Below are 91,746 nucleotides of genomic sequence, written 5' to 3'. Positions count from 1 at the left end.
AACGCCTTCTCGATCACCTTCGGCGACCGGTTCCCGGCCGCCGAAACCTACTAACCAAAGACGCCGGAAACACCGTTAGCGAGACAGTCCCCCGCGCCGTGCCGCGCTTCCGTGCTCGCGCCGCGCTTCCGCGCGCCTACGCCGTCACACCGTGCGGCGCTCGCGCCGTGCCTGCGCTTACACCCTGCGGTGCCGGCGCTGTGCCGCGCCTACGCCGTGCCGCGCCCCCGCTCCCACGCGGTGCCGCGCTCACACCGCGTCCTCGCTCGCCCGCGCTAACACCGTGCCGCGTTCGCGCTCACACCGTGCGGCGCCCGCGCCGTGCCCGCGTTCACGCCGTGCCGGCGCCGTGCCGCGCCCGCGCTCACGCTGCGCCGCGCTGTGCCGCGCCGCTCCGCGCCGCGCTGTGCCGCGCCGCTCCGCGCCGCGCTGTGCCGTGCCGCTCCGCTCCGCGCCGCGCTGTGCCGTGCTGTGCCGTGCCGTGCCGGGCCGTGCCGCGCCCCGGCGCCCGCGCTCACGTCGTGCCGCGCCGGAGCGGGTTAGGCGCACGCGTGCCGCGCCGGCGCCGTGCTTACGCGGTGCCGCGTCTGTGCTTACGCCGTGCCGCGTCTGCGCTCACGCCGTGCCGCGTCTGCGCTCATACCGTGCCGCGTCTGCGCTCATACCGTGCCGCGTCTGCGCTCATACCGTGCCGCGTCTGCGCTCACACCGTGCCGCGCTGTGCCGTGCTGTGCCGCGCCCCCGCTCAAGCCGTGCCCGCGCTCACGCCCTGCCGTGCTGCACCGAGCGCGCCTCCGCGCTCGCGCCGCGCTTACGCCGTGCCGCGCTTACGCCGTGCCGCGCTCACGCCGTGCCGCGCCGGAGTGGGGCTTAGGCGCACGCGTGCCGCGCCGGCGCCGTGCTACGCCGTTGCCGCGCCCGCGCCGCGACCCGCTGGGACGGCTCAGGCGCACGCTCCGCCATGACCCGACGTGCCGTGGCCCGCCGGAGTCTGGCACAACGCGTCGCCTGCGATCCCGAGGCGGGGCGACGACGGCCGCGCTGGTGCGGGCGCGACCGCTCGGGTTCGGTCCACGGGGTCAGGCGGGGCGGCCGATCTCGTAGGTCAGGTAGGCGAACGGCCCGCGCTGCTCCACCGCCGTCAGCGAAAGCCGGGACGAGGTCATCCGGCGTGGCAGGAGTGGGGCGCCCGCTCCCAGCGTCACCGGTGCCACGCCCAGGATGAGTTCGTCGAGCAGGCCCGCGTCGGCGAAGGCTCCGGCCAGTTCGCCGCCGCCGACCACCCACACGTTCTTGCCCTTCGCGGCCGTTGTCATCGCCTCGTGCACCGGGCGCACGTCGCCTTGCACGAAGGTCAGGTTGGCTCCCGGGATGCGGGGGAGGTCGCGGTGGGTGAAGACCCAGGCCGGGGTGTCGCCGTAGTAGTCCGCCCATTTGATGGGCTGTTCAAGCAGGGCGTCGTGCTCGAGGACCCACTCGTAGGTCGTGGCGCCCATGGCGAAGGCGCCCACCTGCGCGAAGAAGGCGCCGAAGGAGTTGTCGTCGCCGTCGCCGATCTCGAATAGCCAGTCGAGGGAGTTGTGCTGGTCGGCGATGAAGCCGTCGATGCTGGTCGCCGTGTAGAACTGCGTCTTCGCCACGGTGTCACCCTGCCACGGGGGTACGACAAGTCACGCGTCGTTGCGTAGGACCAGGATCGCGATGTCGTCGCGGGGTTCCTCGACCGAGAAGTTGATCGTTGTGGAGCGCAGCCGGGCCGCCATCACGTCCGCCGGATATCCGGCCAGCGGGGCCGCCGCGTCGCGTAGGCGGGCCGTGCCGAAGAGTTCGCGGCCGCGGCGTCTTTCCGTGACGCCGTCGGTGTAGAAGATCAGTGAGTCGCCGGCGTGGAGTCTCACGGCCGCGTCCGGGGAGGTGATGGCCTCCAGTAGGCCTAACGCCGTGCCGCCTTCGCCAACGAACGAGGCCTTGCCGTCGGATCGGACCAGGACCGCCCGGTCGTGGCCGGCCAGGTGCAGGCAGACGTCCAGGTCCAGGCCGTTGCGGAACACCGAGGCCATCGCCAGGGTGCAGTAGCGTCCGCCGCCGCGCTGGACCAGGGTGCGGTTGACGCGGTCGAGGATTTCCTTCATCGGCTTGCCGTCGTCGACCAGGATCCGGATGACGTCGCGGACCAGGCCGGTCACCGTCGCGGCCTGGACGCCCTTGCCGGACACGTCGCCGACGACCACTATCCAGCCGTCGTCGGTGGGGACCACGTCGTAGAAGTCGCCGCCGACCTCGGAGCCGGTCGGGACGTACTCGGCGGCGAAGCCGACGCCCTGGACGTGGGGGAGGGCCGGGGGGAGCAGCGAGGCCTGCAGGGTGCGGGCCACCCGACGCCGTTCGTCGTGGATGCGGGCGTTGTCGATGGCGAGCGCCGCCCGGCGGGCCACGTCCTCGAGGACGGCGACCTCGTCCACGTCGTGGCGGTGCCGCAGGTGGCGGCCGACGGCGAGGGTGCCGAGGCGCTGCCCTCGGGCGACCAGCGGCACCGCGAAGCCCTCCGACGGGGAGCCCAACATGACCTGCTGGCCGAGCCGGGACGCCTCTTCCAGCCGGGCGGAGATCGAGTCGGGGCCGGTTTCGGAGAGGGCGGCGTACAGGTGGGCGACGGCCGCCTCGTCGGCGTGCGTCGCCGCGGCCAGTTGGAGCCGGCCCCAGGTGTCGGTGGTGTGCACCGCGCACCACTGGCCGAGGCGGGGCACGACGAGCTGCGGGATCAGTGCCATGGTCAGGTTGACGTCGAGGGACTGGGCGAGCAGTTCGCTCGCCTCGGCCAGGAACGTGAGCCAGGTCTGCCGGAGCAGGTCGGTGCGGCGGAGCCGGTCGTTCTCCAGGTGCAGCGAGAGTCGTTCGGCGACGATCGTGGCCAGCGGCTGCGCGTAGCCGTCCGGGGAGGCGTCCAGCTCCAGCTCACCCACGTACGGTCGCTGCACGGCGAGTGGCACCCGGATGGTCGCCGCGTCCGTGCGTGGGGTTCTGCCGTGCCGGGCGAGGACCTGGCGGCCGCCGCCGTCGCCGCGGTCGAGCCGGAGCACCCCGCCGGTCGCGCCGGTGAGCCGGGCGAGCCGGGCCAGCAGGTCGGTGGCGAATTCGGCGAGTGCTTCCTCGCCCGCGCGTTCGGGGTCTGTCTGGAGCAGCGTGGTGAGTTCGCCGACGCTCGGGGTGGTGTCTCCCTCGGCCACCGGCAGCGCGGTGGCGGTCGGGGTCGCGCGGGCCTCGAGGCGGAACCAGACGCCCTTGCCGGTGCCCTCGTGGACGGTGCCCCAGCGGCTCGCGAAGTGGTCGACGAGCAGCAGGCCGCGACCGCGCTCGGCGACCTCGCCGATGTCGGATTTGTCGTTGCGGGGACCGACCGCGAGTTCCTCGACGGGACCGGGCGCGAAATCGGTGACGGTCACGGTGAGTCCGCCCGCGTCGGCGGCGACCTCGATGTCGAGCTCCGTGCCGGCGTGCACGACGGCGTTCGTTGACAGCTCGGTGGTCAGCAGCAGCGCCTCGTTGACCAGGCCCTCGAGCCCGGTTTCCTCCAGCACGGAGCGCACCAACGCGCGAGCGGCGGCCGGCGTACGCCGGTCGTTGGGCAGCCGTACACGGCGCACCAGGGCACCCGCGGCCCCTCCTGCCTCCACCGACACGCATGCATCCTCTCCTGTCGGTGGCGGTATGCACAAAGCCATCACTCGCAATGACCCGGCCGGGCGAGAGATGATGGAACGCCCCCAGCCGGTGGACAGCGAGTGAGGACAGCATGACTGCGGCGAAAGAGGTCAGCGTCGGCGTGACCGACGAGACCGCCCTGCTCGGTGAGGTTGCCGACGCGCTCCGGCGGGTACGACGCGGCGATCTGAAGGTGCGCCTGGCCCGGCGCAGCGGCTCGTTCGGTGAGCTCGTGGACGCGTTCAACGAGGTCGTGTCGTTGCAGGAGCGGCAGAATCTCGACGTCCGGCGGATCAGCCGCACGGTCGGGCGCGAGGGTCGATTGACCGACCGCCTCGACGAGGAGGGCCTAGACGGCGCCTGGGCCGACTCCGTGCGCTCGGTCAATTCGTTGATCGACGACCTGGCTCGACCGACCACGGAGATCTCCCGGGTCATCGTCGCGGTCGCCGAGGGTGACCTCTCTCAGCACATGGCTTTGGAGATGGACGGGCGACCCCTGAGGGGTGAATTCCTGCGGATCGGCCGGACGGTGAACACGATGGTGGACCAGCTGTCGTCGTTCGCCAGCGAGGTGACGCGGGTGGCCCGCGAGGTCGGCACCGAGGGTGAGCTCGGCGGTCAGGCCGATGTCCGCGGCGTCGCCGGCACGTGGAAGGACCTCACCGACTCCGTCAATACGATGGCGTCCAACCTGACCCACCAGGTGCGGTCGATTTCTCAGGTGGCGACCGCCATGGCCCGCGGCGACCTGTCCCAGAAGATCACGGTGTCGGCCCGTGGTGAGGTCGCGGAGCTGGCCGACACGATGAACGGCGTGACGGACACGCTGCGCCTCTTCGCCGAGCAGGTGACGCGGGTGGCCCGCGAGGTGGGCACGGAGGGCAAGCTCGGCGGCCAGGCGGACGTGCCGAACGTGGCGGGAACGTGGAAGGACCTCACCGACTCGGTGAACTCCATGGCCTCCAACCTGACCAGCCAGGTTCGCAACATCGCCCAGGTGTCGACGGCGGTGGCCAAGGGCGACCTGTCGCAGAAGATCACGGTGGCCGCGCAGGGCGAGATCCTCGAGCTGAAGGACACCGTGAACACGATGGTGGATCAGCTGTCGTCGTTCGCCGACGAGGTGACGCGGGTGGCTCGCGAGGTAGGCACCGAGGGCCGGCTGGGCGGCCAGGCGCAGGTGCGCGGCGTCTCCGGCACCTGGCGGGACCTGACCGAGAACGTCAACCAGCTGGCGGCCAACCTCACCGACCAGGTTCGCAACATCTCGCAGGTGTCGACGGCGGTGGCCAAGGGCGACCTGTCGCAGAAGATCACGGTGGACGCCCGCGGCGAGATCGCGCAGCTCAAGAACACGATGAACACCATGGTGGATCAGCTGTCGTCGTTCGCCGACGAGGTGACGCGGGTGGCCCGCGAGGTCGGCTCGGAGGGCAAGCTGGGTGGCCAGGCGCAGGTGAAGGGCGTCTCCGGCACGTGGCGCGACCTGACCGACAACGTCAACTACATGGCGTCCAACCTGACCAGCCAGGTCCGCAACATCGCGTCGGTGACCACGGCCGTGGCCAAGGGTGACCTGTCGCAGAAGATCACCGTCGACGCGCGCGGTGAGATTCTGGAGCTGAAGTCGACGGTGAACACGATGGTGGATCAGCTGTCGTCGTTCGCTGACGAGGTGACGCGGGTGGCCCGCGAGGTGGGCACCGAGGGCAAGCTGGGCGGCCAGGCGCAGGTGCGCGGGGTGGCCGGCACGTGGCGCGACCTGACCGACAACGTCAACTCGATGGCGTCGAACCTGACGGCCCAGGTCCGCAACATCGCGCAGGTCTCGACCGCCGTCGCCCGCGGCGACCTGTCGCAGAAGATCACGGTGGACGCCCAGGGCGAGATCCTCGAGCTGAAGTCGACGGTGAACACGATGGTGGATCAGCTGTCGTCGTTCGCCGACGAGGTGACGCGGGTGGCCCGCGAGGTCGGCTCGGAGGGCAAGCTGGGCGGCCAGGCGCAGGTGCGCGGGGTGGCCGGCACGTGGCGCGACCTGACCGACAACGTCAACTACATGGCCTCCAACCTCACGGCCCAGGTCCGCAACATCGCGTCGGTGACCACGGCCGTGGCCAAGGGTGACCTGTCGCAGAAGATCACCGTCGACGCGCGCGGTGAGATTCTGGAGCTGAAGTCGACGGTGAACACGATGGTGGATCAGCTGTCGTCGTTCGCCAACGAGGTGACGCGCGTCGGCCGCGAGGTCGGCATCGAGGGCAAGCTCGGCGGCCAGGCCCAGGTCAAGGGCGTTTCCGGTACGTGGCGCGACCTCACCGACAACGTCAACCAGCTCGCGTCCACGCTCACCACCCAGCTCCGCGCGATCGCCGAGGTTTCCACGTCGGTGACCCTCGGCGACCTGACGCAGAGCGTCACCGTCGAGGCCCAGGGCGAGGTGGCGGAGCTCAAGGACAACATCAACCAGATGATCGTGACCCTGCGGGAGACCACCAAGGCGAACGCCGAGCAGGGCTGGCTGGACTCCAACCTCGCCCGGATCGGCGGCCTGCTGCAGGGCCAGCGCGACCTCGGCGAGGTCTGCCGCATGATCATGACCGAGGTGACGCCGCTGGTCGACGCGCAGCTCGGTGCGTTCTTCCTCGTCGACAACGAGGAAGCGGTGATGCGGCTGCGCCTCGCCGCGTCGTACGGCTATGTCGCCCGCAACCACGAGGTGACGTTCGGCCCGGGCGAGGGGCTCGTCGGGCAGGCGGCGGTCTCGCGCCGGACGATCAGGGTGCGTGCCACCCACGACGGGGTGCTCACCATGCGGTCGGGCCTGATGTCGATGCCGCCGAGTGACCTCGTCGTGCTCCCGGTGCTCTTCGAGGGCGAGATGTTGGGCGTCATCGAGTTCGCGTCGGTCGTCGCCTTCAGCGGGCTGCACCTGACGTTCCTCGAGCGCCTGGTCGCCACGATCGGGATCGCGCTGAACACCATCCAGGCCAACCGGCGTACGGAGGAACTGCTCGCCCAGTCGCAGCGGCTGGCGCGCGAGATGCAGGACCAGTCGGCCGAGCTCCAGCGCACCAACGCCGAGCTGGAGGACAAGGCCCAGCTGCTCAGCGAGCAGAAGGGCAACATCGAGACGAAGAACCGGGAGATCGAGCTGGCCCGGCTGGGGCTGGAGGAGAAGGCCCAGCAGCTGTCCCGGGCGTCGGCGTACAAGACCGAGTTCCTGGCGAACATGAGCCACGAGCTGCGTACGCCGCTCAACTCCCTGCTGTTGCTGGCCCGTCTGCTCGCCGAGAATTCCGAGAAGAACCTGACCGAGAAGCAGATCGAGTTCGCCCGGACGATCCACAGCGCCGGTTCCGACCTGCTGTCGTTGATCGACGACATCCTCGACCTGAGCAAGATCGAGGCGGGCCGGATGGACGTCGAGCCCGACGAGGTCGACTTCGAGGAGGTCCGCAGCTACGTCGAGCAGGCCTTCCGCCCGCAGACCGACGAGAAGGGCCTGGAGTTCCGGGTCGACGTCTCGCCGGAGCTGCCCCAGTCGATAGTTACCGACGCTCAACGTCTCCAGCAGATCCTGCGCAACCTGCTCTCCAACGCGGTCAAGTTCACCGACACCGGCTCGGTCACGCTGAGCATCTTCCCGGCGCCGCTCGACAGCGAGTTCGACATTCCGTCACTGTCCGCCGCGGAGCATGTGGTGGCCCTCGCGGTGACCGACACGGGCATCGGCATCTCGGACGAGAAGCTCAGCCTGATTTTCGAGGCGTTCCAGCAGGCGGACGGCACGACCAGCCGCAAGTACGGCGGCACCGGCCTGGGCCTGTCCATCAGCCGGGAGTTCGCCGCCCTGCTCGGGGGCACGATCGTGGTCTCCTCGGTGCCGGGGGAGGGCTCGACGTTCACCCTCTACATGCCGGACGCGCTGGTTCCCGACGCGGTTCAGGTGACGGTGCCGCAGCTTGGTGTGGAGGCGGTGATCCCGTCCCGGGCGGCGCTGACCCCGCTGGACGTGCCGCTGCTCACCCCCCAGCACGGCCCGGAGCAGCACGCGGTCACGGCGGCGAGCAGGCAGCTCGACGGCGCCACCGTGCTGATCGTCGACGACGACGTCCGCAACGTGTTCGCCCTGACCAGCGCGCTGGAGATGCACGGATTGCACGTCCTCTACGCGGATAACGGCGTCGACGGGGTGCGGCTGCTGGCCGAACATCCCGAGGTCGACATCGTGCTGATGGACGCGATGATGCCGGACCAGGACGGGTACGAGACGACCCGGGGAATCCGCCGGAATCAGCGTTTCCAGGACCTGCCGGTAGTGTTCCTGACAGCAAAGGCGATGCCCGGCGACCGAGAGTCGGCGCTGGCGGCGGGGGCGAGTGACTACATCACCAAACCCGTCGATCTGGACCGGCTCATCGAGCTCATGGCCCGGTGGGTGAACGCGTCCGACAGCTCCGGGACGGAGAGTGAACGTGGCTGACCGAGCGAAAGCTCTTCTGGTCGACGACCGGCGCGACAACCTGCTTGCCCTGGAGGCCATCCTCCAGGGCCTGCCCGTGCAGGCGGTGGCGGTGGAGAGCGGGGAGGCGGCCCTCAAGCAACTCCTCGTCGACGACTTCGCGGTCATCCTGCTCGACGCCCAGATGCCCAACATGGACGGCTTCGAGACGGCGAGCCACATCAAGCGCCGGGAGCGCACCCGGCACGTCCCGATCCTGTTTCTCACCGCGGCGGACCGTGACGCGCAGCTCGCGCTGCGTGGTTATGCGGTCGGCGCGGTGGACTACCTGACCAAGCCGTTCGATCCCTGGGTCCTGCGCGCCAAGGTCTCCATCTTCGTCGAGCTCTGGACCAAGACGCAGCAGCTCAAGGCCCAGGCCGAGACGGTGCGTGAGCGCGACGCCCAGTGGCAGCGCCTGACGGATCTGGTGGACGAGGCGGCCCGCAAGCTCCGCGCCGGAGGCGGCAACGCCGCGGCCGAGGCGCTGGAGTTGCTGGAGAAGGCCCGCTGGGGCAACTGAGACTGGGTAAGTGAGAAGGAGCGGTCAGGCGGTCGACGAGATCATCAAGGCCGATCGCAGCCCGGTGATGTCCAGCACGCGCATCAGGAAGTCGCCGACGTTGGTCAGGCTGAGGACGGCGCGGGCGTGCTGGGCCTTGCGGCTGAGGACCACCAGCGTGCCGAGGCCCTGGGAGTCGCAGAAGGTCACGCCCGCCATGTCGAGCTCGATGCGGGCCGGCGGCTCCTGCAGGACGTCGTTAACCATCGCCGACAGCCTCGCCACGGTGAGCACGTCGATTTCCCCGGCGAGGTGGAAGATGACCTCGTCGGGGGCGCGCTCTACGGCGATGGACAGCTCCGGTCGCTCCACCCCATCACCCTATCGCGGGTGGTCGAATCCGGCCTGTTGGGCGCGATTTCGAGCCCGGCGTCCGGCGGGTTCTCCAGTGATGTGAACAACGCTCGTGCGGGGCTGGGCGGACGCCGTCCGGAGCCCGCTGACAGAATAGGATCCGCCGTGACCACCTCATACCGCACCGCCGGCGCTCCGTACCCGGAGGACGCCCCGGTTTCCCAGGCCCTGTTCGACCGCGCCCAGGCCATCGTGCCCGGCGGGGTCAATTCACCCGTGCGTGCGTTCCGGGCCGTCGGCGGAGTGCCGCGGTTCATGGCGTACGGCGACGGTCCATGGATGGTCGACGCCGACGGGCGCCGCTACGTGGACCTGGTCTGCTCGTGGGGTCCGTTGATCCACGGGCAGGCGCATCCGGCGATCGTCGCCGCGGTCCAGGCCGCCGCCACGCGCGGCACCAGCTTCGGTACGCCGACCGAGGGCGAGGTCGAGCTGGCCGAGGAGATCGTCCGGCGCACCCCGGTCGAGCAGGTGCGCCTGGTCAACTCCGGCACCGAGGCCACGATGACGGCGATCCGGCTGGCCCGCGGCTTCACCGGCCGGTCCAAGATCGTGAAGTTCGCCGGCTGCTACCACGGGCACGTGGACGCCCTGCTCGCCGCCGCCGGTTCGGGCGTCGCGACGCTGGGGCTGCCCGATTCGCCCGGAGTGACCGGTGCGGCGGCGAGCGAGACGATCGTCGCGCCCTACAACGACGTCGCCGCGGTCGAGTCGATCTTCGCCGAGCGGGACGACATCGCCGCGATCATCACCGAGGCGGCTCCCGGCAACATGGGTGTGGTCGCGCCCCGCGACGGCTTCAACCGCCGGCTGGCCGAGATCGCGCACGCGAACGGCGCGCTGCTCATCGTCGACGAGGTCATGACCGGCTTCCGGGTCTCGGCGGGCGGCTGGGCCGGCCTCGAACCCGTCGACGCCGACCTTTTCACGTACGGAAAGGTCATGGGTGGCGGGTTGCCGGCCGCGGCCTTCGGCGGCCGGGCCGAGATCATGTCCCGGCTCGCCCCCGCGGGACCGGTCTACCAGGCCGGCACGCTCTCCGGGAATCCGCTGGCCTGCGCCGCCGGGCTGACCAGCCTGCGCCTCGCCGACGCCGCCGTCTACCAGCGCCTCGACGCGCTCTCCGCGACGGTCGGCAAGCTCGCCTCGGAGGCGCTCACCGCCGAGGGCGTCGCGCACCGGCTCTCGTACGCCGGGAATATGTTCTCGATCTTCTTCACCGATGCCGAGGTGGTCGACTACGACTCGGCGAAGACGCAGAACGCGGCCGCGTTCAAGGCGTTCTTCCACGAGATGCTCAGCCGCGGCGTCTACCTGCCGCCGAGCGCGTTCGAGTCGTGGTTCGTGTCGACGGCACTGAACGACGAGGCCCTGGAGACGATCGGTGCGGCGCTGCCCGCGGCGGCACGGGCCGCCGCGGCGGCGGGAGGTGCGGCATGACCGACTGCACCGAGCCTCACCCGCCGGCGGCGAACTACGGCCCGGACGGCGAGGGCCACGAGGGCATGCCAGGAGTTACAGCATGAGCGAACCGACCAAGACCACGGTGCACGTGCTGCGGCACGGTGAGGTTTACAACCCCGGCCAGATTCTGTACGGGCGCCTGCCCGACTTCCACCTCTCCGAGCTCGGCCGGCAGATGGCCAAGGCCGCCGCGGAGGTCCTCGCCGGCCGCGACATCACGCACGTCGTGGCGAGCCCGCTGGAACGCGCCCAGGAGACCGCCGAGCCGTTCGCCGAGCAGTTCGGGCTCGAGACGGCGACCGACGTTCGGCTCATCGAGAGCGCGAACTTCTTCGAGGGCAAGAAGGTCTCCGTCGGCGACGGCGCGTTCAGCAACCCGCGTCACTGGTGGGTGCTGCGCGACCCGATCACGCCGAGCTGGGGCGAGGCCTACCTGGTGATCGCGCAGCGGATGTTCGCCGCGGTCCAGGCCGCCCGGGTCGCCGCGGAGGGTCACGAGGCCGTCTGCGTGTCGCACCAGCTCCCCATCTGGACGCTGCGCCGCTACGTCGAGAAGAAGCGCCTCTGGCACGATCCCCGCCGCCGGCAGTGCGGGCTGGCGAGCCTCACCTCGTTCCGCTTCGAGGGTTCGAGGGTGGTCGGCATCGACTACTCCGAGCCGGCCGCCGCGCTGATCGCGATGTCGCCCGGCGCCGGGACAGCCAAGGGGGCATGACCGTGCGCCGGCTTCCCGCTGTCGTTCTCACCGCCGCCGTCGCCGCCGGGGCGTTGACGGGCTGCGGCGAGGAAAGTTGGGAGAAAAGGTGCACGACGAACGCGGACAACGTCATCGAGTGCACCCCTGAGCAGCGCCCCGAGGCCCGCGAGGTGACCGGCGAGCTGCTCGCCGGTGGCACCTATGACGTGACCCAGGACCGCGGCAAGGTCGTGGTGGTCAACTTCTGGGGTTCCTGGTGCAACCCGTGCCGGGCCGAGGCGGACGACCTCGAGGGCACCTACCAGGCGACCAAGGCGAAGAACGTCACCTTCGTCGGGGTCAACTCGCGCGACGACCGGGACGCGGCGAAGGCGTTCGAGCGCGGCCGGGCGACGTATCCGAGCATCTTCGACCCGAACGGCAGCGTCGCGCTGAAGTTCGACGTCACCCAGGTCAGCACCCCGGCGACGCTTATTCTCGACCGGCAGGGCCGGATCGCGGCCGCCATCCGAGGCGCCACCACGATCGGCGTGCTGCAGCCGGTGGTGGAGCGCATCGCCGCCGAGGGCCAATCCTGATGGGTCAATCGTTCGCCGACACCGCCAGCAACGGGCCTCTGCTGCTGGCGATCGCCGCTGCCGCGGTGGCCGGGCTGGTCAGCTTTCTGTCGCCGTGCGTCCTGCCTCTCATTCCGGGCTATCTGTCCTATGTGACCGGTCTGGCCGGTTCGGACCTGGACGACACCGCGCAGACCCGCACCAAGGGCCGCATCCTCGCCGGCACCAGCCTCTTCGTGCTCGGATTCGCCGTCGTCTTCTCGCTGTCGGCGGCGTTGGTGGCGAACGTCGGCAAGACGCTGCAGACCCACAAGCAGACGCTGAACATCGTGCTCGGCGTCCTGATCATCCTGCTCGGTCTCGCCTTCCTCGGGCTCGTCCCCGGCATGCAGCGCGAGGTGCGGATAAATCGCCTGCCGAACGCCGGGCTGCTGGGCGCGCCGGTCTTCGGCGCCCTCTTCGCGATCTCCTGGATCCCGTGCGTGGGCCCGACCCTCGGCGCGGTCCTCGGCCTCGCCACGACGGCGGGACAGACCGACCGGGCGGTGACCCTCGCGCTGGCGTACAGCCTCGGTCTGGGGTTGCCGTTCGTGCTCTTCGGGCTCTTCTTCCGGCGGCTGCTCGGCGTCTTCAAGGCGGTCCGGCGCAACAGCCGGTGGGTCACCCGGATCGGCGGGGCGCTGCTCATCGTCGTCGGCGTCACACTGGTCACGGGAGGTTGGAACACCTTCCTCATCTGGCTGCAGACCACGTTCGTGTTCGATCGGACGCTGCTGTGACGGCCGTCGACGAGCGTCCCGCGCCGGCCGCCGCGCCGCCGCCGCGCCTGCCGCGTCGGCTCTGGGCGCTGCTGCGCAACTCGTGGCGTCAGCTCACCAGCATGCGTACGGCGCTCGTGCTGCTCTTCCTGCTCGCCGTCGCCGCGATCCCCGGCTCGGTGCTGCCGCAGCGCTCGGTCAACACCGAGAACGTCGCCGGCTACTTCCGGGAGCATCCCGTCCTGGCGCCGGTCCTGGACCGGCTCGGCGGCTTCGAGGTGTACGCGTCGCCCTGGTTCGCCGCCATCTACCTGCTGCTGTTCACCTCGCTGATCGGCTGCGTAGTGCCGAGGCTGCTGGACCACGTTCGCGCGCTGCGCACCGTACCCCCGGATGCTCCTCGGCGGATGGAGCGGCTGCCGCGGTTCGCGGCGGCACAAGAGCGACCCGACGATCCGGCGGCCGCGGCGCGGGTCGCCGCCGCCGCGCTGCGCAAGCGCCGCTTCCGCACGGTCGTGCGCGAGAGTGAGAGCGGCATCACGGTCTCGGCCGAGAAGGGCCACCTCAAGGAGACCGGCAACCTGCTCTTTCACCTCGCCCTGCTCGCGGTCCTGATCGGGGTGGGCTTCGGGCACTGGTACGGCTGGCACGGCAACCGCCTCCTCGTGCAGGGCGCGGACCAGGGCTTCTGCAACTCGGTGACGCAGTACGACGAGTGGTCGCTCGGCCCCCGCGTCGAGGCCGCCGACCTGCCGTTCTTCTGCCTGCGGCTGAACGATTTCGAGGCCGCGTTCCAGCCGAGCGGCCAGCCGAAGGAGTTCGACGCCACGGTTGAGGTGCAGGAGCGGCAGGACGGGCCGTGGCGGTCGGACCGGTTCACGGTCAACGACCCGCTTCGGTTGTCGCGCGCCAACGTCCACCTGCTCGGTCACGGCTACGCGGTGGTCCTGCGCTACACCGACCGGTACGCCGTGCAGCAGACCAAGATCGTCCCGTTCCTGCCGCGCGACGGCATGTTCACCAGCGAGGGCGTCGCCCAGTTCCCGGACGTGAACATCGACCCGAAGACCGACAAGCGCGCCGAGGATCTTCAGGTCGGCTTCGAGGGCGTCTATCTGCCCACGGTGGATCCGAAGGGCGGCCCGTCCTCGGTGTTCCCGGCGGAGAACGACCCTGTGCTGTTCCTCAACGCATACCGGGGGAACCTCGGCGTCGACGCGGGCCTGCCGGGCTCGGTGTATTCCCTGGATCGCGCGCAGCTCGTCAACGGCCGGCTCAAGCAGGTCAACGGCAAGCGGCCGCAGCGGCTCACGCCGGGAGAGTCCTGGACCCTCGACGACGGCACCAAGCTGGAGTTCGTCGGCACCCGCCCGTTCGCGACGCTCGCGGTCCGCTCCGACCCCACACAGCCGCTGGTCCTCGGCGGCGCGGTCATCGGCCTGATCGGGCTCATGCTCTCGCTGGCCGGGCACCGGCGGCGGCTGTGGTTCCGGATTACGCCCCGTGACGGGTCCGGTAGTTTGATGGAGGCCGGTGGCCTTCCGCGTACCGACTACCCGGGCTTCGACGAGGAGTTCGACCAGATCGTGGCGGCTGCCCGCGGTCTCAGTGAAGGGACGCCGTGATGGCGGAGTTGTCGAATCAGTTGATGGCCGTCACGGTCGTCGCCTACCTCGTCGCGATGGTCTGCCACGCGGCCGAGTACGCGTTCGGCAACAAGAGCCACATCGGCCGCGCGGCCACCCGCCCGGCCCGCCAGCTCGTCGGCGCGGGCGCCCCGATTGTCGACGAGCCTCCCGTCAACCCAGTCGAGGAAACCCCACGGCGCGATCGCGGTGCCCAGCTCGGACTCGCCGGCGTCGTCTTCAACTGGCTGGCGTTCGCGCTGCACGTCGGCACGGTGGTCACCCGCGGCATCGCGGCGGACCGCATGCCCTGGGGCAACATGTACGAGTTCATCCTGGCCGTCACGCTGGTCGGCTCCGCGGTGTGGCTGGGGGTGCTGACCCGCAAGCCGGGCGTACGCCACCTCGGGCTCTTCGTCGCCCTGGCGCTGGTCGTGCTCCTCGGCGCGGCCGGGCTGATCGCGTACACGCCGGTCGGGCCGTTGGTGCCGGCCCTCAACTCGTACTGGTACATCATCCACGTCTCGACCATCATCGCGTCCAGCGGCATTCTGCTGGTGGGCGCGGTCCCGGCCGTGATGTTCCTCCTCCGCAGCGGGTACGACCAGGGCAAGCGCAGCTTCCCGTACACGCTCGGTGCGAAGGCCCCGGCCGCGGCGACGCTGGAGCGGCTGACCTTCCGCATGCACGCGTTCGCGTTCCCGCTCTTCACCTTCGGCGCGCTGATCGCCGGCCCGCTGTGGGCGGAGGCTTCGTGGGGCCGCTACTGGGGCTGGGACCCCAAGGAGGTCTGGGCGTTCATCTCCTGGATCGTGTACGCCTGCTACCTGCACGCCCGCGCCACCCCGAGCGTCAAGCGCACGACGGCGACGTGGATCGCCCTGCTGGGCTTCGCGACCATGCTGATGAACCTGTTCGGCGTGAACCTGTTCTTCGAGGGCCTGCACTCCTACGCCAACGCCGGGTAGCGCCCGGCGGTCAGCCGCCGAGGACGTTGAGCAGGCTGCGCTCCGCGGGCTGGATGTCTCCGACGACGCCGGCGTCGCCCGAGGGCTGCGGGGCGGGTGCGGCCGTCAGCCCGCCGCCCATGCCCCCGGCCGGGCAGTCACCCGCTGTCCACGTGTCGTAGTGGGTGATCCAGTCGAGGCAGAAGCCGCCGCCGCGCTGCTGGGCCATGTCGCCCGTGAGGGTGTCCACGTCCTCGCGCCAGAAGCGGCCCTGGCCGCCGCCGGCGGGCCGGAGCTGGACGTTGTCCACGGTCACCGCCGGGACGCGCAGTCGCGCCGGCCGGCCGGAGTCGACGTGCACCTCGACGTACTGCTCGACGTACGCGCTGGAGCCGATCGGCAGCTTCTGCGCGGTCAGCAGGTTCCAGCGGTTGTTCCACCACAGCCAGGCCTGCCAGACGTTGTCCGCGTCCGTGTGCAGGTCCAGCCAGACCTTGTCGCCCGGCTTGAGCCGGTACTGGTCGTAGAACTGCCAGGTCTTCGTATTGGTGTTGAACGTGTAGATGTGCTGGCGGCCCTGGCCCGCCCAGCCCGTCTCGGCCCAACCGGCCTCGAGCCAGGCGATGTTGCCGCCGCCCAGGTCGCGCTTGACCATGAACCGGCCGGCGACGAAGTCGTAGGTGTTGCGCCGGATGGCGCCGTCGACGATCCCGACGCGCCCGGTGACGCCGCTCCACTCGCCGCCGGTGCCCGCGCCGAGGTGGTGATAGCCACTCGGTGTGCTGTTCTCCCGCATCCGGTCCAGCCGTACGGCGGATTCGAGCACCCGGGTCGAGGCCCGGCAGGCGCCGCGCGCTTCCCGGCTCGCCGGGCCGGTCGGAGCCGTCGTGGAGGCGCCGCCGGGCGGGCACACCGGCAGCCCTCTGCCGCGTTGCGACGCCGCGGGCGCCGCGATCGCCACGCCGGTGACCAAGCCCGCCAGGGCACACCACCGTGCCACGCTGGAGAATCTCACGCCGCCACCGCCCCCGGACCTACGAATCAACCGCTGACTCAACGCCGGAGGAGATCACCGGGTGACGGGTGACAGACTGGGGGCATGGCTGCGAAAGGCTTTCCGTTTCACGATTTGCAGGGCTTCATCTCGGCACTGGAAGCGGCCGGTGAGCTGCGCCGGGTGCGCGTACCCGTCGATCCGACGCTGGAGATCAGCGAGATCGTGACGCGGACGGTCCGCGCCGGCGGCCCGGCCCTGCTCTTCGAGCGACCCACCCGCGGTGAGATGCCGGTCGTCGTCAACCTCTTCGGTACGGAGAAGCGGATGGCGATGGCCCTCGGCGTCGAGACGCTGGACGAGGTCGGCGACCGGATCGGCGCGCTGATCAAGCCCGAGCTGCCGGTGGGCTGGTCCGGCATCCGCGACGGCCTGGGCAAGGTGTTGCAGCTCAAGTCCGTGCCGCCGAAGAAGGTCAAGACGGCGCCGTGCCAGGAGGTCGTGCTCAAGGGCGACGAGGTGGACCTGGATCGGCTGCCCGGCCTGCGGGTGTGGCCCGGTGACGGCGGCATCTTCCACAACTTCGGCCTGACCCACACAAAGCACCCCGAGACAGGCAAACGCAACCTCGGGCTCTACAGGTTGCAGCAGCACTCGAAGAACACGCTGGGCATGCACTGGCAGATCCACAAGGACTCGACCGCCCACCACGCGGTGGCCGAGCGCCGGGGTGAGCGGCTGCCCGTCGCCGTGGCGATCGGCTGCGACCCGGTGGTCAGCTATGCGGCCAGCGCGCCGCTGCCCAGCGACATCGACGAGTACCTGTTCGCGGGCTTCCTGCGCGGCGAGCGGGTCGAGATGGTCGACTGTCTGACCGTGCCACTCCAGGTCCCCGCCCAGGCGCAGATCGTGCTCGAGGGCTACCTCGAGCCCGGGGAGCGCGCGCCCGAGGGGCCGTTCGGCGACCACACCGGCTTCTACACGCCCGTCGAGCCCTTCCCGGTGCTGCACATCGAATGCATGACCATGCGCAAGCAGCCGGTCTACCACTCGATCATCACGTCGAAGCCGCCGCAGGAGGACCTCGGGCTCGGCAAGGCCACCGAGCGCATCTTCCTGCCCCTGCTGCGGATGCTGATCCCGGACATCGTCGACTACGACCTGCCGGCGGTCGGGGTGTTCCACAACTGCGTGATCGTCTCGATCCGTAAGCGCTACCCCAAGCACGCCCAGAAGATCATGAATGCGATCTGGGGCGCGCACCTGCTGTCGCTCTCCAAGCTCATCGTGGTGGTGGACGAGGACTGCGACGTGCACGACTACGCCGACGTCGCGTTCCGGGCCTTCGGCAACGTCGACTACGACCGCGACCTGCTGCTCAGCCAGGGCCCGGTGGACCACCTGGACCACGCCTCCTATCAGCAGTTCTGGGGCGGTAAGGCGGGCATCGACGCCACCCGTAAGCTGCCCGCCGAGGGATACACCCGCGGCTGGCCGGACGAGATGACCATGTCGCCCGAGGTGATCTCCCTGGTGGACAAGCGCTGGAAGGAATACGGCATATGACGGCGGTGGCGTCCGCACCGGAGCAACCGGGCCGGATCAAAGCGTTTCTCCGACTGGTCGCCATCGAGCACTCGGTCTTCGCGCTGCCCTTCGCCTATCTGTCCGCCGGGGTCGCGATGGACCGCGCGGGCGGCGTGCGCTGGTGGGACCTGGTGCTCATCACGGTCGCGATGGTGTCCGGCCGGACGTTCGCCATGGCGGCCAACCGCATCCTCGACCGCAAGATCGACGCCCTGAACCCGCGTACCCAGAACCGTGAGCTGGTGACCGGCGCGGTGAGCCTGCGCACGGCCTGGACCGGCGCCGCCGTCTCGCTGGTCCTGCTCTTCCTCGCCGCGGGCCTGCTGAACTGGCTCTGCCTGCTGCTCTCGCCGCTCGCGGTGCTCCCGCTGATCATCTATCCGTACGCGAAGCGCTTCACGAACTTCCCGCACTACGTACTGGCGTTGGCGCAGTCGGTGGCGCCCGTCGGGGCCTGGCTGGCCGTCACGGGCACGTTCGACGGCTCCGGGCCGGCCTGGCTGCTCGGCGTGGCGGTGGGCCTGTGGATCGGCGGCTTCGACCTCATCTACGCCTGCCAGGACGCCGAGGTCGACCGCCGGATCGGCGTGCACTCCACCCCGGCGCGTTACGGAGTGCCCGCGGCCCTGCACCTGTCGACCGCCACGCACGTCGTGACGTTCGCGCTGTTCGTGTGGTTCGGTCAGGTCGTCGGCCTCGGCTGGCTCTGGTGGATCGGCCTGGCCCTGACCGCGGTGGCCTTCGCCTACCAGCACCTGGTCGTGACGCCGAACGACCTGTCGAAGGTCAACCGGGCCTTCTTCACCGCCAACGGTTTCGTGGGCATCGCGCTGTTCGTCTTCGCCCTGCTCGATCTGGTGCTGCATCCTTAGCTGATGCGCATTCCGTGGATCGTCGGCGTCTCAGGGGCCTCCGGCACGCCGTACGCCCGTGCCGTGATAGGCGCGCTGCTGGACGCCGGCGAGGCCGTGGACCTGGTGATCTCCCGCGCGGCCCGGCTGACCCTGCTCGACGAGACCGGCGCGAGCGTCCGTGACGCGCACTGGAAGGACGACGTGGCCGCGTGGCTGGGACGGGATCTCGGCGTGGCCGACCTCGCGTACTGGCCCGCCGGAGACCTGGCCGCCGGGCCGAGCAGCGGCTCGTATCCGGCCCGGGGCATGGCGGTCGTGCCGGCGAGCACGGCAGCCTGCGCGGGCATCGCGATCGGGCTCTCCAAGGACCTGTTGCAGCGGGCCGCCGAGGTCAACCTCAAGGAGCGCCGGCGCACGGTCGTCGTGCCGCGCGAAACCCCGGTGACCCGCAGCCACCTGGAGCACCTCATCGCCCTGCACGACGCCGGCGCCGTGGTCCTGCCGGCGTCACCCGGCTTCTACGGCTCCGGTGCTGAGGCCACGGCGCAGCAGCTGGTGGACTTCGTGGCGGGCAAGGTTCTGGACGCGCTCGCCGTGCCGCACCAGCTCTTCACCCGCTGGCGCGGCGAACTCGGCGGCGGCGGCGCTTAGAAACGGCCCCGCTGAGATGTGGGCCCGCTTGGACGCGGCCCGCGCGGGCCGTTGGTCAGCGCAGTCCGTTGGGTGGGCCGTAGCCCGCGCCCGGGTTTGCCGGTCCCGCGTTGCGTGGCCGGTTGGCGGCGTCGTCCTCGCGCATTTCCTCGACCACGCCGTCGCCCTCGAGCAACGCGCGGACCTCCGACTCCCGGAACCGGCGGTGGCCACCCGGAGTCCGGATGCTGCCGATGCGTCCAGCGGCCGCCCATCGCGTAACGGTCTTGGGGTCGACCCGGAACAGCGCGGCAACCTCCCCTGGCGTCAGCAGTCGATCTCCTGTGTCCACGGCCCTCTCCCTGCGTCGTTGTGGAGCGCCGGTGGTCACGGTGCGTGTTCGGCGTGCTCGATCGGGACGTACAGCCATTAGAGCATCGGCAAAAACAGCAAGTCGCTGAAATGCGGAAAAAGCCCTGATTGCGACGTTGACCATTATCCTGGCTGGCTCCGGTGGTGGCGGCCCGCTACCGGGCGTGAACTACCCGGACGGGTCGCATTAACCTCTGAAGCCATGGACGCCATCGACCTGCGCCTGATCGACCTTCTGCGGGACAACGCCCGCTCCTCGTACGCCGAACTGGCTCGCCAGGTCGGCCTCTCCGCCCCCGCCGTGCACGAGCGGGTCGGCAAGCTGGAGGTGGCCGGGACGATTCGGGCGTACCGGGCCGAAATCGAGCCCGAGTCCATCGGGCTGGGCGTCACGGCGTTGATCGGCATCATCGAGGACTCCGGCGCCGACACCGACGACGTGCTCGCCGCACTGCGGGTCATGCCCGAGATCGAGTCCTGCTATTTCATGGCGGGCGTGGAGTCGTACCAGCTCACCGTCCGCGTCGGCACGATCGCCGAGTTGGAGCAGCTCATCGTGCGCATCAACCGGACCGCGGGGGTGGCCTCCACCCGCACGGCGATCGCGCTGTCGACCAAGTGGGAGAATCGGCCCCAGCAGGGCCGCGATCCGGCGGTAGGTTAGGCATGACCGACCGCACCGAACTGCGGCAAGGGCCCGCGGACGACGGCCGCGACGGTGAGGGCCAGGAGGGCATGCCCGGGAGGCTCAGCCATATGGTCCAGCTCGACCGAGGTGATCCGGCCCAGCGGGAATGGGCGAGCGACGCCATCGCCAGGGTGGAAGCCGACGCCAACCGCTCGGCAGACACCCACCTGTTGCCGTTCCCGCTGCCCCCGGCCTGGGGCATCGACCTCTACCTCAAAGACGAGAGCTCCCACCCCACCGGATCCCTCAAGCACCGTCTGGCAAGGTCGCTTTTCCTGTACGCCCTCTGCAACGGTTGGATCGGCCCGGACACCCCCGTCGTCGAGGCCTCCTCGGGCTCGACGGCGGTCAGCGAGGCCTACTTCGCCCGGATGCTCGGCCTGGAGTTCATCGCGGTCATGCCGGCGAGCACCTCGCCGGAGAAGATCTCGCTGATCGAGTTCCAGGGCGGCAAGTGCCACCTCGTCGAGGATCCGACGACGGTGGTCGCCGCGGCCCGCGACCTCGCCGCCGACCTCGGCGGACACTTCATGGACCAGTTCACCTACGCCGAGCGGGCCACCGACTGGCGCGGCAACAACAACATCGCCGAGTCGATCTACGCACAGCTCGCGCTGGAGCGGCACCCCGAGCCCGCCTGGATCGTGGTCGGCGCGGGAACCGGCGGCACCAGCGCCACCATCGGCCGGTACGCCCGCTACCGTCGCTTCACCACGCGGATGTGCGTCGTCGACCCGGAGGGATCGGCGTTCTGGCCCGCGTACCGGAGCCAGGACTGGGAGGTCTGCACCGGGCGCGGCTCGCGGATCGAGGGCATCGGGCGGCCCCGGGTGGAGCCGTCGTTCCAGCCGGCGGTCGTCGACCGCATGATCCACGTGCCGGACGCGGCGTCGCTGGCTGCCATGCGGGCGGGCTCCGCGGTGCTGGGTCGCCGGGTCGGCGGATCCACGGGTACGAACCTGTGGGGCGCGTTCGCGGTCATCGCCGAAATGCTCGACGCGGGCCGCACGGGCTCCGTGGTGACGCTGATCTGCGACGGCGGCGAGCGCTACGCCGACACCTACTACTCCGACGACTGGGTTCGTGCCTGCGGCATGACGCTGGACGCTCCGCTGGCCACCATCGAGACGTTCCTGGCCACCGGCACGTGGAAGCCGGCGAGCTGACCCGGGCCGGAGGCGGGGCAGCGGGGCCGAGAGCGGCCTGGAAAGATGAGGCCGTGCCCCACGGCGACGACGTCATCACCCCGCCCGCCGTCGTGCCCTCGCCGCGGTTGCCGCATTCGTCGGAGTTCGCACCGTTTCGACAGCCGGATCCGGGGACCGGCGGTCCCGGACTGCCGCCGTCACCTGAGCCGCGAGGCCGCAGCAAGCTCGTGCTGATGGGCGTGCTCGGCCTGGTGGCCGCCGTCGCTCTCGGCGCTGGTGCCGCCTTCGTCGCCCACCGCGAGTCGTTCGACGCGTCGGCGGAGGCCGCCGGCCAGCCGGCCGCCGCCGCGCCGCTCGCCCCCTTCGAGCACGTGAACGCGACGCTCAAAGCGCAGGCGGCGGCCCTGCTCCGCGACGACGAGCAGGCCTGGCTGGCCGCCGTCGACCCGCGGCAGCCCAAGCTCCGCTCCCGCTACCGGACGATGTTCCGATCGCTGCGCGCGCTCGGCGTCAGCCACTTCGCCTACAAGACCTCCATCCGCAACGACAGCAAGATCGCCGCCGGGAGCCTCGGCATCCGCGCCGACGTCGAGTATTGCTTCGCCGGCGACAGCTGCGTCGATTCAGCTGGCCCGCCCACGACGGTCCAGGTGCTCAAGCTCAAACTGGTCAAGGACCAGTGGCTCATCACCTCGGTCAACACCCAGCTCGCGGACCGAGGCCGACAGTCGCCTCCCTGGCAGAACGGCGAACTGGTGTCCGCGCAGGGCAAGCGCGCCACCCTGGTCGCCATGCGCGGCGATCGGCACGAACTGCGCCGACTCCTGCCGATCGCCGACGAGGCAGCCGCGATCACCGACCGGTTCGCCGGCCTCGTCGGCAACCCGCAGCATCGCTACCGGATCTACCTGGCCGGCGACAAGCAGTGGAAGACCTGGTATGGCGGCATCACCGACCAGTGGGTCGTCGGCTACGCCCGCCCGCTCAACGAGGCCGACACCGACGTGGTGCTGAACATGGCCAAGCTGAGAGACGACGAACGGCTCATGGCCACCACGATCCGCCACGAGCTCGGCCACGTGGTGACCCTCGGAGGAGTGCGCCGCCGCTCACCGGACCGCCCGAGCGACATGTGGCTCAAGGAGGGCATCGCCGAATACATCGGCTGGCATCCGCGACCGGCCACCGCCAGCTGGCGCCGCCAGGCGGTGAGCGACGCGGTCAACGGCAGCCGACCACTCACCACGATCGCCGGCGAAAGCCCCGGCGCGAACGCCCTCAACGAGCAAGGCGACGCGTTCTACGGGCTGGGCCACTTCGCCGCCGACTGCCTGGCGACGATGTACGGCGAACGCGCCCTCTTCCACTTCGTCCGGCTCCACCTGCGCGAGAGCCGCGACCTCGACCCGGCGTCCCAGGAGGCGTTCGGCAAGCCGTTCGCCGCCGTCGACAGAGCCTGCGTCTCTTGGATCCGCGACCGAGTTTAAGGGCGACGCCGGGCTAGACCGGGATAGTCGAGCACGAAGCCGTCGTCGTCCACGGCCAGGTCGGCGCTGAACGTCTCATTGGCGAACCGCACCCGCCCGTCGTCCAGCGCGGTATAGATCTGGTCCGACTGGATCACCTCCAGGCTCGGCAGCAGCACCCAAGCCACGCTGACCCGGTGCGCCACCCCCGGCTCGGACTTCGTCAGGCCCAGCCGCCGGATCGGCAGCGTGTTGGTCAGCGGCGAGCCGGTCAGATCCACGTCGTACGCGCCGAGAAGCAGGTCGGGGTCCTCGCTGCCGGGCAGCCCCGCACCGGGATGCCCACCAGCGGTCAGTGCGGCGTCGAGATCACCCTGCTCGCCGGTGGTCGCCCGCCAGCGACCATCCTCGGCCATCAATCGCAGCGTACGGGCCCAGCCGGCCCCCTCGGTGCTGACCTCGAGCGACATGGTGATCCACGCCGGATCGGTCCGGATCTCGTACCGCGCGGTAAAGGGGATGGGGTCGACGGCCAGCGCGATGCCACGGGCGTGGAGGCCGCTGCGCGCGTCGACCAGCGCGTGCTCGGCGCCGGTGGTGTCCCGGCGTTCCCAGAACAACGAACCAGGCAGGACAGACATACCCCTGGAGTACCCGTCCGCGGCTACCGGAACCCCTCCCCGCAACGGGCGAGGGCCCCCGGCTGATGCCGGAGGCCCTCGTCAGATGCTGGTGCGATCAGTGCGTGCGTGCCGGACGAGCCTGGTATCGGCCGTTACCCGGCTCGCTGCGGTCGTTGCGGCCACCCTCCCGGCGGAAACCACCCGGACGGTCGCCGACGTTGCGCGCCGGACGGTCGCCGAACGGACGGTCGGTCCGGGGACGCTCGGCGGCACTGCCACGGTCACGGTCGCCGAACGAACGCTCACCGCGCGGCCGGTCGCTGTAGGTGTGCTCACTGCGGGGACGATCGCTGCTGAACGACGTCTGCTCGCCCCGGGGACGGTCGCTGAACGTGCGCTCACCGCGCGGCCGGTCGCTGAACGTGCGCTCGCCGCGGGGACGGTCGCCGAAGGAACGGTCGCGGTCGCCGTACGGGCGGTCGCCCTGGCTGCGCTCGCCTCGCGGCCGATCGCCGTAGCTGCCACGCGGACGGTCGCCATAGCCACCGCGCTGCGGGCGGTCGCCGAACCGACGCGGCCGGTCGCCCCGCTCGCGGCGCGGCTCCGGCTCTTCCTTCACCGGCACACCGCTGGGCTCGCGGGCCCCGGTGATCTCCGCCAGCTGCTCGTCGCCGAGCCGCACGCGGGTCTCGCCCGGCATGACGCCCGCCTTCTGCATCATCGCCTGGGTGCTGCGACGCTGCTTCGGCAGGACCAGCGTCACGACCGCGCCCGACTCGCCCGCCCGGGCCGTACGGCCGGCACGGTGCAGGTAGTCCTTCGGGTCCTTCGGCGGGTCGACGTGCACGACGAGCGAGATGCCGTCGACGTGGATGCCGCGGGCGGCGACGTCGGTGGCGACCAGCACGTTCGTGCGGCCTTCCTTGAACTCGGCCAGCGTGCGGGTGCGTACCCGCTGGGTCTTGCCGCCGTGCAGCGCGCCAGCGCGCACACCCACCGCGGCGAGCTGCTCGACCAGCCGGTCCACGCCCATTTGCGTACGGGCGAAGACGATGGTCTTGCCCGTCCGGTTGGCGATCGACGCGGTGATCGGGAACTTGTCGTGCGGCGGGATCAGCAGCAGGTGGTGGTCCATGGTGGACACGCTCGCCTCGGCCGGAGCCGTCGAGTGGGTCACCGGGTCGTTCATGAACCGCTTGACCAGCGTGTCGACGTCGCCGTCGAGCGTCGCCGAGAAGAGCAGCCGCTGAGCGTCCGCCGGCGTCTTGGCGAGCAACTCGGTGACCTCGGGCAGGAAGCCCATGTCGGCCATCTGGTCGGCCTCGTCGAGGACGGTCACCTCGACGCTGTCGAGCTTGCAGGCGCCCCGCTCGATCAGGTCACCCAGCCGGCCCGGAGTGGCGACGATCACCTCGACGCCACGGCGCAGCGCGTCCATCTGCCGGTCGTACGGCACGCCGCCGACGGCGGTCTTGAGGAAGACGCCGACGGCCCGGCCGAGCGGCATCAGCGCGTCGGCGACCTGCATGGCCAGCTCACGGGTCGGCACCAGGATCAGAGCCTTGGGGTGGTGCGGCAGCGCGCGGCCGCCCTGGGCGACGCGGGCCAGCAGCGGCAGACCGAACGCCAGGGTCTTGCCGGAGCCGGTCTGGCCACGGCCGAGCACGTCACGCCCGGACAGGGCGTCCGGCATGGTCGCGGCCTGGATCTCGAACGGCGCGATGATGCCGTCGCGCTTGAGCACGCGCACGAGCTCGGCGGGGAGGCCGAGGTCGGCGAAGCTCTTGGTCGCCTCGACGATCTCCGCGTCGGCGGTCGCGTCAACCGCGATCTCGCTCTGCGCGGCGGTCTCGGCCGCGATCTTGCTTTGCGCGGTGGTCTCGGCGTTGTCGGCGGTCTCGGCCGCGATCTTGCTCTGCGCGGTGGTCTCGGCGTTGTCGGCCGCGATCTCGCTCCGCGGGCTGGTCTCCGCCTTGTCGGCCGCGATCTCGCCCTGCGCGGTGATCTCCGCGTCGGCGGTGCTCGACATGTCGGCGGCGGTCGCCGGGTCGGCGGTCGCGGTGTCGACGGTGGCGATGATCTCGACGTCGGCGGTCGTCGGGTCGGTCGCCGGGTCCTGCTCCGGGGAGGTGTCGAAGACGGACGGGAACGTGCTGGGATCAGCGAAAGTGGTCAAGAGAACCTCTCTACGGGGGCGCATGCTCGCGAATGGCCCGCCGCGGCTGCCGTAAGCCTGCCGCTGAATTGCCCGCAAGAACGCCCGTGGCGTGCACCATGTGGGCACGCCAGGTCAATTACTGCCATCAGTGTACGGGCCAACGTCATGGACATCGCCCGCATTCCGCGCCGGTAGTGGGCAGACTCACCCTGCGGCGCAACCTCGCCAGCTTAGGCGTGGGTCTCCGTGGGGGCAAGTTACCCCTTGAAAACGCCACCGATCATGTCACTGAACGCATCTCCGACGGTGAACAGGAACACCACGCTCACACCGACCAGGAACACCAGCACGAGCAGCATGGCGACGATGACCTTGACGTTGCTGTTCCGCTGCGTTTCCGGGGCGTCGCGCCAGCCCTGAGCCAGGATGTGGCCGGTCAGGGAGCCCGAGGTCTCCACCGGGTTGGTCATGATGGGCATCGTCATGTCGGCGGGAGCGTAGTCCGCGAGCCCGCCATAGACGGTTCCCTCACCGCGCTGATGCGGCACGCCCTGTCCGGAACCCGACCCATACGTCGAGGGTCGCGCGGACGGGCTACCCATCGCCGCACCCGCTCCACCGAACGGCTGCCGGCCGCCGCCCGATGCACCGACCCCGGACGGGGCGGACGCGTGCGGAGTGCCCGACGCCGCGAACGGCATGGTGACGTCGCTCTGCGCCGGCCCTTGCGCCTTGAAGGGCATCGTGACGTCGCTCTGCGCCGTCTCTCCGTGTGCCGCTCCTCCATGCACCGTTCCTCCATGCACCGTTCCCTGTGCCGCTCGCTGCGTGGCGAAGGGGGTGGTGAGGTCGCTCTGCGCCGGTCCTTGCGCGACGAAGGGCGTGGTGGCGTCGCTCTGTCCTGTTCCTTGTGCCGCGCGCTGTGCGGTGAACGGGGTGGTGGCGTCGCTCTGTCCCGCTCCTTGTGCCGCGCGCTGCGGGGCGAAGGGCATGGTGGGGTCGCTCTGAGCCGGTGCTGGTGCCTGTGCCGTTCGCTGTCTGGCGAGGGGCATGGTGGGGTCGCTCTGAGCCGGTGCCTGCGTCGCGAACGGCATCGTGGAGTCGCTCTGGGCGGGCGTCGTCGGATGACCGCTCGCCGCCGGCTGGCTCACGGCCGGCGGGGTGCTGACCGGACCCGAGGTGGGCGGCACGGTGTAGGCCGGCAGGCCATTCGCCGCCGAGCCGCCGGGATTGACCGGAACGTTCGACGCCGCCGGAGCCGCCGGAGCCGCCGGAGTTGCCGGAGCCGCCGGAGTTGCCGGAGTTGCCGGGGCGTTCGGAGCCGCTGGGGCTGCCGAGGCTACTGAGGTTGCCGGGGCCTCCGGGGCTGCCGGGGCTGCTCGGGTTGCCGGGGCCTCCGGGGCTGCTCGGGTTGCGGGGGTTGCTGGGGTGGCCGAGGCAGCGGCGAAGCTCGGCGGTGCCGGGAACGGCGCCGGCGGCGGACCGGGCACGGGCGACGGCCCAGGACCCGGAGGCACTGGGTTCGGACCCGGGCCGGGCGGCACCGGGGAAGGCCCCGGCGCCGGGGGCACGGGGTCCGGGCTCGGTGCCGGCGGCACAGGGTCGGGCCCGGGACCCGGAGGAATCGGACCCGGCGGCGTGGGCGAGGGGCCCGGGGGAGCGGGCGACGGCGCAGGCCCGGGCGGCGCCGGCGACGGAGACGGGAACGGCGCGGGCTCGGGGCGCGTGGGCTTCGGCGGCTCGGGCTTCGCCGGCCGCGGCTCCGGGGTCGACGGCTCGGGCAGATCGGGCTCGGGCGCCGCCGCCTGTCCGTCCACGGCGGCCTCTCCGTCCACGGCGGCCTCTCCGTCCACGGCGGCCTCTCCGTCCATGGCGGACTCTCCGGCCCCAGCAGCCTCACGCACCTCAGTCAGGTCCGCTTCGTTCGCCTTCGCCTGGACCTCTTGCACTCGGGTCGCCTCATCCTGCGCGGTTTCGGCGGGTGCGGGCGCTGCGTCCTCGGCGGGCCCTTCCGGGTCGGGCTTCTCGGTAGCCCGGGTGCCATACACCTTGGACTGGCCGCCCTTGCGCGTCTCGGCGCCATCGCCGGCGGTTTCCACCGACGCCGAACCCGGCACGCTGGCCCGGGCGGCATTGGAGCTCGGCGGCACGGACACTGGCCGCGAGGAACCGCTGGGGGCCGCGCTCACCGATGCGGAACCCTTCGGGGAGCTGGAGGACGGGCTGCCGGACACGGATGCGGAACCTTTCGAGCTGTTACCTGATGCGGATGCTGAACCCTGTGAACCGGCGGGCGCGGCCCCGTCGGCAACGCCCGTGGAGCTGACCGGCTTGGCTGAGCCGCTGAAGCCGCCCGTGCTGACGGGCCTGGCCGAGCCGCCGGTGCTGACCGGCTTGGCTGAGCCGCTGAACCCGCCGCTGCTGGCGAGCTTGGCCGAGCCGCCCGCGCTGACGGGCTTGGCGGAGCCGCCCGCGGTCGGCGGGACAGAAGGTTTGGCGGGACTGTCCGGGAAGAACGCCGAGCGGTCCGAGGACACGGAAGCACGCCCCGCACCCCCACTGACCGGCGCGGAGCTAGGCACAGACGCAGATCCGCTGACCGGCGCCGAGCTGGGCACGGCCGCGGAGCCGCTGACCGGCGCGGAGCTGGGCACGGCCGCGGAGCCGGAGACCGGCGCGGAGCTGGGCACGGACACGGAGCCCGAGGCCGGGACCGGTGCGGATCCGGAGACCGGCTTCGCGGATCCGGCCTCGGCTGGCGCGGCCCACAGCGCGCCCGCGGCCGGCGGTGGCGGAAGCTTGTATTCCTGATCCTGCGGCCCGGGGGCGCCGGCGGACGGCTGCGCAGCGAGCGGCCTGGTGCCGTCGCTGGCCGGTGTCGCCTGCTGCTCGTCCATGGGTCCTCCCGATCGCCGCCACCCCGCGTGTCGACGCCACCTATCGGACGCCGGGCTAGCCGGATGCCGGGCGCTCGTCACTACCGTGCCACATCAGCGCTCGTGAGCACACCCGGCGTCAACCGGTCGCAGTGTAAAGATCGGGTCTGAGCTCAGCCGTTACCGGATTGTTTCGCTTCGGCCGCCTTCGAGGCCGACGCGGACGGGCTGACGGAGGCGACACCTGACGTGGTGGCGCTATCCGACGAGCCGCTGGACTTGGTCGCGCCGGCCGATGCACCGCTGGACTTGGTCGCGCCGGCCGATGCACCGCTGGACTTGGTCGCGCCGGCCGGGGCCGAGGTGCTGCTGGACTTGGTGGTGGTGGCGGAGCCCGTCGGTGACTTCGTCGAGTCGGAGGCCGGCGCGCTGGTGCCCGTGGAGCCCGTTGGCGCGCTCGACGTCGGCTTACTGGTGGACGGGACGCCGGTGGTGGTGGGCGCCGAGGATTCGGTCGGCGTCGTGCTGGGGGTCGTGGCCGACGGCGTACCCGAGGTGGACGGGGTGCCGGACGTGGACGGCTTGCCCGGCGTGGATGGCTTGCCCGGGGTGCTCGGCTTCGTCGGGGGCTTGCTGCTCGGCTTCGGCGACGGCGAGGGCGAGTGGTTGCTCGGCGTCTCGCGGTCCGGCTTGCCCAGGTTCGGGCCTTCGACCTTGCCTTCGACCGAGCCGTAGATGCGGGTCGCCGCGAACATCTGCGTCCAGCGCACCGGGGTGAGCATCACGTTCATGCCGGCGCGCGGCGCCTCGACCATCATGCCCTCGCCGGCGTACATCGCGACGTGGTGGATTGTTGTCCAGCTGGTGGTCGTGTTGAAGAACAGCAGGTCGCCCGGGAGCAGCGAGTAGCGGTCCACCGTCTTGACGTTGGTCTGGTCATACTGGTCCTTCGCCACCCGGTTCAGTGGGAAGTTGCCCGCCGCGTCCGACCGGTAGGAGTAATACATCAGGCCCGAGCAGTCGAACATGTCCGGGCCTTCCTCGGACCAGACGTACGGGTCGCCGCGCTGAGCCAGGGCGATCTCCAGGGCCGCGATGGCTCGGGGATCCGCGCCCCGGCCCGCGTTCTCGCCCGCCAGGTAGCCGGCACCGGCCCTGGCGTCGCGGGCGGCCTGGGCCGCGTTGGCCGCGTTGATCTCCTCGGTGTGCTTCTGCTCGAGCTTCTGCTGGGCCGCCGTCTTCTTGTCGAGGGCCGCCTTCTTCTTGGAGTGCTCGGTGGTGACCTGGTCGCGTTTCGCCCGCAGGCTCTGCTGCTCGGCCGTCGCCGACGCGTACGCCGCCTTCACGGTGTTCAGTTGCCGGCTGGCGGCCTGCTCGGTGGCGGATTCGCCACGCTGGATGCGGGCGAGGGAGTCGAGGTCGTGCAGGCCCGAACCGACGGTGCCCGGAGGCAACGCCGCCGCGTCGCGTACCGAATTGGCGGCCGCGGCCGCGACCTCCTGCTCGGCCGCGGCGACGGCCGACTGGGTCTGCAGGACCTTCTGGTCCGCGGTGGTGAGCTGGGCCTGGGTGAGCTTGAGGTCCTCGTCGAGCCGGGCGAGCTCCTCGCCCTTGGTGGTGATCTCGAGGCGGCCTGCCTCGATCTTCTTCATCATCGGGCTGGTGGCCGCGCCGCCGGCGACGGGTGTGGTCGAGGCCGGGATGGTGGACGGGGTGGTGCTGCCGGGCCGCTGACCCGGCAGCGTGATCGAGCCGGTGGCGATCGGGCGGGAACCGGCGTCGGGCACCGCGACCGGCACGCCCGGTGGCGCGACCGGAACGGCGCTGGCCGGGATCGGGTTGAAGAGAGCGGCGATGGCGGTGGCGGTCGCGACGGAATACGCGAGCGGACGCCACCAGGGGTGCACCCTGCGCTCGGCTCGCCGTCGGTCCTGCCTGATTTTCGCCATGCGCTCCCCGATCGCGAGCGGTCCCCGTCCGGGGACTGCCGTCCCCTAAAGGTCATACCGCAACACCTGCATCGGTGTCGATCCGTCTGAGTTGAGAGGACCCTGAGAATCGTAAGCCCTTTCACGTGAGCTGCGCCGCCCGAGCCCCATACGAGGAAGCTTCTGTCAGAGGCAGGACGTACGCTCGACCCACCGCGAACGTGAGAGGGGCCCAGATGGACGTCGGACTGAAGCGTGAGCTGGAGGCCAAGGTCTACGCCGGCGAGCGGCTGACGCGCGAGGACGGCATCGCCCTCTACGAGTCCGACGATCTCGCCTGGCTCGGACGGCTGGCGCACCACAAGCGCACCGAGATGAACGGCGACCGGGTGATGTTCAACGTCAACCGGCACCTCAACCTCACGAACGTCTGCTCGGCGAGCTGCGCCTACTGCTCCTTCCAGCGCAAGCCGGGCGAGAAAGACGCGTACACGATGCGCATCGACGAGGCGGTTCGTAAGGCCAAGGAGATGGAGGACGAGCAGCTCACCGAGCTGCACATCGTCAACGGCCTGCACCCGACGCTGCCCTGGCGTTACTACCCCAAGGTGCTGCGCGAGCTGAAGGCGGCGCTGCCCAACGTCAAGCTCAAGTGCTTCACCGCGACCGAGGTGCAGTGGTTCGAGAAGATCAGCGGGCTGTCCGCCAGCGAGATCCTCGACGAGCTCATGGACGCCGGCCTCGAGTCGCTCACCGGTGGCGGCGCGGAGATCTTCGACTGGGAGGTCCGCCAGCACATCGTCGACCACGCCTGCCACTGGGAGGACTGGTCGCGGATCCACCGCCTCGCACACCAGAAGGGCATGAAAACCCCCGCGACCATGCTGTACGGCCACATCGAGGAGCCCCGGCACCGCGTCGACCACGTCATGCGGCTTCGCGAACTCCAGGACGAGACGGGTGGTTTCGCGGTCTTCATCCCGCTCCGCTACCAGCACGACTTCGTCGACTCGGCGGACGGCAAGATCCGCAACCGCATCCAGGCCCGCACGACGATGGCGGCGCCGGCCGAGTCGCTGAAGACCTTCGCGGTGTCCCGGCTGATGTTCGACAACGTGCCGCACGTGAAGTGCTTCTGGGTCATGCACGGCCTGTCCGTCGCGCAGCTCTCCCTCAACTTCGGCGTCGACGACCTGGACGGCTCGGTGGTCGAATACAAGATCACGCACGACGCCGACTCGTACGGCACGCCGAACACCATGCACCGCGGCGACCTGCTCGACCTGATCTGGGACGCGGGCTTCCAGCCGGTCGAGCGCAACACGAGGTACGAGGTGGTCCGCGAGTACGACAAGCCGATCTCCCTGGCCGAGCGCCGCAGCGAGCCGCAGCAGGTGTGGGCGTAACGGCGGCAGCCTCGCGGCAGCGGTGGGGCTCGAGCGTCCTTTGGTGGCGGCGTACCCTCGTGGTGTCATGACGGAGACTCAGAGTGGGCGCCGACCGCGCCGCGATGCGGATGGTCGATTGGTGACCGTTCAGGACCTGGTGGGCGTGACGCTGGCCGGGCTGGTGGCCGGCATGGTCGTCCTGCTGGTCTTCGAAGGCGTGCTGTCGCTGATCCGGGTCTCCGAGTTCGGGGCGACCAGCGGTTGGATCGCGATCGTGCTGCCCGTGTGGCTGTTCACCGAGGAGTTCCGGGCGGCCGGCCGCGGTGCGTTCAGGATCGTCGTCGCCGCCCTGGGCGCGGGCTTCGGGGTCGCCGTCGGGATGACTCTCGCCGGACTCGTCGCTTCGATCTTTCCCGCGCTGGTCAGCGGGGCGATCGGTGCGCTCGGCCTCACCGTGGTCTACTGCCTGGTCTGGTTCTACGGCCTGCGGTGGTTGAGCCACCGGGCGGGCTGACAGGAGTTTCGTGATGAGTCCCGCCGTCAAGTACACGCTCGGTCGCCTCGGGCTGTTCGTCGTGGTCTTCGTGATGCTTCTGCCGGTGCCGCTGCACATCCTGGTCAAGGCGATGATCGCGCTGGTGGCCTCGGCCGCCTTCTCCTACTTCCTGCTGGCCAAGTGGCGCAACGAGATGGCCGAGCAGCTCGGAGCCGCCGCGCAGCGCCGCGCCGCGGAGAAGCAGCGGTTGCGGGCCGCCCTGGCGGGAGACGAGGACGCAGCCGCGGCCGGTGACCGGGCCGCCGCACAGGCGCAGCCCGCGAAGGCACAGCCCGCGAAGGCACAGCCCGCGAAGGTGCAGCCCGCGAAGGCACAGCCCGCGAAGGTGCAGCCCGCGAAGGTGCAGCCCGCGAAGGCGCAGCCCGCGAAGGCGCAGCCCGCGAAGGCGGAGGCTGGCAAGGCGGAGGCCGGCAAGGACGGCCCGGCGCAAGCCGTCTGACGCGCCTCTCCCGGCGGCCCGTCGACAGCGGAAACGTCAAGGATGAACTCCAGGTTGCATGACGTCATCATGTCGACGTAGGGGGAACATTGGCATGACCGGTGGCAGTCTCACCGCATTGCCAAACGTCGATCCTGGGTGATGCAGTGACGGGATCCGAACCCTCTGATACCCCCCGGAGGCCGTTCATGAGACGACGCATCACCGGCCTGGTCGCGGCGGCTGCCGCCGGCCTGGTCCTGATCGCCGCTTCCGCCACCGCGCAGCCCGCTACCGCGCAGCTGCGTGCCGACAGTTCGGCACAGTACGAGATCTACGACGTGCGTACGCTCGCGCAGCGCACCACGATCGCCAGCACCGGCGTCGCCATCGACGCCGTGGAGCACGCGGTCGTCGAGGTCACCGCTACGCCCAGCGAGGTCAAGACTCTGCGGGCGCTCGGCTTCACTGTCAAGAAGCTTGAGGTGGCCACGCCGAGCCAGGGCGTGTCCCTCATGGACTTCCCGACGCAGGACGCGCTGTACCACAACTACACGGAGATGATCGCCGACGTCAACGCGGTCGTCGCCCGCTATCCGGCCATCGCGAGCAAGCGCGTGATCGGCAAGTCGTACCAGAACCGCGACATCGTCGCCGTGAAGATCTCCGACAACGTCGGCACGGACGAGAGCGAGCCCGAGGTCCTGTACGACGCCAATCACCACGCCCGTGAGCACCTGACCGTGGAGATGGCCCTCTACATCCTGCACCTCTACACGGACAACTACGCGAGCGACACCCGCGTCCGCAACGTCGTGAACAGCCGCGAGATCTGGATCATCCCGTCGGTCAACCCGGACGGCGCCGAGTACGACGTCGCCACCGGCCGGTACCGCTCGTGGCGCAAGAACCGGCAGCCCAACAGCGGTTCTTCGTACGTGGGCACCGACCTCAACCGCAACTACAGCTACCGCTGGGGCTGCTGTGGCGGCTCCTCGGGCAACCCTGGGTCGGAGACCTACCGCGGTCCCTCGGCGTTCTCCGCCCCCGAGACTCGGGTGGTGCGCGACTTCGTCGACGGTCGAGTGGTGGGCGGCGTGCAGCAGATCAAGGCCGCCATCGATTTCCACTCGTACTCGGAGCTGGTGCTGTGGCCCTTCGGCTACACCACGGCGAACACGACCACCGGCATGAACACCGACCAGTACAACACCTTCGCCACGCTGGGCCGGCAGATGGCCGCGACGAACAACTACACGCCCGAGCAGTCCAGCGACCTTTACATCACCGATGGTGATTCGCTCGACTGGCTCTGGGGTGTGCACCGGATCTTCGCGTACACCTTCGAGCTGTACCCGCGGAGCTCCTCCGGCGGCGGCTTCTACCCGCCCGACGAGGTCATCACCCGGGAGACCAGCCGGAACCGGGACGCGACCCTGCAAATCGCCGAGGTGGCAGACTGCCCCTACAAGGTGATCGGCAAGGAGTCGCAGTACTGCTGATCGCGCCATCGGACTACCTGTCACGGCCGCACGCTGTGGCGGGTAGTTCGTCGTATCCGGCACGAATCGGTCGAGGGAGGCCGTCTCCTGAACGGGCGGTCAGCGGGTGGGATAGCGTCATGCTGACCGCGTAGCAGCGAAGCCGGTGCGATTCCGGCGCTGTCCCGCAACTGTGTAGTCCTGGTCCTCCCGCGCTCCGCGCGAGGCCGGGCGTAGCCAGGTCGCCTGCACGCTGGTCGCGATGTCAGCGCTCTCGCAGGAGGGGCGCGCCGCGGGCCGGACTCCGGCCGGCGCAGCCCGGCAGGAGGATCAGGATGAAACGGCTCATGACCGCCGCGGTCGCGGTGACCGCGCTGCTGCTCGGCGGCTGCGGTGGCGGCGACAAGGCCGGAGACACCAGTCCCGCGCCGGGCGCGAGCGGCGCCGCCGCCTTCCCCGCGTCGGCGGGCGGGGTGACGCTCGACAAGCGGCCGGAGCGCATCGTGTCGCTGGCGCCGACCGCCACCGAGATGCTCTTCGCGATCGATGCCGGCAAGCAGGTCACGGCCGTCGACGACCAGTCGACCTATCCCGCGGAAGCGCCGAAGACCGACCTGTCCGGGTTCAAGCCCAACGCCGAGGCGATCGCGGCCAAGAACCCCGACCTGGTGGTGCTCTCCGACGACCTGAACAAGATCGTGGAGCAGCTCACCAAGCTGAAGATCCCGGTGCTGGTGACGCCGGCGGCCAAGACCCTCGAGGACTCTTACGCCCAGATCGGTCAGCTCGGCACGCTCACCGGGCACCCGGCGGAGGCGGCCGCGCTGGTCGAGCGGATGCGCACCCAGATCGACAAGATCGTCAAGGGCGTGCCGGCACGGTCGGCGCCGCTGACCTACTACTACGAGCTCGACCCGACGTACTTCACCGTCACGTCGGAGACCTTCGTCGGCTCGATCTTCGCGCTCTTCGGCCTGAAGAACGTCGCCGACGGCGCCAAGACCGCGTACCCCCAGCTCTCGCAGGAGGCGTTGATCGCGGCCGACCCCGACATGGTCTTCCTCGCGGACAGCAAATGCTGCGCCCAGTCGCCGGAGTCCGTGGCGAAGCGCAAGGGGTGGTCCGGCGTGACCGCGGTCAAGAACAAGCAGGTCATAGCCCTCAACGACGACATCGCCTCACGCTGGGGACCGCGCGTCGTCGACCTGGTCCAAGCGGTCGCGGACGCCACGGCCAAAGCCCCGGCGTGACCGACTGCCCCGAGCCCGCCTCCCGCTGCGGCGCACGGCCGTGACCGCGAGGGCCAGGAGGGCAGGCCAAGGATGCTCAGGGTGACGACCAACTGCACGGAGCTCTCCTCCCGCTGCGGCGCACGGCCGTGACCGCGAGGGCCAGAAGGGCACGCCAAGGATGCTCAGCGTGACGGACTGCACGGAGCTCTCCTCCCGACGCGGTGGACGGTCGTGACCGCTGCTCAGCGGGAGGGGCGCGGCGTGACCGTTCGGCCCGCCGGGTTGCGGGTCGCCTGGCTGATCGGCGGCGTCGCGGCCGTGGCGGTCGCGCTGGTCGCCGGGATCGCGGCCGGGCCGATCACCCTGCCGCCCGGCGCCGTCGCGGCCGAGCTTCTCAACCTCCTTCCGGGGGTACGGCTGGAAAGCGGCCTCAACGAGCGTGAGGTCGCCATCATCACCGAGCTGCGCCTGCCGCGCGTCGTCCTCGGGCTGCTGGTCGGCGCGCTGCTGGCGATGGCCGGCGCGGCATACCAGGGTGTGTTCCGCAACCCGCTCGCCGACCCGCACCTGCTGGGCGTCGCGGCCGGTGCCGGGCTGGGCGTCACCGCGGTCATCGCCTTCCGGGGCGGCACCGGTGACGTCACCGCCAACCTGCCGATGGGCGTACCCCTGGCGGCGTTCGTCGGTGCGGTCACCGCCGTGGCGCTGACCTGGCTGCTGGGGGCGGCCGGCGGGCGGGCCCGTACGCCCGCGACCCTGATCCTTTCCGGGGTGGCCGTTTCCGCGTTTCTGGCGGCCGGCCAGACGTTTCTCATGCAGCGGCATACCGAGTCGCTGCGCGAGGTGTACGCGTGGTTGCTCGGCCGGCTGGCCACCGCGGGCTGGCACGATGTGCTGGTCGTTCTGCCGTACGCGATGGTCACGGGGTTGATCGTGCTTGTCCACCGCCGTGAGTTGGATGTGTTGACGGTCGGCGACGAGGAGGCGACGAGCCTGGGTCTGCATCCCCAGCGGAGCCGTTATCTGCTGGTCGTCGCCGCCTCGCTCGGCACCGCGGCGGCCGTCTCCGTCTCCGGCCTGATCGGCTTTGTCGGCATCATCGTGCCGCACACGCTGCGGCTGCTCGCCGGCCCGAGTTACCGGTCGATTCTGCCGCTGTCGGTGCTCTACGGCGGCGCCTTCCTGGCTCTGACCGACCTGGTGGCGCGGACCGCCGCGAGCCCGGCCGAGATTCCGATCGGAGTGGTGACCGCGTTCTTCGGTGCGCCGTTCTTCGCCGTCGTGCTGCGCCGGACCCGCACATGATCGCCGTACGGGAGCTGCGGATCCGTCTCGGTGGCGCGCTGATCGTCGACGGCGTGGAGCTCGACGTGGCCGACGGCGAGTGGGTGACGATCATCGGTCCGAACGGTGCGGGCAAGTCGACCGTACTGCGGGCGGTCGGTGGGCTGGTCGGGTACGAGGGTTCGATCATGCTTGGTGACACCGCCCTGGACCGGCTGAGCCGTCGGGAACGGGCCCGCACCATCGCCACGGTCGCTCAGTCCCCGATCGTGCCGCCGGCGATGCTGGTCTACGACTATGTGCTGCTCGGCCGCAGCCCCTACATTCCCGCGTTGGGCCGCGAGTCCGCCTCCGACCTGGCGCAGGTCGACGAGGTGTTGGCGTCGCTCGACCTGGAGGCCTTCGCCGGCCGCCGGCTGGACACGCTCTCCGGCGGCGAGCGGCAGCGGGTCTTCCTCGCGCGGGCGCTGGCCCAGCAGGCGCGGATTCTGCTGCTGGACGAGCCGACCAGCGCCCTGGACATCGGTCACCAGCAGGAGGTTCTGGAGCTCGTCGACCGACTGCGTGCCGAGCGCGGCCTGACCGTGCTCGCCACCATGCACGACCTGACGACGGCCGGCGAGTACGCCGACCGCATGGTGCTGCTGTCCGGCGGCCGGGTCGTGGCCAAGGGCACGGCCCGCGAGGTGCTGACCGCGGAACTGCTGGCCCAGCACTACCGGGTGCGGGTGCGGGTGATCGACGGCGAGCACGGTCCGCTGGTCGTCCCGGTCAGGCGTTGACGCTCTGCAGGATGGAGAACGCCCCGCCCTGCGGGTCTTCGAGGAGAGCGCAGCGGCCGATCGGCTGGTCCGCCGGCGGGCGCACCACCCGGCCGCCGAGGGACAGGGCGTAACTTGCCGCGTCGTCGCAGTCGATCACGGCGAAGTGCACTTTCCAATGTGGCAGCTCGTCGGGCCAGGTGCCGTCGATCACCTGAATGCCCGCGATGGTGGCGCCGTCGAGCTCCCAGACGAGATAGGGCAGTCCGCCCACCGAGATCTCCCGGCCCAGCCACCCGAACACCGCACCGTAGAACGCCGCGGCACCTTCCACGTCCCGCGTGGCCAGCTCATTCCAGGTAAGCGCGCCGGGCACGTCGAAGACGTCGGCACCCTTCATCGTGCCCGGCTGCCACACGCTGAAGGGTGCGCCGCCCTGGTCGAGGAACGTGGCCATCCGGCCCTGGTACATCACGTCGAAGGGCGCCACCAGCACCTTGCCCCCGGCGGCCTCGACCCGGTCGGCGATCGCGTCGGCGTCGTCGGAGGCGACGTACATGCTCCACGCCGTCGGCTGGCCCTCCCCGAACAGCGGGCCGGCGCCCGCGGCGGCGCGGCCGTTGAGCCGGAAGGTGGTGTAGCCGCCGTATTCCTCGCCGGACACGTCGGCCTCCCAGCCGAACAGCCGTGAGTAGAAGCGGGTCGCGTCCGCCAGATCCGCGGTTCCCAGGTCGACCCAGGTAGGCACGCCGGGCGTCGGGTGGGTCATGACCTTCTCCTCGAGTGTCACGGCGGACGGCACATCGATCGTCGCACCACGATACGGAGAGAGCGGCCCCTGAGTCGGAAGTTGGCCCTATCGATTCAGCGGTTCCGGGAGCGGAGCTGCGTGAATCACGGAGAGTCGGGACACCGCGCGGGTCAGCACCACGTAGAGCCGGTGCAGGCCGCGCGGCTCCGCGGCGACGATCTCCGCCGGCTCGACGACGATGACATGGTCGTACTCGAGGCCCTTGACGATTGTGGCCGGCACCACAGTGACGCGCGCCTCGGAGTCCACGTCGCCGGGCGTCGCGGCCGTCAGCCCGGCCGCGGCGAGGTGACCGCGCAGTCGCTCCACCGCGGCGTCCGCCGCGATCACCGCGACCGAGCCCTCGTGCTCCAGCGCCGCGGTCACCTCGACCAGCGTCGCGGCGTCCAGCTCGGCCGGGTCGGAAAGGCCGATGATGGCGAGGTCGCCGTCGTGCCGCAGCGACACGGCCTCGGGTACGTCCACGCCCAGCGCCGGCAGCAACCGGTTGGCGAGCGCCACCACCGAGGCCGGCACGCGGAAGCCGACCGTCAGCGGCACCACAGCGGCGTCCGGCTTGCCCAGATGCGCCAGCGTGTCCTTCCACGTCACGGCGGCCCACGGCGCGGTGCCCTGGGCCAGGTCGCCGAGCAGCGTGATGGAGCCGTGCTCGCTGCGCCGCGCGATGGCGCGGGCCTGCATTCCGGAGAGGTCCTGTGCCTCGTCGACCACCACGTGCCCGAAGCTCGTCTCCCGTTCGAGCAGCCCCGCGGCCTCGTCGAGAAGCAACAGGTCGGCCACGCTGAACCGGGCCGACTTCGGGGTCTTCGGCGCCTTGGGCCACAGCAGCGCGGCCTGCTCGTCGGCGGTGAGGATGCCCTCGGCCGCGGACGCCATCAGCTCCGCGTCGGTGAGCAGCGCGACGACCAGCGCCTCCGGGGAAACCGCGGGCCACGTCCCATCGAGGAAGTCCCGAACCGGCGCCACCTTCGCCATCTTGCGCAGCCAGCCCTCGCCCGGCGAGTTGCCGGTGCGATATTCCGACTGCCGTTGCAGCAAGCCGACCACGCGGGCCCGGACCCGCTCGCGGCCGACCGCGTACGGCAGGCCCTCCCGCCGCGCCTCGTCGACGATGCGACGCAGCGGCTCGACGTCGATCCGCCACCGGTACGAGCCGTCCGACACCATGATCGGCTCGCTGGGTTTCGTCAGCCGGCCCCACAACGCCCGGCGCAACACCTCGGCCATGCGCACGTCGTGCTTGAGCAGGGTGGCCGCGTCGCTCTCACTTCCCTTGACGGGTACGCGAGCAACCAGACCATCCACCGTGGACTGCTGCACCTCCACCTCGCCCAGCGCCGGCAGAACCGCCGAGATGTAGGAGAGGAAGGCGGCGTTCGGGCCGACGATCAGGACACCGGAGCGCCGCAGCCGTTCGCGGTGCACGTACAGAAGGTAGGCGGCCCGGTGCAGCCCGACCGCCGTCTTACCGGTGCCCGGCGCGCCCTGAACGCAGATCGAGTCCTCCAACTCGGCCCGCACCAGCTCGTCCTGCTCGGGCTGAATGGTGGCGACGATGTCGCGCATCGGTCCGACGCGCGGCCGCTCGATCTCGGCGGTCAGGATCCGGCTGCTGGTGCCGAGCTCCTCGCCCCGGTCGAGATGCTCGTCCTCGAAGCTGGTCAGCTCACCCTTGACGAACCCGAACCGGCGGCGCGTCGACACCCCCTGCGGATCCCGCACGCTGGCCCGATAGAACGACTGCGACAGCGGAGCCCGCCAGTCGAGCACCATCGGCTCCCCGGCGTCATCGGTGACATGCCGCCGCCCGATGTGATAGGCGGCGTCCTCCACGTCGAGCTTGCCGAAGAACAGGGGAGTGGTCGGATCGTCGGCCAGTTCGGCGACCCGGCGAGAGAGGGCCCGCCCCAGCGTCTCGGCGGCGAACGGATCGCCGGCGACGTCGGCGGAAGCGGAGAAAAGCGACTCGGCCCGGCCGCGCATCCGGCGCAGGGCGTCCCGCGAGGCGGCGAGGTGCCGCCGCTCCGCGGCCAGGTCTTCGTCGAGATCGGTATGGGCAGGCAGCGTCATCCGAGGAACCTTCCGGCGTCGGTGTCTGTGGTTCGGCTGACCTGGGCCGCCCGGCGCTCCGTCAGGGTGCGGTGTCGGCAGTGCCCGGTTGAGAATGCGCGCGGTCCCCGCGGGCGGCCCACCAGAGTACGCCCCAGGCCCGGGACCCACGACCGAATTAACGTGAGATTGCTCCCTCCCCGCCGCGCGAGCGCCCTTGTCCGGTGCTCGGCGGGGATAGCGTCGGGGGATGAGCGACGTCGCAGTTCAGCGCCCCCGGGTCGGGCACATTCAGTTTCTCAACTGCCTGCCCCTGTACTGGGGTCTGATGCGTTCCGGTGCGCTGCTCGACGTCGACCTGCACAAGGACACCCCGGACCGGCTCAACGCCGCGCTCGTCGCCGGCGATCTCGACATCGGCCCGATCTCGCTCGTGGAATATCTGCGGCACGCCGACGACCTGCTGCTTCTGCCCGATCTCGCGGTCGGCAGCGACGGCCCCGTGCTGTCGGTGCACCTGGTGACGACCCGGCCCCTCGCCGAGCTCGACGGTCGCCCGGTCGCGCTCGGCTCGACGTCTCGCACCGGCGTCCTGCTCGCCCAGATGCTGCTCGCCGATCGTTATGGCGCCGACCCCGAGTATTTCCGGTGCCCGCCGGAGCTCAACCAGATGCTCCTGGAGGCCGACGCCGCCGTGCTCATCGGCGACCCGGCCCTGCGCGCTCTTTACGAGGCGCCGGCCCGGGGCCTCGAGGTCGTCGACCTGGCCGAGGCCTGGAAGGACTGGACGGGCCTGCCGATGGTCTTCGCGGTCTGGGCGGTCCGCAAGGAGTTCGCCGCCGCGCAGCCGGGCGTGGTCAAGGAGGTGCACGAGGCGTTCCTGCGCTCCCGCGACCTCTGCCTCGATGAGCTCGACGTCGTCGCGGAGTCGGCCGCCCGCTGGGAGCCCTTCGACGCCGCCACCCTCGCCACCTACTTCCGGGCGCTCGACTTCTCGCTGGGAGAGCGGCAGATCGCTGGGGTACGGGAGTTCGCCCGCCGCGCCGCCGAGCGCGGCGAAGCGCCGCCGCTGATCGCCGAGGGTCCGATCTTCGCCCAGGTGTAGGGCGTCACCGGCGGCGCACCACCGACCCGTCGATGTCGGCGACGCTTTTCAGGCCGGCCTGCGCCATCGTGTTCGTCAGGTCCTCGCGATAGGTGTCGAACAGCTCCCGCACGCCGTCCGCGCCGCCGGTGGCGAGCGCCCACAGCACCGGCCGCCCGACGAGGACGGCCCGCGCACCCAACGCCAGCGCGGTCAGCACGTCGGCACCGTCGGAGATGCCGCCGTCGACCAGAACCGGAACCCGATCGCCGACCGCCTCGACCACCGCGGCGAGAGCGTGCGCGGAGGCGACCACCCGATCCAGCTGGCGGCCGCCGTGGTTGGAGACGATCACCCCGGCCGCGCCGGCCGCCACGCTGACGAGCGCGTCCTCCGGCCGCAACACCCCTTTGACGAGTACGGGCAGACCGGACATCTCCGCCAACCACGCGACGGCGTCGGGGCCAAGTGCCGGATCCTGACGCTGCTCGGGCGGCCTGTTGTCGGGTCCGGCGGCACCGGCCTCCGGAACCGCGGACCGATAAACGTACGGGGCGTCGGCGGTCAGCACGATCGCCCGCGCGCCCCGATTCGCGGCGTCGCGCACCTGGGCCTCGGTCAGCGACCGGTCCCGCAGCACATACGCCTGGAACCACCACCGGTCCGACTCGACGGGCAGCCCGGCCCGGGCCGAGTGCACCAGCAACGACCCGGCGGCGGCGACACCCCGAGCGGTCGCGACCTCGCCCTCGGGATGAGCGAGCGTGTGCAGCGCGGTGGGCCCAGCGAGGACGGGCGCGGCGATGGTCGTACCGAACAAGGTGGTCTCGGTGCTGACCCGCGAGACGTCCTGGAAGAGGCGCGGCAGGAACCGCCAGTCCCGCCACGCGGCGGTGGCTTCATCACGGCTGATGCCCTCGCCGGCGCCGGCGCGGTAATACTCGAACACCGCCGGCGGCAAGATGGCCCGCGCCCGCTCCTCGAGGTCCATTCCGGCCGGTCAGCCCAGAATCTCGTCGAGGGCGGCGAGGTCGGAGACGGTGAGCTCCCAGGTGCCGGCCGCGGCGTTCGCCCGCACCTGCTCGGGCGTGGTCGCGCCGGCGATCACGCTGGTCACCGCGGGTTGCGCGGCGAGACCCGCGATCGCCACGTCGAGCAGGGAACGGTCGCGTTCCTTCCCGTACGCGGTCAGCGCCTCGATCTTGTCCCAGTCGGCGCCGTCGAGCCACCGCTGGTAGCGCTCGAGTGAGAGCCGGGTGCCCTCCGGCGGCTTCTGCCCCCGCTGGTACTTGCCGCTGAGCAGGCCGCTGTCGAGCGGGAAGAACGGCAGCAGCCCGAGTCCGAACCGTTCGCAGGCGGGCACGACCTCGGCCTCGACCTCCCGGTGCAGCAGGCTGTACTGGTTCTGCGCGCTGACGAAAGGTGTCCAGCCGGCGGTCCGCGCGGTCCAGTCGGCATCGGCGATCTGCCATCCGGCGAAGTTCGAGTTGCCCAGGTAGCGCACCTTGCCGCCGCGCACCAGGTCGTCCAGCGCCGACAGCGTCTCCTCGATCGGGGTGGCCTCGTCGGGCTCGTGCAACTGGTAGAGGTCGAGGTAGTCGGTGCCGAGCCGGCGCAGCGACGCCTCGACGGCCCGCACGACGTAGCGCCGCGAACCCCGGGCACCCCAGTCGTTGCCGTTGACCCCCTCCATGTCCATACCGAACTTCGAGGCGAGCACGACCTCGTCCCGGCGCCCCTTGAGCGCGGCCCCGAGACGCTCCTCGGAACTGCCGTGCGGAGTGCCGTAGATGTCGGCCGTGTCGAAGAGGGTGATCCCGGCGTCGAGGGCCGCGTCGACGACGGCCCGGGTTCCGTCCAGGTCGAGCTTGCGGCCGAAGTTGTTACAGCCGATGCCGACGACGGAGACGACCAGCCCGGACGTGCCGAGGCGGCGGTAGCTCATCTCGCTCATGCCCCGACCCTATGCCGCGGGCGTCGGTGCGGTTCGACGACCTCTGCCGGGTCGCTTCCGTCGGGTCGGAACGACACATCACTTGTTATCTATTGACACGAGAAGTTAACCATTCGATGCTGTGAGAGCGCTCTCTGGGCGTGCTATCCCCCACCTCACCTTCGTCCCCGCTTCCCCCTCCGCATCGTCTGCTTCGTCCCCGAGGAGTTGCTGTGCGTACCAGAAGAAAGCTGTTGCAGGCGCTCGCCGTGCTGGTCATGGCCGTGCCGGCGGCCGTATCGGCCGCCGTGCCGGCGCAGGCGGTCGGTCCCGGCTTGCTGCCCGTCACCGTCACGAACAACACCGGCCGTGGCGAGGCCGTCCACCTCTACGTCATCGGCATCAACCTGAGCACCAACCGACTCGGGTACGTCACCAAGAGCGGCACCTTCAACCCGTGGCCGGCAGGTCAGATCCCACCCTCGCCGGCGCCGGACGCGTCCATCGCCGGGCCGGGCAACGGCGGTGCGACGACGATTCAATTCCCGCGCGGTTTCTCGGGACGCGTCTACTTCGCCCTGGGTGAGAAGTTGAAGTTCTTCCTGACCCCGGACGGCCTGGTCCAGCCGGCGCCGTGGGCCGCCGGCGATGCGAACCGCGACATTCTGTTCGACTGGAGCGAGTTCACCTACAACGACGCCGGGCTCTGGCTGAACAGCTCCCAGGTGGACATGTTCGCCGTCCCGCACGCGGTGACGGTCGCCAGTGCGAACGGCGTGACGGCCAGGACGGGCGAGCCGGTGAACAACGGCCGGAACGCGGTGATCAACGGCATCAAGGCGCAGCCGGGCTGGGCCAACACGGTCCACACCCGCGCCGACGGCACGGTGCTGCGGGTACTGGCTCCGGGCAAGGCCGCCCAGGCCGGGCTGATGAACGCCAACTACCTCGACTCCTACATCGCGTCGGCGTGGAACGCGTACACCGCCAAGACGCTGACGGTCGTGCCGTTCACCGATCAGCCGAACACGAGGTACTTCGGGCGTACCTCCGGGAATGTCATGACCTTCACCAACTCGGCGGGGCAACGGGTGGCATCGTTCAACCGGCCGTCGACGGCGTCCGTGTGGGGCTGCGACGGTGACTTGCCGGCCCCGAACGACCTCGTCGTGGGCCCGATCTCCCGCACTCTGTGCGCCGCGCTCAACCGGGGCACGCTGGGCACGATCGACACCCAGCCGAGCACCAACGCCGCGCAGTTCTACCAGAACAACCCGACGAACCAGTACGCGAAGATCATCCACCAGAACATGGCGGACGGTAAGGCGTACGCGTTCGCCTTCGACGACGTCGGCGCCTTCGAATCGCTGGTGCACAGCGGCGATCCCCGATCGGCCGGCCTGATCCTCACCCCGTTCGGCGCCGGCGGCCCCAACCCGCCCCCGCCACCCGGCGCGGTCCCGCTGGTCAGTGACTGGCACGGCAAGTGCGTCGACGTGCCCGGCAGCAACTTCGTCGACAGCGCGCCGCTGCAGGCCTGGACATGCAACGGTTCCGCCGCTCAGAAGTGGACCTTCACCAACGGCACCCTCCAGGCCGGCGGCAAATGCATGGACGTCGCAGCCGGCTCGACCGCCAACGGCGCGGCGGTGCAGCTGTATTCCTGCAACGGAACGGGCGCCCAGCAGTTCGTCCTGTCAGGTGCGGGCGACCTGGTGAACCCCCAGGCGAACAAGTGCGTCGACATCAAGGACTGGAACGCCGGCGACGGTGCAAGGCTGCAGCTGTGGGAGTGCGCCGGCACCGCAAACCAGAAATGGCACAAGGGCTGAAGAACTAGTCCCAAAGGGCCCGCGTCCGAAGCGGGCCCTTTTGCGCTAATGAGATCTACTCGGTGTTGCAGAGTCCTTCGGATCCGCCCGTCGAGTCTTGTGTGGAGTGTGCGGGACGCCTAGGCTCCTCCCACATTTTGCGTTGATGAATGCCGATGGGTCGGTCGCGGGGGAGATCTGTCATGTCATCAGGATGGCGTTCGCGTCTTTTCATCTCTTTCGGGTATGGATGGCGGCGTCGCGCCATCACTCTCCTGGCGGCCTTCACCGCAGTGACGCTGGGCCTGTCGCTGGTCCAGGGCATGGAGCGGCCCGAGCCCGCGTCGGCGGCGCCGGCCGCACCCGCGAAGCCGGCCTGCCCTGATGACCGGCCGGACCCGGCCTCGGCGACCGTTACCGCGAAGCTGTGCGGCAAGCGAGTCGAGGTCCTTTCGCAACGGTCGGAGAAGGCGCAGGTGTGGGCGCTGCCCGAGGGCGGCTTCACCAGTGAGGTGTTCGCCGGACCGGTGCGCTTCAGGCAGGGCGACGCGTGGCGGCCGGTGGACCTGACGTTGCGGGCGGCGGCGGACGGTTCGGTGGCCCCGGTCGGTCACCCGTACGGGTTGCGGTTGTCCGGCGAAGCCGGTGGTGCCGGTGAGCACACGCTCGCCGGCGTCACGGTGGGCGGCGACTCGCTGAGCATGGTCTGGACGGGACGGTTGCCGTCGCCGGCGTTGTCGGACAACGTCGCCACCTATGCGGAGGTCCGGCCGGGCGTGGACCTCGTGGTGGAGGCCACCCGGACCGGTTTTGAGCAATCCCTGGTGGTCAAGAACCGGGCTGCCGCGGCACGGGTGTCGACGCTGACCCTCCCGTTGCGCAGCAAGGGTTTGCGGTTCGTCGCGGACGGGCCCGCCTCGCTGGCCATCCGTGACGCCGGGGGGAAGGTGCTCGGGCGGATCCCGACCCCGACGATGTGGGACGCGCAGGTCGGGCCCGCCGGCGAGAAGGTCCGGGAGAAGGCGATGAGCGTGCGGTCGCGCCCGCGCGGATCCCGGGCCGCGGTCGCGCTGGCCAAGGGCATCGACGTCGCCGGCGGCACCGGCGCGGTGGACCTGGTCGTCACGCCCGAACGCGCCTGGCTGAACGACCCGGCGACGGTCTATCCCGTCCGGCTGGATCCGCAGATCGACCTCGATCCCGGCTCGGACACCCTCGTCCGCAGCGACCAGCTTTCCACCAGTGGAACGGTCGACCACTCCGGCGCGAACTACCTCGCCTACGGCAAGGGGACGTCCTACCTGGCTCGTTCGTTCCTGCAGTGGCCGACCGCCCAGTTCGCCGGTGGCCGTATCACCAGCGCCACCCTGCACCTGTGGAACTGGTATTCCGGAAGCTGTTCGCAGACCGGTTGGCTGGTGTGGAACACCGCTCCGTACAACAACCCGATCTACTGGGACACCCAACCGGCGCTGCTCAGCAACGACGGATATTCGACCCAGACCGCCGGGTACAGCACGGCCTGCAACGACGCCTGGGTCAGCGCGAGCGTGCAGCCGTTTTTCCAGCGGGCCGCCGACGCGCGGGCCCCGACGGCGTACATGGGTCTGTCGTCGTACAACGAAACCAATCCGAGCCTGAGCTGGAAGCAGGCGCGATCGCTGCAGGCCGCCGACCAGTCGCAGGTCCCGTACGTCAGGGTCACCTACGACGCGGCGCCGTTTGTCTCCGCACCGCAGGCCGCGCCGTCCAATGGCGGCTGCGTGACCGGGGACGGCCGCCCGTTCGTCACCTCGAAGACGCCGCAGCTGCGAACGACGACCTCCGACGCGGACACATCGGCGGTGTCGGTCACCTTCGAGTGGTGGGTCACCGGTGGGTCGAAGGTCGGCGAGGCCACGGTGGGCGCCGTGCCCTCCGGCACGGTGGCGAGCACGACCGTTCCGGCAGGTGTGCTGCAGGAGGCGGGCACGTACTCGTGGCGGGTCAAAGCCACCGACGGCTCCTACTCCTCGGACTGGTCTCCCTGGTGCGAGTTCACCGTGGACACCGTGCGGCCGGCGGTGCCGCTCGCGTCGTCCACCGCGTACCCCTCGATCACCACCGACAACTCGTGGGGGCACGGCGCTTACAACCAGGCGGGCGACTTCGTGTTGACGCCCGCCGCGGGGAGCGGCGACCTGGCCGCGTTTGTCTACCAGCTGGACAACCAGACCTCGCCGACCACGGTGACGACGACGGCCGCGACCACGGTGTCGATCACCCCGGGCGAGGACGGGCAGCGCACCCTGCGGGTGTGGGCCAAGGACAAGGCCGGCAACCAGTCCGACCCGCACGTATACACCTTCAATGTCGGCCGGGCGGGCCTGACCCAGCCACGCCCCGGCGCCAACGTCGTCAAGCGCACGAAACTCTCCATCGACGGCGACGCCACCTACACCCGGGTGCGTTACCAGTACCGACGTGGACCGGGCGCCACCGAGTACGACGTGCCGACGGCCAACCTGCGGAAGGCGGACAACTCCGCGGTGGCCGCCTATCCGCTGCGGCTGTCCGAGCTCGGCGGCTACTCGGTGTGGAACGCCGTCGACACGCTGGGACTCACCGGAGGCGTGGCCCAGGTACGGGCCTTACTGTTCCCGGACGCCGACGGCACCGCCGGGTACGCCACCCAGTGGATCACCATCAATGTCGACCCGAACGGCGACGGCGCCGCCGCGAGCGACGCCGGCCCCGGGTCGGTGAACCTGCTCACCGGCGACTTCCAACTGTCCTCGACCGACGTCGACGAGTTCGGCATGACGGTCGGGCGGGGCGCGTCGTCACGCGAGCCCACCGACGGCTGGGTGCCGCAGGGCGAGCGGCTCACGCCGGCGCAACAGCAGGTCACGGACCTGAACGGGTTCGGCACCGGCGGCACGTCCACCCTGAGCCGGTCGACCACGCGCGGGCAGGGCCCGAGCACCGACTCCCTGGAGATCACGCCGACGCTGGCGAACGGGGACACGTACGCCGCGCTCGGCGCCGAATACACGCTGTCCCTCGGCATGAAACCCGGCCGCCGCTACCGGGCGACGGCCTGGATCTACGTACCCGGGTCCTCCGGCCTGAGCACCATCGACGGTCGCGGGCTGCGCATCGTCGGGTACGCCCAGGTGAACGGCGCCTACCAGAGCGTCATGTCCGCCAAAGCCGCGTACGTGGACGCGTGGCAGGAACTCACGGTTGACCTGACCGTCCCAACCGGCGCCAACCAGGCCTTCTTCCGGCTCTACGACGGCCACGCCGGCGGCTCCGGCAAGCTCGTCCAGTGGGACAACCTCTCGGTCCGCGAGGTGGTCGCCCCGTTCGGGCCGCAGTGGCGCGGCGGCGCCGCCGACGGCCTCGGCTCCAGCGGCTACGAGACGCTCTCATTCCCGTCGCCCGACGTCGCGAAGATCACCGTCGTTGGCGGGGATCACCTGACCTTCGGCCGGAGCCAGTCCGGGCAATTCTTCCCGGAACCGGGCTCCGAGGACCTGTCGCTGGTCAAGGTCAACGACACCACGTACCGGCTGGCCGAGCTCGACGGCGGATACACGGAGTTCACCGCGCAGGGTGGGGTGTTCGTCGCGAGTTCCACCCGCACCGACGAGGAATCCTCAACCGCGCGGTACCTCTACGACGTCACCGACAACCGCACCCTACTCAAGAAGATCATCAACCCGGTGGAGCCGGGCGTCGGCGACTGCACCGCGGTCACGCCGGCCGCGGGCTGTGAGCTCCTCGAATACGAGTACGCCACCGCGACCACCGCCACCGCGACCGGACTCGGCGACTACACCGACCGTGTGGCCCGGGTGAAGTTCTGGGCGTGGAACCCGACAGCCGCCGCGGTCGACGCCACCGTCGTGGCCTCGTACGCCTACGACGACCAGGGCCGACTCCGCGAGGTCTGGGACCCACGGCTGGGATCCGGCGCGACGCCGCTGAAGACCCGCTACGAGTACGACGCCTCAGGCCGGGTGACCCGGGTGACGCCGACCGGTGAGCTGCCGTGGATGTTCGACTACGGCGCGGCCGGATCCGATCCGGACACAGGCCGGCTGCTGCGGGTGCGCCGAGCCGCACTCGCGGCCGGCACCAAGGACCAGACCGACGGCGAGATCGCCACCAACGTCGTCTACAACGTGCCGCTCACCCGTGCGGAGGGCGGCCCCTACGACCTCGACGCGGCCGCGGTCGCCAGGTGGGCGCAGTCCGACGTGCCGACCGACGCCACCGCGCTCTTCGGCCCCGAGGGTCCGCCGGGCACGAACACCGCCACGGAGAGCACACCGGGCCGCGACGGGTACGTCCTGTCTACCGCGCACTATCTCAACGCCAACGGCGAAGAGATCAACACGGCCACGCCCGGCGGGTTCATCGACTCGCAGCAGTTCGACCAGTTCGGCAACGAGGTGTGGTCGCTCGAGGCGTCCAACCGAGCCCTGGCGCTCGGGGCACTGCCGGACGCCGCCGCCAAGGCCGCCGAACTGGGACTGCCGGCCGGGTCGGCGCAGCGGGCCCAGCTGCTCGCGACCGTGAGCCGGTTCAGCCCCGACGGACTCGATCTCGTGGAGACCCTCGCGCCGGTGACCAGGGTGGTGCTCGACGAGCCGCTCGCGGCGGCGGGCAAGCCGACGCTGCCCGCCGGCTCCGAGGTGGTGGCGCGGGGCCGCACCGTCAAGACCTACGACGAGGGCAAGCCGGACGGCGCGGCTTACCACCTGGTCACCACGGAGACCAGCGGGGCCCGGGTGGACGGGTACCCGACCGATGCGGACCTGCGGGTCAACAGGTACGGGTACGGCAACCAGCGCGGCGGCACCTCCGGCTGGGTGCTGAAGAAGGCCACCTCCACCACCGGCGACGCCGGGCCGGGCGGCACGCCGATCACTACGTACGCGGTCTTCGACGCCGCCGGGAAGGTGTTGCGCTCCTACGGCGTCGAGGCGAACGCGGCCGGCACCGATCCCCGCACCACCATCACCGTCTACTACACCGCGGGCGCCAACGCCGACGACGCGGCATGTGGCGACAAACCGCAGTGGGCCGGCCAGCCCTGCGTCACCAAGGCGGGCGGCCCGGCGACCGGTCACGACCCGGCCCGGATGACCGCGGACCTGCCGGTCAAGCGAGTCCTCGAGTACAGCCGGTCCGGCGACGCCTCGGTGATCGCCGAAACCTCGGCCGGCAAGACCCGCACGACACGCACGACGTACGACGCCGCCGACCGCGTGATCCGGGTCGAGATCACCTCGGACGATGGGTCCATGGCGGTGCCCGCCACCGAGACCGAGTACGACACGGTCACCGGACACGCGGTCCTGACCCGGTCGGGTTCGGCCACGATCCACCGCGAGTTCGACAGCCTCGGCCGTCTGCTCTCGTACCGGGACGCGGACGGCGGTGTGACGCGCACCGAATTCGACCGGTACGGCAAGCCGCTTAAGGTGGCGGACAACACCGGTATCACCACGTACGCCTACGACCGCGCCGCCGAACCGCGCGGATTCCTCACCTCCGTGACCGACTCGGTAGCCGGCACCTTCGGAGCCCGCTACTCGCCCGACGGCCAACTCATCGAGGTGCGCTACCCCGGCGGCCTGACCCGCACGGACACGCTCGACGCGACGTTCACGCCCACCGCACGCACCTACAGCCGCGACACCGACGGCGCGCCCGTCTACGCCGAGACGACGCGGCACAACTCGCACGGAGAGCTTGTCTCGCACAACTACACAGGCGGCTCCAAGGCCTACGGCTATGACCGCAAGGGCCGCCTGACCTCGGTCCAGCAGATCGCCGGCGGGCCGTGCACCACGCGGATCTACACGTACGACGGCCGCACCAACCGCACCGCGAAGCGCACCTACGGCTCCGACGCCGGCGGAACCTGCCGCGCCGACGGCACCGCCGACGCGGAGGAGGGACATACCTACGACTCCGCCGACCGCATCACCGACGCGGGCTACGTCTACGACGCGTACGGGCGTACCACAGCCCTGCCGAACGGCCTGACCAACAAGTTCTACGCCAACGACCTGGTCGCCACCCAGCAGTTCGGCGACGCCCGCCAGTCGTGGACCCTCGACCCGGTACAGCGCCTGCGTGGCTGGACCACCGAAAAGCTGGTCAACGGCTCCTGGTCTCAGGCCTCGTCCAAGCTGAACCACTTCGGCGACGACTCGGACGAGCCCCGCTGGATCGTCGAGGACGCGTCGCTGGGCACGATCACCCGCAACGTGTCCGGCCCGGACGCCGACCTCGTCGCGACGACAAGCGCCACCGGCGACGTCCGGCTGCAATTGGCCAACCTGCAGGGCAGCATCGTCGCCACGGTCAACACCGGCCTGACCGCGCCGGAGCTCTACACCTACGACGAGTTCGGCGCTCCGGCCGCCGGGCAGACCGGGCTCCGGTACGGCTGGCTCGGCGCCAAGCAACGCTCGGGCGACGCCCTCAACGGCGTCATCCTCATGGGCGTCCGGCTCTACAGCCCCGCACTCGGCCGGTTCCTCACCGTCGATCCGGAGGTCGGCGGCAACGACAACGCCTACGAGTACTGCTCCGGCGACCCGGTCAACTGCACCGACCTGGACGGCAAATGGGGCTTCAAGCTGCCGTCCTTCAAGAAGGTCATGAACGCGGTCGGCGCGGTCGCCTCGTACGCCTCGATGATTCCGGGCCCGATCGGCGTGGCCGCCGGTCTCGTCTCAGCCGGCGCCTACGCGGCGGCCGGGAACTGGAAGCAGGCGGCCTGGGCGCTGGCCGGCGCGGGCGCGGCAATAGTCGGTGCCGGCGCCGCGGTACGGGCGGCGAGGATCGCCGTGACCGCCGTCCGGGCGTCGAGCAAAGCGGGCCGGGCCGGCGCGTCCGCCGCACGCGCGGGGCGGGCGTCGAAGCTGGCCAGCGGAAACAGTGCGGCTGCCAGATCCGGCAAGAGCGCGCACAAGGCATTCGGTGACTACGCCGCCGCCCGGGGATGGAAAGGCTCCACATATCTCGGCAAGAACAGCCGGGGCAAGAAGATGTTCGCCGACGCCGTCCGTGGAAGAGGACGCCTGGTCGAACTGAAGCACGGCACCTCAAAATCGAGCATGCGCAAGGGCCGTACGCAACTACGAGGCTACATGCACGCCCAGCGGAAGTGTTCCGGCGAGTTGTGGGGTTGGTACCATAACGGCTCCGGCGGATATCGATTCAAGCAGCACGAAATCGTGCGCAGCCGCAAGTCATACTGCAAATAGTCGGTGATTCTGGTGACAACCTGGACGGCGCCGCGGCTGTGCCGCACGATCGCGCACCATGTCTTCGGGGCGAAGTCGTTCGACACCCGAGGCGCCGTCTGCGTCGCTGTCGATGACCTCCGGCGGGAGATCGAAGTCCGCAGGCGGATGCAGCCAACCTTCGACCAGCAGGCCCGCCGGTGGCAGCCGATGCCCATGGCGGAGCTCTATGTCGAGATCGGCTACCCGCCGACCGCCTGGATCGAGGGCCCGAAGAGCGCACTGAGCACTGTGATCAACTTCAAGGTCGCCGTGCACCGTCGATCGAGCCGCGACGAAGACTTGTATTACCCATGGCCGACCGCACCGTTCGGCGAGGCGGCCGACGACATCTTCCGCGACGCGACGGATCACGGACGAGACGCCCTGTTCGGCCTCGAGACGCCACTCGACCTGGGTCGCCTCCTCCTCCGACGAGACAGCAATGTCGAGGTCGGCGGGCTGATGCTGGGTCAGTACAAGACCGTCGCATTCCAGCTTCGCCTAGTGCGCGCGCTCCTGATCGCCCGGCTCTCCGGATGCGACCCACTGGAGGCGGAGGCCCTCGCCGAGGTCGACCGCGAACTGCGCAACCGAAGGCGCGCCGAGGAGCTGCTAGACCGTGCCGCCGAGCATCGGAGCCTCGGTTTCGATGAGCTCGACGATGTGGTCGCCGCAGCGGAACGGGCCTTGCGGGAGCCGGCCGACGGCTAGACGAGTGATAACGGGTTTCCGGCGATGGAGGCCCACATCAAGCACGCCGGCGTCCGTCTGCCCCTGTCTCCGGCTCCGTGCAGTCCTGGGTGATTGGGGCGCGGGTTGACCCGCAGAAGCGGATCGATCGCCGGTAGCTGCAAGAACGCGAGGCTAGCCACCGCGCGCTTCATCCGCCACAAGCCCAATGTGGTCAGTCGACGCGGCGCAGGTCGCGATGGTGACGCCGACGCGCCACGTGAGGCAAGGAAGGGCGTGGGCAGCGGGCAGGCCGGAGCGCGGCGATCAGGGATATGTAGATGCGCGACGGGCCGGGTCTGGCGATCTTCGGGTACCGCGTGAGGAAGACGCGAGCCGGACGGACTGTAGGAGCCCGGGCCGGGCTGGCCCGAGCCTGGAGAGGCGGGCGTGGCAGTGCAGAAGCCGTGACAACTGGCGTCTCTCGAGTAACGGCCCTCGGATGGTGGTCGTCGGATTGGATGTGGGTAGCGGGCCTTGGGCACGCCCCGGGGTGCCCGGCTGGCCCGGTGTCCCGCCCAGCCGGCTACTTCGCACGGCCCGCCGCTCGGGGTCACGCCGGGCGGCGGCAGTCTCGGTGGGCGGCGGCGGTCGCGGTGGCGCCGAGCAGCGGCGGGCGGCGCCGAGTAGTGGCGGGCGGCGCCGGGTAGTGGCGGGCGGCGCCGGGTAGCGGCGGGCGGCGCCGGGTAGCGGCGGGCGGCGCCGAGCAGCGCCGAGCAGCGGCGGCAGTGGTGGGCCAGCGCGGAGCGGTGGCGGGTAGTGGCGGGCCAGCACGGTGCGGCAGTGGCGCGCCAGCGCGGAGCGACGGCGGGCCAGCGTGGCGCGGCGGCGGGCCAGCGTGGTGCGGCGGCAGTGGTGGGCCAGCGCGGAGCGGCGGCGGGCCAGCGTGGTGCGGCGGCAGTGGTGGGCCAGCGCGGAGCGACGGCGGGCCAGCGTGGCGCGGCGGCAGTGGTGGGCCAGCGCGGAGCGGTGGCGGGTAGTGGCGGGCCAGCACGGTGCGGCAGTGGCGCGCCAGCGCAACGGCGGCATTGGCGGGCAGGGGCAGGCCAGCGCGGTGCGGCGGCGGGCCAGCGGCGGGCAGTGGTGGGCGAGCGCGGTGTGGCGGCAGTGGTGGGGCCAGCGCGGTGCGGCGGCGGGCCAGCGGCGGGCCAGCGCGGTGTGGCGGCAGTGGTGGGCCAGCGCGGTGCGGCGGCGGGTAGTGACGGGCCAGCGGGGTGTGGCGGCAGTGGTGGGCCAGCGCGGTGCGGTGGCGGGCAGCGGCGGGCGAGGGCGGTGCGGCAGTGGCGCGCCAGCGCAGCGGCGGCATTGGCGGGCAGCGGTAGGCCAGCGCGGTGTGGCGGCAGTGGTGGGCCAGGGCGGTGCGGCGGCGGGTGGGGGGAGCGGGCCAGAGCCGTTGCGGGGCGCGGGGTCGGGGGTTAGGGAGGTGGGTTGGCGAGGTCTCGGTAGGCCGGGCGGAGGATGTCGGCCAGGGGGATGTGGCGGACCCGGATTGGTGGGGGGTCCAGCACTCGGAGGAGGAGCTCAGGGGGTGCGGCCAGGCGGGCTGGGCGTTCCCGGAGGCGGCTCAGGGAGGTGGATGGGGTGTAGAAGTCGGTGAGGCGGGTTTCGAGGGGGGTTTCGGTGATGGCGAGGGGGTCGATGGTTTCGGTGGGTTCGGGGAGGCCGCGGAGGGCGGTCAGGATGTCGTCGCGGTTGCGGCCTCGCCAGGCGAGGACCAGGAAGGGGTCGTCGTCGAAGGCTTCGGCTAGGACGTAGAGGATTGCCGATACGTGTTTGCAGGGCACGCCCCAGTCGGGGCAGGTGCAGCGCATGTCCAGAGTGGAGGGAAAGAGGGGCATGTCGATTTCGTCGAAGAGGTCCACGATTTCGTGGGGCATTTCGCCGGCTAGCAGCGCCGCGCGATACAGGGCTTGGGAGCCGAGTGATGCTAGGGCGAGCGTCCACTGTGGCTCGTCGTATGCCGGGATGGTGATGGATACCTGGTAGGGCTCGGGGCGGGAGCCTTGGACGCGGCCGGCCACCGCGCCGGGGGTGAGTTCGAAGTCGATGACCTGGCCCTTGCGGGCGTACGAACGTCCGCGGGCGAGGCGGCCCGAGTCGCATGTGCGCTCCAGGATGTCGACGAATCGGCGTGACCACCACTGCTCGCCGATCTTGCCTCGCTTGGCGCGCACGGCGATGCCGCCGTCGACGCGGATCGGCCCGGTGGTGTCGAACCAGCGGCCGTCGGGGTCGATGGGCATGTCAGCTCACCGCCACGGGGTCGAGGGCGAACAGTTCGCGGAGCTGGTCGGTGGACAGGTCGGTTACCCATTCCTCGCCCGTGCCGACCACTGTGGAGGCTAGCGCCTTCTTGCGCTCGATCATGGCGTCAATCTTTTCCTCGAGGGTGCCCGTGCAGATGAACTTGCGCACCTGCACGTTGCGTGACTGTCCAATGCGGAAGGCGCGGTCGGTGGCCTGGTCTTCGACCGCCGGGTTCCACCAGCGGTCCACGTGGATGACGTGGTTGGCCGCCGTCAGGTTGAGTCCTGTGCCGGCTGCCTTCAGGGAAAGCAGGAACAGCATCGGCTCCGAATCCGATTGGAAGCGCTCGACCAGCTCGTCGCGTCGGGTCTTCGACAGTCCACCGTGGAGCCATAGCACCGGGCGATCGAGATGGGCGGCCAGATAGGGCTGGAGCATCGCGCCGAACTCGGCATATTGCGTGAAGATGAGCGCCTTGTCGCCCTCCTCGATGATTTCCTCGGTCAGCTCCTCGAGGCGGGCGAGCTTGCCGGATCGGCCCGGCAGGCGAGAGCCGTCCTTGAGCAGATGCGCGGGGTGATTGCATACCTGCTTGAGCTTGGTCATCGCGGCGATCACGTTGCCTCGTCGCTGAATGCCCTCGCTGCCCTCGATCACCGCCATCATGTCCTCGACCACGGCTTGATAGAGCGTGGCCTGCTCGGCGGTGAGGGTGCACCACATCTTCATCTCGTTCTTCTCCGGCAGGTCGGAGATGATCGACTTGTCGGTCTTGAGGCGGCGCAACACGAATGGGCCGGTTGCTCGCTTCAGAGCCGCCGTCGCGTCGGCGTCGCCGCGCACCTCGATCGGCTCCTGGAAACGCTTGCGGAAGCGTTTCGCGGGGCCCAGTAGCCCTGGATTGGCAAACTCCATGATGGACCACAGCTCGGCGAGATGGTTTTCCACCGGGGTGCCCGTCAGCGCGAGCCGCGTGCGCGCCGGTATCGCCCGCACCGCCTGCGCCTGTCGGGTGCCGCTGTTCTTGATGGCCTGTGCCTCGTCGCAGACCACCCGTCCCCATTGGACGCTTCGCAGCGCGCCGAGGTCGCGGAGGGCCGTGCCGTAGGTCGTCACCACCACGTCGGCATCGCGCACGGCGGCCAGGAACTCGTCGTCGCGCTTGCGGGTGCCCCCGTGATGCACGTGCACTCGCAGCCCGGGGGCGAACCGCGCGGCTTCCTTCTGCCAGGTGCTGACCAGAGACATTGGACAGATGAGCAGGGTCGGTGCCGGCTTGTGGCCCTCGGCTCGCTCGGCCAGCAGCAGCGACAGCGTCTGCGCGGTCTTTCCGAGGCCCATGTCGTCGGCCAGGATGCCGCCGAGTCCCAGCCGCGCCAGGAAGAAGAGCCAGGACAGACCCCTCTCCTGGTACGGCCGGAGCACCCCCTGGAAATCCGTGGGCGTAGGAATCGGCGTCAACCGCTGGGCCGCGTCCCCGGAGATGAGGTCGCCGAGCCGCCCGTCGGCGTCCACGTCGACGAGCGGCAGATCCTCATCGCCCCCGTCGACCACCTGCTGGAGCACCTCGCCGACGGTCAGCTCGCCCTCGCGCCGCCGGCTCACCGCCTTCAGCGCCGCCTTGAGCTGGCGCTCATCGAGCTCCACCCACTGGCCGCGCACCCGCACGAGCGGCACCTTCAGCCGGGCCAGCTCGGCCAGCTCCTCCGCGCTGACCGTGCCCTCGCCGATGACCAGGTCGATGCGGAAGTCGACCAGCTCCTCGAGCCCGAACCCGGAGTCGGCGGCGGCCTTGCCCGACGGTGTCGTGCTCTTGGTGCGGGTGGTGAGCTTGAGCCCGACCGCCTTGCGCCCGGCCCACGCCGGCAACTGCACACCGAAGCCGGCCGCCTGCAGCAGTGGCGCCGCCTGCCGCAGGAACTCGTGCGCCTCCGTCGTGCTGAGCGTCATGCCCTGCGGCTCGGCCTCGAGCAGCGCCTCGTGCAGGGAGGGAAAGAGCCGGACCGCGCGCCCCAGGCCGGCGAGCAGGGTTTCGTCGGGCCGGCCGGCGAGCCCCGGCATGCCGCCGCCGGACCACAGCTCCTCCGCGGGCAGGTAGAGGCTCGGGTCGTCGGCCGATTGCAGCGCGAACCCGAGCGCCCAGTCGTCCTCACCCGGTGCCGGCTCGACGAGCCGGAAGCTGACCCGGACCGGCCCGTTCGCGTCGTGCGCCGCGCGCAGCCAGGCCTCCAGGGGCCGGGTCAGCTCCGCGGCGTCGGCGGCGCTCGCCCCGGGCAGGGTGGGATCGGCCGAGGTGAGGGCGGCGATCCACCGGTCGGGGAGCGCGGTTTTGAGCCCGGGTCGGAGCCCGAGCAGCAGTCGCTCGGGCAGCACATTCCGCGCCGCTGCGTCGAGGAGGGCGTGGAGCGCGTCGCGGAGGGTGCGGGCCGAGCCAGCCTCGGGCTGTGCGCAGGCGCGGCAGACCGGGGGCATCGCCTCGGCGAACTCCCGGAAGGCCGCGGCGTCGGCGCCCGTCAGCACCGGACGCCAGCGAGCGGTGTGCACTCCCGACTCCACCACGAGCTGAGGCAGCATGCGGCCGCGGCGCGCGAGATCGCACGCGTGCCCCGCGAGCAGGGAGAGATAGCGCAGGGAGGCGGCGGCCTCCCACGGGCCGTCGGGATCGGGCTCGGTGAGCGCGCCGAGGGCGACGAGGGCCCGATCGCCCGGCACCACCAGGGCCGGCGTCTCCCACTGCGCCAGCCGCAGCCCTCGGGGCGGCGCTTCGCTGCCGGTCTCCGGTGAGGGCAGCGGGCCCTTCGACGTGCCGGGCAGTCGCAGGCTCAGCGTGGCCTCGTCGGCCTTGGCCAGCGCGTCGCGGACGTCGTCGGAGGAACCGGTCAGCGCCGACGCGAGTGCGGCGGCGGGAGCGGCGAAGGGATGCGGGCGGCGGCGTGCCCGGGAGGTTGCGGTCAGCGGGAGGGCGGGATCCTCCGCCCAGAGAACCAGCCGCCCCGGCGCGGACTCACCGGCGACCCAGACGCCATGTACGACGAGCACTGCGACTCCGATTCCGATCGACCCATCGAGATTAACGACCGAGCTGTCTCGAGGCTCACGGCGTCACCCACTCGACCAACTCGTACACGATGCCGTTGGGGTCGGTGACCATGAACAGGCGCTCGCCCCAGGGCTCTTCCCTGGGCGGCAGGGTGACGGGGGCGCCTTCCGCCCGGAGGCGCTCGTGCTCGGCCGCGAGGTCGTCGACCACGAACGCGACGATGGTGCCGCTGGCGTGGCGGTCTCGCAGCTCCTCGGGCAGGACCTCCAGGCCTCGGCGCAGGAAGATCACGTCCATTGCGTTGTCGTCGCGACCGAGGGACGCGAATCCGTCGGCGGACATCCGCTCGGTGAAGCCGAAGTGCGTAGCGAGAAACTTGCTGGAGGCGGGGACGTCGTCGACGGTGAGTGAGACGGCGGACGAAGAAATGCGCACGGTGCCTCCCGGCGGCCTGCGTAGTTTCTGGACGCTGTATAAGATACACCGTACAAGAAAGGAGTGCAACCTCGTGGCCGAGGCGCGACGCACGATCGATCTGCTGTGGTTCGAGGAGCCGCAGAGCCGGCGTGGACGCCGGAAGGGGCTGTCGCTGACGCAGGTCGTCGACGCCGCCATCGCGCTCGCCGACGCCGAGGGGCTCGACGCGGTCAGCATGCGGCGGGTGGCCCAGGAGCTCGGCGTGGTGCCCATGACGCTTTACACGTACGTACCGGATAAAGCGGCCCTTCTTGATCTCATGCTCGACGCCCTCTACCTGCGGATGCCGCGAGCGGAGGAGGACGCGCCCGGATGGCGGGAGCGGGCCGTGGCGGTGGCGAGCGAGAATCGGCGGCTGTATGACGACCACCCGTGGGCCGCGCAGCTTTCGGCGAGTCGGCCACCACTCGGGCCTGGCCTGATGGCGAAATACGACCATGAGCTCCGGGCGTTCCACGGGTCCGGGCTCACCGAGGTGGAGACCGACTCCGCGCTGACCTTCCTACTGGGTTTCGTGCAGCACTCGTCCCGGGTCGCGGCGCAGTCGCGGGCGGTGGCGGAGCGCACCGACCAGACCGACGCTCAGTGGTGGGAGGAGAGCGGCCCGCTGCTGGAAAAGGTGTTCGACCGGCATCGCTACCCGATCGCCGTCCAGATCGGCGAGGCGGCGGGAGCCGAGCTGGGTGCGGCATTCAACGCCGAGCATGCGTACGCCTTCGGCCTGGAGCGGGTGCTCGACGGACTTGAGGCCCTCATCGGGTCCAAGCAAGGCGGTGGCGAAGCGACGCGGCAGTGACCCTCGCCGCTGACCGCGGGTGGCGGGGCGACGTAGTCTTCGAGGCGTGACGGTGAACGCGGAGATCGACAGCATTCTGCAGCGGGGAGCCGACGGCGGGCGGATCACGCCCGACGAGGCCTTGCTGCTCTACACCGACGCCCCGTTCCACGCCCTGGGCGAGGCGGCGGACGCCGTGCGGCGGCGGCGGTTCCCCGACGGCATCGTCACCTACCTGATCGATCGCAACATCAATTACACGAATGTCTGCGTCACCGCGTGCAAGTTCTGCGCCTTCTACCGGGCGCCGAAGCACGCGGAGGGCTGGTCGCACCCGATGGAGGAGATCCTCCGCCGGTGCGGCGAGGCCGTCGACCTCGGCGCCACCCAGGTGATGTTGCAGGGCGGGCACCACCCCGACTACGGCGTCGAGTATTACGAGAACCTCTTCTCCTCGGTCAAGACGGCCTACCCACAGCTCGCCATCCACTCCATCGGCCCCAGCGAGATCCTGCACATGGCCAAGGTCTCCGACGTCTCCATCGAAGAGGCCGTCGTGCGGATCAAGGCCGCCGGGCTGGACTCCATCGCCGGTGCCGGCGCGGAGATGCTGCCCGAGCGGCCCCGCAAGGCGATCGCCCCGCTCAAGGAGTCCGGGGCGCGCTGGCTGGAGGTCATGGCGGTCGCCCACCGCAACGGGCTGAGCTCCACGGCGACCATGATGATGGGTACGGGCGAAACCAACGCCGAGCGCATCGAGCACATCCGGATGATCCGCGAGGTGCAGGACCTGGCCGTCGCCAACGGGTACGTGGACTCGCCGGTCGAGGCGTTCAACGGCGTGGGCGGCTTCCGGGCGTTCATCCCGTGGACGTACCAGCCGGAGAACAACCACCTCAAGGGCCGCACCCAGGCGACCACGCTGGAATACCTGCGGTTCGTCGCGGTGTCCCGGCTGTTCTTCGACAACATCGCCCACCTGCAGTCCTCGTGGCTGACCACGGGCAAGGACGTCGGCCAGCTGTCGCTGCACCTCGGCGTCGACGACCTGGGTTCGATCATGCTCGAGGAGAACGTCATCTCCTCGGCGGGCGCCCGGCACCGGTCGAACCTGCACGAGCTGATCTGGATGATCCGGACGGCGGGTCGCGTCCCCGCCCAGCGCGACACCCTCTATCGCCACCTGGCCGTGCACCGCACGGAGGCGGACGATCCCACCGATGAGCGGGTGGTCTCGCACTTCTCGTCCATCGCGATGCCCGACAGCGGCCGCAAGAACCTGCCGCTGGTCGACGCCGGCTGACGCATGCCGATGGCCGCTTGGGTGCGGCGGCGTCGGTGGGGCCGGGATGTGTCGGGCGCCCACCGCCGTTGAGGGGTGTCGATGGGCCGTACGGCAGTCGGGGTCGGCCGATCGGACAGGCGAGGGTCGGCGGACCGGAGAGGTGCGGATTGCTCCTCGGTAACGAGCTCCGCGTGTCTCTGTGCTGGCGGTGTTCGCGCTGGTTACCGTGCCTGCGTAACAACCCGTAGCACCAGCAACACCCAAGCGTCGCCGAGGCATCATGACCGCCGGCGGTGGGTTCGGACCCGACCGATGGCGGTCGTATATATAACGCACAAGGAACGGCGGGGATGGGTGACCATCCCCGCCGGTTCTGTGTGACGCAGCCTTCAGTCCGTTTATGGGCGGCGGGTGGGGCGGTCGGATGGGGCAGAGTAGATGTGTGACGCGCGCAGACTTGGATAAGCAGCCGCACGAGGTCGCCGAGATGTTCGACGGCGTTGCCGAGCGGTACGACCTCACCAACACCGTGCTCTCCTTCGGGCAGGATCGCGGCTGGCGCCGGGCGACCCGGGCCGCGCTGGGTCTGCGACCGGGAGAGCGGGTCCTCGACGTCGGCGCCGGCACCGGTGTGTCGACCGCGGAGCTGGGCCGTTCCGGCGCCTTCGCGGTCGGGGCCGACCTCTCGACCGGCATGCTTCAGGCGGGGCGCCGCGTGCGCCGGGACGTTCCGCTGGTCGCGGGGGACGCGCTGCGGCTGCCCTTCGCCGACGAGGCCTTCGACGCCGTCACGATCTCCTTCGCCCTGCGCAATGTCGTCGACACGGGCGCGGCGCTGCGCGAGTTGGCGCGGGTGACGCGGCGGGGTGGCCGGCTGGTGGTGTGCGAGTTCAGCAGCCCGACGAACGCCGCCTTCCGCACGGTCTACATGTCGTACCTGATGCGCAGCCTTCCGGCGGTGGCGCGAGGGGTTTCCAGCAACCCGGACGCGTACGTGTATCTCGCCGAGTCGATCCGGGCCTGGCCGGACCAGGGGGAGCTCGCGTCCCGCATCGCCGGGTCCGGGCCGTGGGACCGGGTCGCCTGGCGCAATCTCAGCGGGGGCATCGTCGCTCTGCACCGCGCGACGAAATGCTGAGCGCTGGAGCAAATACTGAGCGCCGGAGCAAATACTAGGAAGGGCTAAAAACCGAAGTTCGCCCGATTTCGCCCATACCGAGGTGTTAGCTCGAGGTATGACGACTATCGACCTTTTCGTCGACGACTCGGACATCGACGTCGCGATCGACGACCGGGACGAGGGCGAGCGGCGGGCCATGGAGTTGGCGCACCGCATCCGCGTGGTGGCCGCCCACGATCCCGGACAGGCGCAGCGGCTGGTGGATGAGCTGATCGTGCAACTGGACCGGGTCCTGGGCGGTACGTTTCTCCAGTACCTGGACGGGGTTACGCGGGAGGTCGCAGATCGGGCGCTCCGCGAAGCGGGCAGTGAAAGTTCGGCGGTATTTCCGCAGCCGGGAAATAGTTAGGGTTCCCTAACCCTAATCCGCTTCAATGCCGGTCTTAGACTCCGGACTGGGCTGGCTTGTGAACTGTTTCACGAGCCCGCGCGAGACGGAGGTGAGCCGTGAACGGGACCGTCGCCGACGAGGCTGACGTGATCGTGGTCGGAGCCGGGCCGGGTGGATCCGCCGCGGCCTACCACATGGCCAGGCACGGGCTGAGAGTACTGCTACTGGAGAAAACCCAGTTCCCGCGCGAGAAGGTTTGTGGCGACGGCCTCACTCCGAGGGCGGTGAGACAGCTCGTGCGCATGGGCGTGGACACGTCCGAGAAGGCCGGCTGGCTCCAAAACAGAGGCCTGCGGGTGATCGGCGGTGGCGTGCGCCTCGAGCTCGACTGGCCCGACCTCGCGAGCTTCCCGAACTACGGCCTCGTGCGCACCCGCCTCGACTTCGACGACATGCTCGCGCAGCGGGCCGTCGAGGCCGGCGCGCTGCTGCGCACCGGCGTCACGGTCACCGGCCCGGTGCTGGACGCCGACGGCCACGCGATCGGTGTGGAGGCCAAGCTCGGCTCCACGAAGGAACCCGTTCAGTATCGCGCCCCGCTGGTGATCGCGGCGGACGGTGTGTCCGGCAAGCTGCCGCTCGCGATGGGTCTCGCCAAGCGTGACGACCGGCCGATCGGCGTGGCCGTGCGGCGCTACTTCCACTCCCCGGTCCGCGCCGACGACGACTACCTGGAGTCGTGGTTGGAACTCCGCAGCGCGCAGGACCGTGACCGGCTGCTTCCCGGCTATGGCTGGATCTTCGGCCTCGGCGACGGTCGGGTCAATGTGGGCCTCGGCATCCTCAACTCGTCCAGCGCCTTCGGCAAGACGAACTACCGGGCGATGCTCAGCGACTGGCTCAACACCACCCCGGAGGACTGGGGCATGCGCGGCGAGGAGAACGCCGACGGGCCGATCCTGGGTGCCGCCCTGCCGATGGGCTTCAACCGGGTGCCGCACTACACGCGCGGCATGATGCTGGTCGGCGACTCCGGCGGCATGGTCAACCCCATGAACGGCGAGGGCATCGCTTACGCCATGGAGTCCGGCGAACTGGCCGCGGAGGTCGCCGTCCAGGCGCTCGCCCGCGCCGCCGGCCCCGACCGCGAGCGGGCCCTGCGCGCCTACCCGGCCGAGTTGAAGGTCCGCTTCGGCGGCTACTACCGGCTCGGCGGGGTGTTCGTGAAGCTCATCGGCAACCCGCAGATCATGCGCATCGCCACCAAGCACGGGATGCCGCACCCGACCCTGATGCGCTTCGTGCTCAAGCTGCTCGCCAACCTGACGGATCCGCGGGACGGAGACGCCATGGACCGCATCATCAACGGTCTGACGAAGGTTGCACCTGCGGTATGAGTATTCGCCGACCCCCGGTCGAGGCCGGGCGAATGCGCATTAATAGTGTGAAGCGGCTAACAGTCGAGCAGGAGAAGGCATGACGCTCAATCCTTACGTACCGATCGTCGGGCTACTGATTCTCGGTATGCTCTTCGCCCTGTTCTCGGTGTCGGTCGCTCCGATCGTCGGGCCCAAGCGCTACAACCGCGCCAAGCTGGACGCGTACGAGTGCGGCATCGAGCCGGCGCCCCAGCCCATCGGTGGTGGACGCTTCCCGGTCAAGTTCTACCTGACCGCGATGCTCTTCATCATCTTCGACATCGAGACCATCTTCCTGTACCCGTGGGCCGTGTCCTTCGAGGCGCTCGGCCTGTTCGGCTTCATCGAGATGGTCCTCTTCATCGTCACCGTCTTCATCGCCTACACCTACGTGTGGCGGCGTGGCGGCCTCAACTGGGACTGAGTGCATTGGGAATCGAAGAGAAACTCCCGAGCGGCATCCTGCTGACCTCGGTGGAGAAGCTTTCGAACTGGGCCCGCAAGTCGTCGTTCTGGGGCGCCACGTTCGGCCTCGCCTGCTGCGCCATCGAGATGATGGCCGCCGGCGGCCCGCACTACGACCTGGGCCGCTGGGGCATGGAGGTCTTCCGGGCCTCGCCCCGCCAGGCCGACCTGATGATCGTCGCGGGCCGGGTCAGCCAGAAGATGGCCCCCGTCGTCCGGCAGATCTACGACCAGATGCCGGAGCCCCGCTCGGTGATCTCGATGGGCGTGTGCGCCTCGTCCGGCGGCATGTTTAACAACTACGCGATCGTGCAGGGCGTCGACCACATCGTCCCGGTCGACATCTACCTGCCCGGCTGCCCGCCGCGACCGGAGATGCTGATCGACGCGATCCTCAAGATGCGCGAGAAGGTCATGGCCCAGCCGCTCGGCCCGAACGGCCGCAAGATGCTGGCGGCCCGCATCGAGCGCGGTGACGTGCCGGTCGTGGCCCCGGGCGCGATGCCCTCGTCGTACCGGGCGGACAAGGCCCGGCGTGCCGAGTGGACCCAGGCGGTCAAGGAAGGCCGCGAGGAGCAGCTCCGCATCGAGAACTGGATGAAGCTTCAGCCGCACCTGCGGGAAGGTGGCAAGTGAGCACGCACCCCTCGTCCCCGACGTCCGACGGCGGTGTACCGGCGGCCCAGCCGACCGGCGCGAACCTGGGCGCTCCGGCGCAGACGCCGCCGAGCCCCGACAAGGGCATGTTCGGCATCCAGGGCACCGGCGACGTGTCCGGCTTCGGCGGCCTGGTCCGCCGGCGTCCGACCACGGCGGACAGCCCGCGGCCGTTCGGCGGGTACTTCGACGAGGTCTACGACGCGCTCGAGGAGGCCTACCCCGGCTTCTCCGACGCGATCGAGAAGGTCGTCGTGGACCGTGGCGAACTGACGCTGCACATCGCGCCGGAGCGGATCGCCGAGGTCTGCCAGATCATGCGCGACGACGAGGGGCTGCGCTTCGAGCTGTGCTCGTCGGTGTCGGGGGTGGACTACCTCGGCTCGGATTCCCGCCGGCTGCACGTCGTCTATCACCTGACCTCGATGACCTACCGGCGCCGGGTGCGGCTCGAGGCCGCGGTCGCCGCGGGCGGCAGCCTGCCGAGCGTGACGAGCGTCTACCCGACCGCCGACTGGCAGGAGCGGGAGACCTACGACATGTTCGGCGTGGTCTTCACCGGCCACCCGAACCTGACGCGGATCCTGATGCCGGACGACTGGGAGGGCTTCCCGCAGCGCAAGGACTATCCGCTCGGCGGCGTTCCCGTCGAGTACAAGGGCGCCGAAATTCCGCCTCCTGACCAGCGGAGGGTCTACCAATGACACAGTCGGGATACGCCACCGAGCGTGAGACCACCGAGGGCCGCGTCTTCACGGTCACCGGCGGCGACTGGAACACCGTCACCGACAGCATCGATCCGCTCAGCAACGAGAAGATCGTCGTCAACATGGGACCGCAGCACCCGTCCACGCACGGCGTGCTGCGGCTGGTGCTCGAGCTCGAGGGTGAGACGGTCACCGAGGCCCGGCCGGTCATCGGCTACCTGCACACCGGCATCGAGAAGAACCTCGAATACCGCAACTGGACGCAGGGCACGACGTTCGTGACCCGCGCGGACTACCTCGCGCCGCTGTTCAACGAGGCCGGCTACTGCATGGCGGTCGAGAAGCTGCTGGGCGTCGAGGACCAGATCACCGAGCGGGCGAACACCATCCGGGTGCTCTTCATGGAGCTCAACCGGATCTCGTCGCACCTGGTCTGGATCGCCACCACCGGCATGGAGCTCGGCGCGATCTCGATGATGCTGTACGGCTTCCGCGAGCGCGAGTACATCCTCGACATCTTCGAGGAGACCTCCGGCCTGCGGATGAACCACGCGTACTTCCGCCCCGGCGGCGTCGCGCAGGACATCCCGGAGTCGGCGATCAAGAAGATCCGCGACTTCCTGAAGTACCTGCCCAAGAAGCTCAAGGAGTACGAAGCCCTGCTCTCCGGCCAGGTGATCTGGCACGAGCGCACCCAGGGCGTCGCCGTCCTGGACGTGACGGGCTGCCTGTCGCTGGGCGTCACCGGCCCCGTGCTGCGCTCCGCCGGCCTCGCCTGGGACCTGCGCAAGACCACGCCCTACTGCGGGTACGAGACCTACGAGTTCGACGTGCCGACCGCGCAGACCGGCGACGTCTGGGGCCGGTACCTGGTCCGCATGGCGGAGATCCGCGAATCCCTCAAGATCGTCGAGCAGGCGCTGGACCGGCTCCGGCCCGGCCCGATCATGCTCGCCGACAAGAAGATCGCCTGGCCCGCCCAGCTCGCCATCGGCGTCGACGGCCTGGGCAACTCGCTCGAGCACGTCGCCAAGATCATGGGCCAGTCGATGGAGTCGCTGATCCATCACTTCAAGCTCGTGACCGAGGGCTTCCGGGTTCCCCCGGGCCAGGTCTACGTCGGCATCGAGCACCCGCGCGGCGAGCTCGGCGTGCACGCGGTGTCCGACGGCGGCACGCATCCCTACCGCGTGCACATGCGTGACCCGAGCTTCGTGAACCTCCAGGCCATCCCCGCGATGGCCGAGGGCGCCCTGCTGGCCGACGTGATCGCCGGCGGCGCCTCCCTGGACCCCGTGATGGGTGGGTGTGACCGCTAAATGTCCGATACCACGGTGGACTTCTCCCCAGCCGCGGCGCCGCTCGCGGAGAAGCTCCTGGAACAGGCGCGCGAGATCATCGCCCGCTACCCGGTCGGCCGCGAGCGTTCCGCGCTGCTGCCGCTGCTGCACCTTGTGCAGACGGTCGAGGGGCACGTCAGCCCCGACGGCGTCGCGTTCTGCGCCGAAGTTCTGGGCATCAACAAGGCCCAGGTCGGCGCGGTCGCCACGTTCTACACCATGTACAAGCGCCGCCCCACCGGCGAATACCTGGTCAGCGTCTGCACCAACACGCTGTGCAACGTGCTGGGCGGCCAGGAGATCTACGACGGCCTGACCGAGCACCTCGGCGTCGGCCACGACGAGACCACGGCCGACGGCAAGATCACGCTCGAGCACGCCGAGTGCCTCGCGGCGTGCGACTACGCGCCGGTCGTGACGGTCAACTACGACTTCACCATCGACCAGGCCACCCCCGACGCGGCGGTCGGCCTGGTCGAGAGCCTGCGCAAGGGCGAGCGGCCCGCGCCGAGCCGCGGTGCGCGCCTGTGCTCGCTCAAGGAGATGCAGCTCCAGCTCGCCGGCTTCGCCGACGAGCGCGACAGCGCGGTGGCCGACGGTCCCGCGGGCGCGCCGACGCTGCGGGGCGTGACGCTGGCCCAGCAACACGGCGTGGCGGTGCCGAATTTCAACATCGACACTCCGATCACGACCACCAAGCCGGCCCGTGACGAGTCCGCCAAGGCCGTGAAGGACCCGGCGCCGGCGGGCGCGCCGACGGCGAAGCCCGAGGGCAAGCTGGCCAGCGCGGCCAAGAAGGCGGCGGAGGCGGTCAAGACCGCGGCGGCCACGGTCGTCGACAAGGCCGAGCATGTGATCGAGCACCGCAAGGCGGGCGCGCCGGTCCAGGCCGGCGACGCCAAGGACCCGGAGGTACGCACCGCGGAGGTGCGCAACCCGGACGCGTCCACGCCCACTCCGAATCCGGCGAAGGTCGACGCGGCGCAGGCGGGTCCGGCGGGCAACGCTCCGGCCGGCGACGGCAAGCCCGCCGGCGATGGCAAGCGCGGCACCAAGGAGAAGAAGTGACCCAGCCACGGCCTGAGGTGCTCCAGAAGCTCACCCCCGTGCTCACCAAGCGCTGGCTCTCGCCGGACGCCTGGAAGATCGAGACGTACGAGCGGCTCGACGGGTACGCCGCCGTCCGTAAGGCGCTCGACGTGCACCCGGACGACCTGATCCAGCTCGTCAAGGACTCCGGCCTGCGCGGCCGCGGCGGTGCGGGCTTCCCGACCGGTCTCAAGTGGGGCTTCATCCCGCAGGGCGACGGCAAGCCGCACTACCTCGTCATCAACGCCGACGAGGGTGAGCCCGGCACCTGCAAGGACCTGCCGTTGATGACCTACGACCCGCACTCGCTGATCGAGGGCGCGATCATCGCGTCCTACGCGATCCGCGCCAGCCGGGCGTACATCTACATCCGCGGCGAGGCCGTGCACGCCGCCCGCCGGCTGCGGCACGCCGTCAACCAGGCGTACGCCAAGGGCTACCTCGGCGAGAACATTCTCGGCTCCGGGTTCGACCTGGACCTGGTGGTGCACAGCGGCGCCGGCGCCTACATCTGCGGCGAGGAGACGGCGCTGCTCGACTCGCTCGAGGGCTTCCGCGGCCAGCCCCGGCTGCGCCCGCCGTTCCCCGCGGTCGCCGGCCTCTACGCCAGCCCCACCGTCGTCAACAACGTCGGGACCATCGCCTCCGTGCCGTACATCGTGCTGGGCGGGGCCGACTGGTGGAAGAGCATGGGCACGGAGAAGTCGTCCGGCCCGATGATCTACTCGCTCTCCGGCCGGATCGCCAACCCGGGACAGTACGAGTGCGGCCTCGGCATCACGCTGCGCGAGCTGATCGAGCTGGCCGGCGGCATGAAGCCGGGCCACACCCTGAAGTTCTGGACGCCGGGCGGCTCGTCGACGCCGCTGCTGACGGCCGAGCACATCGACACCGCGATGGACTTCGAGGGAGTGGCCGCGGCGGGCTCGATCCTGGGCACGACGGCGATGCAGATCTTCTCCGACCAGGACTGCCCGGTCTACGCGACCTGGCGCTGGCTGGAGTTCTACCACCACGAGTCCTGCGGCAAGTGCACCCCGTGCCGCGAGGGCAACTACTGGATGGTCCGCACGTACCGCCGGATCCTGTCGGGCGAAGGCACCTACAAGGACCTGGACACGCTGCAGGACACCGCGGACAACATCTTCGGCCGGTCGTTCTGCGGCCTGGGCGACGGCGCGGCGACCCCGGTCATGTCCACGCTGAAGTACTTCCGGCAGGACTACCTGGACTACATCGAGGGCCGGACCGCCCCGCGGCTGTCCGCGAAGGCCCTGGTAGGAGCGCACTGATGACCGATGTAGCTAAGAAGGCCGATGAGGTCACGCTTACCATCGACGGCGTCGAGGTCACCGCCGCCAAGGGCGAGCTGGTGATCCGGGTGGCCGAGCGGATGGGCACCGCGATCCCGCGGTTCTGCGACCACCCGCTGCTGGCCCCGGCCGGCGCCTGCCGGCAGTGCCTGGTCGAGGTGGAGGGCCAGCGCAAGCCGGTTGCCTCCTGCACCCAGACGGTGGCCGAGGGCATGGTCGTCAAGACCCAGCTCACCTCGGAGGTCGCCGCCAAGGCGCAGGGCGGCGTGATGGAGCTGCTGCTCGCCAACCACCCGCTCGACTGCCCGACCTGCGACAAGGGCGGCGAGTGCCCGCTGCAGAACCAGGCGATGACCAACGGCCGGGCCGAGTCGCGGTTCCACGAGCACAAGCGCGAGTACGAGAAGCCGATCCACATCTCCAGCCAGGTGCTGCTGGACCGGGAGCGTTGCATCCTCTGCCAGCGCTGCACCCGGTTCTCCGAGGAGATCGCCGGCGACAAGTTCATCGACCTGATGGACCGGTCCTCCGGCGAGCAGATCAACGTCTACCGGGACGACTTCTTCGGCGGCCGGGGCACCGGCGACGGGCAGGTCGGCGAGGGCGAGGGCGACGTCGCCTTCAACTCCTACTTCTCCGGCAACACGATCCAGATCTGCCCGGTCGGCGCGCTCACCGGCGAGCAGTACAGGTTCCGCGCCCGCCCGTTCGACCTGGTCTCCACGCCGACGACGTGCGAGCACTGCTCGGCGGGCTGTGCCATGCGTGCCGACCACCGGCGGGGCAAGGTGCTGCGCCGCCTGGCCGGCGACGACGCGGCGGTCAACGAGGAGTGGAACTGCGACAAGGGCCGGTGGGGGTTCCGCTACGCCACCGCCTTTGACCGCATCACCACCCCGCTGGTGCGCGACGCCGGCTCCGGCGAGTTGCGCGAAGCCTCGTGGTCCGAGGCGCTGCTGGTCGCGGCCGAGGGCCTCGCCGCCGCCAAGGGTCGCGGCGTCGGCGTGCTCACCGGCGGCCGTCTCACCGTCGAGGACGCGTACGCCTACGCGAAGTTCGCCCGGGTGGCGCTCGGCACCAACGACATCGACTTCCGGGCCCGGCCGCTGTCGGGCGAGGAGGCCGACTTCCTGGCCGCCTCGGTCGCCGGCGTCACCGACGTCACCTACTCCGACGTCGAGAACGCGCCGGCGGCGGTCATCGTCGGGCTCGAGCCCGAGGAGGAGTGCCCGATCCTCTTCCTGCGGCTGCGCAAGGCACACGGGAAGAACAAGCTGAAGGTCACGGCGGTGGCGCCGTACCTGAGCCGGGGCTTCGAAAAGCTCGGCGCGACGTTGGTCACGGCCGTGCCCGGTGACGAGGCCCGGCTCCTCGGCTCGGACGCCACGGTGGCCGCCACGCTCGCCGTGCCCGGCGCCCTGCTGATCGTCGGCGAGCGGCTGGCGAGTGTGCCCGGCGGGTTCTCCGCCGCGGCGGCGCTCGCCGCGCGGACCGGCGCCCGGCTGGCCTGGGTGCCGCGACGCGCGGGTGACCGTGGCGCGGTCGACGCGGGCTGCCTGCCGAACCTGCTTCCCGGTGGCCGCCCGGTCACCGACGCGGGTGCGCGGGCCGAACTCGCGACCGCCTGGGGCATCGAGGCCGGCGCCCTGCCCGGCATCCCCGGCCGCGACACGGACGCGATCGTCGCGGCCGCCGCGGACGGTTCGCTCGGCGGCCTGCTGGTCGCGGGCGTCGACCCGGCCGACCTCGCGGATCCGCGCCTGGCCGAGCAGGCTCTCGACGCGGTGCCGTTCCTGGTCAGCGTCGAGCTGCGGCAGAGCGCCGTCACCCGCCGCGCCGACGTGGTGCTGCCGATCGCCCCGGCCGCCGAGAAGTCCGGCACCTATATGGACTGGGAGGGCCGCCTGCGGACCTTCGGGACCGTGCTGCCGACCGGCGCGATGACAGACGGACGGGTGCTCGAGGCCGTCGCCGCGCTCATGGGGGCCCCCGAAGGCATCTCCCTGGGCACCGGGGACGTCGTCGCGATCCGGCGTGAGCTGGGCACGATGCCGCCGAGCCGCTCGGAGCGCCCGGCGCTGCCGACGGCCACCGCGGCGGAGCCGGCGCGGCCCGCCGCGGGCGAGGCGGTCCTCGCCACCTGGCACCACCTGATCGACCTCGGCACGCTGCTCGACGGCGACGAGGTGCTGGCCGGCACCGCCCGCACGCCACTGGTGCGGCTCGGCAAGGACCTGGCCGAGACGCTCGGCGTGGCCGACGGCGACGCCGTCACGGTCGCGACCGACCGGGGTGCGATCACGCTGCCGGCCGCGATCACGGACCTGCCCCCGCAGGTGGTGTGGCTGCCCACGAACTCGCCGGGCTCGACGCTGCGCCGCAGCCTCGGCGTCACCTCGGGAGCGGTGGTCCGGCTCAGCGCCGGCAAGCCGGGCCCGGTCCTCGCCCAAGGGGTGAACTGACAATGAACACTCTGATTCTCGGGGCCGCGCAGGATCCGACGCTCCAGACGTTCGAAGACGACGTCTGGTGGATCACGCTCATCAAGCTGCTGGGCGTCTTCGTCATCCTGCTGCTGCTGACGCTCTTCACGATCAACTACGAGCGCAAGGTCGTGGCCCGGATGGCGGTCCGGCCAGGCCCCAACCAGGTCGGGCCCAAGGGCTGGTTGCAGAGCCTCACGGACGGCATCAAGCTGCCGTTCAAGGAGGAGATCATCCCGAAGACCGCCGACAAGGTGGTCTATTTCATCGCCCCGGTGATCTCGGCGACCTGCGCCTTCACCGCCTTCTCGGTGATCCCGTTCGGGCCGGTCGTGTCGATCTTCGGGCACAAGACCGCCCTGCAGCTCACCGACGTGCCGGTATCGGTGCTGGTGCTGCTCGCCTGCTCCTCGATGAGCGTCTACGGCGTCGTGCTCGCCGGGTGGGCGTCGGGTTCGACGTACCCGCTGCTCGGTGGCCTGCGGTCGAGCGCCCAGATGATCTCGTACGAGGTCGCCATGGGCCTGTCCATCGTGGCGGTCTTCATGACCGCCGGGACGATGTCTACCTCGCAGATCGTCAAGGCGCAGGCCGGCAACGGCGAATCGACCTTCGACATCCTCGGCTGGAACCCGACCGCGCCCAGCTGGTACGCGGTCCTGCTGCTGCCCAGCTTCATCATCTACTGCATCGCCGCGGTGGGTGAGACCAACCGGGCGCCCTTCGACCTGCCCGAGGCGGAATCCGAGCTGGTCGGCGGCTTCCACACCGAGTACTCGTCGTTCAAGTTCGCGCTCTTCTTCCTCGCCGAGTACATCAACATGATCACCGTCTCGGCGTTCGCCACCACGCTGTTCCTCGGCGGCTGGCGCGCGCCGGCGCCCATCACCACCTTCTGGGAGGGCGCCAACTCCGGCTGGTGGCCGATGGTCTGGTGGCTCGGCAAGGTGCTGATCCTGCTCTTCGGCTTCATCTGGCTGCGGGCCACGCTGCCCCGGATGCGCTACGACCAGTTCATGCGCTTCGGCTGGAAGGTGCTGATCCCGGTCAACCTGGTCTGGATCCTCTTCCTCGCCGGCGTCCGGGTCACCAACACCCGGGTCGACGGCGGAGCCCGCTGGCTGGTGTACGCGGTCGCGGCGGTGGTGGTGCTCGGCATCGCGCTGCTCTGGCCGGCGAGCAAGAAGCAGCGGGAGTACTCCATCGAGGAACAGCTCGCGGCGCGGCCGCCGGGCAGCTTCCCCGTACCACCGATGGACCTGCAGGTCCCGCCCAGCCCGCGCGCCCGGCGCGCGGTCGCCGAACGCCAGCCGGCCACGGTCGGCGGCACGAACGCGAGCCCCGACGACACGTCAGACAAGGAGGTGTGACGTGGGAACGTTCACGGGCTCGTTCAAGGGCTTCGGGGTGACCTTCGCGCACATGTTCCGCAAGGTCATCACGACCGACTATCCGTTCTCCCCGCCGAAGCCGGCGCCGCGCTACCACGGCCGGCACATCCTCAACCGGCACCCGGACGGCCTGGAGAAGTGCATCGGCTGCGAGCTGTGCGCCTGGGCCTGCCCGGCGGACGCGATCTACGTCGAGGGTGGCGACAACACCGACGAGCTGCGCTTCTCGCCCGGTGAGCGGTACGCCAGCATCTACCAGATCAACTACGCCCGCTGCATCTTCTGCGGACTCTGCATCGAGGCCTGCCCGACCCGCTCGCTGACCATGAGCAACGAGTACGAGCTGGCCCGCGACAACCGGCAGGACCTCATCTTCACCAAGAAGGAACTGCTGGCGCCGCTGCTGCCCGGCATGGAGCAGCCGCCGCACCCGATGCGCCTTGGCGACACCGACAAGGACTACTACCTGGGCGCGCTCACGAACCCGGGCACGTCGGCCGGCGCCGAACGGGCGCCCTGGTCGGAGACCGGCACGCAGGACGCCGCTACGGCCGCGGAGGTCAAGCGATGATGGCGTACGCGGCCGAGGCAGCCGCACAGGTCTCCACCGCCGAGGCCTGGAGCTTCTGGATCCTGGGCACGCTGTCCGTCGCTGGCGGCCTCGGCATGGTGCTCGCACGCAACGCGGTGCACTCCGCGCTGTGGCTCGTCCTGACGATGTTCTGCCTGGGCTTCCTCTACGTGGTCAACGACGCGCCGTTCCTCGGTGCGGTGCAGATCATCGTCTACACCGGCGCGATCATGATGCTGTTCCTCTTCGTACTCATGCTCGTCGGCCGGGATGCCTCCGACTCGCTCATCGAGACGCTGCGCGGCCAGCGGATCGCGGCGATCCTGCTGGGTGCCGGCTTCGGCGGCCTGATCGCCACCGGCCTCGCCCGCTCGCTCGGTGACTCGGCGGTGGTGGGGCTGGCCGACGCGAACGCCGCCGGCAACGTGCAGGGCATCGCCCGACTGCTGTTCACCAAGTACGTCTTCGCCTTCGAGGTCACCTCCGCCCTGCTCATCACGGCGGCGGTCGGCGCGATGGTGCTCGCACACGTCGAGCAGTCCTCGCTGGAGAAGGCCGACCAGGTGACGCGGATGAAGGAGCGTTTCCGGCCGGGCAACTACCCCGGCGCGAAGGCGGGCCCGGGCGTCTACGCCAACACCATGTCGGTCGCCGTCGCGGGCAAGTTGCCGGACGGCAGCGGCTCGGAGCGCACCCTCTCGCCGATCCTGCCCGTGCGCGAGCTGACCGAGCAGGAAGCCGCACCCAAGGGGACGGAAAAGTGACTCCTGACTACTACCTCGTACTCGCGGCGATCCTCTTCACCATCGGCGCCGCCGGGGTACTGGTACGCCGTAACGCGATCGTCCTGTTCATGTGCATCGAGCTGATGCTGAACGCGGCGAACCTCGCGCTGGTGACCTTCAGCCGGATCAACGGCAACCTCGACGGCCAGATCATCTCGTTCTTCGTGATGGTGGTCGCGGCGGCCGAGGTCGTGGTGGGGCTCGCGATCATCATGTCGATCTTCCGGACGCGACGCTCGGCGAGCGTCGACGACGCCAACCTCCTCAAGTACTAAAGGGGCCTTCACGTGGAACAGACAGTGGAGTACGCCCACGCCACGGGGCTTCTGAGCGGAATCTGGCTGCTTGTCGCCATTCCGCTCGCCAGCGCGGCCGTCCTCCTGCTGCTCGGCAAGAGGTCGGACAAGTGGGGCCACTGGCTCGGCGTGCTGGCGGTCGCGGCGACCTTCGTCCTCGGCCTGACGATGTTCTTCAGCCTGCGCGGGCTGGACCCGGCGGCGCGCTCGGCCGAGCTGAGCCTCTGGGACTTCATCGTCGTCGGCAACCTGAAAGTCGACTTCGGGCTGCTGTTCGACCCGCTGTCCGGCGTCTTCGTCCTGCTGATCACCGGCGTCGGATCGCTCATCCACGTGTACGCCGTCGGCTACATGGAGCACGACCCCGGGCGGCGCAGGTTCTTCGCGTACTTCAACCTGTTCGTCGCGGCGATGCTCCTGCTCGTCCTCGGCAACAACTACGTGATGCTCTACTTCGGCTGGGAGGGCGTGGGTCTCGCGTCGTACCTGCTGATCTCGTTCTGGTACACCCGGCCGTCGGCGGCCACCGCCGGCAAGAAGGCGTTCCTGATGAACCGGGTCGGCGACGCCGGCCTGGCCATCGGCATCTTCATGATGTTCGCGACGATGGGCACCACCCAGTACGACGACGTGTTCAGCGGCGTTTCCGCGCTCTCCGGCGGCACAGTGCTGATCATGGGCATCCTGCTGCTGCTTGGCGCCGCGGGTAAGTCCGGCCAGTTCCCGCTGCAGGCCTGGCTCCCGGACGCCATGGAGGGTCCGACCCCGGTCTCCGCCCTGATCCACGCGGCGACGATGGTCACCGCCGGCGTCTACTTGATCGCCCGCTCCCACGCGATCTTCTCGGCCAACGAGACGCTCCAGACCATCGTGGTCAGCGTCGGTGCGCTCACCCTGCTGATGGGCTGCATCATCGGCGCCGCGAAGGACGACATCAAGCGCGTCCTCGCCTGGTCGACCGTCAGCCAGATCGGCTACATGTTCGTCGGGGTCGGGCTCGGCGGCGGGGCGTACGCCCTGGCGATCATCCACCTGCTGGCGCACGGCTTCTTCAAGGCCAACATGTTCCTCGGGGCCGGCTCGGTCATGCACGGCATGCACGACCAGGTCGACATCCGCCGCTTCGGCGGCCTGAGCAAGTACATGAAGTACACCTGGCTGACTTTCATGATGGGCTGGCTGGCGATCATCGGCATCCCGCCGCTGTCCGGCTACTTCTCGAAGGAGCCGATCATCGCGGCCGCCTTCGAGGGCGAGGGCTGGAAGCCCTGGCTGTTCGGCATGGCCGCCCTGCTCGGCGCGGGCCTGACCGCCTTCTACATGACCCGGCTCTACGTGCTGACCTTCCACGGTCCCGAGCGGTACACCGCGGAGAACAAGCACCCGCACGAGTCGCCGTTCATCATGACCGTGCCGCTGATGCTGCTGGCGGTCGGCTCGGTCGCGGCCGGCTTCCTGATGTCCACCTCCGTCCCGGACTGGCTGGTGCCGGTCTTCGGCGCGGTGGAGGAAGAACACCCGCACGCGGTCCTCTCGCACACAGTGGTCGGCATCCTGGGCATCGTGGTCACGCTGATCGGCGCGGGCCTGGCCTGGACGCTGTTCCGCAACGGCACCGCCGAGCAGGAGCAGCCCGCCGGTGCGCTGGTGCGGGCGGCCCGGCGCAACCTCTACACCGACGCCTTCAACGAGGCGGTGTTCGAGCGGCCCGGCATCTACCTGACCCGCGCCCTGGTCTACCTCGACAACCGGGGCATCGACGGCGCGGTGAACGGCCTGGCGGCGGCCGTCGGCGGCAGCTCGGGGCGCCTGCGCCGGCTGCAGACCGGTTTCGTCCGCTCGTACGCGTTGTCCATGCTCACCGGCGCCGTGCTGGTCGTCGGCGCGTTCCTCGCGATCCAGCTGGGGTGGTTGGCGTAATGAAGGACTTCCCGTTCCTGTCCATCCTGACGTTGCTCCCACTGGTGGGCGCGGCAGTGGTGGCCTTCCTCCCGCGGAGCAATGCCGGCCTCGCCAAGATCGTCGCCCTGGCGTGGTCGCTGGTCGTGCTCGCGCTGAGCATCGGCATGTGGGTGGCGTTCCAGGTCGACGGCGACCGCTTCCAGTTCCGTGAGTCCTACCAGTGGATCCCCACCTGGGACGCGCGGTTCACCTTCGCCGCCGACGGCATCGCGCTGGTGATGCTCGTGCTCATCGCGCTGCTCGTGCCGCTGGTCATCCTGGCCTCCTGGCACGACGTCGACGAGAGCCAGCGGTCGGTGCCGACGTACTTCGCCCTGCTGCTCGCCCTCGAGTGCACGATGATCGGCGTCTTCGCGGCCGCCGACGTGTTCCTCTTCTACGTGTTCTTCGAGGTCATGCTGGTGCCGATGTACTTCATCATCGGCTCGTACGGCGGCCAGCGCCGCCAGTACGCCGCGGTGAAGTTCTTCCTCTACTCGCTGGTCGGCGGCCTCTTCATGCTGGCCGCGGTCATCGGGCTCTGGGTGGTCGGCGGGCACACCTTCGACTGGGCGACCCTCAAGGACGCCTCGGCCGCCTTCGAGACGAACACCGCGCGGTGGCTGTTCCTCGGCTTCTTCATCGCGTTCGCGGTCAAGGCCCCGTTCTTCCCGTTCCACACCTGGCTGCCGGACGCCGGTGGTGCCGCCCCGGCACCCGCGGCCGCGCTGCTCGTCGGCGTGCTCGACAAGGTGGGTACCTTCGGCATCCTGCGCTACTGCCTGCCGATCTTCCCGGAGGCGTCGCGCTGGTTCGCCCCGGCGGCGCTGGTCCTGGGTGCCATCGGCATCATCTACGCGGCGCTGCTGGCGGTCGGGCAGAACGACCTCAAGCGGCTGGTGTCCTACACGTCGATCGCCCACTTCGGGTTCATCGGCATCGGCATCTTCGCCTTCACCACCCAGGCCGGCACCGGCGCGGTGCTCTACATGGTCAACCACGGCCTCGCCACCGGCCTGCTCTTCCTGGTCGTGGGCATGTTCGTGGCACGCCGCGGCTCGGCGCTGGTCAGCGACTTCGGCGGTGCCGGCAAGCTGGTCCCGGTGCTCGCGGGCGTCCTGTTCTTCGCCGGTCTGGCGTCGCTGGCGCTGCCCGGCACGGCGCCGTTCATCAGCGAGTTCCTGGTGCTGATCGGCACCTTCACCGTGCACCCGGTCTACGCGATCATCGCCACGGCCGGCATCATCCTCGCCGCCGCGTACGTGCTCTGGATGGTGCAACGCACGACGCAGGGCACGCTCAACCCGGCGCTGACCGAGGTTCCGGCGATGCACAAGGACATCAGCCTCCGCGAGAAGGTCGTGGTCGCGCCGCTGGTGCTCCTGCTGCTGCTCCTCGGCTTCTACCCGAAGCCGGTCACCGATGTGATCAACCCGGCGGTCCAGGCGACCATGCAGGACGTCGGCACGACCGATCCGGCGCCAACGGCGGTCGCGAACGGAAAGGTGGCGCCCTAGCCATGGGAGAGCTCAAACTTCCCGACATCGACTATCGGGCACTCTCGCCGATGTTGATCCTCTTCGGGGCGGCCTGCCTGGGGGTCCTCTTCGAGGCCCTGGTGCCCAAGGCCCGGCGCCACCTCGTTCAGCTCGGCCTGGCGCTCGTGTCGCTGCTCGCCGCGCTGGTAATGGTGATCATCGTCCGCGACAAGCAGGTCGTCACCATCGGCGGCGCGATCGCGGTGGACGGGCCCACGCTGTTCCTGCAGGGCTCGATCCTGCTGCTCGGCATCGTCTCGCTGCTGCTGATCGGGGAGCGGACGCTCGAGGCCGGCGGCGCGTTCGTCGCCCAGGCGGCGGTCACGGTCGGCTCGCAGAAGGACCTGAAGCAGGCCGGCGGTCAACCGGGCGCCACCGAGGTGTACCCACTGACAGTGTTCGCCCTCGGCGGCATGTTGCTCTTCGTGGCGGCCAACGACCTGCTGACGATGTTCGTGGCACTCGAGGTCTTCTCGCTGCCGCTCTACCTGCTCTGCGCCCTGGCCCGCCGGCGCCGCCTGCTGAGCCAGGAAGCGGCGCTGAAGTACTTCCTGCTGGGCTCGTACGCCTCGGCCTTCTTCCTGTTCGGCGTGGCGCTCATCTACGGCTACAGCGGGGCGGTGGACCTGGCGTCCATCCACGCCGCGACGGTCGACTCGACCCGCAGCGAGATCCTGCTGTTCGGCGGGCTCGCGCTGGTTTCCATCGGCCTGCTGTTCAAGAGCGCGGCGGCGCCGTTCCACGTCTGGACCCCGGACGTCTACCAGGGCGCCCCGACGCCGATCACCGCGCTGATGGCGGCCTGCACCAAGGTGGCGGCGTTCGGTGCGCTGCTGCGCGTGCTCTACGTGGCGTTCGACGGCGCCCGGTGGAACTACCAGCCGGTGCTCGGCGTCATCGCCATCCTGACCATGTTGGTCGGCGCCGTGCTGGCGGTCACCCAGACCGACATGAAGCGGCTGCTGGCGTACTCGTCGATCGCGAACGCGGGCTACCTGCTGGTGGGCGTCCTGGCGCTCAACAAGCAGGGCCTGTCTAGCACGATGTTCTACCTGGTCGCGTACGGCTTCTCGGTGCTGGCCGCGTTCGGCGTGGTCTCGCTCGTGCGCGACGCCGAGGGAGAGGCCACCCACCTGTCCCGCTGGGCCGGGCTGGGCCGCAAGAGCCCGGTGTTCGCCGGGATCTTCTCGTTCATCCTGCTGGCCTTCGCGGGCATCCCGCTCACCAGCGGCTTCACGAGCAAGTTCGCGGTCTTCGGCGCGGCGATCGAGGGCGGGCAGACCTGGCTGGTCATCGTCGGCGTCATCACCAGCATGCTGCTGGCGTTCCCGTACCTGCGGGTCATCGTGATGATGTGGCTGTCGGAGCCGGGCGAGACCACGCCCGCGGTCTCCGTTCCGGGCTTCCTGACCGCGGCCGCCCTGTCGATCGGCGTGATCGCGACCTTCGCGCTGGGCGTGGTCCCGGAGCCGCTGCTCGATCTGACCAGAGACGCCGCTCAATTCGCGAGATAAGCGGCATGTCGTAACAGCCCCGGCCAGCTGGCCGGGGCTGTTCGCATTCCCACAGTTTTCGCCGGACGATTTTCCCCGGGGCGGCTCGGCACCGGGGTTTCGCCCGGCAGCTCCGCCCGGCGGCTTAGTGCGGGCCTGACCAGGCACTTCCTTCGCCCGTGTGCCCCTCGAGCGGGCTGTGCCCGTACCAAAGCATGATTCTGATCGTCCCCCCTGGAGCAGCCACGGGAAAGCGGTATGGCATCGTGAATGTGTGACTGCTGACAGCGCGCTGACGTCGCTCGGCCTCGACATCGACCCCGCGGTCGACGCGTCGGTTTCGGCGACGCTCACCGTCGTGGAGGATCAGCTGCGCAGCAACGTCGCCAGCGCCGATCCCCTGGTGGCCGAGGCCGCCCGGCACCTGATGGACGCCGGCGGCAAGCGGTTCCGCCCGCTGATCGTGGCGCTCGGAGCGCAGTTCGGTGATCCCTCGCGGGCCGAGATCGTGCCGGCGGCCCTGGTCGTCGAGCTCACCCACCTGGCCACGCTCTATCACGACGATGTCATGGACGAGGCCGCGGTGCGGCGCGGTGCGCCGAGCGCCAACGCCCGCTGGGGCAACTCCGTGGCGATCCTCGTCGGCGACTACCTCTTCGCCCGTGCCGCCGACATCGCGGCCACGCTGGGCACCGAGGCCGTCCGGCTGCAGGCGCAGACGTTCTCCCGGCTCGTGCACGGCCAGATCGCCGAGACCGTCGGTCCGCGCGACAGCGACGCGATCGAGCACTACCTACACGTGATCGCCGAGAAGACCGCGTCACTCATCGCGACGTCGGCCCGCTTCGGCGGCCTCTTCTCCGGCGCGACCCCCGCGCACGTCGAGGCCCTCGCCGGGTACGGCGAAACGATCGGCGTCGCCTTCCAGCTCTCCGACGACCTGCTCGACATCGCCTCGGAGTCGGTGCAATCGGGCAAGACCCCCGGCACCGACCTGCGTGAGGGTGTCCCCACCCTGCCGGTGCTCTACGCGCTCGCCGACGACGATGCGGACGCGTCCGCCGTGCGCCTGCGGGAGTTGCTGCGCTCCGGGCCGCTCGTCGACGACGCGCTGCATGCCGAGGCTCTGGGGCTGCTGCGCGAGTCGAGGGCGATGAAGCAGGCGCGCGAGACCGTCCGCACCTACGCGGAGGACGCCCGCACGCGGCTCGCGCCGCTGCCGGACGGGTCGCCGCGGCGCGCCATGGAGTCGCTCTGCGACTTCATCGCTGACCGCACGAGCTGATCCCGCGCACCACCGTCCACATGGTGGGGTGCCCGGCGGGCATCGCATTTGCGAGGGCCGTGATAATGCGACGGCCGGTCTAGTCGCATCGTTGCTGGTCATAGCGCCGCGTCCACGATCGGCCACTAGCTGCCGCCTGCGCGTTCATGCCCATCGATCTAGACGGTGAGTGTCAAGAGCCACACGTGCCGTAGAGATTGGTCATGGTCGACACGCTTTAGGCATTCCGTCCGGGGAAGATTATTCATATGGTGTAAGTCCCCGGCGTCGGAGGTAGCAGTGCGCGACCCCCTGGCGGAGCCGTCAGATCTCATCCGGAGCGTGTCACGCGCCCTGCGTGTGCTCGAGTCGGTAGGTCGGGCCCCGCGCGGACTCACCGTGAAACAGATCGCTCGGCGGTGCGAGCTGACCGTTGCGACGACGTACCACCTCGTGCGCACCTTGGCGTACGAGGGCTATGTGATCAGACGTGAGGACGGCACGTACATCGTCGGCCTGGAGATCGCGGACCGATACCGTGAACTGGTCTCGGCGTTCCGCGGCCCACCCTCGGTCGGCGAGGCGTTGCGGCGCGCGGCCGTCGAAACCGGCTACAGCCACTACCTCGGCAGGTTCGTCGGCGGCCGGATAGCGGTGACCGCCTGCGCCGAGGGCGCCCGCTCGCCGTTCATGGACGACATGGCCCCCGGCTTCGACGAGGGCGGCCACGCCACCGCGCTCGGCAAGGCCCTGCTGGCCACGCTCACCGCCGACCAGCGTGCCCGATATCTGCGCGACTGGGGCATGCGTGCCTTCACCCCGGCCACCCTGACCACCCCCGAGGCGCTCGAGGCCGACCTGGCCGCCGGTGAGCGGCGGGGGATGCAGTTGGAGATGGGCCAGTTCCGCCAGGGGCTCGCCTGCGCCGCGGTCAACGTCATCACCGACCGGGACATGGAGCGCCGGCTGGTGCTCGCCTGCGCGCTGCCCGCCGCGGAGATGCTGACCTCGGCCCGGGTGGTCCGGGCCAAGCTGACCTCGGCCGCGCGCAGCGTCGCCGAGGCCCTGTCCACCGGAGACGCCGCCACCGCCTGACTCTGCGTTGAACCCGCCGACCCTCCTCGCCCGTAAGACAGGGTGGAACGCGCGAGGGAGGTCGGCAGCCTTGGAAAGTCATGACGCCGATCTGCTGCGCGCTCTGCAGGACGAGCACGGGGACGCCCTCTTCGCGCACGCCGTGCGCCTCTCCGGGGGCGACCGTCAGCGGGCCGAGGACCTCGTGCAGGAAACCCTCCTCCGGGCCTGGCGCTATCCCGAGGCGCTGGATCCGCAGCGGGGAACGGTGCGGTCATGGCTGTTCACCACCGCCCGCAACCTGGCCATCGATGCCTGGCGGCGGCGGTCGGTACGGGTCGACGAGGTGGTCACAGACATGATTCCCGAGCCTCCGCCCAGCGCGGACGAGGCGGATCGGGCGGTAGAGGCGTGGACGGTCGCCGAGGCGCTGGGGCGGCTCTCGACCAGCCATCGCGAGGTCCTCGTCGAATGCTTCTACCAGGGACGATCGGTCGCCGAGGCGGCCGCCCGGCTGGGCGTGCCGCCGGGCACGGTGAAGTCACGCACGCACTACGCCCTGCGCTCGCTGCGCATGGTGCTGGACGAGATGGGGGTGACAGGGTGAGATGCGACCACGAGCACGACGACGGTGCGTACGTCCTGGGCGCCCTGTCGCCGTCCGAGCGCGCCGCCTACGAACGGCACCTCGCCACCTGCTCGTTCTGCCGTGAAGCGGTGGCCGACATCGCGGTCCTGCCGGGACTGCTCGGCCGCCTCGACCCGAGCGACTTCGAACGCCTGCTGGAACCGGAAGCCGCGCGGCCACCCCGCCGCCGGGTAAGCGTGCCGGACCTGGTCACGGTCGCGCAGACGACCCGGCGTCAGGAACGCAAGCGGGTGCGGTGGCGCGTGCTGGGCACGGCCCTGGCGGCGGCCTGCCTCGCCCTCGTGGTGGGCATCGGCGCGGTCTTCTGGATGGACGAGCGGGGCGGCGGTGCGGACCCCGACGCCTGGGGCCCGACGATCGCGATGACACCCGCCGCGGACCAGGTGCCGGTGAGTGCCCAGATCAGTCTCGCGGGCGCGGCCGGCGGGACCAAGATCAAGCTTTTGTGCGCGTACAACCGGGTGAACGCCGAGTCGGAGCCGTACACCATCCGCCTGATGGCGTACGGGCCGGACAAGGAGAGCGAGCAGCTCGGCTCGTGGACCGCCTCACCCGGCAAGGAATTCAGCATGTCCAGCGTCACGCACTTCGCCGGTGGGTCGCTCGCCCGGCTGGCGCTGGTCCGCAACGACGGGCGGACACTGCTGGCCTACGACGTCCCCTGACGGCCCGCCCCTTGGGCCGTCAGCGCGGCGGTAGCGCGGTAGCCGGCTCCGCGGTGGCGGCCGCGGAGCCGGCCACCGTCTTTCCCGCACCCGTCCTCGCCCGTCGCAGTCCGTCCACCGTGAAGATCACCAGAGCGGTCCAGACCAGCGCGAACCCCACGAGGCGCGGCGCCGGCATCGGCTCATGGAAGATCAGGACCCCGCAGGCGAGCTGCAGGATCGGCGCGACGTACTGAAGAATCCCGAGACCGACCAGCGGCACCCGGTTGGCGGCCCCGGCGAACAGCATCAACGGTACGGCGGTGGCTACGCCCGACAGCACCATGAGCGCGGTGTGCCAGGCCGAGACGTGCCCGAACTGGGCATCGCCGTTGAGCCACCACAGGTAGGCAAGGGCGGGCAGCACCAGCACCGACGACTCGACGAGCAAACCCTCGGCCGGCGGCAGCGACAACCGCTTCTTCACCAGACTGTACGACCCGAAGGTGGCCGCCAGCACCAGCGCGACGTACGGCAGCCGCCCGTAGTCGACGGTCAGCACACCCACGGCGACACCGCCGATCCCGACGGCCACCCACTGCCACACCCGCAGGCGTTCCCGCTGCACGGTGACACCGAGCAGCACGACGACCAGTGGGGTGATGAAGTAGCCGAGAGCCGTCTCGACGACCCGCGACGAGTTGACACCGTAGATGTAGGTGGCCCAGTTCACCCCGATGAGCAGGGCGGCGAGCGTGACACCGCCGAGCAGCCGCCGATCCCGGATCAGCCGGCCGACGAACCGCCAGTTACGCGCGGCGGCGAGCAGCAGACCGACGAATACGACAGACCAGACGATGCGGTGCGCGAGGATTTCCAGGGGTGGGGACGGCTTGAGCAGCTTGAAGTAGATCGGGAAGAAGCCCCAGAGCACGTAGGCGGTCAACCCGTACAGATATCCACGCCGCTCCTCGCCCATATCTCCACCGTAAGGTGCGTAAGGGGTAGCGGTCCTTGCATATGTCCAAGCTCACCGGGGCGACGCGTTTCTGCGCCTCGCCCCGGTGGCCCGGATTGTTTTGGTGCGGTCAGTCGTCGCCGTCGGGAACGAGCATGTTGAGCAGCCAGCTCACGACCCCGACGAGCAGAGCGCCGAGGACAGCGCTGGGCCAGAAGTCGTCCACGTGGAACGGCAGGTCCAACCGGCCGGCGATCCAGCTGGTGAGCAGGAAGAGAAGCCCGTTCACCACCAGGGAGATCAGGCCGAGCGTGAGGACGTACAGCCCGCAACCGACCATCTTGATGATCGGTCGAAGTACGGCGTTCACGATGCCGAAGATGACAGCGACGGCAAGAAGCGCGCCGGCCTGCCCGGAAACTGAGTCGGTTGTGAGCCGGATGCCGTCGATGACCAGAGTGGCGATCCACAGCGAGACGGCGGTGATCACCAGCCGGATGATGATGCCCATGGCTGGCGATGGTGCCACGCCCGGGCCACCAAGAGCAGCAACACTCCGCGATCTTGTTCGAGCGGACCGACATGGGGTCCCAATGGTGAGTTTTGCGCTGCGGAGAGTCAGTGGCTGGGTGTGGCGAGATAGTGTGACCGATCCGTTGGCCCAGCCAGTCATTGAAGGAAGGAAGCCACCGGATATCAGGAGAGCGTGTTGTGGAGCAGGACCTGCGAGGCCTTTTCGAACGGGCCCTTGATGACGAGCCCGTACCCCCGCCGGGCGACCCGGCTCGGATGGCCATGGCCCAGGGCCGGCGGATCCGCCGCCGGCGCGGGCTGCTGGCGGGAGGTGCCGCAGCCGCGGCGGTTGTCGCCGCGGTAGTCGCGGTGAACGTGAGCGTGGCGCCCGCCGCGCCGCCGCCGGGGATTTCGGCCGCCCAGGCGATGATGGCTCCGGCGGACCCGAGGTGTACGTGGCCGGCGCGGGACCGCGCTTCCGACGCTTCGATCTTCCTTGCTTACGAGATCACGGAGTCGCAGCGGTCCGATCTGCGGGCCGCGTTGCAGGCTGATCCTCTGGTGCGGGACCTGCGGTTCGAAAGCCGCGAGGAGGCGTTCGCCCGGTTCAAGAAACTCTGGGCGGACAGCCCGGATTTCGTAGCCTCGCTCTCCGCTGACTCCGTGCCGGAGTCGTTCCGGATGACACTGGCCGAGCCGTCCGGGTACCCGGCGTTCGCCGCGAAGTTCCGCGATCGTGCCGGCGTGGCGGATCTCGTCGGCAGCGCCTGCCCGGAGGCGGGCAGGTGACCGACATCGTGTCTTCCGAGGCGGGCTGGAATTTCTCCTGGCGGCGTGAGCGGGTGGCCCGGGACGAGGAGTTCGCCGCGTTCGTCGCGGCCGCCACGCCCAGGTTGCGGCGTACCGCGTATCTGATGTGCCGCGATTGGCATCTGGCCCAGGACCTGACGCAGCTGACCCTGGCGAAGATGTACGCATCATGGGGCCGGATCTGGCGCACGGCGAACCTGGAGGCGTACAGCCGCCGGGTCCTGATGAACGCGGTCTTCGACCAGCGGAAACGCCGCAGCGACTCCGAGGTCCTCCTCGCGGATCTGCCCGACCAGCCCGGGCAGTTGGTCGCACCCGACGCGGACCTGCACGTCACGTTGATGCGGGCGCTGGCCGCCCTACCGGTCCGGGACCAGGCCATCGTGGTGCTGCGGCACTGGGAGGACCACAGCGTCGACACGGTCGCGGAGATTCTCGGCGTCTCGGCCTCGGTGGTAAAGATGCGCAGTATGCGCGCGCTGGCCCGGTTGCGGGAGCTCCTGGGCGCCGATTTCGTCCGGCAATGAGAGGGCCACAGCGGGTTCCCTGAAGCTGTTGCCGGTCTCTGCTGAAACGGTCGACGTGCCAGGCTAGGATGCCGCCGATATCTATATCGGGGGATTGTTCGATGTTGCGTAAAGCCTGGTCGGCTCTTCTTCTCTCAGCCGCCACCACCATTGCTGCCACGGCCGTCGCTGGCCCCGCCGCGGCGGCGAGCTACGGATGGGTGACCGCGGGCGCCACCACGGTCTCGTTCTCGGCCGACTACAAGGTCAAGAACAAGGTCGTGATCACCCGCTCCGGGCGGACCGTCACGATCGACGACCGGGTGGCTGTCCGACCCGGCAAGAACTGCAAGCAGGTCAAGGGCGACAAGACCCGGGTCCGCTGCAGGACCACGAAGACACCCGCCAAGGTGATCGTCAAGGTTTACGACCGAGACGACTCGGTGGTCAACAAGAGCGACCTCAGGATGGAGGCGTACGGCGGCGCGGGCAACGACAAGCTTGTCGGCGGCCCGAAGGCCGATGAGCTGCACGGCGACAGCGTCTGCGACCGGGGGGACGGCAACGACAGGATCTGGGGCGGGGGCGGCAACGACCTGATCTACGCCGGTGACGGGTCCGACTACGTCTCCGCGGGTGACGGCAACGACCGGGTCCTCGGCGACACCGACTGCATCAACGCGCCCCATCGCTCCGGCAACGACGTGATCCACGGCGGCAACGGCAACGACGACCTCTTCGGCGACAACGGCAACGACAAGCTGTACGGCGGCAACGGCAACGACTTCCTCAACGCCTGGTACGGCGCGGACCGCATCGAGGGTGGCGCCGGCGACGACCAGCTGTACGGCGACCCCGACGACCGCAAGGTCTCCGCCGACGTGCTGCTCGGTGGCACCGGCCGGGACATGGTCGGCTACCAGGGCTACCGGAAGCCCCTTGCCATCTCCCTGAACGGCGTGTCCCGCGACGACGGTGTGGCCGGCGAGCACGATACCGTCGGCGCCGACGTGGAACTCCTCGACGGCGGCTCGGGCAACGACCGCCTCGTCGGTAACGCGGCGGCCAACGAGATCAGCGGCTGGGACGGCAACGACACCATTCTCGGTGGCGGCGGCAACGACGACTTGCGCGGCGGCGACGGCGACAACAAGCTCTACGGCGAGGCGGGCGACGACCTTCTCTTCGTCTACCACGGTGTCGGCTTCCTCGACGGCGGCGAGAACAACGACGTGTGCAACGGCCGACGCGAGACCGTCACCCTGGTCTCCTGCGAGACGTTCCAGCCCTGGTGACACTTCGCGGATAGCCACTGCTCGGGCCCGCACGTCTATGCCGGTAACGGCTGCGGGCCCGTAGTACGGCGATGCCCCGTCACGTCCGCACCTCGTTAGCGGTCGATGGCTGGCCGCTCGAACAACGCGGTCGATGGCTGGCCGCTCGAACAACGCATCAGCGCGGGCGGTCAGACACCGGGGAACTCACGCCGGAACCTGGCCAACCGCCCCCCGCCGTCCGTCGTGCCCTACCTCGTGGCGGGGCGATGTCTCCAGGCCGCAGGTGAAAGCGCAGGCTTAGCGGCTTGGGTCGAGCCGTGTAGCGCGTTTGTTGGCGTGCTGGTGTGCCGTCGTGTTCTGTGCGGGTGGCGCAGGCACGACTTCGCGGCCTGGGGTCGGGTTAGCGGCTTGGGGGGCCGATCAGCTGGGCTTCGATGGGGGTTTGGGACAGGACCGCCCAGCGGACCGCGCGGCGGTTGATTACCGCGACCATGTCCGCGCGGATCTGAGTCAGCCAGGCCGCTGTCTCGCCCAAGCCGAGGGTCTTCCCGACGAGCTCGGCCTCGTCCGTGCGGAGGGGCTGCACGAGCAGGAGGTCTGCCCGGGACGCGACGTCCGCGTCCGCCGTGCTGAAGCTGTCGCGGACCACCAGGGTGGTCTGCCAACCTGATCCCGGACGGCTGTCCGCGCCCACCGGGCCGACGTCCATCACGATCAAGAGTGGGTGCAGGGCCGAGCCCGGGGGGATGTCCACGGCCCGGCCCGGCGGGATGACGGCAATCGACTCGCCGGGAACCGCGGCACCACGTACGAAGGGTTCCCAAGCCTGCGGCCGTGCGGTCTGGACGACCACCCGCGCGCCCAGCGCCATCGCACGGAGCGATACGAGCTGTGCGCAGCGCACACCTCCGACGAGCAGAGCGCGGGTTTGCTCTGGCCGGAACAACCGGGCGATGACCGGGTCGCCCCGGCGGTTGCTGCCGATCATCAGGCCCGCGTTGCTGATCGGCAGTTCGAGGTTGTCGAGCAGGTCGGCCCGATGGCCGCCGAGGCCGTCGACCGCGGGACGGCCAGGGATCGCCGGTGCCGTCGGAATGCCCAGTGGCAGGGTCGCGGTCAGGCCGGCGAGGTGCTCGCCGTCGAGGCGTTGAATGGTGGCCCGCTCGGCGGCGAGGAGTTTGCGCAGCGACTGGGTGGCGAACGACAACGTCGCGGCATCGGGTGCGGCGAGGCGGACGGTGAGGTCGATAGCTGTGTCCGTACCCGTGGGTGAATGTGGCCCGGCACCGAGCGCAACCGTCGTTGCCGCCGTCGGCAGGGCGAGTATGCGGGCGATGATGCGTTGAGACGTCTCGATCCGCAGGTCGGGCCAGCGGCGGAGCCGGAACGTCACCTGCGTCAGGCCGCCGACTCGGAGACCCGGCCAGCTCTCCTGAACCTCGCCGGTGCCGTCGTCGTGGGCGAGGTCGGCGATGGCTCGCAGGGCGGCTGCCTCGCCGAGGGGGCGAGCCGGGGTCGGTGCGAGCCGACGCAGCAGCTTGCGGACCAGCCCGGACAGGGCCAGCCGCAGGTCGCCCTCGGACCAACCCTCGGCGCGCAGCACGCGGACGGCGAGTAGCGCTCGGCTGTGGCCGAGCAGGCGACCCTCGGTCAATTGACGGTACGAGTTGGCGGGCGTGCCGCCGCCGGCCCGCAGGGAAGGGGCAGGAGCCCCGGTGAGCACTAGTTGGATGCGGCACGGTGGATGTTCCGCGTCGGCCGGGGGGAGCAGGCCGGCCGGCGATGGCACCGCACCGGCCTCCTCGGCGAGCAGGCCAGTCGGATCGCCGAGCTCGAGAATGGCGGTGAGGCCCTGCCCGTCGACGATGATCGCGGCGGGATCACCGGCCATTGCCATCTGCTCGACGGCGGCGCCCGGTGTGACGAACTCGAGCAGTGCGGTCGGCGTGGCCCCGATCGAGCCGACGTGGCGCCGGCCCGTGTATTTCATCGCCGTGCCCAGCCACTCGAACGCCCATCGCCCACGCAATCGCAGCCAGGTCACGGCAAATAGGACAATAGCCACGAATACCGCCGCGCCGAGAGCGATCGGCCCGTTGACGGCGCCGATCAGCAGGGTCACGGCGGCCGCTTGGGTGCTGACGAGTTGACCGGTGCGAATACCGAACAATCGCCCATGCCGGACACGCTGTTGGTGCACCTTGGGCAGGCGCTGACCGCCGCCGCTCAGCTCCGGGAAGCTGCGGCCGCTTACCGCCTCTGCCGTCACCCCGCGCCGCCCTTCGATAGTGGTTGTGCTTGCGAGGAGCCATCGTATGGCTCGGCGTTCGATGGTGGGTGGGGCTGTGGATAACCAACGTGTGGATATCCACAGGCTCACGCCGGGGTTAGCGTTGCCGCGCCCAGCCGGCTACGGTCATTGTTCAGAACGGGATAAGAGCTGCTCAGGGTGCCCCCCGCTGCTTCGCGGTAGGGGCTAACCTGGGGGCCACGTCAATGCGCCGGTGCGTCGTATCACCAGTACGGCCCGCCCATCCAGGGCACGGCGCAACGCAGACGATCAAGGAAGCGGGGTGACGTCCGGGGTGGCCCAGACGAAGGTACAAGCCGAGGCGATGGCGGCGGCCGCGAAGGATTTCGATGACGTGAACTCGTCGTTGACCTCCATGCTCAACAAGCTCATGGGGGAGCTCTCAGCACTCCAGACCGCGTGGGTGGGTGCTGGAGGCCGGGCGTTCGAGACGGTCAAGAACCAGTACCAGCGGGATCTGGCCGACCTGAACAAGGCCCTGGCCGACACCGCCGAAGCGATCCGCAGTTCGGGTGTCAGCTACGAGAGCACCGACAGCGCAGCCGCGAGCACGGTGACCAAGTCCGGCGGCGGCGGCGTCAGCCTGCCGCTCTAGAACTGACAGTGGGGAGAGTCACTCGATGAACGACGGTTTGCTTCGCGTGAACTTCGGCGCCCTGGAAACGGCCAGCGCCGACATTCAGGCTGCCCTGAACAAGCTCGAGACCGATCTCGGCAAGCTGGAACACGACGCCCGCCCCCTGGTCGACACCTGGGAAGGCAAGGCGCAGGAGGCATACCGCCAGCGCCAAAACAAGTGGACCACGGCGGCCACTGACCTCAAGAACATCCTCCGCGACATCAAGGCCGCGGTGGACCAGTCGGCGCTGGACTATGCGACGACTGAGGGCAATGCGGAGAAGCGCTTCGCGGGCTGATTCGTGGGTGGCCGGGGCTGCTCCAGGTGAGTAGCCCCCGGCCGCGTCCCCGGCGGTGACAGCCTCCGGCGATTGATGGTCGCGAGCTGTGACCAGCTTGAGCGGTTGACGGTCTCGAGCTGTGGCCGACTCCAGCTCCGGTCGTGGCTGGCTCCGGTCGTGGCTGGCTCCGGTCGTGACCGACTCCGGTCGTGACCGACTCCGGTCGTGACCGACTCCGGAACGTCGCCGCCCTGACCGGTGACCGCACCGCGCCCGGGGGCCTCGCAGTGGCCTCTTTCAGGTGGCGGGCGAGGACGAAGTCCCTGGGCGCCTCGACGGGCTCGGGATTGCCGCGGACCTGCCAGGGGTTTTGCCCCGTTGGTGGAGACCTTTCGGTGCGATCCGACGGGCTGCTCTGCGTTGCGCTTCCGCGCGGCGCCCAGTGCCCAGGGTCTGGCGCTCGGCGATGGGATGCCGACTCTGGCGCCGCTCTCCGGTGGCAGGCGGGTTATGCGCCGGCCCTCTCTCTGCGTCGTGGTCGAGGGTTCTGAGGGACCTGCGGCATGGGAAGCGCTGCGGGTGATCTGCCCTCTCGAGCGCTGCGGACGGGCGATATCCCGAGCGGTGCGGGCGTCGCGCCATCTTGAGCGGTGCGGGCGCTGCCGCATCTCAGGCGGTGCGGGCGTTGCACCA

General features: G+C 70.2%; 72 protein-coding genes, 1 pseudogene and 1 riboswitch. Of the genes and pseudogenes, 54 read left to right on the top strand and 19 right to left on the bottom strand.

Translation table 11 applies throughout. The annotated features are described in order from the left end of the window. Window positions 1-1,079: 1,079 nt before the first annotated feature. A complete protein-coding gene (locus AB0M36_RS26830) occupies window positions 1,080-1,640 on the bottom strand; it encodes a dihydrofolate reductase family protein (RefSeq protein WP_364162364.1) in 561 nt (186 codons plus the stop codon). A 30-nt stretch (window positions 1,641-1,670) separates the two neighbouring features. Continuing rightward, window positions 1,671-3,680, bottom strand: coding sequence for a SpoIIE family protein phosphatase (locus tag AB0M36_RS26825; RefSeq protein WP_364162361.1), 2,010 nt, complete (start codon window positions 3,678-3,680; stop codon window positions 1,671-1,673). Window positions 3,681-3,793: 113 nt separating this feature from the next. On the opposite strand from AB0M36_RS26825, the gene AB0M36_RS26820 reads away from it, so the two are divergent. Together AB0M36_RS26820 and AB0M36_RS26815 are read left to right on the top strand one after the other, a co-directional pair. Then, window positions 3,794-8,191 carry a HAMP domain-containing protein gene (locus AB0M36_RS26820; protein WP_364162358.1) on the top strand — a complete coding sequence of 1,466 codons (4,398 nt, stop codon included), beginning with the start codon at window positions 3,794-3,796 and terminating at the stop codon, window positions 8,189-8,191. Continuing rightward, on the top strand, window positions 8,184-8,732 hold the full coding sequence (locus AB0M36_RS26815; RefSeq protein ID WP_364162356.1) for a response regulator: 549 nt from the start codon (window positions 8,184-8,186) through the stop codon (window positions 8,730-8,732). The genes AB0M36_RS26820 and AB0M36_RS26815 overlap by 8 nt, the downstream gene beginning before the upstream one ends. A 24-nt stretch (window positions 8,733-8,756) precedes the next feature. On the opposite strand, the gene AB0M36_RS26810 is transcribed toward AB0M36_RS26815, so the two are convergent. After that, window positions 8,757-9,083, bottom strand: a complete 327-nt coding sequence (locus AB0M36_RS26810) for an STAS domain-containing protein (RefSeq protein WP_364162353.1) — start codon at window positions 9,081-9,083, stop codon at window positions 8,757-8,759. Window positions 9,084-9,230: 147 nt separating this feature from the next. Between AB0M36_RS26810 and hemL the strand changes: the two genes are divergently transcribed. The 6 genes from hemL to ccsB all read left to right on the top strand — a co-directional run bounded on the left by hemL (window position 9,231) and on the right by ccsB (window position 15,194). Next, complete coding sequence (hemL, locus tag AB0M36_RS26805) at window positions 9,231-10,565, top strand: glutamate-1-semialdehyde 2,1-aminomutase (protein ID WP_364162350.1); 1,335 nt, start codon at window positions 9,231-9,233, stop codon at window positions 10,563-10,565. An 82-nt stretch (window positions 10,566-10,647) separates the two neighbouring features. Further along, the gene (locus AB0M36_RS26800; RefSeq protein ID WP_364162348.1) at window positions 10,648-11,304 is read left to right on the top strand and encodes a histidine phosphatase family protein; all 657 of its coding nucleotides are present in this window, start codon (window positions 10,648-10,650) and stop codon (window positions 11,302-11,304) included. Then, entirely contained in the window at window positions 11,301-11,864 is a 564-nt protein-coding gene (locus AB0M36_RS26795) for a TlpA disulfide reductase family protein (RefSeq protein ID WP_364162345.1), read from the top strand. Before AB0M36_RS26800 ends, AB0M36_RS26795 begins: the two co-directional genes overlap by 4 nt. After that, window positions 11,864-12,622, top strand: a complete 759-nt coding sequence (locus AB0M36_RS26790) for a cytochrome c biogenesis protein CcdA (protein WP_364162342.1) — start codon at window positions 11,864-11,866, stop codon at window positions 12,620-12,622. Before AB0M36_RS26795 ends, AB0M36_RS26790 begins: the two co-directional genes overlap by 1 nt. Further along, window positions 12,619-14,226 (top strand): cytochrome c biogenesis protein ResB, encoded by a 1,608-nt coding sequence (locus tag AB0M36_RS26785; RefSeq protein ID WP_364162339.1) that lies wholly within the window; start codon window positions 12,619-12,621, stop codon window positions 14,224-14,226. The genes AB0M36_RS26790 and AB0M36_RS26785 overlap by 4 nt, the downstream gene beginning before the upstream one ends. Continuing rightward, window positions 14,226-15,194, top strand: a complete 969-nt coding sequence (gene ccsB, locus AB0M36_RS26780; RefSeq protein ID WP_364162336.1) for a c-type cytochrome biogenesis protein CcsB — start codon at window positions 14,226-14,228, stop codon at window positions 15,192-15,194. Before AB0M36_RS26785 ends, ccsB begins: the two co-directional genes overlap by 1 nt. A gap of 10 nt (window positions 15,195-15,204) precedes the next feature. On the opposite strand, the gene AB0M36_RS26775 is transcribed toward ccsB, so the two are convergent. Continuing rightward, entirely contained in the window at window positions 15,205-16,188 is a 984-nt protein-coding gene (locus tag AB0M36_RS26775; protein ID WP_364162333.1) for a hypothetical protein, read from the bottom strand. A gap of 84 nt (window positions 16,189-16,272) precedes the next feature. On the opposite strand from AB0M36_RS26775, the gene AB0M36_RS26770 reads away from it, so the two are divergent. Genes AB0M36_RS26770 through AB0M36_RS26760 form a run of 3 tightly spaced genes read left to right on the top strand, consistent with a single transcriptional unit; the run spans window position 16,273 to window position 19,259 of the window. Then, window positions 16,273-17,733, top strand: a complete 1,461-nt coding sequence (locus tag AB0M36_RS26770) for a menaquinone biosynthesis decarboxylase (RefSeq protein ID WP_364162330.1) — start codon at window positions 16,273-16,275, stop codon at window positions 17,731-17,733. Further along, window positions 17,730-18,626 (top strand): menaquinone biosynthesis prenyltransferase MqnP, encoded by an 897-nt coding sequence (gene mqnP / locus AB0M36_RS26765; RefSeq protein ID WP_364162327.1) that lies wholly within the window; start codon window positions 17,730-17,732, stop codon window positions 18,624-18,626. The genes AB0M36_RS26770 and mqnP overlap by 4 nt, the downstream gene beginning before the upstream one ends. Window positions 18,627-18,629: 3 nt before the next feature. After that, window positions 18,630-19,259 carry a UbiX family flavin prenyltransferase gene (locus AB0M36_RS26760; protein ID WP_364162324.1) on the top strand — a complete coding sequence of 210 codons (630 nt, stop codon included), beginning with the start codon at window positions 18,630-18,632 and terminating at the stop codon, window positions 19,257-19,259. Between the two features lie 55 nt (window positions 19,260-19,314). Here the strand turns inward: AB0M36_RS26760 and AB0M36_RS26755 are convergent, their stop codons facing one another. Then, on the bottom strand, window positions 19,315-19,590 hold the full coding sequence (locus tag AB0M36_RS26755; protein ID WP_364162321.1) for a BldC family transcriptional regulator: 276 nt from the start codon (window positions 19,588-19,590) through the stop codon (window positions 19,315-19,317). Window positions 19,591-19,812: 222 nt separating this feature from the next. Between AB0M36_RS26755 and AB0M36_RS26750 the strand changes: the two genes are divergently transcribed. The 3 genes from AB0M36_RS26750 (at window position 19,813) to AB0M36_RS26740 (ending at window position 22,933) form a co-directional block, all read left to right on the top strand. Beyond that, on the top strand, window positions 19,813-20,274 hold the full coding sequence (locus AB0M36_RS26750) for an Lrp/AsnC family transcriptional regulator (RefSeq protein WP_364162318.1): 462 nt from the start codon (window positions 19,813-19,815) through the stop codon (window positions 20,272-20,274). Window positions 20,275-20,366: 92 nt separating this feature from the next. After that, window positions 20,367-21,464, top strand: coding sequence for a PLP-dependent cysteine synthase family protein (locus tag AB0M36_RS26745; protein WP_364162413.1), 1,098 nt, complete (start codon window positions 20,367-20,369; stop codon window positions 21,462-21,464). A 53-nt stretch (window positions 21,465-21,517) separates the two neighbouring features. Beyond that, complete coding sequence (locus AB0M36_RS26740) at window positions 21,518-22,933, top strand: hypothetical protein (protein WP_364162315.1); 1,416 nt, start codon at window positions 21,518-21,520, stop codon at window positions 22,931-22,933. Here the strand turns inward: AB0M36_RS26740 and AB0M36_RS26735 are convergent. The 3 genes from AB0M36_RS26735 to AB0M36_RS26725 form a co-directional block, all read right to left on the bottom strand. After that, a complete protein-coding gene (locus tag AB0M36_RS26735) occupies window positions 22,930-23,553 on the bottom strand; it encodes a putative glycolipid-binding domain-containing protein (RefSeq protein WP_364162313.1) in 624 nt (207 codons plus the stop codon). The genes AB0M36_RS26740 and AB0M36_RS26735 overlap by 4 nt on opposite strands. Window positions 23,554-23,650: 97 nt before the next feature. Then, window positions 23,651-25,711: a DEAD/DEAH box helicase gene (locus tag AB0M36_RS26730; RefSeq protein ID WP_364162310.1), complete on the bottom strand. Its 2,061-nt coding sequence runs from the start codon at window positions 25,709-25,711 to the stop codon at window positions 23,651-23,653. Window positions 25,712-25,950: 239 nt separating this feature from the next. Continuing rightward, on the bottom strand, window positions 25,951-26,844 hold the full coding sequence (locus AB0M36_RS26725; RefSeq protein ID WP_364162307.1) for a hypothetical protein: 894 nt from the start codon (window positions 26,842-26,844) through the stop codon (window positions 25,951-25,953). 886 nt (window positions 26,845-27,730) lie between these two features. Between AB0M36_RS26725 and AB0M36_RS26720 the strand changes: the two genes are divergently transcribed. Then, window positions 27,731-28,504, top strand: coding sequence for a hypothetical protein (locus AB0M36_RS26720; protein ID WP_364162304.1), 774 nt, complete (start codon window positions 27,731-27,733; stop codon window positions 28,502-28,504). A gap of 238 nt (window positions 28,505-28,742) precedes the next feature. On the opposite strand, the gene AB0M36_RS26715 is transcribed toward AB0M36_RS26720, so the two are convergent. Further along, the gene (locus tag AB0M36_RS26715; RefSeq protein ID WP_364162301.1) at window positions 28,743-30,518 is read right to left on the bottom strand and encodes a C40 family peptidase; all 1,776 of its coding nucleotides are present in this window, start codon (window positions 30,516-30,518) and stop codon (window positions 28,743-28,745) included. A 215-nt stretch (window positions 30,519-30,733) separates the two neighbouring features. Between AB0M36_RS26715 and mqnE the strand changes: the two genes are divergently transcribed. The 7 genes and pseudogenes from mqnE to AB0M36_RS26680 all read left to right on the top strand — a co-directional run bounded on the left by mqnE (window position 30,734) and on the right by AB0M36_RS26680 (window position 37,638). Continuing rightward, window positions 30,734-31,903: an aminofutalosine synthase MqnE gene (gene mqnE, locus AB0M36_RS26710; protein ID WP_364162298.1), complete on the top strand. Its 1,170-nt coding sequence runs from the start codon at window positions 30,734-30,736 to the stop codon at window positions 31,901-31,903. A gap of 121 nt (window positions 31,904-32,024) precedes the next feature. Continuing rightward, on the top strand, window positions 32,025-32,399 hold the full coding sequence (locus tag AB0M36_RS26705; RefSeq protein ID WP_364162295.1) for a hypothetical protein: 375 nt from the start codon (window positions 32,025-32,027) through the stop codon (window positions 32,397-32,399). Window positions 32,400-32,412: 13 nt separating this feature from the next. Next, window positions 32,413-32,880 (top strand): DUF4229 domain-containing protein, encoded by a 468-nt coding sequence (locus tag AB0M36_RS26700; protein WP_364162292.1) that lies wholly within the window; start codon window positions 32,413-32,415, stop codon window positions 32,878-32,880. Window positions 32,881-33,068: 188 nt separating this feature from the next. Continuing rightward, window positions 33,069-34,358, top strand: a pseudogene (locus AB0M36_RS26695) (M14 family metallopeptidase); the annotation flags it as partial. Window positions 34,359-34,502: 144 nt separating this feature from the next. After that, window positions 34,503-34,582: riboswitch (cobalamin riboswitch) on the top strand. Window positions 34,583-34,675: 93 nt separating this feature from the next. Further along, the gene (locus AB0M36_RS26690; RefSeq protein WP_364162289.1) at window positions 34,676-35,590 is read left to right on the top strand and encodes an ABC transporter substrate-binding protein; all 915 of its coding nucleotides are present in this window, start codon (window positions 34,676-34,678) and stop codon (window positions 35,588-35,590) included. A 243-nt stretch (window positions 35,591-35,833) separates the two neighbouring features. After that, on the top strand, window positions 35,834-36,877 hold the full coding sequence (locus tag AB0M36_RS26685; RefSeq protein WP_364162286.1) for an iron ABC transporter permease: 1,044 nt from the start codon (window positions 35,834-35,836) through the stop codon (window positions 36,875-36,877). Next, window positions 36,874-37,638 carry an ABC transporter ATP-binding protein gene (locus AB0M36_RS26680; RefSeq protein WP_364162283.1) on the top strand — a complete coding sequence of 255 codons (765 nt, stop codon included), beginning with the start codon at window positions 36,874-36,876 and terminating at the stop codon, window positions 37,636-37,638. Before AB0M36_RS26685 ends, AB0M36_RS26680 begins: the two co-directional genes overlap by 4 nt. Here AB0M36_RS26680 and AB0M36_RS26675 read toward each other — a convergent pair. Together AB0M36_RS26675 and AB0M36_RS26670 are read right to left on the bottom strand one after the other, a co-directional pair. Next, on the bottom strand, window positions 37,628-38,386 hold the full coding sequence (locus tag AB0M36_RS26675; protein ID WP_364162280.1) for a VOC family protein: 759 nt from the start codon (window positions 38,384-38,386) through the stop codon (window positions 37,628-37,630). The two genes, AB0M36_RS26680 and AB0M36_RS26675, sit on opposite strands and share 11 nt — an antisense overlap. Before the next feature lie 87 nt (window positions 38,387-38,473). Beyond that, window positions 38,474-40,498, bottom strand: a complete 2,025-nt coding sequence (locus AB0M36_RS26670) for an AAA family ATPase (protein ID WP_364162277.1) — start codon at window positions 40,496-40,498, stop codon at window positions 38,474-38,476. A gap of 229 nt (window positions 40,499-40,727) precedes the next feature. Here AB0M36_RS26670 and AB0M36_RS26665 point away from each other — a divergent pair, with 229 nt between their 5' ends. Beyond that, on the top strand, window positions 40,728-41,582 hold the full coding sequence (locus AB0M36_RS26665; protein ID WP_364162274.1) for a menaquinone biosynthesis protein: 855 nt from the start codon (window positions 40,728-40,730) through the stop codon (window positions 41,580-41,582). 4 nt (window positions 41,583-41,586) lie between these two features. On the opposite strand, the gene AB0M36_RS26660 is transcribed toward AB0M36_RS26665, so the two are convergent. Together AB0M36_RS26660 and AB0M36_RS26655 are read right to left on the bottom strand one after the other, a co-directional pair. Further along, entirely contained in the window at window positions 41,587-42,552 is a 966-nt protein-coding gene (locus AB0M36_RS26660; protein ID WP_364162271.1) for an alpha-hydroxy acid oxidase, read from the bottom strand. Window positions 42,553-42,561: 9 nt separating this feature from the next. Next, complete coding sequence (locus AB0M36_RS26655; protein ID WP_364162268.1) at window positions 42,562-43,515, bottom strand: aldo/keto reductase; 954 nt, start codon at window positions 43,513-43,515, stop codon at window positions 42,562-42,564. A 212-nt stretch (window positions 43,516-43,727) separates the two neighbouring features. Between AB0M36_RS26655 and AB0M36_RS26650 the strand changes: the two genes are divergently transcribed. The 3 genes from AB0M36_RS26650 to AB0M36_RS26640 all read left to right on the top strand — a co-directional run bounded on the left by AB0M36_RS26650 (window position 43,728) and on the right by AB0M36_RS26640 (window position 53,308). Then, entirely contained in the window at window positions 43,728-45,326 is a 1,599-nt protein-coding gene (locus AB0M36_RS26650) for a beta-1,3-glucanase family protein (protein WP_364162265.1), read from the top strand. Between the two features lie 182 nt (window positions 45,327-45,508). Beyond that, entirely contained in the window at window positions 45,509-52,576 is a 7,068-nt protein-coding gene (locus AB0M36_RS26645) for an RHS repeat-associated core domain-containing protein (RefSeq protein ID WP_364162262.1), read from the top strand. Between the two features lie 12 nt (window positions 52,577-52,588). Further along, a complete protein-coding gene (locus AB0M36_RS26640; protein WP_364162259.1) occupies window positions 52,589-53,308 on the top strand; it encodes a hypothetical protein in 720 nt (239 codons plus the stop codon). Window positions 53,309-54,741: 1,433 nt separating this feature from the next. Here AB0M36_RS26640 and AB0M36_RS26635 read toward each other — a convergent pair. From AB0M36_RS26635 to AB0M36_RS26625, 3 genes are read right to left on the bottom strand one after another with little or no spacing between them, the layout of a single operon-like run. Further along, window positions 54,742-55,569: an SWIM zinc finger family protein gene (locus tag AB0M36_RS26635; protein WP_364162257.1), complete on the bottom strand. Its 828-nt coding sequence runs from the start codon at window positions 55,567-55,569 to the stop codon at window positions 54,742-54,744. A 1-nt stretch (window position 55,570) separates the two neighbouring features. Further along, on the bottom strand, window positions 55,571-58,612 hold the full coding sequence (locus AB0M36_RS26630) for a DEAD/DEAH box helicase (RefSeq protein ID WP_364162254.1): 3,042 nt from the start codon (window positions 58,610-58,612) through the stop codon (window positions 55,571-55,573). A 55-nt stretch (window positions 58,613-58,667) separates the two neighbouring features. After that, window positions 58,668-59,048 (bottom strand): VOC family protein, encoded by a 381-nt coding sequence (locus AB0M36_RS26625; protein ID WP_364162251.1) that lies wholly within the window; start codon window positions 59,046-59,048, stop codon window positions 58,668-58,670. A 73-nt stretch (window positions 59,049-59,121) separates the two neighbouring features. On the opposite strand from AB0M36_RS26625, the gene AB0M36_RS26620 reads away from it, so the two are divergent. From AB0M36_RS26620 to AB0M36_RS26510, 23 genes are all read left to right on the top strand, one after another. Then, entirely contained in the window at window positions 59,122-59,886 is a 765-nt protein-coding gene (locus tag AB0M36_RS26620) for a TetR/AcrR family transcriptional regulator (RefSeq protein ID WP_364162248.1), read from the top strand. Window positions 59,887-59,932: 46 nt separating this feature from the next. Further along, entirely contained in the window at window positions 59,933-61,168 is a 1,236-nt protein-coding gene (gene mqnC, locus AB0M36_RS26615; protein WP_364162245.1) for a cyclic dehypoxanthinyl futalosine synthase, read from the top strand. A 424-nt stretch (window positions 61,169-61,592) separates the two neighbouring features. Beyond that, window positions 61,593-62,288 carry a demethylmenaquinone methyltransferase gene (locus AB0M36_RS26610; protein ID WP_364162242.1) on the top strand — a complete coding sequence of 232 codons (696 nt, stop codon included), beginning with the start codon at window positions 61,593-61,595 and terminating at the stop codon, window positions 62,286-62,288. 97 nt (window positions 62,289-62,385) lie between these two features. Further along, window positions 62,386-62,679 carry a hypothetical protein gene (locus tag AB0M36_RS26605; protein WP_364162239.1) on the top strand — a complete coding sequence of 98 codons (294 nt, stop codon included), beginning with the start codon at window positions 62,386-62,388 and terminating at the stop codon, window positions 62,677-62,679. 98 nt (window positions 62,680-62,777) lie between these two features. Beyond that, a complete protein-coding gene (locus AB0M36_RS26600) occupies window positions 62,778-64,058 on the top strand; it encodes a geranylgeranyl reductase family protein (protein WP_364162236.1) in 1,281 nt (426 codons plus the stop codon). 79 nt (window positions 64,059-64,137) lie between these two features. Next, window positions 64,138-64,503, top strand: a complete 366-nt coding sequence (locus AB0M36_RS26595) for an NADH-quinone oxidoreductase subunit A (RefSeq protein ID WP_364162234.1) — start codon at window positions 64,138-64,140, stop codon at window positions 64,501-64,503. A 5-nt stretch (window positions 64,504-64,508) separates the two neighbouring features. After that, on the top strand, window positions 64,509-65,180 hold the full coding sequence (locus AB0M36_RS26590) for an NADH-quinone oxidoreductase subunit B family protein (protein WP_364162231.1): 672 nt from the start codon (window positions 64,509-64,511) through the stop codon (window positions 65,178-65,180). After that, on the top strand, window positions 65,177-65,905 hold the full coding sequence (locus tag AB0M36_RS26585) for an NADH-quinone oxidoreductase subunit C (protein WP_364162229.1): 729 nt from the start codon (window positions 65,177-65,179) through the stop codon (window positions 65,903-65,905). The genes AB0M36_RS26590 and AB0M36_RS26585 overlap by 4 nt, the downstream gene beginning before the upstream one ends. Continuing rightward, on the top strand, window positions 65,902-67,227 hold the full coding sequence (locus tag AB0M36_RS26580) for an NADH-quinone oxidoreductase subunit D (RefSeq protein WP_364162226.1): 1,326 nt from the start codon (window positions 65,902-65,904) through the stop codon (window positions 67,225-67,227). The genes AB0M36_RS26585 and AB0M36_RS26580 overlap by 4 nt, the downstream gene beginning before the upstream one ends. Continuing rightward, window positions 67,228-68,316 (top strand): NADH-quinone oxidoreductase subunit NuoE, encoded by a 1,089-nt coding sequence (gene nuoE / locus AB0M36_RS26575; protein WP_364162223.1) that lies wholly within the window; start codon window positions 67,228-67,230, stop codon window positions 68,314-68,316. It begins immediately after the preceding gene. After that, window positions 68,313-69,629, top strand: coding sequence for an NADH-quinone oxidoreductase subunit NuoF (gene nuoF / locus AB0M36_RS26570; protein WP_364162220.1), 1,317 nt, complete (start codon window positions 68,313-68,315; stop codon window positions 69,627-69,629). Before nuoE ends, nuoF begins: the two co-directional genes overlap by 4 nt. Then, entirely contained in the window at window positions 69,629-72,112 is a 2,484-nt protein-coding gene (locus AB0M36_RS26565; protein WP_364162218.1) for an NADH-quinone oxidoreductase subunit G, read from the top strand. The genes nuoF and AB0M36_RS26565 overlap by 1 nt, the downstream gene beginning before the upstream one ends. Before the next feature lie 2 nt (window positions 72,113-72,114). Further along, the gene (gene nuoH / locus AB0M36_RS26560) at window positions 72,115-73,503 is read left to right on the top strand and encodes an NADH-quinone oxidoreductase subunit NuoH (protein ID WP_364162215.1); all 1,389 of its coding nucleotides are present in this window, start codon (window positions 72,115-72,117) and stop codon (window positions 73,501-73,503) included. Window position 73,504: 1 nt separating this feature from the next. Then, entirely contained in the window at window positions 73,505-74,095 is a 591-nt protein-coding gene (nuoI, locus tag AB0M36_RS26555; protein ID WP_364162212.1) for an NADH-quinone oxidoreductase subunit NuoI, read from the top strand. Next, complete coding sequence (locus tag AB0M36_RS26550; RefSeq protein ID WP_364162209.1) at window positions 74,092-74,859, top strand: NADH-quinone oxidoreductase subunit J; 768 nt, start codon at window positions 74,092-74,094, stop codon at window positions 74,857-74,859. The genes nuoI and AB0M36_RS26550 overlap by 4 nt, the downstream gene beginning before the upstream one ends. Beyond that, on the top strand, window positions 74,856-75,155 hold the full coding sequence (nuoK, locus tag AB0M36_RS26545; protein WP_364162206.1) for an NADH-quinone oxidoreductase subunit NuoK: 300 nt from the start codon (window positions 74,856-74,858) through the stop codon (window positions 75,153-75,155). The genes AB0M36_RS26550 and nuoK overlap by 4 nt, the downstream gene beginning before the upstream one ends. 12 nt (window positions 75,156-75,167) lie before the next feature. Beyond that, window positions 75,168-77,096: an NADH-quinone oxidoreductase subunit L gene (nuoL, locus tag AB0M36_RS26540; RefSeq protein ID WP_364162203.1), complete on the top strand. Its 1,929-nt coding sequence runs from the start codon at window positions 75,168-75,170 to the stop codon at window positions 77,094-77,096. Further along, the gene (locus AB0M36_RS26535) at window positions 77,096-78,634 is read left to right on the top strand and encodes an NADH-quinone oxidoreductase subunit M (protein ID WP_364162200.1); all 1,539 of its coding nucleotides are present in this window, start codon (window positions 77,096-77,098) and stop codon (window positions 78,632-78,634) included. Before nuoL ends, AB0M36_RS26535 begins: the two co-directional genes overlap by 1 nt. 2 nt (window positions 78,635-78,636) lie before the next feature. Continuing rightward, window positions 78,637-80,169: an NADH-quinone oxidoreductase subunit NuoN gene (nuoN, locus tag AB0M36_RS26530; RefSeq protein WP_364162196.1), complete on the top strand. Its 1,533-nt coding sequence runs from the start codon at window positions 78,637-78,639 to the stop codon at window positions 80,167-80,169. Window positions 80,170-80,461: 292 nt separating this feature from the next. After that, window positions 80,462-81,433, top strand: a complete 972-nt coding sequence (locus tag AB0M36_RS26525; protein ID WP_364162410.1) for a polyprenyl synthetase family protein — start codon at window positions 80,462-80,464, stop codon at window positions 81,431-81,433. 279 nt (window positions 81,434-81,712) lie between these two features. After that, on the top strand, window positions 81,713-82,507 hold the full coding sequence (locus AB0M36_RS26520; RefSeq protein WP_364162194.1) for an IclR family transcriptional regulator C-terminal domain-containing protein: 795 nt from the start codon (window positions 81,713-81,715) through the stop codon (window positions 82,505-82,507). A gap of 70 nt (window positions 82,508-82,577) precedes the next feature. Next, entirely contained in the window at window positions 82,578-83,093 is a 516-nt protein-coding gene (locus AB0M36_RS26515; RefSeq protein WP_364162191.1) for a sigma-70 family RNA polymerase sigma factor, read from the top strand. Continuing rightward, a complete protein-coding gene (locus AB0M36_RS26510) occupies window positions 83,090-83,800 on the top strand; it encodes a zf-HC2 domain-containing protein (RefSeq protein WP_364162188.1) in 711 nt (236 codons plus the stop codon). The genes AB0M36_RS26515 and AB0M36_RS26510 overlap by 4 nt, the downstream gene beginning before the upstream one ends. 19 nt (window positions 83,801-83,819) lie before the next feature. Here the strand turns inward: AB0M36_RS26510 and rarD are convergent, their stop codons facing one another. Continuing rightward, on the bottom strand, window positions 83,820-84,758 hold the full coding sequence (rarD, locus tag AB0M36_RS26505) for an EamA family transporter RarD (RefSeq protein ID WP_364162185.1): 939 nt from the start codon (window positions 84,756-84,758) through the stop codon (window positions 83,820-83,822). A 109-nt stretch (window positions 84,759-84,867) separates the two neighbouring features. Continuing rightward, the gene (locus AB0M36_RS26500; protein WP_364162182.1) at window positions 84,868-85,248 is read right to left on the bottom strand and encodes a phage holin family protein; all 381 of its coding nucleotides are present in this window, start codon (window positions 85,246-85,248) and stop codon (window positions 84,868-84,870) included. Window positions 85,249-85,448: 200 nt separating this feature from the next. Between AB0M36_RS26500 and AB0M36_RS26495 the strand changes: the two genes are divergently transcribed. The 3 genes from AB0M36_RS26495 to AB0M36_RS26485 all read left to right on the top strand — a co-directional run bounded on the left by AB0M36_RS26495 (window position 85,449) and on the right by AB0M36_RS26485 (window position 87,861). Beyond that, entirely contained in the window at window positions 85,449-86,039 is a 591-nt protein-coding gene (locus tag AB0M36_RS26495) for a permease-like cell division protein FtsX (protein ID WP_364162179.1), read from the top strand. Further along, entirely contained in the window at window positions 86,036-86,587 is a 552-nt protein-coding gene (locus AB0M36_RS26490) for a SigE family RNA polymerase sigma factor (protein ID WP_364162176.1), read from the top strand. Before AB0M36_RS26495 ends, AB0M36_RS26490 begins: the two co-directional genes overlap by 4 nt. 101 nt (window positions 86,588-86,688) lie before the next feature. Then, entirely contained in the window at window positions 86,689-87,861 is a 1,173-nt protein-coding gene (locus tag AB0M36_RS26485) for a calcium-binding protein (RefSeq protein WP_364162174.1), read from the top strand. Between the two features lie 382 nt (window positions 87,862-88,243). Here the strand turns inward: AB0M36_RS26485 and eccE are convergent, their stop codons facing one another. Next, on the bottom strand, window positions 88,244-90,043 hold the full coding sequence (eccE, locus tag AB0M36_RS26480) for a type VII secretion protein EccE (protein ID WP_364162407.1): 1,800 nt from the start codon (window positions 90,041-90,043) through the stop codon (window positions 88,244-88,246). A gap of 373 nt (window positions 90,044-90,416) precedes the next feature. Between eccE and AB0M36_RS26475 the strand changes: the two genes are divergently transcribed. Next, complete coding sequence (locus AB0M36_RS26475) at window positions 90,417-90,749, top strand: WXG100 family type VII secretion target (protein ID WP_364162171.1); 333 nt, start codon at window positions 90,417-90,419, stop codon at window positions 90,747-90,749. 25 nt (window positions 90,750-90,774) lie between these two features. Next, complete coding sequence (locus AB0M36_RS26470; protein ID WP_364162168.1) at window positions 90,775-91,071, top strand: WXG100 family type VII secretion target; 297 nt, start codon at window positions 90,775-90,777, stop codon at window positions 91,069-91,071. The last annotated feature ends 675 nt before the right edge of the window (window positions 91,072-91,746 follow it).

The organism is Actinoplanes sp. NPDC051346 (genome assembly GCF_040682215.1).
Taxonomy (GTDB): domain Bacteria; phylum Actinomycetota; class Actinomycetes; order Mycobacteriales; family Micromonosporaceae; genus Actinoplanes.
Note: the sequence above shows the minus strand (reverse complement) of the source record. Positions and strands in the feature narration are given on the sequence as shown.

Bases quoted from the DNA above. Each gene is read 5' to 3' on its own strand.
- AB0M36_RS26735 (WP_364162313.1), bottom strand. From the start codon at position 23,553: ATGTCTGTCCTGCCTGGTTCGTTGTTCTGGGAACGCCGGGACACCACC.
- mqnP (WP_364162327.1), top strand. From the start codon at position 17,730: ATGACGGCGGTGGCGTCCGCACCGGAGCAACCGGGCCGGATCAAAGCG.
- rarD (WP_364162185.1), bottom strand. From the start codon at position 84,758: ATGGGCGAGGAGCGGCGTGGATATCTGTACGGGTTGACCGCCTACGTG.
- AB0M36_RS26745 (WP_364162413.1), top strand. From the start codon at position 20,367: ATGGTCCAGCTCGACCGAGGTGATCCGGCCCAGCGGGAATGGGCGAGC.
- AB0M36_RS26645 (WP_364162262.1), top strand. From the start codon at position 45,509: ATGTCATCAGGATGGCGTTCGCGTCTTTTCATCTCTTTCGGGTATGGA.
- AB0M36_RS26795 (WP_364162345.1), top strand. From the start codon at position 11,301: ATGACCGTGCGCCGGCTTCCCGCTGTCGTTCTCACCGCCGCCGTCGCC.
- AB0M36_RS26535 (WP_364162200.1), top strand. From the start codon at position 77,096: ATGAAGGACTTCCCGTTCCTGTCCATCCTGACGTTGCTCCCACTGGTG.
- ccsB (WP_364162336.1), top strand. From the start codon at position 14,226: ATGGCGGAGTTGTCGAATCAGTTGATGGCCGTCACGGTCGTCGCCTAC.
- AB0M36_RS26770 (WP_364162330.1), top strand. From the start codon at position 16,273: ATGGCTGCGAAAGGCTTTCCGTTTCACGATTTGCAGGGCTTCATCTCG.
- AB0M36_RS26500 (WP_364162182.1), bottom strand. From the start codon at position 85,248: ATGGGCATCATCATCCGGCTGGTGATCACCGCCGTCTCGCTGTGGATC.
- AB0M36_RS26715 (WP_364162301.1), bottom strand. From the start codon at position 30,518: ATGGCGAAAATCAGGCAGGACCGACGGCGAGCCGAGCGCAGGGTGCAC.
- AB0M36_RS26670 (WP_364162277.1), bottom strand. From the start codon at position 40,498: ATGACGCTGCCTGCCCATACCGATCTCGACGAAGACCTGGCCGCGGAG.
- AB0M36_RS26660 (WP_364162271.1), bottom strand. From the start codon at position 42,552: ATGGACCTCGAGGAGCGGGCGCGGGCCATCTTGCCGCCGGCGGTGTTC.
- nuoH (WP_364162215.1), top strand. From the start codon at position 72,115: ATGAACACTCTGATTCTCGGGGCCGCGCAGGATCCGACGCTCCAGACG.
- AB0M36_RS26605 (WP_364162239.1), top strand. From the start codon at position 62,386: ATGACGACTATCGACCTTTTCGTCGACGACTCGGACATCGACGTCGCG.
- AB0M36_RS26700 (WP_364162292.1), top strand. From the start codon at position 32,413: ATGAGTCCCGCCGTCAAGTACACGCTCGGTCGCCTCGGGCTGTTCGTC.
- AB0M36_RS26750 (WP_364162318.1), top strand. From the start codon at position 19,813: ATGGACGCCATCGACCTGCGCCTGATCGACCTTCTGCGGGACAACGCC.
- AB0M36_RS26655 (WP_364162268.1), bottom strand. From the start codon at position 43,515: ATGAGCGAGATGAGCTACCGCCGCCTCGGCACGTCCGGGCTGGTCGTC.
- AB0M36_RS26565 (WP_364162218.1), top strand. From the start codon at position 69,629: ATGACCGATGTAGCTAAGAAGGCCGATGAGGTCACGCTTACCATCGAC.
- AB0M36_RS26820 (WP_364162358.1), top strand. From the start codon at position 3,794: ATGACTGCGGCGAAAGAGGTCAGCGTCGGCGTGACCGACGAGACCGCC.
- nuoN (WP_364162196.1), top strand. From the start codon at position 78,637: ATGGGAGAGCTCAAACTTCCCGACATCGACTATCGGGCACTCTCGCCG.
- AB0M36_RS26760 (WP_364162324.1), top strand. From the start codon at position 18,630: ATGCGCATTCCGTGGATCGTCGGCGTCTCAGGGGCCTCCGGCACGCCG.
- AB0M36_RS26680 (WP_364162283.1), top strand. From the start codon at position 36,874: ATGATCGCCGTACGGGAGCTGCGGATCCGTCTCGGTGGCGCGCTGATC.
- AB0M36_RS26790 (WP_364162342.1), top strand. From the start codon at position 11,864: ATGGGTCAATCGTTCGCCGACACCGCCAGCAACGGGCCTCTGCTGCTG.
- AB0M36_RS26635 (WP_364162257.1), bottom strand. From the start codon at position 55,569: ATGCCCATCGACCCCGACGGCCGCTGGTTCGACACCACCGGGCCGATC.
- AB0M36_RS26485 (WP_364162174.1), top strand. From the start codon at position 86,689: ATGTTGCGTAAAGCCTGGTCGGCTCTTCTTCTCTCAGCCGCCACCACC.
- AB0M36_RS26595 (WP_364162234.1), top strand. From the start codon at position 64,138: ATGACGCTCAATCCTTACGTACCGATCGTCGGGCTACTGATTCTCGGT.
- AB0M36_RS26665 (WP_364162274.1), top strand. From the start codon at position 40,728: ATGAGCGACGTCGCAGTTCAGCGCCCCCGGGTCGGGCACATTCAGTTT.
- nuoE (WP_364162223.1), top strand. From the start codon at position 67,228: ATGTCCGATACCACGGTGGACTTCTCCCCAGCCGCGGCGCCGCTCGCG.
- mqnE (WP_364162298.1), top strand. From the start codon at position 30,734: ATGGACGTCGGACTGAAGCGTGAGCTGGAGGCCAAGGTCTACGCCGGC.
- AB0M36_RS26675 (WP_364162280.1), bottom strand. From the start codon at position 38,386: ATGACCCACCCGACGCCCGGCGTGCCTACCTGGGTCGACCTGGGAACC.
- AB0M36_RS26800 (WP_364162348.1), top strand. From the start codon at position 10,648: ATGAGCGAACCGACCAAGACCACGGTGCACGTGCTGCGGCACGGTGAG.
- AB0M36_RS26550 (WP_364162209.1), top strand. From the start codon at position 74,092: ATGATGGCGTACGCGGCCGAGGCAGCCGCACAGGTCTCCACCGCCGAG.
- AB0M36_RS26690 (WP_364162289.1), top strand. From the start codon at position 34,676: ATGAAACGGCTCATGACCGCCGCGGTCGCGGTGACCGCGCTGCTGCTC.
- AB0M36_RS26580 (WP_364162226.1), top strand. From the start codon at position 65,902: ATGACACAGTCGGGATACGCCACCGAGCGTGAGACCACCGAGGGCCGC.
- AB0M36_RS26470 (WP_364162168.1), top strand. From the start codon at position 90,775: ATGAACGACGGTTTGCTTCGCGTGAACTTCGGCGCCCTGGAAACGGCC.